Below are 115,343 nucleotides of genomic sequence, written 5' to 3' on the forward strand. Positions count from 1 at the left end.
GATAGACAGCACTAGTGTAGGCGACAGCAAGCAACAGAATCAGCCTTTAATAGTAACGGTCATAAAAGGCTATGGCGGCCATCAAGCTATCGATGCAAAACTGTCTGCATTACGACAAGCTCTACCAGAAGCATTAATCATATCTTTAGGACCTATTAGTGATGAGGTGCGTCAATACGTAGATATTGCTACTGAGGTCGACGATGTCACGCCTTTTATTGCTCACAGTGATTGGCTGTTGATGGCGTGTGGACTGAATGCTATTGCTCAAGTCTATCGCTATGATACCCCGTTAGTAGTCCTACCAGACCCTAGGCCGCATCGGGAGCAAGAAGTGATGGCAGAGGCATTAATAGCAGCAGGACGGGCGCTAAGTTGGCAGCAATTTATAACGCCGCTAGTAGCAGGGCGAGTTCGAAGTACCGCTTCATTGCAGGCGCCGTTAACAGTAGAGGTACCGTTAAACAAGCACTCTATATCTAAGGTAGTTGATAATCAGACAACTGCCCAAGCCTTTATGGACAGCTTAGTGGCTTATAGTGGTAATAAACAGTGGTTTCAACAATGGCTACTGCCGCAGCTGCAACTGATACCTGTTACCTGATACCTGATACCTGATAAGCATCAGTTACTATAGCAATAAGCACGGCAGCCCCCTAAATCTATAGCTGTACCTATAAGCGAGCTTACTATGACTAGCATTCACACTACTATTATTCCTATAAGCGTTATTACTACTTGCTATGGTCGTAACGGCCATTTATACAATCTACTTAGTAGTTTATCGCAAGGTAGCGTTAGACCTAGTGAAGTGATTATCGTCAATGATGATGCAGACCCCGAACGGCTTGCCCAATATCCTCTAAATATTGTGCAAATAGCTACTAATGATTGGGATGCTTTAGCCCAAAATCCTGAGTCATCAACCATAAATAAAACCTCTGATACTGGTTTTGATATTGGTCGTAATCGTAATTTAGGCGCTGCTAGAGCCAGTCATGATGGGTTGATATTCTTGGATGTGGATTGTATCGTAGCGTCTACTTTTATAGAGCAGTTACATAATAAGCTGCGAATTTATCCTAACGCACTACTAATGGGGCAGCCAAGATATTTGACTCGTCCGTTAACGAATGATGAGAGCTTACAACTACAACGAGGTCAATTACTTAGCACTAGCTTAGATAAGCTCTCAGTTTATAATCCTTATCGCTATAACTTTGCTGCGCCTGAGCTTGATAGCGACGCCACAGCAATTGAGCAAACCCAAGATTATGGTGCCTTTTGGAGTTTATGCTTCGCTATTAGCTATAAGCAGTTTGAGGCTATCGGTGGTTTTGATACTGATTATTTGGGCTACGGCGCTGAAGATACCGATTTTTCTTTTAGCGCACGCGCCTTAGATGTTGATTTTTATTTGACCAATGATGTGATTTATCATCAGCAGCACAGTGTTTATCGACCACCGTTAAATCATTTATCCAGTATTGTTATCAATGCCAATATTTTTTATGACAAATGGCAACAGTGGCCAATGGGGGGCTGGTTAGCGGCATTTGCTGAGATGGATTTAATCAATTGGCACACTGAGCAGCAAACCGCTATTAGTGTGAGCCGTAAGCCTAGCAAATCGGAAATAAATACAGCACATTATCCTGATGCGCCGTATGTATAGTCGATTTACTATTTTTACTTGGCTAGTGCTGATATAAATAACATTGGCTCTAATACTGACGACTAAGCTGCACCTCTGCCGGAGCATTAGCCATCTCTTGACGTTCGAACGCCCAATTATGTCCTGACCAAAAATATCCGGTCTTATCTTCATCATTGAAGCCAAGCATCATAATCTGTAAGGGTGCTACTGAGGTTTGCAGCTGCTGGACATGCTGGCGGGCAGCCAACAACAGCCGATACAATAAGAACCCTGACGAAGGTGCAGAAGAGTGGATAGCGGTAAAGTTCGGATAGTCAGCGACTACTGGATGCCATTCTGATAATACGCGGCAATGTTTTGAGCTATGCAGCAACTGGGTCAATGACGGAGGAATAATCAAAGTTCGACTTGCGGTTATAGGATCGTCAGCAGGCTTGGGGTCGTCGCTCGGCGTTGGAAATTGATAGCACTGATTACTAAACAATAGACCTAACGGTGCGAGTTTGGCCATTTCATCGATAGCAAGCACATTATTACTTCTAGGTGGCAGACCAAAGTGCAGAAGGCTATCGCCGTTTTGACGAAAGAATAGTAATTTTGGCAGCTGGCGAGCTAACGGATTAGTAATAAGATAATCAGCATGAATGAAGTCATTAAACAGCACTAGGATGTCAGTTGTTTGCAGCAATTTATCAAGGCTATCGCTAGTGATAGATGGGTTATTAGCCATACATACTATACGTTTTTGATAAAATAGCGCTTGTTGTATCACTGACGGTAAGCTGTCAAAAGCGGTTTTTGCTAGGCTTATAGAGTCAAGGTTAGCCGTGTTAGGTTTGTCAACACTACAAGCGTCTGGCGAATACTCTAATGAGTCATTCGCTGAACTAGGTAAAGAATTATTGAGCATAAATACAGTAGCAACCTAATAAGAGTTGATAGAAAAGTAGGAAAAAACTAGCAGGCAATCCTAGGATATGAGATTTGCGCTATGAGCTTTGCATTATGAACTTAAATAATAACGATGATATTGTAACGCTTATGGAGTGAAGTTGTGGTTTTATAGCTAGCCCAAATGGTCATATAAGCCTCGATTAACAATGCCAGTACATTACGCTACTGTTTTGCTTATTAAGAGATATTACATAAGTTTATTATGATAAATAAATAGACCAAGCGTTGTACCACTACTAACTAAGTTAAGGAGATTATTGATGATAAGCACACGCAAAAACCTTAAGGCCACTGCATTAGCCACGGGCTTAATATTGGCACTAACTGCTGGTGCCTTGAGCACTGCGGCTAATGCTAGCAGTCTATCGAGTGAAGTAAGCGCTGCCCAAGCAACTAAAATAAGCTTAAAACAAGCCATCACTATAGCCAGCGCCCAAGCCGCAGGTACTCTAGTTAGTGCAGAGTTCGATGATGATGACGATGATGCGCAAGCAGGGGTGTACGAGATAGAGTTCAAGAGCGATAGTACTAAGTACGAGATCAAGGTCGATGCTACCACTAGCAAGATTATTAAAACAGAAACTGAAAGTTCAGATAGTGGTGATATTGAAGACTACCAGACTCAGCGCAAAGCAAAAGTTCATATTATAGATGCTATGAATATTGCAGAGAAAAACACCAGAGGTCGAGTCATGGAAATCGAGTTTAAGAAGGATAGTGATTATAAAGATCATACCTCTTATTACGAAGTTGAAATCCTTAAAGGCAATCAAATCATTGAGCTAAACGTAGATGCTAATACAGGTTCGGTATTCGCTAAGAAAACTAAAAAATAAGTATTAATAACCGTTAGTGGTAACCAACACTAAGTTGCAAAGACAGTTAACAGCACTAAGCTCAACAGTTGGTTATCAGCTATGAAAGCACTTATTAATTCAGTTAATAAGTGCTTTTTTATTGCTTATATTTACCAGTCACAGCTAATTATAGCTATAAGCGCAAAGACTAATAAATCATCCACGTTCACTGTTTTTGTACGTTATTGTCGCGTTAATCACGTTACTATGAGGACAGTTATTAGCAATAAAATTGAATATATTTGCCGCTGATATTGAAAAATACTTTTTAGACCCTCAAATCGGGCAACCGAATGCCTCAATAATGATAAAAGGACATCCTATGAAACGTCGTGCCCTATTAACCCTGGCGGTCAGTACACTATTATTAAGCGCTTGTGGTCAGTCTACTACTAATGAAGCTAGCACTGATGCTGCTAACAATGGTGAATCCGAGCTGCTACAACGCATCAATAGCGGTGGTACGATTAACATTGGTACGGAAGGCACTTATCCGCCGTTCAGTTATCATGATGTCAGTGGCAAGCTTACCGGTTATGATGTTGAAGTATCGCGAGCAGTTGCTGATAAGCTAGGAGTTAGCGTTGAGTTTAAAGAAACTCAGTGGGATGCGATGCTGGCAGGACTAGATTCCAAGCGGTTCGATATGGTGGCCAACCAAGTCAGTCTAACCACTCCTGAGCGTAAAGCTAAGTATGATAAAGCAATGGCTTATAGCTGGTCAGGTGCCGTAGTACTAGCACCTACTGATGATAATCGCTATAGCTCTTGGGAGAGTTTAAAAGGTCTGCGCACGGCGCAATCGCTATCTAGTAACTATGGTGAGCTGGCAGAACGTTATCAGGCTGAGATTGTGCCTGTTGATGGTATGGCACAAGCCGTGCAGTTGGTCAAACAAGACCGCGCTGACTTTACTATGAACGATAATCTAGCAGTACTCGACTATCTTAAAAACTTTCCAGACAGTGGTCTTGAGATTAAATTGACGGCACCTGCCAGTGAGTTACGTGGCTCAGGCCTAATCTTGCGTAAGGGTGATGACGCAGTAGTGGCAAAAATCGATGAATCAATGAGTGCCTTACAAAAGGATGGTACTTTGACCAAGTTAAGCCAGCAATTCTTTGGTGCTGATATAAGTAAGCAGGACTAATGATAGCGTCTATCCTTTCAGTATTGGCTGATTTACTGGCATTGCTGCCATTTATGACTCCCGATCGGGCACAAATTGTCATCACGTCGTTTTGGCCAATGCTTAAGGGCGGTATCTATTATTCGATACCGCTGGCGTTGATATCTTTTGCAATAGGTATGGCTATTGCACTCAGTGTGGCGCTGATTCGTATCGTACCGCGCACTAGCTGGATGCACCGCATTGCTTATCGCATAGCACGTATTTATGTCTCTGCTATTCGTGGCACGCCGATGCTAGTGCAGCTATTTATTATCTTTTATGGGCTACCGAGCGTAGGGGTCAAACTCGATCCTTTCCCTTCTGCTATTATCGCCTTTTCACTCAATATTGGCGCTTATGCCTCAGAGACGGTGCGGGCATCGATCTTATCCATCCCCAAAGGTCAATGGGAAGCGGGTTCGACAGTGGGTCTGACTTATTTACAGACTTTTCGTTACGTTATTTTACCGCAAGCATTACGAGTATCAGTACCACCATTATCTAATACTTTTATTAGTTTAGTAAAAGATACTTCTTTGGCCTCATTAGTATTAGTCACTGAGCTGTTTAAACAAGCACAAATAATTACTGCCCGTAATTATGAGTTTATGTTGGTTTATACTGAAGCGGCAGTCATTTATTGGGGTATTTGTCTGATACTGACCTTTATTCAAGGTAAGCTTGAGACTCGTCTTGATCGCTATGTTGCTAAATAACTGCAATTTTGCAAGTCACTATTACCACCTTTAGAATTAAGCACTATTGATTTTAAATAATGAGCCAATGTTTTTAGATCTGCTAAGCTGACAGGAACCCTTATGATTCAAATCACCAATATTCACAAAGCCTTTGGCAGCAATCAAGTGCTCAAAGGCATTGATTTGACTATTCATAAAGGTAAAGTAGTAGTGATATTAGGACCATCAGGTTCTGGTAAAACTACTTTTTTACGTTGTATCAATGCGCTAGAGACTCCTGATCAAGGAATAATAGCTTTTGATGATGGCAGTCTAATAGTAGATTTTGGCGCTAAGCCTAGTAAGAAGTCCTTGCTAGCGCTGCAACGTAAGTCTGGTATGGTATTTCAGTCTTATAACTTATTCCCACATAAGACGGCAATCCAAAATCTAACTTTAGGACCGACAGTAGTACAAGGGACGAGTAAAGCACAAGCTCATACGCAAGCATTAGCGCTACTAGAAAAAGTGGGACTATCGGACAAAGCTGATCTCTATCCGTTTCAGCTATCAGGGGGACAACAGCAGCGTATTGGTATTGCACGGGCACTCGCTATTGAGCCTTCGCTATTATTATTTGATGAGCCAACCTCGGCTCTAGATCCAGAGCTAGTGCAAGATGTGCTAGAGACTATGAAGCAATTAGCATCAGAGGGGTGGACGATGGTTGTGGTCACTCATGAGATTAAATTTGCTCGCGATGTTGCTGATCATGTGGTATTGATTGAAGATGGCTATGTGGTAGAAGAGGGCAGCGCTGAGCAAATGTTCGAGCTATCGAAGCACCCACGAACTCAAGCGTTTTTGCAGCGTATTGAGCAGTAATAGTACTAAAGTATTTAACGGGTTCAGTCATAAAAAGTCATTAGTGAATCAGCTGATGATTTTTTTTGGCTCATTTCTCATTTTTATCAGCCTAAGACTTCTTATATAAGTCTTCATCGTTTGAGTTGGATATGAGTCTATGTTCAATACGCCCTAGTATCTGTTAAACATATTTGTCTCAAGGTATCGCTATTTTAGCGCAACTGATACAGTGGCTTTTTTGTTTTAAAATATCTTACTATAACGCCTGTTGTGGCAATAAGCATGGTTCCCTAGTGAGGACTTAAACGCTAAGCTGTAGGCTACTGGTATTGAGGTTTTGAATTATTGTGATAATCACAGTGTACTTGATGGTGTACTTAACATACATATTCTATCTGTGATCGGTGCGCTATACAGGCATCGAACGTATTACAATAAAGAATGTTGTGGTAGATAGACCCTACAATTCTAACTTAGATGATAATCTCAATAAATAAAACCTCCTGAGTGAATATATCAAATGACCTTATTTAAAATCTCATTATCTATAATCATTACCTTCTTATCTATATCATTGATGAGTTGTCAAAGGGATTCACATGTTGATGAACAAAGTGTCTATCAAGCCCAATTAATGGCTGAAGAGGAAAGCCATGACGCTGAAGACTTACAAGAACTAGCTGAAATAGGTAATGCTTTAGCACAGCACAATCTTGGTGTTATGTACGAACAAGGTAAGGGAGTCGAGCAAGATTATACTAAAGCGGTAGAGTGGTTTACAAAGGCTGCTGAGCAAGGTTTCATGGAATCTCAACATAACTTAGGAAACATGTACAGCAAAGGTAAAGGTGTGCAGCAAAATTATAATGAGTCAGCGAATTGGCGTCTAAAAGCGGCTGAACAAGGTTTTGCATTATCTCAATATGATCTGGCGCTTATGTACAATGAGGGTAAGGGAGTCGAGCAAGATTACACCAAAGCGATAGAGTGGTTCGCAAAAGCTGCTGAACAGGATTATGGACCAGCACAACTTAATCTTGGCTATCATTATGTAGAGGGAATTGGTGTACCGCAAAATCCTAATATGGCAATGAAATGGTATATAAAAGCTGCCGAGCAAAATAATGCAGATGCACAATATAGCATTGGTCTTATATACTACTTAGGCGAGGGATTAGAAAAAAATTATGTTAAGGCAGTAGATTGGTTTACAAAGGCTGCTGAGCAAAATAATGCAAATGCACAATATAATCTTGGTCTTATGTATCTTAAAGGGGAAGGTGTAAAGAGTAACAGTATCAACGCAAAAGAATGGTTTAAAAAAAGTTGTGACAATGGAAAGCAGATAGGATGTGATAATTATTATAGTTTGAGTGAATTATAGATAATGACTGAACTTAATACCTTCGCTTTTAAGCTAGTACCTTCAATGCGAAGTTACGGTATACCTCAATGGAACTACCTAATCAGACTCATTAACCAGTTAAAAGACTACTTAAAATAGACTGTCTTTGCGGAACTACTGATAATAGACCGTTAGTTTTAATATTCTAAATAATCCCTAATTGGACGCTTATTGAATTGAGAAGGGTTCGACTGTCATCCGTCCAATTACTATGTATAGTGATTTCGTGGCTTGTTGGATTTATAAAGCCATTAATATCTTCACCATCAAAGCTATAACCTTGAAAGCTACAAGGCGTCACACTATCTTTGCAGGTGCTATACATGGTTTTGGCGTGATAAAGCTTTATGTTATAAAGCACTCTATTAAGCCCTTCTTCTGCTGGTGCCGCAAAAGTCATACGTGCCAAATCTGGTGCAACCAATAGCATACTATCACAACTGACATAACCTTCTAGGCAGCCATCATAAAGGTTTAAGCGTTGACCTTGTATATCCAACCCCATAACAGAATTACTTTCTAAAGGCGCAACTGCGGTACTCAATGAAGACAGTACTAGCAAGGACAATGCCATACTCAAACGTTTGGCTTGTATAGAGATTTGATTTTTAATGAGCATCGCTGTTGTTCTATATTTATTAGCATTATGAGGCAACTAAACGCAAAAAAGCCAGCTAATTGCAATTAGCTGGCCTTATTATTAAAGGTTTTGGTTGTACTTTAAAAAGTAATCAATGACCTATTCGAATGAACGATTATGCCTTTATCTTGCTTATTTTACTGGACGAATAAACGGCATATGTCTATTGACGTCTTTATATAGCAAGTATCTGAATGGACCAGGTCCACCAGCGTAACAAGATTGTGGACAGAATGCGCGTAGCCACATAAAGTCGCCCGCTTCAACTTCAACCCATTCACCGTTTAAGTGATATACCGCTTTACCTTCTAGTACATACAAACCATGTTCCATAACATGAGTTTCATCAAATGGAATCACGCCACCTGGCTGGAAAGTCACAATGTTTACATGCATATCGTGACGCATGTCCGATTGCTCAGTAAATCTAGTAGTGGTCCATACGCCATCAGTACCTGGCATTTCAATAGCTTCAACATCATGATCGCTAGTAACAAAAGCTTCAGGAACGTCAATACCTTCACAATGTTGATAAGCTTTGCGGATCCAATGAAACTTAACATGCTTGTCGCTATTGTTTTTTAGCGTCCATTTGCAGCCAGGTGGTAAAAATGCATAACCACCAGACTCAAGATGATGCGCTTCACCTTCTATAGTGATATCCATTTCGCCTTCAACGATGAATACTACACCTTCAGCATTGGCATCTAGCTCTGGCTTTTCTGAGCCGCCATTTGGTGCTACTTCGACGATATACTGTGAAAAGGTTTCAGAGAAACCTGAAAGTGGACGTGCAAGCACCCACATGCGCATACCTGTCCAAAAAGGTAAATAGCTAATGACGATGTCAGTTAGTACACGTTTTGGAATGATCGCATAGCTTTCAGTGAAGATAGCACGGTCAGATAGTAACTGTGTTTGAGGAGGCAAGCCGCCTGTAGGGGCGTAATAAGTACTTTTAGTTGACATGATTGAATTTCCTTGTTGTGTTCGTTAAAACAGAGTGTTGTTTCTCTAAAAATCTTAATGATTATTCTAGAGAATTTTATTTAATATTTTTTTATATCGATTGTTGCTATGTCTGCTACTAGTGAGCTTTTTAGAGCACAGTAAAATTAGAGCACAGTCAAATTAAAGCACAATCAAAATACTATTTATATAACTTCTAAACAGCATTAGCCTTTGCTCTATTTGACTTAGCTTCCTCAGTAGAGACATCAACGCAAACTTCCCAATCGTCAATCTCAAATTCATGACAATTATTACCATCGCCATTGATACGATCGACTACTAAGAAATCACAATCCGCTTTTAGCGCCAGTAGCGGATGATGCCAAACATTGGCATCATACTGTACACCTTGATATGAACGGGCATAAAATACTTCTAAATCATCCGCTGATTTAGGCGCATCGCCAGCTTTGGCTACCACAACTAGATAGTCTGTGCCATTCATAGAAAAGAAGGCTTGCGTACCAAACGGATGGTATTCCATCACTGATAAGGTAATAGGGCAGTCACGTTTTTTGGTACGGAAAATACTAAAACCAACTTCGCCACCGTCATGACCAACTTTTGAGATGGCGTTATGACGACAAGCGTAGCCGCGATTGATATCCCAACTGTTTTCAGGGCATTTTTCTTGGTCATCGTAAGGTTCAATAACTGAACCATAAGGTGCAAATGCCGCTTTGGTTAGAGGTTTAGCAATTATCGTTGTTTTCATAACGTAGCCTTTTCTAATGATATGGTTTATTAGGTTATAGACCGTCAGTGGTCAATAACGATATTATTTTTTTATTTGTAAGCTTTTTGCAGTATTGAACGATCGCTAAGTTAGGCAGTTTATCCGCAGTTTGCTGATCATTTTATTAAACCATCAGGCAGAGTGTTAACAATATTTGCTTACTCATGCTAAGCAAATATTGGACACAAGATAGAGTATTTAAGCAGTTGAATCAGTGAGGTATAAACCACCTTGAGCATATCAGCACTGGGCTTACGTGATAGCTACTACGTAGGTGCTTATTACTGCGATGATACGCTTCAGAGCTTACATCCAGTTAGCGGTGTTATCAGCAGTTGCAGGATGATTTTCATACCAATGCTTAGCGATTTCGTCGCGGCGGCATACCCAAACGTCAGGCTTGCTAGTGATATACTTCAAAAATTGTTTGAGCGCAGTGATACGACCAGCACGACCAATAATACGGCAATGTAGACCGATCGTCAGCATTTTAGGCTTAGTAGCGCCTTCTTCATATAGGGTATCAAAGCTATCTTTTAGGTACTGATAGAAAGGTTCAGCGTTAGTGAATCCTGGACTTGAAGCAAAACGCATATCGTTGGTTTCAAGGGTGTAAGGGATAACTAGATGCGGCTTGCGAATTAGGCTCGTGCCGTCTTGTACTTTGACATTCAGCCAGTAAGGGAGCTCATCAGCGTAAGAGTCAGAATCATAGATATAACCGCCATGTTCAGCGACTAGCTCACGCGTGTTAGGGCTATCACGACCAGTGTACCAGCCTAATGGCTGTCCGCCAAGCATCCGGTCAAATATTTTAGTGGCAGCGCGTACATGTTCACGCTCAGTTTCACGATACATATATTGATAAGTAATCCAGCGCAAACCATGACTAGCTACTTCATGTCCGTCTTCTAGAACACGCTCGATGATATGTGGAGTCTTTTCAGCTGCAGCGGCACAAGTAAAGGTAGTAATAGGCAAGCCAAACTCTTTAAACACATCTAGCACACGCCAAACGCCAACCCGACTTCCATATTCAAATGCTGACTCAATAGACTGATGGCGATTGCTAAATTCTGGGGTACCTAGTACATCAGATAAAAAGCGCTCTGATTGACCATCACCATGAAGTACACTGTTTTCAGCGCCTTCTTCGATATTTAGTACAAACTGCACGGCTATTTTTGCCCCACCCGGCCAATTAGCATTTGGTGGATTATCACCATAGCCTTTTAGGTCACGAGGATAAGCAGCTTGATCAAAGTCGCTGGTGATTTTCTGAGTCATTATCAATATTCCTTTATAAAAACAGAGTAGTTATTAAATCAATTTAATGCGTAGGGTTATTTATCATAATGAGTCGACAACACTGGAGTGCGTAGAACCCTGCTTATGAAGATTTAACCTACTAGGGTAAAGCTTACTATACTTAAGATATCAGCATGCTGATTGTAGGTATTGGTATTTCTAGGTGCGCGATTTAATTGACGAGTTGGCACTTAATATTCAAGGTTATGACTTGAAAAATGTTTACTCAATAATAAAAGCGTAGGTATAACTGAATAAGTTTTAGATGTCGTTCGGTTAGGCTGTAGATAGTATCTGACAGATCTAGAGTCAGCTTCGAGAGCTGCGGTAAAACTGAGTTTTTCAGATAGTAACGAGGTGAGTCGTTATAACAGGATCAAACTGGACGCATTATTTATTTGCTAGAAATAAGTAGTGGCTTGCAACAATAGGTAGCCTAAAATAATAGCATTTTAAATACCAATAGGTATGGTTTATTTGCTTTTAAAGGCTAACCTTAACCAGTCATATTTATTTTGACAGAGGTTATATAACAACATTGCTTTACTGTATGTCTATCTGATCATTTGGTCAAGATAATTATCCATTAATATCGATAATATTTAGTAAAAAGCAGTTATCAGTACCTTTATACGGTAGTTTGTAGGTATTTATCAGTTTAAATTCCAAGCACTGCTACATTGGTACTGAGTTAGGAGTAACGGCCTATTGACGCATTACTAGCCAATAAATAATAACTTCTAGAGCTGCTCCTAGCAAGAAACTATACCTTTAAAGTTTGCAAAGTTTGCTCAGCATTGGCATTAAGACAGTGGTAATAGACAGAATAGTACTAATAGACAAGATAGTACTAATAGTCTTGATAAAAATGATAATCGCAAGCTTACTGATGAACGACAGCCACGAGGCGCGAACAAAAAAAGCGCTAACCGCTGTAATCAAGCCACTCATATCAGGACAAAATAATAGCCAGTCATGGACTGGCTATTATTTTAGATAGAATGGTCATCAAGCTTTACAATTTAAAATTAAAGTCCTGAAGTATAAGCTACGATTTGTGCACGCTCTTCATCAGTTAACTTAGTGATATTACCTAATGGCATATAACCAGTTTGCACTGCAGTGACAATCTTAGCTTGATAAGTCTTCATATCAGCAGGAGTCTGAATGATAATACCTGCTGGTGGGGCATTGAACCCGGCTTGCGTTGGTTGTGCCATATGGCAAACGCTACATTTTGCTTGCACAATCCCAATGACGGCATCATCAGCCGAAGCAGCAACTGGTACCGCTGCAGCATCAGGAGCAACTGCAGTACCAGCAGCAGGAGCTGCGTCAGCTACTGGCTGCGCTGCCGCTACTGGTGGAACTGGTAAAGGCTCAATAGGTGCTGGGCGCATCCAGAAAATCAAGGCTAACGTAGCTATTGCAGGAATAACTAAGTATTTTGGCTCACTATGACCCAAATGCTTTTGGTTAAAGTAATGACGAGCAGTTGCCGTGATAACACCAACGAATACTAGAACCAACCACCCTTTGCCATCTCCAAATGAATACATCATTGGATAGTGATTACTAATCATGGTGAAGATTAGGGGTAAGGTAAAATAGTTGTTCATCAATGAGCGGTTTCTAGCCATTAATGCTAAATCTTGTACTTCTGGACCTGGTTTTACGCCACGACGTACACAATCTACTAGTGCGCGCTGAGCCGGCATAATACCAAAAAATACGTTACCCGCCATGATAGTACCTAAAATGGCACCAACGTGGATGAACGAGGCACGATCACTGAACAGCTGGTAAGAACCCCAAGTTGCAATAATCATTAAGATAAAGATGGTGATACTAAAAGTCATCTTATTTTTGCCGATACGACTACGTACAATCACTTCATAAATAGCGTAGGTACCGATTAAGAATAAAATGCTAGTAGCAATAGCACCAATATTACTGCCGTAATCGACTTTACTTGGATCGACTAAGTAGGCTGTTGCGTTGGCATAATAAACGATAGACAACATCGCCGCACCGGTCAACCAAGTGGTGTAGGCTTCCCATTTAAACCAATGTAGAGTCTTTGGCATCTCTTCAGGGTCAAGCTTGTACTTAGCGATTTCGTAGAAACCACCGCCATGTACTGCCCATAAATCACCTGAAATACCTTTTTTGGCTTTCCATTCTGGTGGCTTTTGCAAACTCATATCTAGCCATACGAAGTAAAATGACGCACCAATCCATGCCACACCAGCGATGACGTGAAACCAGCGGAAGAATAAAGCTAACCAATCGAGAAGATATGCGCCCATGAGGCAAGTGTCCTTTTGTATTGCTAGGTCTTGGCAACTTATAATGACTTTTCTCACTTGAATAAAATTACAAGCGTTTCCATGCCATTTTAGATATCTACTAATCTATGTCTATTGATGCATAAATGTCATAAGATAAATAATTTTTTATTATTACTCTTTGCTATTTATAACAAAGAGTAATAATAAAAGTCACCCGTATTAGCTGTCTATAATGATATTATTTGATGGCTAAAACCGTGTCTGAGTGCTATAACACGATTAGTTTTTAAATTAAATTTCTAAATTACGAACCGCGATAAGTACCATAACCATGGGCACTAAGTAATAGTGGGACATGATAATGGCTAGCATCACTGACTACAAAATCAATAATAACTTGGGGATAAAAAGCGGTTAGTTTTTGCGCATCGAAATAAGACTGAGTATCAAAAGTCAAAGTATAGCGACCATTACTCAAGTTTTGCTCAGCGCTTTCTACTGCACTATCAAACTGCCAGCTGTCTGGAGTAACACGACCATCATTGTTAGTAGTGCCATTAGCTAGTAATGTTGCTTTGCCGCCATCTTGAATGCGATGTAGAGTTACTGCGATATCAGCAGCAGGCTTACCGAGGTGAGTATCTAGAATATGTGATGATAAAGTTGCAGACATAATGTTTCCTTTGCTTTAAGTTGATTGGTATAAACGTTGTCACCACTCAGGTATTGTGCAAGTAGCGACTGCCGTTATGATATCTATTATCTAATGAGTTAAGCGATGCCAAATAGTTTTTGGATGCGCAGACGAGTAATTTTATTTTGTTCAGCAGCGGCATTAGCTAATTCAGCATCGCGATCATTAGGCAGACGAGCTAACAATAGATCTAGCATTTGCTGAGCGCTTTTGCCGGTAGCGAAGACGATGAAAATAAAGCCAAACTTATCAAGGTAGTCTTGATTGCCTTGAGCTAAGTCTTCTAGGACTTGGTCTTCAGCATCTGTTGCACCTGATTGTTCGTGAGCAGCACTGTCTTGAGTATTGCGATATTTTTCTTTTAGTGAGTTGACGTTACCGATTTGTGGATGCCCATCAAAAGCTTCTATAAGATTGGCTTCGCTAGCTTGCGCTTCATTCCAAGCAGCATCGTTGGCCTCAAGCATAGCGTCGATGTCTGCAAAGGGACGCGCAGCAGCTAAGCGTTGTGCCCAAGCGCTACTAGTACAGCAAGTTAGAAGGGTTGCCGTGGCGTCTGCATTTGGCAGTTCATTGAATTGGGCTAGAGTTAAGCTCATAGTGACTTCCTTTTCTTGTAATTTATTTGGGGCGATATAAAAGCTCATTCATAGTATCGAGCAAGGGAGATCTAAACAAACAAATCAGCTATTAAAGTTATATTAATTAATTGGTATTTGGTTTAACATTATCTATTGTGCTAAAACCTGACCATTTGGTCAACTATTTTATACAAAAAATTTCTATTTGTCGCCTTATCTGCCATAAAAACTTGTATTTTTTGCATTTTCTTATATAAATACAGCTTAGAGACGGAAGATAATGTATTTTCTATCCAATTTGTTCAAATAAATTAAGTTATGACTGTTATGACTCAAACTAATCAAAGCAAAAATATAGTCGCAGCGGAAGCAACTGCTCATCGCAGCCAACACGATATTCGTGCGCATAATCAAGCCATTATATTAAGCGCTGCTGAAGAAGAGTTCGTCTTGCAAAGCTACCGTGGTGCTACTATGCAAGGTATCGCTGATCGCGCTGGGCTACCCAAAGCCAATATTCACTATTACTTCAAAAATAAAAGAAATCTATATAAAGTAGTACTGCGCTCCATCATTGAAGAATGGAACACGGGCTTAGTGACTATGACTGTAGATAGTGACCCTAAAACAGTAATAGAAAAGTTTGTACGTACTAAATTGCATCAAGCCTTTGCTCATCCTAATCGTCATAAACTGTTCGCAGTCGAAGTAATCGGTGGTGCACCGCACTTACATGACTTTATGTCAACGACGATGAAAGAGTGGGCGCTTGATAAAGCTCAAGTTATGACCATTTGGCATGAACAAGGCAAAATTGGTATTGCTGACCCCTTACAACTGCTGATACTTATTTGGGCCACTACACAACGTTATGCCGAATTTGAAACAGAAATCATTGGTCTACTGCAAAAAGATGCCTATGATAAAGAAGATGAAGCGCGTGCTGCCGACTTCTTAGTGCCGTTTATTTTGCGCGGTTGTGGCATCGAATAAAGTTAGATGAATAGAATATAATAAGGTAGTGACTAGCTTAGCTAAGTGGCTGTCAGTGGCTGTCAGCAGCTATTACTGATCATCTCCTTAACGGTTTTAAATACTACTGGACATTTTTGGTTATTTTTATTTTATAACAGTTCCAACTAGGGTATCTGTCTATATACTGACCTATAAAATTAATTCATCCTAATTAGCTTTGGTATAACTATCAATTGGCAAGCTTGTACTGATGCTAGCTGTTAAGTTAAGGGTAAGGGCCTTACTAACAGGATAATTAATCAGCCTAATCAACAGGGGCTGCAACTTGCCTAGAGCGCAGTTGGCTTAAATGAGAACTAAGGCGCAGCAAAGTTACTTTACTACGCCTTGTATTGATTAACTAATATACTGTAATGAAGTAGCTTAAGAGACATTCTTTCTAAGAGGCTCTATATCATCTTGTAATCTCTGCTCTTTATCATCATATTCCACACCGAAGTTCTTCGGTAAAATCGTATCGAGCACAATAGCTATTACCCCTGACATAGTAACTGCTGAGCCAAAGATATTGCGGAACATTTGTGGCATTTGGGCAAATACATCAGGTACAAAAGCAACTCCTAAGCCAAGACCTAGTGAGGTGGCGATAATCAAGATATTGCGATGAGTAAAGTTTACTGTTGATAAAATACGAATACCAGCAGTCGCTACAGTTGCAAACATCAATAGGGTTACACCGCCTACAACAGGTTTTGGCAACTGAGTAAAGATAGCGCCTAGAATAGGGAATAGACCCATAAAGAATAGAATACCGGCAACATAGAAGCCAACATAGCGGCTGGCAATACCCGTCATTTGGATTACGCCGTTGTTCTGACTAAAAGTAGTTACTGGGAAACTATTAAAGATGCCAGCAATGGCAGAGTTGACACCATCACCTAATACCCCACCTTTAATGCGTTTTTCGTAGAGAGGACCTTTGATAGGTTCTCCTGAGATCATCGACGTTGCAGTCAAGTCACCTGAAGTCTCAATACTAGTAATGATATACATAAAGGCAATAGGAATAAAGGCTTGCCAATCAAAACTAAAACCAAATTTGAATGGGATTGGTACAGTCAATAGCGGTGCTTGTGAGACTAAGGAAAAGTCAATACGACCCATAAATGCCGCTACTACTAAGCCTAACATCAGACCAATAAAGATAGCGCTTGAGCGAATCACTTTGTTATTAACAATACTGATCAGTACTACGCTGACCAATACGCCGCCGCCTAACATTAGGTTCGCGATGCTACCAAAATCTTCAGCACCAACACCGCCTGCGAGATCGGTTAGTCCTACTTTGGTCAATGACAGACCAATAGTAACGATGACGCAACCCGTGACGATAGGGCTCATCAAAGATCTAAGCTTAGTGATGAACTGACTTAAAAATATCTCGACAAAGGCACCTAAGAAGGTAACCCCAAAGATTACGGATAGAATCTCCTCAGGACTACCACCGCGATTTTTTACCACAAAACCCGCCGCAAGTACTGCCGCTAAGAAGCCAAAGCTAGTACCTTGTAACGCCATTAATCCTGACCCAACAGGACCAATTCTACGAGTTTGGATAAAGGTTGCAACCCCAGATACCATTAGGGCCATACTAATAAGATAGGGGATATGCTCACCCAGTCCTAGAGCGCCACCAATGATTAGGGAGGGCGTAATAACACCTACAAATGCGGCTAATACGTGCTGCACAGCGCCTAAAAATGCTTTTAATGGTGCAGGACGGTCGTGCAGTCCATACAGTAGATCGGGATTTCCTTGAACATCACTCATAGTAGTTTCCTTTTAAAGTAAGTTCGCAGTCCTATCTTCACTAAAGTTCTGAATAAACAAACAATGGGTATTACTAAATATTGAGTTCTATTTGAATATCTAATCTGTCATATACAATTTTTGACCTTATGACAGCAGCAAAGAGTCGCACTCGTCCTTGTGCTAGTTAATAAATTAGTCGACAATTGATTATTAATATTGCTAATGAGTTATTAATAAACCTGACTATTTAGTCAGTCCTCTCTAGGATATAGGGAAAAGGTAAGCCTTTGCAATGATTTTTTTTATTAAATATAAAGTATTTTTTGAAAGTAAAGCTAAAAATCGTTGTTTATAGTAATAATAAAATTACTAAATAATTAGATAGAATATTTTTATGCTTTAAAAACAATAACTAACGATATATGCGCCAAGGTCATTGTTGCTGAGCGATTGACAATATAGTTTATGAATACCCTTAACTTATTGACAAACAATAATTGGTAAATATGATTCTAAGCCTACAAGCAGCTCTAAAAAACTTTTTATCTGTATATTGCTTAATGGTTAATCATTGGTTATTATACTGCGCATTATGTAAATGTTAATAATTATCATTAAGTTTATTTTTAACCTTATCATCTGCTTAAAGACATTTTAGAGCTTGAAGTAAGTGTCATCAAAAACACTTATTCGTACTCGAATGCCCTTATTTTTACTCGAAGACTAAAGTCGCTATCAAAAATAGCGCCCATTTTATTAATAATTATATTGAGTGAGTCAACTATGAGTGCCGTATTATTTTCCAGTCGTTTAAGCGTATTATCTATAGGTATAGCCGCAGTATTAGGGTCACAAATGGCCAATGCAGAAGTAGAGCCCAGCACTTCTTTACAGACAATTACTGTGACTGCAAACAGTTCAGTACGAGGAAAGGTACAAGAAGATTCTGTCTATACCGAGGACTATACGCCAGCACAGCAAGCCGATCACTTAAGTGACTTTTTGAATGTCATCCCAGGGGTTACTGTGGGCGGCACCTCAACGGTCAATCAGCGTATCCGTGTGCGCGGGCTTGACGATACCAATTTGAAAGTAACGATTGATGGCGCTCGACAAGAAGGTACTTTGTTTTATCATATGGGCGATGTGACCATCGACCCTGATTTATTAAAGCAGTCTGAAGTGGCGGTGGGTAATAATTCAGTGACGCTTGGTAACGATGCATTAGGTGGTGCTGTTGCTTTTAAGACTGTTGATGCGGTAGATCTGCTAAAACCGGGTCAAAAAATTGGTGCCAAATTGCACGCTGGATATGCCAGTAATAATGATGAGTTATTAACGTCAGCGACCGTCTATGGCGCACCAACCGATAATATTGATTTACTCGCTTATTATGGTAAGCGTGATGCCAATTCAGGTGAGGATGGTAACGGTCGTGAGCTGTTTGAAGATAGCAAGGGTGAAAACATTTTATTAAAAGCAGGGGTTTCGATCGCAGAGGATCATCGCTTAGGCGCAAGCTTTAGCAGTACTGAAAAGAAAGGGACTTTCCCATTCCGCCCAGATTTTCCTAGTCGCAATGACGCTCCAATACCGCAAAATGTCAAACGTGATACCTATGGGCTAGATTATACTTATAATCCAGCAAGCCAGTTAGTTGATGTTGATGCTAACGTTTATCAAACCAAAACTCGTATTTTACGTGATTCTGACTATATTACCAATCCAGGATTTGAGTTTGATGCGCAGGTTAAAACTATTGGTGGGAAAGTTCAAAACACTAGTATTATCGACACTAATATCGGCACGCACAAGCTGATTGCGGGGGTTGAGCACTATAAAAAAGAATCAGAGATGTCGCGGGACTTTATTAAAAGTGGCAGTGATTCGGCAAAAAATACCTCTGTATATTTAGAGGACCAATGGCAAAACGGCAAACTAACCTTAACGCCTGGGGTCCGTTATGACCGCTATGAATCTCCTGAGTTTGTATCTGCCGGCAAAACCTATAACAATGTCGTCGGTGCATTAGCTGCCAGCTATGAAATTGCGCCAATGACCCAAGTATTTGCCAGCTACACGCAGTTATTTAATGGTCCTGATTTGAGCCAAGCCATTTTTAATTCGGACGGTGGCAATACTTATGTCAATAATAACTTAAAGGCAGAAGAAGGCTCTAATGCTGAGATTGGTATCGCCAAAACGTTGCGCGACCTAAGCGTAGCGGGCGATGCGCTGCAACTTAGTGGTAAGTACTTTGAAACCAATATTGAAAACTTTATTGAGTTTGTACGTTCGGGCGGTACTCGTGTTGGCTTAAACTGTGCAACTGGACAATCTGGTGGTGCTTGTCAAGGTGCAGTAAATAAAGATGAAGACTTTAAAATTAAAGGGGTCGAGCTTGCTGCTGATTACAAAATGAATAACTTTAGTATGGGTCTGGGCTATACCCGTGCGCGTAGTAAAGGTGACAAAACAGGCGATAGTATTCCATCCGTAACGGGCAGTAATTCTAACTCGGGCGATCGTTTCATGGTGAACTTGAACTATGAACCAAATGATGTGGTTGGTTTAGGCTGGCGCAGTACTTATGTTGCATCAATCACAGACAATAAGCAAAATACTAAGCCGAATTATGATGTTCACGATGTATATATGAATTATACACCACGTCAACTTGAGAATGTAAAAGCAACGGTTGGGGTATATAACCTCTTTGATGAAGCTTACGCTAGCCACTCATCGCGCTTAAATACCGCTGATGATACTGTTACTGACTTTGAACAAGGTCGTAACATTAAAGCCTCTTTAAGCTATCAGTTCTAAATCACTACTGACGGATAAATAACGGCTTGTAGAACAACGAGTTGATAAATAAAAAGGCCAGCTACTTATAAATGAGAGCTGGCTTTTTTTATATCGCGATATGCTTTTTGATCTGTTCTAGGCCTCGTCTTTACTTCTAAAACCAATAAAGAATAATAACCAATGATTTCATTTAACACCCGCCAAACTTGTCTATGGATTCACCGTTATACCGGACTTGCTATAGCAGGTTTTTTAATTATTGCCGCTATTACAGGCTCGCTACTAGCATTTCACCATGAATTAGATGATATCTTTAATCAGCGTTTGGCGCATGTTGACAAAACTCAGACACCGCCATTTTCTATTGCTAGCCTTCATGACAAGGTGATTACTCGCTATCCAGAATATAGCTTTTCAACTATGCCTATAGCTGTTGAGCCTAACCGAGCCGTGGTCTTCGAGGTTGATAGAGATAAGGGGGATATAAAGGGAGTACCTAAACCCTTGTTCCAAGAAGTCTATATCAATCCTTACACTGCAGATATCATTGGGGCACGTGATAAAGACCAATGGGCATGGCACAATACTATGTGGAAAGTGTTTTGGTTGCACCGTGAGTTATTGCTTGGTGATATTGGCAAGCTGATATTAGGTATTGTGTCATTAGTTTGGACGATTAATTGCTTTATTGGCTTTTATTTAACCTTTCCACGCGCCATTAAAAAAAATCATCTATCACCTCAAGGATCTGCTAAAAAACGTGCTCCTGCATTAAAGCGCTGGCTACCGGCATGGAAAATCCGTACCAAAACCAATACCTTTAAGCTGAACTATGATGTGCATCATGCGTTTGGCTTGTGGTTGTGGCTGATGTTGTTTGTGATTGCCTGGTCAAGTGTGGGTTTTAATTTAAAGCAGATTTATAAGCCTGTAATGCAAGTCGTGGTAGGACTTGAAGGCAAAGAATCTAAAGGCGCAGAAGGTAAGGATAATAAACCCAATCGAGCTGGTAAATTAGACAAACAAGCTTTGACAGGGCTTCAGCTATCAGCTAATGACAGGGGTGCTGAGGTGGTTAATAAAGCCAACAGCATTGATTATTTAAGTCAGCAAGCGAATATCGCCGCACAAAAAAATGGTCTAAAGGTCACACAATTACTCGGTATTCGTTGGGTAGAAGAAGACAATCAATGGCAACTGCGCTTTAAAACTGATAAAGATATCGGTAAAAAAAGTGGCGCGTCCTCAATTACCGTCAATGCAATAGATGGCAGTATCGAGCGCGTTAACTTTGCTTATCAGAATGCCTCATTTGGTAATAAGGCTGACCAATGGTTATCTACCTTACATATGGGACATATTAGTCACGGTATAGGTCATTTGCTTTATCAAATATTCTTAGCATTGATTGGTTTGGCGGTAGCAGTACTGTCTGGTACTGGCGTGTATTTATGGTGGAAAGGGCGGCAACAACGCTTAAAATCTTTGGCAAAGCTGAGATAATTTAAATATGGAACTATCAAAATTAAACCGTATCGATGATTACAGGACGCCCTTGATGACTGAGTACCGTAACATCGACATTATATAGCTGTTTCATCGTTGCTTGAGTAATGACGTCTATAGGACTACCCACCGCCATTACTTGCCCCTCTTTCATTGTCACTACAGTGTCAGCGAACTGGGCGGCTTGATTGATATCATGCAGGACGATAACTACAGTTTTTTGCTGACTATGACTCAACTCACGTAGCTCGCGCATTAGACGTCCAGCATGGTACATATCCAGATTATTAAGCGGCTCATCGAGCAGTAGATAAGGGGTATCTTGACAGACAATCATCGCAATCAGTACTCGTTGTCGTTGACCCCCTGATAGAGTGGACAAAAACCTACTAGCTAACGGCTCAAGCTCGAAGCGCTCAATAATCTCATCGACTTTTTGTTGATCATGCGCTGTTGGTCGGCCTTGATGATAAGGATAGCGCCCGAACATCAATAATTCATGCACCCGCAACCGTCCTTGAACTTGATTGTCTTGACCTAGCATCGCTACCGTAGTGGCTAATTTACGGGCATCACAACTGACGATATCACGTACTTCGTCAGCCAGCGCAAAGCTCACTCGTCCAGACTGCAAAGGTTGTAAGCGTGCCATCACCGAAAATAGCGTTGATTTACCCGCGCCATTAGGACCAATCAAAGCAATAACCTGCGAGGGTGGCAGTGCTAAGCTTATATCGTGTAGGATTTGCTGCTTACCAATGTGATGCGATACGCCGGTGATATTAATCATAATAGCTCTTGCTCAAAGATAAATTTTAGAGGTCTTAAATAGTGTTAATAACACTGTCAACGATGCTGACAACCACAAGAATAGTAGCTTAGTGTTAACACGACGCTAATTAGCGACGATGGTTGATAAATATCAATAATAAAAACACTACGCCACCAGCCAACTCAATCACTACCGATAGTACCCCAGCCATACCGAGCAGTTGCTCAAAGATAGTTTGACCAAGCACTAAGCAGATCATAGCCACTAAACTAACCAATATCAGGCGCTGACTATGAGACATATTGCTGGCGATTCTATTGGTCAAAGCGCAAACTAACAATCCAAAAAAGGTCACCGGACCGACTAATGCGGTAGCAGTTGCTACTAGTATCGAGATGACAGTCAATAGCCTAAAGGCTAAGCGCTGATAATTGATACCTAAGTTGATAGCTTGCGGCTTACCTAACATCAGCACATCACACTGATACCGCCAGCGCCAAATCGCTATTCCAGTAAGCACACAGAGCAGAATGCTAATAGTTAATAATTGCGGGTTGACGGTATTGAACTGTGCATAGCTGGCTGATTGCACCACCACAAAATCGTCGGGATTAATCAATCGCGCTATCAATGAGGACAAGCTGCGAAATAATACCCCAAAAATAACCCCTACTAAGATTAAGCGGGTTAAATCCTGATTAGTGTTAGAGAATAGCAAGCGGAATAATAATAACGAAGCACCAAACATCAAGCCAATCTCAAGGCCGAACTTCGCTACTGGATTAAGACTAGTAAAGCTGATCGCTCCTAAGAAAAACACTAGTAAGCTCTGTAGCAATACGTATAGCGAGTCAAAACCTAATAATGACGGTGTCAAAATAGGGTTATGAGTCAAGGTCTGAAAAAGTAAAGTAGAAACGCCAATAGCGTAACCGACGACCATCAACGCTAGTAGTTTTTTGCTACGTAGAGGTAAGGCAAAGTCCCAATGGCCATGCACATTAACGGTTAAGAATAATAGTGCTGAAATTACTAATACTACAGTTGCGAGCAAACAAGGATGCGCCCTTAGCCTCTGCCATAAAAGGGAGAGCTGGCGAGAAAAACCAGTATTGATATTAGCATCGGTAGTAGCATTAACAACATAAGCAGCAGCGGCATCACTGTCGGCATCTATATCGCTAGCATTAGAAGGAGAAGGCATACGCTAATCTTATAAATGGGGATGGTAAATATAGTCAGTATAGTTGGCCCAAATCTCGACGCCTTTATACTGACCGTTGATACAACAAGCTAAAACAGACCCTAGTTATAAAAAATAATAAATATAAGGGTTTTCTTTAGCATTAGTAGTCTGAGTTTTTAGTTGTCTATAGGCAAGCTACGATTCGCTAGGGGCACGTAACAGTAACCATAAAAACACTAAGGTACCTACTACTCCAAACACAGTCGCCACTGGTACTTCAAATGGATAGCGGATAGATCGGCCGATGATATCGCAGAGCAATACTGCTGATGCTCCAAGCAAAGCTACGGCTGGCAAGCTGCGACGTAATTTATCACCCATGATGCGGCTGACGATATTAGGCACCACTAGACCAATAAATGGAATTACCCCAACGGTGACTACTACTACAGCGCTCATCATCGCTACCATAGCCACACCGATCCAAGTCACTTGGCGCTTACTGATCCCCAAGTTCAAGGCGATATTATCACCTAGGCCTACGATAGTGAGCTTATCGGCAATGATATAAGCAATGACACATAGACCACCCGTTAGCCATAACAGCTCGTAACGACCAGCTAGCACACTAGAAAAATCACCAAATTGCCAAACGCTGAGCATCTGCAAAGTCTCAGTCTGATAAGCAATAAAAGTGGTGGCTGCATCGATGATACCGCCAAATACAATACCAATAAGGGGAATCATCAAAAAGTCAGTAGGGGGAATGCGTTGAATCAGCAGCATAAATATCATCATGCCAATGACCGCAGCGATGGTCGCTACACTCATTTTGACAATAAGAGCGCTGGCGGGAAACAGTAAACTGACTATTAATAGTCCGAGGGCAGCGCTTTGAGTGGCGCCAACCATAGAAGGCTCGACAAAACGGTTTTTTAGTACCACTTGAATAATCATACCAGCCACGGCCATTGCTATACCAGTTAGAATAATAGCGATAGTACGTGGCAGACGGCTAACGAGCATCAGGGAGCTGTCGGCATTAGCATTATGATTGATTAGGCTTTTTAGTATGCCTGACCACGAAAAGTCTGCGACACCGATAGACAGACTCAGTAATATCAATAAGGTCATTATCAAAAAACTAGCGCTATTTATTGCCCAAGGTGGCAAGGCCGCTTTACGTTTTTGACCGTTACTATTATCGTAACCCGAACGCCACGAGGAGGTGGCACTCAAGCCAGTAGTATTGTTAAGCTTACTATTATGACGAGTAGAGAATAATGACATAGCTATTTATGGCCCACAGCATGGATTTGGATGGCTATTAATTTACGTTGGAAAAGACATTTTTTCGCGCAACTCACCACTACTTAGTATTAGTAAAAGCCGTTTTAATAGCTGTCAAATCTTGCATCCATTGGTTATAACCACCGAATGCTAAGTAAGAATCTGGGCTTAAATAGACCACTTGATGCTTGCTCCATGCTTTTGTTTGAGCGACTAAAGGATTATCTAGTACGGCTTTGGCACCGACGCTATCCTCGCCAATAGCAGCGCTACGATCTATTACGAATAACCAGTCAGGATTCACTTTTTGTAAATATTCAAAAGATACGGGCTGGCCATGACGGGCATCAGCTATTTGATTGTCAGCCATAGGCACGCCAAGGACACTATGAATAAAGCCAAAACGCGACTTATCGCCATAAACGGATAGTTTATTACCGTTGACCATGACTACTAAGCCAGTACCTTTATCTTTACTTAAGGTTTGGGTTTGCTTGATAAGGCCATCGATATTTTGCTGTAGTTTTAGGGCTTGATCGCTTTTACCAAATAGAGCACCCAAATCATGTAAGCGTTGTTTGCTTGATTGATAGATGTTGGCAGTATCAATACTCATATCTAAGGTTGGCGCAATACTCGATAGCTCATTATATTTTTCCGCCATACGCGAGCCAATTAAGATAGCTTGCGGCTGCATGGCATTCAACGCTTCTAAATCAGGCTCAAAGACCGTACCCATCTCTTTGGGGTCTGGCTGAACTTTTGATTGTAGATTATCCAAGTGTAGACCACTCGGCTTACCATCGATTGCTACTTCTAGCGCGGCCAAATCTTGCATCAAGGTCATGTCGTAAACCACGATAGGCGAAGGATTAATTGGCAGGCTTACTTTGCCTTTAACGGTATCAACATCGATAGTAGTCACGGCAACCGCATCATTAGTAGTACTGTTCGAGGTCGCATCAGCACTATTATTTTCTTTTTTAGTGTCGTCCTGAGTCGTATCCGCTGATGAGCATCCCGCTAAACTGATACTAAGCATCAGTGCCGTGGTCATAGCGGCTAATAGAGGGCGTTTAGATAGAGGTTTTTTGGTGGTAGTATTGGGATTGTAGGCAGTAATAACAGACATAAGGAACTCGGTATATCGTGGTTTATGATCAGCATCTAACAAGCTACTGGTCAGAGTAAAAAGAAAAAAGAGCCTGCTTAGCGCTATAGAGAAGGGCGCTAAAACAATGCTCGATGATACTAAAGTTAATAGTACTAAGTTTAATAGGACTAAGGTTAATAATGCTAAAGTTAATAATGCTAAAGTTAATAGCACTAAAATTAATAGCGTTAAAGTTCATTATAGAGGCGGTTTATTTACTATAAAACCTTAGCTAGATAATCACTTATTAAGGGGTAATGATAAAGCAAATAAGAATATTTATCAACAAAAACGATAATGGTTATTATTAACAGACTAGCTATAGATCGCTATAGCCTCTTAAAACAGTAGGAGAGTAGTAGTAAATAGCAGCTAACAGCAGCAGTCAATAAAATTATTATATTTATTGATAATGGTTATCGTTTGTATTACTATGCTATTTTTAATTCACTGTAATTTAGTTAATGGTTAAGGTGTTATGGCCTCAACAAATCCCAATACATCATCGCTCAAGCTGATAGTGGCTGCTATCGGCATAGTAGTAATACTACACCTGTTAACCGCTATGGCATTGGTGATGGTAAATCCACCTAAGCCTATTACTGCGCCACCCAAAGCTTTGCCTCCTATCGAAATACAGCTACTACCGCCACCTGTCGAAATTGAACCACTAAAGATTGACAGCATAGAAATAGCGCAACCAGAGCCCGTATTACAGGTTAAAGCTCAGCCTAAAGTCAAACCTGTCGCTGCTGCTAAGCCACAAGTAGTTAAAAAAGCTATCGAGAAAATCAAACCTGCTAGCAAAAAAGTAATAATAGCACCGGTAACCCAAGAAAAGACTGAACCCAATGAGCCTAAGCTGCCTATAGCTAAGACGGCAAAACAAGCGCCTGCTGCTGCAAAGCCAGTCAATGAACAACCGTTAGATATCGTTACTAAGAGTAGGATATCTACAGCAAGCGCTGATGCTAAACGAGCACAAGATATAGCAGATGCTAAGGCAGTTGCTGATAGTAAACGAGCACAAGATATGGCTGATGCCAAGGCGGTTGCTGATAGTAAACGAGCACAAGATATAGCAGATGCTAAGGCAGTTGCTGATGCTAAACGAGCACAAGATATAGCAGATGCTAAGGCAGCTGCTGATAGCAAACGAGCAAAAGATATAGCTGATGCTAAGGCAGCTGCAAAAGCTCAGGCTAAAATTGAGGCCGCTAACAACGAGCCTATGAGCTTTACTGCTGGTAACGCCGATTGGGCAGGATCGCCGCCTAACTTTAGTTTTCCTTCTCGTGCTGAAAGAGGCGCTAGATCAGGGGATAGCTTTACCGTAGGACTATTATTCCGTGTCAACAAACAAGGTGACATCGAAAGCGTAAAAGTGGCGAGTTCCTCGGGCAATGCTTTGTTAGACAAAACCGCAGTACAACAAGCAGGCAAAGGGAAATTTAAACCTTTTACTAAAGATGGTATGCCAAGAGTTGGTAACGTGACTTTATCAGTTACTTATAAAATGCCTTAATAATCAATAACGTCTATAAAACACAACTAAGGGGTCTGAAATGGACTTTGCAAACTACTGGCAATACAGTGATATAGTTACTAAGAGTCTATTTTTCTTATTACTAGCTTTATCTGTCATCTCTTGGGTAACAGGTATCGTGCGAGTGATTCAAAGCCGTAAGATGTCGATAAGCGTTGCTGGTGATTTGACTCAAAAGATCCAAGCAAAATATCCTGAATTAGCCGGGGCTGATGCTGCAACACGTCGATTGGTGATTGAGCAAGCACTGCTAAAATATATCGGTCGTTATCGTTATAATAGTGAGCGCGGCTTGCCTATCTTAGGTACTACTGCGGCGATTGCCCCATTCATCGGTCTGTTCGGTACAGTATGGGGTATCTTCCATGCGCTGCACAATATCGGTGCGACGGGTCAAGCAGGATTGGGACAAGTAGCAGGGCCGATTGGCGAAGCACTCATTATGACAGGTTTAGGTATTGCCGTGGCTATCCCAGCAGTAGTGTTTTATAACCTTGCAGTACGTGTCAATCGCCGCATTATGTATCATGCTAATGATAGAGCTCATGATTTGCTTTCTGAGTCAGTTGCTGGAGTCACTATACCTTCTACGCCTCATTCTATACGTACTGAAACAGCAGTAAAGTCAGCTCCTGCGCAAACAGTAGAAACCAATAGTCAGTATCGTAATGCTTCTAGCTCATAGCAGCAGAAGTAATAACTGAAAATTAATTGAGATTACATTAAGAATATATCGAGAAAATTATGGCCTTTCAACTAGGTAATGATGACGTACAGAGTATGAATGAGATGAACCTCATTCCGCTGATTGACGTTATGCTAGTGTTGATGATTATCTTCTTATTGACTGCCACCGTACTGAATCCAACAGTACCTTTAGACTTACCTAAGACTAATGCGGCATTGAATGAGCAACCAGCAGAAGCTATTCAAATTAGCATAGACAAAGATGCGGGTATATTTTGGGACAGTGATCCGATTAGTATGGCAGAGTTAGAGGTTCGGCTACAGCAAGAGGCGAATACCGGTAAAGACCCTTCGCTGCAACTGCGCGCTGACAAGCAAAGTAAGTACGATAGCGTCGCGCAAGTATTGGCCGCCGCTAGTCAGGCGGGTCTGACTAAGATAGCTTTTGTGAATGAATAGTAGATGATGGCGGTTGGTTTTTAATTATTAGGTTTGAAACCTACTGAGTCAACATTGGTATTGAAAGCCAGTAACTAACTTTTAGAGCAGTGAGATCCTAAGTCAAACTAAGCTTGTCTTATATTAATTGCACTAAGCTTACTGTGCTTACTACATCATGCTCACTAAAGCATACTCAATACAGCAAGCTGAATGAGCAGTTAGCAGCAGTCAGAAAAACAGCCCAGTGATATATATTAGTAGCGCAATTAGTAAAAATATAGCTAGGATAATAAGAAAAATAAATAAAATAATAGCAATCTTCTCCAACCTCGCTGGGTTCACCTTGCGAGGCTTTCTTTATCTTATTTACCGATATTTGTATAAAGTCTTACCAGCCATAACCAAATGGCGCATACCCATAGCGACTATAACCTAGACGATTACCGTAACCGAAAGGGTAAGGTGAACGCAAATAATCTAGGTCACGTTGACGAATGTAATAGTAGCGTCCTTGCGCATAAGCCTCTTCTAGCTTATCGATGCCCTCGAGTGGACAAACAGGTTGCCAGCTATAGCCTTCACGGCCTATCTTATAGGCATTCAGCTCAGTACAGTATTGCTTTAACCCTCGCTGACGACCTTGTTCCCATAAGATGCGATCAGGAGTGGCGCCGGCCACATTAGCGCAGCTATTAGTATAGTGACCGAAGTAAGCCCCCGAGCGACCGTTGACCCCATCGGCATAGCCTACTTGCTGCCAATTGCTGGCCTGACATTGCTGTGGAGTTAAGCTTTGGGTAGTGGCGCAGCCTGACAAAGACAACAGGCCAGCACTCGCTATTACTAAGGCCACATTTGATTTGGTGATAGTAGAGGCTGCATATTGAGTCAATAGGGGCTTTAGGGTAGCTACTATAGTAAGAAAATAAGACATAATAAACCTCCGCAGCTTTGAAATTATCGTTTATCATAGCATTTTTTTATCAAAGCAACTTTTTGTATATTGTTATTATAGTAGCTATTAGCCTGGATAGTTGTGTTGTTAAGCTATTGATATAGTAGTCAAAAAAATAGCTTAATTATTTTAAAGATCAGTACTATGGCGCTTCTAGTGGCTGAGTGAACTTTAAGTAGAGCTTGATTTCTATTAGTTCGTACTCATTATGGGTAGCTATAGATAAGGGTTTTTTATATAACTAGTGAGGTTGGTGGCGGTATTAATAGCCAAATCAGTGCTTATATTAATAGCTCCCTCAGTATTTGTAATAGACTAAGTTTCTGTAGCTATAGCGAGTATTAATAGTTATCACGAGTACTAATAGCTATAGTGCTATTAGAAAATAGCTAAATAAATAAGTTTCTATAACCGTCGCTAGTATCGATATGTTGTTGTTTTAGTTCACCCTAATCCGTCAAAAGGCTAAGTTATCATGGGAATGTGGATTGCCATTGCTATTGTACTCTTCGTATTAGGGAGTATGATGGCGCTCAAACCCAGCGCTATTGATCAGCGTTTGGATAAGCTGCGTATGACTGCGAGACGTTTGCAGCTCAACCCTAAGTTAGTTGCTTGTCCGGATTGGGTCAGGGGCAAAGACAATGAGTATGGCCGAGGTATGTTAGGGCAGTATGGTGTGGTGCTAGATAACTTACAGCTGCCGCTAACACGCTATCAAGCTATCGATGGTCAGTGGCGTCCAGATACTAGTACTGATGCGCTGAGTAATCAACCCGCTAGTGAGCTGAATACGGATACGATTTTTCAACCGTCCAACAGGTCAAAAAAGCCGAAGCCAGCAGCGAATTTTAACTTAGATAAGACGGCGCTGGCGTTACCAGATACCATTGAGCCGTTTGTTAAAGCATTGCTGATTAAAGCTAATAGCGTCGTTATTTATTGGGAAGATATCGCCTATGTGCGCCCTAGGACTAACCCGAGCTATAAAGCAGCTGCTATTGAGCCTGACTTGTTAGCGCTAAAAGCTCAGCTTGAAAAGTGGGCGTTGCAGATGCAAATTCTGTCAAGCAGTGCTACAAATAACCCAGCTATAAATAATGATGACGCAGTAACTAACTTGACTAGTTTATAAACAAAAGCTCTTAGCTATCAGTAGTTTCTAGTTTTGAAAGTTGAACAGGCTCTAACCATAGATCAGATTATTTATTGACTCAGATTTTATTCAGATAGAGTATGCTCAGCTAAGTGTTTTTAGCTAAAGTTGTATTATTTACAGTTGACAGCTTGACGTATAGAAGTGTAACGTCTTGCTAAGTTTATTGCTGTTTGGTAATTATATCGTAGCTATTGGTTCATTATTTAGCAATGATTACTGGACTGCTCTATGGTTTATTACCTTTTTGTGAGTAGCTGTAGTGCTTGCCTGATCAAATATTTAACGGTACAAACGTTTAGTTGATACCAAGTGCAGTCAAAAATGCTTAATTAAAAATGCTTAATTAAAAATGCTTAGCTACTAACTTATACCTCCTTTTATTCCCTATATTATGGTGTAGTCAAATATGGCCAAAACCGCAACCAAAAAAAGCGCTACCTCATCTACTGCTACCAAAGCGGCTGCTAAAACTGTGACTAAAACTAGCAAAACTCCCAATAAAAGTAAGTCTTTGGTCATTGTCGAATCACCAGCTAAGGCAAAAACGATTAATAAGTATTTGGGCGATGACTTTATTGTCCGCTCAAGTATTGGCCACATCCGTGACTTACCAGTAGGGGCTAGTAAAGGCGCAAAAAAAGCTGCTACTAATAAAGATGAAACCTTATCAAAAGAAGAAAAGACCCAGCAAGCACTAGTGCGACGGATGGGCGTTGATCCTGAACATGATTGGGCGGCAGTCTATGAAGTATTGCCGAATAAAACCAAGGTTATCAAAGAGCTAAAAGCCTTAGCCAAAGACGCTGACAAGATCTATCTAGCAACGGATATGGATAGGGAAGGAGAGGCTATCGCTTGGCATCTCAAAGAAGTCATCGGCGGCGCTGATAGTAAGTATGAGCGTGTAGTATTCAACGAAATTACCAAAAATGCTATTCAAAATGCTTTTAAGCAACCCTCAAAACTCGATATCGATCGCGTCAATGCGCAACAAGCACGACGTTTTCTAGATCGGGTAGTGGGCTTTATGGTCTCGCCTATTCTTTGGCAAAAGGTTGCTCGTGGTCTATCAGCAGGGCGAGTACAGTCAGTAGCTATGCGTCTAGTGGTTGAGCGTGAGCACGAGATTCGCGCTTTTATTCCTGAGGAATATTGGCAGATTCACGCTGACACTCATATAGCCGATGCTAAGAAAAACGCTGAGCAAGTAGCTATACGTTTAGAAGCTACTAAGCAAGCCGGTAAGACGCTAAAGCTGGTGAATAAAGAACAGACCGATAAAGTATTGGCCGTGCTAAATACGGCCGATTACATAGTCAAAGAGCGCGAAGAGAAACCAACTCAGTCACGACCAAGTGCCCCATTTATCACTTCAACTTTGCAGCAAGCCGCTAGTACTCGCTTAGGATTCTCCGTCAAAAAGACTATGATTTTGGCACAGCGTCTCTATGAAGCAGGTCATATCACTTATATGCGTACTGACTCAACCTTCTTATCGGGTGATGCGTTAGCTGCAGCACGTAGCTATATCGAAGACAGCTATGGCGCTAAATATGTGCCTGAAAAGCCTAACTTTTATGGCAATAAGCAAAACGCCCAAGAAGCGCATGAGGCGATTCGTCCTTCTAACGTCAATATGAAATCCACTCAGCTCAAAGGCGTGGAGCGCGATGCTATTCGACTCTATGAGCTAATTTGGCGACAGTTTGTGGCTTGTCAGATGACAGCAGCTAAGTATCTATCTGTCAACTTGTTCGTGGCAGCAGCAGATGTTGAGCTAAAAGCTCGTGGTCGTACTATGGTTTTCGATGGCTATACGCGAGTGTTATCACCAGCCAAAGCGGATGATACATTACTACCTGATGTCAAAACAGGCGATATATTAATCTTAGACCAGCTTGATCCAAGCCAACACTTCACTAAGCCGGCACCTCGTTTTACGGAAGCGAGTCTGGTTAAAGAGCTGGAGAAAAAAGGCATCGGTCGACCTTCTACTTACGCCTCTATCATCTCCACTATTCAAGATCGAGGCTATGTCAAACTTGAGAATAAGCGTCTATTCGCTGAAAAAATGGGCGATATTGTCACTGATAGACTGATAGCCAGTTTTCCAGACTTGATGGATTATACTTTTACCGCAGCGCTCGAAGATAAGCTTGATCATGTGGCAGATGGAGAGCGTGATTGGAAAGATGTACTTGATAACTTCTATGGCGACTTTAAAAAGAAAGTCGAACATGCCAAAGATGCTGATGGTATGCGTCCCAATGACCCCACTGATGTACCCGATGTCCATTGCGATTTATGTGATCGTCCGATGCAACTACGCACTGGCTCCACGGGCGTATTTTTAGGCTGTACTGGCTATAACTTACCGCCTAAAGAGCGTTGTAAAGGCACCAAAAACTTGATGCCAGTTGAAGCTTTTGCCAATTTGGATGATCCAGAAGGCAACGATGAAGCGGCTGAAGTCAGAGATTTAATGGAGAAAAAACGTTGCCCGAAATGTGCCACGGCTATGAACGGCTATATCGTTGATGGTGGCCTAAAGCTTCATGTTTGTGGTAATAATCCCGATTGTGACGGCTATGTACTAGAAGAAGGTAAGTTTGAAGTTCCAGGCTCAGACTCGCCAACGATTGATTGTAATAAGTGCGATGGCCAAATGGAACTTAAAACTGGCCGCTTTGGACCTTACTTTGCATGTCAAAATTGTGATAATACGCGTAAGGTGCTTAAGACCGGTGAGCCGGCACCGCCACGTATGGATCCTATCGACATGCCAGAGCTCAAGTCGATTAAGCATGAGGATCACTTTATCTTGCGTGAAGGAGCAGCAGGCATGTTCCTAGCGGCTTCTAAGTTCCCTAAAGTACGCGAAACCCGACCACCAAAATTGGCGGAACTGCGTGAGATTAAAGATAAGATGGAAGATAAGTTCCAATATCTGTTCGAAGGGCCGGACGAAGATCCTGAGGGTAACCCAACTATTCTGCGCTGGTCACGCAAGAAAAAAGAGCAATATATTGGCTCAGAAAAAAATGGCAAAGCCTCACGTTGGGGATTATTCTGGCGTAAGGGTGAGTGGGTAGAGGAGTAGAGCCCTCATTTACTTAATAAGCTATCAATAAAAAAACCTCTTAGATAATCTAAGAGGTTTTTTTATGATTAAGTATATTTAGTCTTGTCGATTAGTTAGCCACAATAATACCACAGCCAATACGGTCACCTGAGGCGCCTGCAGGCTGGCTAGTATAGTCATCAGCACCGCTATGAATGATAAAGGCTAGACGATTAACACTATATTTACCTGCTTGGGCTGCAGAGATTTTCTTATTGACATAGTTAATAGGTGCAACGCCTTTCTCATCAGCGGTCACATTCGGTAAATCGCCTGCATGACCTGCTACATCGTCCGGGTTTGAGTGCGGGAATTTGTCAGGATTAAAGTGACCGCCTGCATCTTTACCCATAGTGCTACAGCTACCGGTCTCATGAATATGCAGAGCAACTGTTGCGCCTGGCTGCAGACCCATCAATTTACCATAGACTTGCACACCGCCCTCAACAGGACGTAAGAAGACTTGCCCAATCTCTTTGTTACTGCCATCAGTAGTCATAATGGCTGATTTAAGTACTGGTTGGCTAAGAGGATTACCGGTTTTTAATTGATCTTTTACCGTTTGGCAGCCCGTCATTGCTAATACTGAACCACATAGTAAAGCGCTTGTCATCATTAACTTATTCATCGTTAGCTCCAATAATAGAATAGAAAATAGAAATTATTTTATAAGGTTTTTACTTATAACTGAGTGAACATTAAATTAGAAATATATTATAAATCATTCAATATTTCGCACTCTCATCCTAAGGAGTATAACCAAGCTATAGGATTAGATATTTATCAAAAGCGCAACAAAGCGTTAATATATGTAAAGTGCCATAACGGTTTAGATGCAATAGCTTACTAAATGCTTAACATAAGGTGACGAAATAAAATGGTTAATGGGTAATCAGTGCGGCAAAATAGCTAGTCAGATTTAGATGTTGTTACTCTAAAAAATAATTATGACAGCGATAATTAGCATTAGTAATGGCTAATAGATATTAATAAATAGAAGGAAGTAATATGCGTACTCTAATTAGTTTGGCCGGTTCAGCAGCATTAGCTTTAGGCATTATAAGCACGGGAATAACGGCTGCTTCAGCTGCAGTGCAAAGCGGTGATTTACACTATACTGCAGATTGTGGGGTAAAAGAATTACGTATAGCCAAAGGCAGTTATGATGTTAGCCGAGCAGGGGTAGTGAAAGGGGATCAATACTGCGAGTACCAGTTCTATGCCAAAAAAGGCCAAAGCGTGAGTGCGACTATAGTGGGTAGCAGCGACTTATATCCTGTGCTGTACGGCACTGACTCTCCAGATTTGAGCCTAGACCCAGTAAAGCTTGATAAAACAGGCGAACATACTATTCGAGTGCTACAGCCACGTAATCAAGCACGTGAAAGTAATACGCCGAAGCCTTATTATATTACGGTAACTATTAAATAACGCATTGCACTTAGAATTGCGCTTAATCAAAGGGTTATGTTTATTTTAAAACCGCTATGTTTGCTTTAAAATTGCTATGTTTGCTTTAAAACTGACTTTAAAATATCAGCACCCATAAAAAAGCCGCCCACTATGATAGTGAGCGGCTTTTTAGCTTATGATTTTTTAAAGCTAATCAAAGCTACTGCTATTAGCTATGTAGTGCTTTACTGGTAGCTTTATCTACCGTCACTTTAGCTGGCTTAAGCGGTTTTGGCATGCTAACTAATGCCGCTTTTAATACTTCATCAATCGTTGCTACAGGCTGAATGGTCAGGCCTGCTTTGACGTTATCAGGAATATCTTCCAAGTCGCGCTCGTTAGTTGCTGGAATCAACACGTGCTTGATACCACCACGATGCGCAGCTAATAGCTTCTCTTTAAGACCACCGATACGTAAGATCTTACCACGCAAAGTAATCTCACCTGTCATAGCAATATGAGGACGGATAGGGATGCCTGTAATAGCCGATACTAGCGCTGTAGTAAGCGCCCCACCAGCAGATGGACCATCTTTTGGCGTCGCACCTTCTGGCATATGAACGTGGATATCAGTGGTTTTAAAGGTCTCATAATCGATACCTAAGCTATCACCGCGAGCACGAACCACACTCATAGCAGCACGGATGGATTCTTTCATCACATCCCCTAAAGAGCCGGTAAATATAAGCTCGCCTTTACCTTTCATCGCAGCGGCTTCAATGGTCAGCAACTCACCACCGACACTCGTCCAAGCCAGTCCAGTAACACGGCCAACTTCAGGCTCTTCCTCAGCAAGACCAAAGTCATACTGATGCACACCAAGGTAATCATCAATGTTGTTATCATCAACGACGATCAGCTTACGCTCATCTTTTTTCGGCGCACGGGCGCCATGACTCTCAACCGAGCTACGCACTACTTTACGACAGATTTTATTAACTTCACGCTCAAGGTTACGTACGCCGGCTTCACGTGTATAGCGCTGAACGATGCTATGCAATGCTGCTTCTACAATCTCAATTTCGCCTTCTTTGAGACCGTTTTGCTTAATAGCTTTAGGCACTAGATACTTTTGAGCGATATTGACTTTTTCTTCTTCGGTATAACCTGGCAGACGGATGACTTCCATACGGTCAAGAAGTGCTGCTGGGATATCCATACTGTTGGCCGTACAAATAAACATCACTTGTGATAAGTCTAAATCCATATCTAAATAATGGTCATTAAACTTGTCGTTCTGTGAAGGATCTAGTACTTCTAGCAATGCTGATGCTGGATCACCACGGAAGTCTTGTGCCATCTTATCGACTTCATCTAATAAGAATAGCGGGTTTTTGACTTCTACCTTAGCTAGCGATTGCACGATTTTACCCGGCATAGCACCGATATAAGTACGACGATGACCACGGATTTCAGCTTCATCACGCACGCCGCCCAAAGCCATACGCACAAACTTGCGACCAGTAGCACGAGCGATTGACTCGCCTAATGAAGTTTTACCAACCCCTGGAGGGCCGACAAGACAAAGAATCGGACCACGGAGCTTTTTCACTCGTGACTGTACGGCTAAATACTCTAAGATACGATCTTTGACATCTTTTAGACCATAATGATCTTCATCTAGCACCGTTTTAGCTTTTTCTAAATTGATAGAGACTTTACTAGTGGCATTCCACGGCGTGTCTAAAATCCATTCGATATAGTTACGTACTACTGAGGATTCACTCGATGCTGGCGGCATCATCTTCAGCTTTTTCAGCTCTTGATCGGCTTTTTTGCGTACATCTTCTGGTAAGTCCGCATCTTCTAAACGTTTTTCTAGATCACTAACGTCATCTTCGCTATCAAACGCTCCGTCATTCATATCTGAAAGCTCATTTTTAATAGCTTTCATTTTCTCATTCAAAAAGTACTCGCGCTGATTGTCTTCCATTTGCTGACGTACAGCATCTTGGATATCTTGTTCGATATTTTGTTCAGCGCTTTGTTTGACTAAGTACTCAGTTAAAGTATTGATATGAGTCTTGATATCGTTGTTCTCTAAGAACGACTGTTTGACGTCTAAGTCCATCGATACGCGGGTAGAGATGAAATACACTAGCTCAAGCAAGTCATCGATACGCTTAGCCACGCGAGTGAGCTCGCGAGCATTACGCAAACGCGCATCCGCATAACTCTCAAACAGGCTAGTCAAAGCTTTGATGGTGTTTTTCTGTTGGCTGTCATCCATTTCTATATCGACATCAGCCTGCTCAAAAGTAGCCATCAAAATATTATCGTGCTCTTCTATACTATCGACGCGCGCACGATACTGACCTTCGATCAATACCTTAATGCAGTCTTCATCGCTGTCATGTGGCATAGTGCTGACGATGCGGCAAACCGTACCATATTGATAGAGATTATCTTGATCAATATCTTCAGTAAGCGAATCTTTTTGGGCGACTACTAATACTTTATTACCATATTCTGCTTGTGCTAACTCAACCGCTTTGACCGATGGTGCGCGACCAACGAACAGCGCAATCTGCATATGTGGATAAACCACTACATCACGCAGGGCCAGCAAAGGCAAATAATTTTCTACTGGCGCCGTTGTAGGATCATCTAGCTGGTCTTCTTGCACAGCCTCTTGCTTATCATCTTCTACAGTAGTCGACACATCGATATCAATGTTGTCTTTATCAATAGTATAGTCAGTCATTTGTTTTATTTCCTTGTTAACCAGACTTGTTCAGTCAAGTTGGGTTCATGTTTAGATAAATGGTGTCCCCATAAAAAATTGCAAGGCTTGTTAAACTACTAACCTCAAAATAGTGCAGGTCATTACTGTGTGCTGCCTAGCTGGTTCTATAAATGGGCTTTGAGAGAAAAATAAGGTAAAATAACGCCCGTCATAAATCAGTGACTAAACAAAAAAGTAGATAATCCAATAAGCTATAGTCTATTGAAAACAAAAAAGTGTCATTCACAACTATGACCATGAATTGTTCTAGCGACTGTGGTTGTATTACAGCCACGGCGCTGGCCTCAAAGAGCTTGAAAAATCATCTTCACAGGACAATTTCACTATTTTTTTTCGATTGAATCGATTATAGCCGTCAAAAGGCAAGGGGCAAGAACATGACCATCAATGCGGTACTACTAGCAGTCGTTATTATGCTAGGGCTATCATTAGCGCGAGTACACGTGGTATTGAGTTTGATCATCGGCGCGATGGCTGGCGGCTTGATAGCAGGTCTTGGGGTGACTGATACCCTAAATGCCTTTCAAGAAGGTATCCGTAATGGAGCGCAAATTGCGTTATCTTATGCGCTACTGGGGGCCTTTGCGGTAGCGATTGCTCATTCAGGGCTGCCACAGTCGCTGGCAGGCTCAGTTATCAAGCGTATTGATGCTGGCGGTACTAGTGGCATAATTAAGTATATGCTATTCGCCGGTCTGGTGATGATGAGCTGCTTTAGCCAAAACTTAATCCCTATTCATATTGCCTTTATCCCCTTATTAGTGCCACCGCTATTACTAGCTTTTAACCGCATGCATATTGATAGACGACTGATTGCTTGTCTAATCACCTTTGGCTTAGTCACTACTTATATGTTTATCCCTTATGGGTTCGGCGATATCTATCTTAACCAGATTATGCTCAAAAACGTTGGTGAAGCGGGCATTGATATTAGTGATATCTCAGTGGTCAAAGCGATGGCCATTCCAGCGCTAGGTATGTTTACTGGTCTGCTGGTTGCCGTATTTATAAGCTACCGTAAACCCCGCGAGTATCAGCAGCTAGCAGTCGATAAACAAGCTCATGATGCGATAAACAACGCAGTAGTAGAGGGCGATGCCCTAAGTACAACAGCCGCTGCGGCACAAGCACAAAGCAAGTTAAAAACGTTAGTAGCGCTAGCAGCGATTGTCACAGCCTTTGTGGTGCAGCTGTATACTGATTCGTTGCTACTCGGTTCGATGTTTGGCTTCGGGGTATTCATGGCCACTGGGGTGGTTAAGTGGCGTGATGCGGATACGGTATTTAACGATGGTATCAAGCTGATGGCGATGATTGGCTTTATTATGATCACCGCGCAAGGCTTCGCTGAAGTCATGAAAGCTACTGAGCAGATTCAGCCGTTAGTCGATGGTGCTACTTCATTATTTGCTGGTAACAAAGCGGTAGCCGCTTTTGTTATGCTAGCGCTTGGTCTTATTGTGACTATGGGTATTGGCTCCTCGTTCTCGACTATTCCTATATTAGCCGCTATTTATGTGCCGCTATGTATCTCGCTGGGCTTTTCACCGCTAGCTACGGTGGCCATCGTTGGTACCGCAGGAGCATTGGGTGATGCCGGTTCGCCAGCGTCAGACTCAACTCTTGGACCGACCTCTGGTCTTAACGTCGATGGTCAGCATGACCATATTAGAGACAGCGTAGTGCCAACCTTCCTACATTATAATATTCCATTATTAGCGTTTGGTTGGATCGCAGCGATGGTGTTGTAGGTGTTATAAGTTTTGCGGTGCAAGGTTCAGTACTGTTTTGCGTAGGCTGGGTTTTAACCCAGCACATCATTATGCAAAATCGTTATTTGAAATGTTGATAAGTAGACTACAAAATAGGTTGAAGCCGTTGCATAGGGTGGGCGGTATGAAGCAAAAATAGAGTTACGATTAACTATCGGTGCATGGAACGCACCCTACAAAGTGTTCAATTTGTTAATGGTTATCCTTGTCAGAGTCCTGATCAAAATCCTCAATCTCAACAGTTAAGCTATGCAAAAAATCATCACTCTGCGCCAGTAACTTAGCCAAGCGCTGCTCATTAATAACGCCCGCTAACTCAGCAGAACTAAATGACTGTTCTTGACTGTAGTACAACTGCTCACGAGCACTATCATGGCCTTGTAGTGCTTGCAAATACTGGGTCACGTTATCAGCGCTAGAGCTTAAATTAACATCCTTCTTATCATCACTTTTTGAGTCATTTGTCATCGAAACCACCTTATACCACTTGGCGTTATTAGGCCATCTAACGGCACGTCCCAAGATTGCCTGACTAGCTGCTCGACTACTTGAAAGTCATAGCACCAGCCTATTTTTAATGGTTTCTTATAACCGGACTGATAGCTTTTGCTCAGCGTCGTATCATAAAAGCCACCGCCCATCCCCATTCGATTACCTTGAGTATCGACCGCAGTCAATGGACAGACTATCAAGTCCAGTTCACTGGCCCATAGCAGACGACGATGATGGTTTTGTTTCATACCTAAACTATGGATACGAGTTGGGACGTTTATTAACTTGTTATGATAAATCGGTACAAAACGCAGTCGCTTATCATCGTGACCAAGCGAGCCAACCACAGGTAAGTAAGGCTGATAATTTAGACGCAAACACCAATCCAATAGCGGCTGAGTTGGCAGCTCACCAAAGCCGTCATAATAAAGACCGATTCGCGCATTGGCAGGCAAGCGCTGCTGTAGCTTGACTAAATGCAGGCTGGCATCACGCGCGAAATGCTGTCGTTGATTAGTGGTTAATAGCCGACGCTGGCGAGTGAAATGTCTTCGAGGTGGGTGGGTTAAGGTATTTACGTAATCATTCTGCTGGACGCTATTGATAGAGCCACTATCATTATCAGTGATAGCGGTTATCATATTTTCAGTCACATTTGAATTAAGGTCAAGTCTAGGGCTTGCTGGGTTATCAGCTACCCCTTTAATTTCAGTGCTTTGGCTGGACTTTCTGGTTATCGATATTTGCGTATTAGACATCCAAGCCCCTTATACTCATTAACTAGTGGTCTTGAGGAAATTTATGATAAGTCATGCTATCATAATGACGCTTTACATCCTATTTTCCTTTTTGTGCAGCGGGTGTTGCACTTTATACCGTCAAACCATCCACTAACGAATTATCGAAGAGGGCAGTTATGTCGACACAGAATCAGGCAACGCGTACTGAAAAAGATACTATGGGCAACGTAGAAGTGCCCGTTGATGCCTATTGGGGCGCGCAAACCCAACGTAGCCGTGAGAACTTTAAAATCGGTGGCGAGACTTTGCCACGTGCGATGATAGAAGCGATGGCGCTAGTTAAGAAAGCTGCGGCGATCACTAATGCTAGCCTTGAGCGTATTGATACTGATAAGCGTGATTTGATTATCCAAGCTGCTGACGAAGTCATTAACGGTGGCCTGCAAGATCAGTTCCCGTTAGTTGTTTGGCAGACCGGCTCTGGTACGCAGTCAAACATGAACATGAACGAAGTATTGGCTAACCGTGCTAACGAAATCGCTGGTTCTGAGCGTGGTAGCTATCAGCCTATCCACCCTAACGATCACGTCAACCATGCACAATCAACCAATGACAGTTTCCCAACGGCTATTCGTGTCGCTGCAGCTCGTCAAATCAATAGCTTATTGATTCCAGCTATTAAGTCATTACGCGATACTTTAGATCATAAAGCCAAAGAATTCGATAGCATTGTGAAGATTGGTCGTACCCATTTACAAGATGCTACGCCTTTAACTTTAGGCCAAGAGTTTAGCGGCTATGTCAGCCAACTTGACCACTCATTAGTGCGTATTGATAATGCTTTACAAGGCTTATATGAGCTACCATTAGGCGGTACAGCGGTCGGTACTGGTCTTAACGCGCATCCTGACTATGCGGTAAAAGCCGCTGAGCAATTAGCCACATTGACTAACTTGCCTTTTGTTACCTCACCCAATAAGTTTGAAGCTTTAGCTGCTCGTGATGCAGAAGTATTCGCTTCTGGTGCGCTGAAGACTTTAGCCGCTAGTCTCAATAAAATTGCTAATGATGTACGTTGGTTAGCCTCTGGTCCTCGTTGTGGTCTTGGCGAGTTAACTATCCCTGAAAACGAGCCAGGCTCTTCTATCATGCCAGGCAAAGTCAACCCAACTCAGTCAGAAGCTATGACTATGGTGGTGGCGCAAGTGATGGGTAATGATACCGTTATCAATATGGCCGGCGCATCGGGCAACTTTGAGTTGAACGTTTTTAAACCAGTAATCGCTTATAACTTATTGCAATCTATCCAGCTATTAGGCGATGCTTGCAACAGCTTTAACGATAATTGCGCAGTTGGTATTGAGCCAGTAAAAGACAAAATCGATGATTTCTTGCATAACTCATTGATGCTAGTTACGGCGCTTAACCGTCATGTCGGCTATGAAAACGCTGCTAAAATCGCTAAGACAGCTTATAAAGAAAACAAAACTCTTAAGCAAGTAGCCGTTGAGCTAGAGCTGCTAACTGAAGCTCAGTTCGATGAGTGGGTGACGCCTGCGGATATGGTGCATCCTTCTTAATGTAGCCTTTGTTTCTGGCTTAATAAAGAGACCTTGTCGCCCTTTATATTAGGATGTGGCAAGGTCTTTTTTTGGTTGATATTTTTATATATTATATAGTGGATATAAGCTCAAAGATTGCTTATGGATTACTATAGCTATTATTATACACATGCAGAATTTTGGAAAAAAAGACAATAACCTAAATCGGAGTAAATAATGATTACCCATGTACCTAATATGACCTTCAAAACTCGTGTTCGTGATGACTCTATTGGAGGAGATAACCCATTCACTTGGTACGATCTAACCACAGACGAGTTATTTGCCAATAAAAAAGTGGTTGTATTCTCACTACCAGGGGCCTTTACGCCAACGTGTTCAACCAGCCATCTCCCTCGTTATGAAGAACTTTATAATGAGTTTAAGGCGTTAGGCATAGATGAAATAGTTTGTATTTCTGTCAATGATGCCTTTGTCATGTACCAATGGGGCCTCAAGCAAAACCGTGAAAACGTTTTCCTGCTGCCTGATGGCAATGGTGAGTTCACTCGTAAAATGGGTATGCTGGTTGATAAGAGTAATCTTGGCTTTGGTATGCGCTCATGGCGCTATTCGATGCTTGTCGACAATAAAGCCATTAAAAAAGTGTTTAAGGAAGATGATTTTGGCGACAACTGCCCAATAGACCCGTTTGAAGTATCAGATGCAGACACTATGTTAGCGTATTTGAAAAGTAATGCTTAGATGCTATTGAGTTTGTAGCGTGGGTGGTAACCCACGAATTTATAAACCTACTTAATAAAAAGACCTTGTCATGTTATATGGCAAGGTCTTTTTTTAGATGCAATCGGGGCTAAACCATACTCTAAACTATTCATAAATCGTAACTTAGACATTGCTTATAACTGCTAACATGACAAAGTAAGCGTAGGGTGCTTTCCAAAAGTCATCTGCACAGATCGTTTTTATCGATGCATAAAGCGCATTCTACGAGCAAACCCTATATTATAAAGTGATTGAAATATTGAGAGTGAAATTATGTATTCAAAACCAAACCATATAAATAGAGCGGTTCACTTAGGGTTATGGCTAGCTTTAGCAGTTGGATTCGGTCTATCGGCATCAGCAAGTGATAAAGTGATAACTGAACAGTTTAAGGTACAACAGGAGCGCAACTCACAAAATAGTCTTGCTGAGAATAATGAGTTAGAGAATGAAGTTGCAGAGGACTACAGCCAAACTATGAGTGAGCTTTTAGAAGCTGCCAATGAAGGAGATGTAGACGCTCAATATGTTATTGGAGCGATGTACTTTGAAGGCTTAGATGTAGACAAAAACTATGTTGAAGCTAGAAGGTGGTTTTTAAAAGCAGCCGAACAAGGGGAAGCAAACGCTCAATATGCTTTGGGGGCAATATATGGCTCAGGATTAGGGATAGCCTCTGATTATATAGCTGCGGCAAAGTGGTTTGAGAAATCTGCTAATCAGGGTAACGTCAATGCTCAATTCTTTATGGGTTTGCTTTATTTTGAAGGCAAGGGAGTAGAGCAAGATTATTTAAAAGCTAGAGAATGGTTCGATATCGCTGCCCGTCAAGGAGATCCAAAATCACAAGTAAACTTAGGGTGGATGTATTTATATGGTTTAGGGGTTAATCCTGATCATGTAAAATCTTTGATTTGGTATAAAAAAGCTAAAGAACAAGGAGATAATTCCTCTTTCCATCCCCTTGGCATTAGAAAACAGCAATAGATATAAAGTAACTAAAATGATAGTGCATCAGTAGGTTGGGCGGAGCTTGCGACCCCTCAACAGCTCATTATGCAATAACCATAATTTGTCATAAAATATAGGTTTCAACAGTTTTTGTAGGCTGTGGCTTTAGCCCAGCAACAGCTAGGCAAAAATACCTTTGTTAAATAAAAAAAAGCAGCTTAGCTAACGAGCTATAAGTTATGCCCTGTCAAATTGTATAATCAAAAGCGCTGGGCTAAAAGCGCCAGCATACGGTGATCTTTCTATTTTAAATAATGGTTTGTAGATTTTTGGCTGTGGTAGGGTGCCGTTCTACGCACTCTAAGCTTAACTCACCCTACAAGTCATACTTTTAACAGCTAGGCAAAAATACCTTTGTTAAATAAAAAAAGCAGCTTAGCTAACGAGCTATAAGTTATGCCCTGTTAAATTGTATAATCAAAAGCGCTGGGCTAAAAGCGCCAGCCTACGGTGATCTTTCTATTTTAAATAATGGTTTGTAGATTTTTGGCTGTGGTAGGGTGCCGTTCTACGCACTCTAAGCTTAACTCACCCTACAAGCCATACTTTCAACAGCTAGGCAAAAATACCTTTGTTAAATAAAAGAAGCAGCTTAGCTATCAAGCTATCAAGCTATCAAGCTATGCCCTGTTCAATTGTATAATCAAAAGCGCTGGGCTAAAAGCACCAGCCTACGATAATTTTTCTATTTTAAATAATGGTTTGTAGATTTCTAGCTGTGGTAGGGGATATACACACAAATCCATTAATTTTGCCCAAAAAAAAGCTGGGCTAAAAGCCCAGCCTACGCCAAATACTAAAATTTAGCTTTTAAGCTGATATTGCTAAAACTTATATAGCAAACCAAGGGTAGAAGTTGCGTCTACACGCGAGTCAACCATCGGGCTGTCGTATTGCTCATTGGCTAAGTAGCTTACGCTTTGATTAGCAAATCCTGCCCATTTATCACTAAAGTCGTAGTTAGCGCTGACGTTGATATAAGGGTTTAAACTACTATTAGACTCGTAAGCATCAACGCCTGTACGTGCTGACTCTTCGTTACTAACCCCGTAGTAATAATTATTATAATCCGCATCATGGTATTCAAAACCAAAGCTTGGATAGACAGTTAGCTTGTTCTTGCTAACTTTACCAATGTAAGATAAACGACCAGTATTGCCACCACTACGATCTAAGATATCAGCAGCATATTGGGCACGGAAGCCACCAACAGGAGTAAGACGCTGATAGCTTAAGCCGGCCGCTGCTGATAATTTACGCTCATCAAGACCCGATAGCGCCCCGCTAGCATCATCAGGATCGAATGAATTACCATCGAGTTGTGCATAAGCTGATAGCTGATTGGTACCATCATTGATTAAGTACGCACCAGCTTGAGCACCGCGCGCATAAAATCTATTATTATCATAAAAAACCCCCGGCAATACTCGTACTTGATTCTTATCAGTATCATAAGCACTGTTGGTATATAAAACATTTATGCCAACGCTTAACTCAGCGTCTGGATCAGTAGGTATGTTTTTAAACAAGGCAGCATTTGCCATACCGGCTGTAGCTAGCAAAGTAACGGCGGCGGTTGATGCCAATACAGTGCGGGTATTAATAATAGATAGTTTAGACATAGTCGGATCTCATAAGCGATGAAGAATAAGGTGAAGCTGAGCACTACTTTATTGAGCAGCTAATACTTTTAATATTTGATTATGAATATCTAGCCACCACCAGCTAAAGCCTATAGCTATAATTATCATAATAATCCAAGGCAGTAGTTGCCAAAGCATAGCGGGTTTTGCTGCTAGCACTGCAGCATAGCTATTCGTGATCTGAGGGTCATCACTGGCATCAGAATGAACATCAGCACCAATATTGCTATTCAAATCAGCTGGGTCAAAGGCTTGGTTTATATTAGTATTATCAGCTAAGTTTACAGGGTTATTGACATTATTATTGGTATAAATGCGCCGGTCAACTGTATAACTTTGATTGGTATTATCGAGGTGTGCTGAGTCTTTATTGAAATGACTGCTATCAGTACTGTTAACAGCTGGCTCAGTAGAGTACATAGTGGAAGGCGGCTCAGTGCGATAGACCGCTACTGGTATAGCTGCTAGCTGAGCTTTGAGACGCTGACGATAAGCGATACCGAAGCCTAAAGCCATAATGGCACCAGTGATAGCGCCACCAATATGACCTGCATTATCGATACCAGGTACTGCAAAGCCGTAGACTAGGTTGATACCCATGACCATCACTAAGCTTTTTAAGTTGAGCACCATGTTATTGACTGAGATCTTAAACAAGGCTGCCACTAGCAGCGCTGCACCAATACCCATAATGCCACCAGAAGCGCCAGCAGATAATCCGGGCTGCCCTGTACCGTCCAAAATGCTCAACCAAGTCATCTGATTGTTGAGCAAGTTACCCCCTATCACTGCCAATAAAAACAGCGCTAGAAACTTGCTTGAACCAAACATCGGCTCCGCAACCTGTCCGAAGAAGTACATGGCAAAACCATTGAAGAGTAGATGCATCAAGCCAATGTGTAAAAATCCACTACTCACTAAGCGCCAAGGCTGATCGCCCATGCTAAAAGGCAACGCATTGGCGCCCCAGTATAATAAAGCTTCAGTCGTTGGACTATTGGCATCGACACCAGTTAACACTTGTAGGATATACAGACAGATAAAGCTGATTAGCAATAGAGTCGTTAACGGTGCCGTTTTAAATAATTGCTTGATAGTCATAGTGCTAAATATCAGTTAAAAGTTATAGGTAGAGTATAAAAGATATCTGCATTATAAACAAAATTACTGCTGTTATCGATGCTACCAGCGCATAGGGGCGACATAAGGTAGCGATGTTTTGAGCTGCTCAAACGAGCCTCTGACTAAGATGTCGTCGGTGACCTGATTGATATCAGTATGACCACAAAAAGCCATCGTAGTATCACACTCCTTATAAATCAGCTCAAGTGCTCGGCGTACCCCATCTTCACCATAAGCGCCGAGGCCATATAAGAACGCTCGCCCAATCATAGTACCGTTAGCGCCTAAGGCCATAGCCTTGAGCACATCTTGCCCAGAGCGAATACCGCTATCGAGCCAAATCTCAATCTGACTACTCTCCGCACGTACCGCTTGCACAATATCACTAAGCGCAGCGATAGAGGAGGGAGCCCCATCTAATTGACGACCACCATGATTAGAAACTACTAGCGCATCGGCACCACTGCGAGCGGCTAATACGGCATCTTCAGGCTCCATAATACCTTTGATAATCAGCTTGCCACCCCACATATCTTTGATACGCGCCACATCGTCCCAGCTCAGTGCTGGATCAAATTGCTCCGCTGTCCATGCCGACAACGATGAAATATCCTCGACGTTTTTTGCATGACCAACGATATTACCAAAAGTGCGTCTTTTGGTGCCCAGCATATTTAGACACCATTCAGGCTTAGTCATTAGATTTAAGATGTTAGCAAGGGTTGGCTTTGGTGGCGCAGACAGACCGTTTTTGATGTCTTTGTGGCGTTGACCAAGCACTTGTAAGTCAGCAGTGAGGATCAGGGCAGAGCAGTTGGCAGCTTTAGCCCGTCGAATCAGGTTAGCGATAAAATCCTGATCACGCATCATATAGAGCTGAAACCAAAACGGCGCACTAGTGTTTTCTGCTACATCTTCAATAGAGCAAATACTCATGGTCGATAGTGAAAATGGCACACCAAACTTTTCGGCAGCACGCGCTGCATGAATCTCACCATCCGCCCACATCATCCCGGTAAAACCAGTCGGTGCTATGGCTACTGGCATACTAACTGGCGTACCTAGCATTTCAGTGGCCAGCGAACGTCCTTCCATATTAACTAATACCCGCTGGCGCAGCTTGATACGATCAAAGTCGGTTTCGTTATTGCGATAAGTAGTTTCGGTCCATGAGCCTGAATCGACATAATCATAAAACATCCGAGGAATCTTGCGCTCTGCTACGCGGCGTAAGTCTTCAATCTCAGTAATTTTGCTTAAGTTTTTCATGGGTTTTTCCTTATTTACCAAACAAACAGCTTAATGAGTGCCTAGTGCTAATAGCTGTTTAACTATAAAGCTGACGCTACCACAACTATCATGGTAGCGTCAGCTCGAATACTTCTAAGGGTCTACTAACTATTTATGATCTGGCAGTTATTAATAATCAATAATTAATAATTAACTAATAACTGACCAATAGGTAGGTGATATAGGTTAACTATCTACTGTGGACTGCACCTTTTTTTTACCAGTCATGGCCATTAGTCCAAAGAATACTATTGGCCAAATCACTGCTAAGATCCACCATATTATATTACCAAAGATAATACCCATGCCAATTAATCCTGCTTGAATGACGTAATAGGTCATCGCCAGCAAGGTTTTGCGAATAACGTAGCCTTCTTTATCCATGAGTCCCACTACTGCGCAAGCGGCGACCACGTTATGCACGGCAATCATATTACCAGCTGCTCCGCCTACGGCTTGTAGAGCGACCACTTGGGCGGCAAGATTAGTATCGAAGCCAATTTGGCTGGCAGTAGACCATTGAAAGTAAGAGAACATCATATTACTAACCGTATTCGAGCCTGCAATAAAGGCACCCATTGCCCCAATCCACGGCGCTACTAATGGCCATGCATTTTGGAAAGCACCAGCGGCACTTTCAGCCAATAGTATCGGCATAGCTGGTAGGGCATTAACCACATCAGCGGCGGAACCAGAGTTAATAAATACTTGTACCATAGGCACAGAAAGCAGTAGGGCTGGTGCAGCGTCAACCATAGTTCTGGCTGAATTGCTCCAACTACGTTTTACTGCTTGCGCATTCATCTTGAATAATAAAATACATAGTAATGAGCTGATAATTAAAATAGTACCCGGAGAGTAGGCCAGCTGTATTTTACTAGATATGGTGGTACCAAATAGATTGCTAAATTCGATGGTAGTCATATCACCAGTTAAGAACGCTTTGAGCGGCGCTACTACTCTCGTTATAATCAATAAACCGATAACCACCAGATAAGGAGAAAACGCTCTGACCAAAGAAAACTTCGGGGCAATAGTGTCATCGTACTTTTCTTCAGGCAACGAGCCTAACCAGTCTTTGTCCCATTTAGCTCTTGGCGCAAAATGAAAAATCTCTTTAGGCATCAAAAATCCACGTTTTGCGGCAGGCAATACGATCATTAAGCCGATAAAACCACCAACGAGTGACGGAAACTCTGGGCCTAGATATTTGGCTACTAAGAAGTAAGGAATAGTAAAGCTAAGGCCGGCAAAAATAGCAAAAGGCCAGACCTTTAATCCTTCAACAAAAGAGCGTTTCTCACCAAAGAATCGGGTCAAGAAAGCCACTAGGATTAGCGGAATTAAAAAGCCTACTACCGCATGAATAAGACCGATATTAGCGGTGATTTGTAATAGATAGTTTTCTGGAGATAGCGGAGCAATAGCTTGAGTGATATCTTCTTTATCATTGATTCCTGTCCATACCCCAAGTAATACGGGAGTACCTACCGCGCCAAATGATACTGGCGTCGATTGAATAATAAGCACAGCCATAACGCAGGCCATCGCCGGAAACCCTAAGGCGAGCAGTAGCGGTGCCCCAATAGCAGAGGGAGTACCGAATCCCGATGAGCCTTCGACCATTGAACAAAATAGCCAAGCGACAATGATGGCTTGAATACGTCTATCGGGTGAGATATCCATAAACCCTTTACGAATGGCGATGATAGCACCGCCTTCTTTTAGGGTATTCAATAATAAAATGGCAGCAAAGACAATAAACAATAAGGTGAGGGCAACGATGACACCGTTTGCTGTAGCGGCAGCTACTTGCGCACCACTAGCTTGCCAGACGAATAAAGCTAACAGTGCAGTCACTAAATAGGCAACGCCCATCGATATTTTGGCGGGTAGCCGCATAACTACTAACAGCACGAGAACTACTAAAATGGGCGCTAAGGCCAAAAATGTATACATTTGAACAATCCTTGTTTCAATGTGTACTAGTCCATTATTTCACTAAGCTTGCCTCAATGAAGCTAAAGTCATATCAAATATTTTTGCATATTGCTTGGTTTATTAGTGTTTGACTCTATCTGGCTTTTGTTTTTTATAAGGGACTGAACATAGAATGAAATTGATACAGTTAATAGGTAGAAATTTGCCTAGCCAACGTCAGGAGTTGACTCATTAAACAACATAGCAAAAGTCAAAAAATTTTACTAGTAAATAATCTCTAATTACAGAAATCAGTACGGCTATCTAGTAGATAGCAGGATAAAGCTTGGCGGTTACGGTGCAACACGCCAAACAGTATACAGCTAACCCCTACTTTTACCCGAATATTTGAATTTATGTAGATTATTTTAATAGGGATGAAGCGCTTAGCAGTAGGCGGTTAGCGACAAAGTGCCTGTTATCGGGTAGGAGTAGTGCGGCTATTGTTATATTTATATTCGAGCGCGTGCTATCTCATTGCTTAAAAGCTAACTATGGCTAACATAATAGCAAGATAAGTGAGGTAAATTAACGGTTAATAATCAGACAATAGCTGCTGCAAATCTAGTACTGAGAAGGGCCAATCTAAACGCTTATTTACAGTTAGTAATACTGGAATGCTAGTGGCAAAGCTCAGCATCAAAGTTTCATCAAAGTCAGCGATATCGACATTTTGGTAGTTAAGCGGCTGTACCGCTTGTAAACGCATGAGTATATTTTCGGCCTCATCGCATAAATGACAGCCTGAGGTACCTAGTAGCCACCATTGCTGCTGATGTTCAGCTTTACTGAGCTTAGGTGTTGCCTTAATAATAGCCGCTCGTAGTGCTAGCATAGGATCAGAATAGTTCATACAGTTACTCATATAAAAAACTTATAGCCAAGCGCTCGAGAGTAAAATAGCTACTTAGAGTGCTGGCTAACGCAGTGGTTTGTTGGAAATATTGTGGCTAGTTATAAGGGTGAGAAGTGTCAGGTATGATAAAGAAATCAGCCTAATAATAACAGCAGCAGTGACACAGATAGTGAGATTGGGTAAGATAGCCTACTAATCAGCTTCGATCTTGGTCACTTATTATTCTTTTAATCAATTGGACACTTAGCGCATGACAAGTTTTGGCGGATTTATCAAACGGCTATTACTGGCAGTAGTACTGTTAATGATAGCTTTTCATGTGTTGGTAGCAGGACTGTTGTTATTGTGGAAGACCCAGCCTATTAATAACAGTATGTTTATGCTTACGCATCGACTCACTGGTGGCAGCGTTACTCAGACTTGGGTAGATTATGATCAGATTGCTAAGTCCGCCAAACAAGCAGCTATAGTCAGCGAAGACTCAACCTTTAGTCAACACAATGGCTTTGACTTTAAAGGCATTGAATTAGCTATGAAGAAGAACGAAGCGACTGGCAAATCCTCTGCTGGCGGTTCTACTATCACTCAGCAGTTAGCCAAAAACTTATTCTTGACCTCACATCGCTCTTACATTCGTAAAGGCGAAGAAGCAGTGGTTACGGTAATGATCGAAGCCTTTTGGGACAAGCCACGTATTCTAAGTGCTTATCTTAACGTCGCAGAATTTGGCGATGGTATTTATGGTATTGAGGCCGCTGCACAACACTATTTCGATAAATCAGCTGCCGATCTAAACCGTGATCAGTCAGCACTGCTCATTGCCACTTTGACCAACCCTAAATATTATGAAAATAATCGCAACGATAGACGTTTACGTAATAAGCAGCGTATTATAAAAAAACGCTTAAACAACGCCGCTTTACCGCAAGAGGCTTAACTATAAAAATAAAAGCAGTCATTAATTTGCAGTACTAATATTTTATGATGTTAAGCTTTTATTCTAATACGCCTTTACAACATCAAGTCTAATAAATCTAATAACTAAAATTTGTATCATCAAAATAGCCTAAGTAATACTAGTAGTAGAAAAGTAACAGTGACATTATTATCCTCTATAGTAGCTACAGCACTGAAGAATTATAGTAGCAATCAGCGTAGATAATAGTGCCTAATGACAACCTGGAGTAGGAGCATGGCAATAGTGAAAAGTAACAATAATAACGGTAATGATAATATTAATAATGATAGCAACACCGTTAGTAGTGAGAGCAGCGCTCTGCTTAAGCATCCTCCTCTTAGCCAAATTGATTGGCAGCGTTTTGAGGATGGTAGTTATTCTTCGAACAGCTATATCAACCGTGACTTATCTTTATTGCAGTTTCATCTACGAGTACTAGCACAAGCGGCAAGTCCCCTGCATCCTTTGCTTGAGCGCTTATTCTTCTTAATTATCTTTTCATCGAATATAGATGAGTTCTTTGAGATTCGAGTAGCTGGTCTTATGCAAAAGCTCAGTGTCGGTGATGCGGCGCATAGCCCTCATGGTATGCGCCCAAGCGAAACTTTGAGCGAGATATCAGCGATTACTCATAAAGCTATCGAAGAGCAGTATCGTATTTTGAATGAGGATATTTTGCCAGCGCTAGCGGAGCAAGATATTCGTTATCTAAAGCGTGATGAGCTTAATAGCGAGCAGTCGGCTTGGATGAAGCGTTACTTTATTGAGCAAGTATCACCAGTATTGACACCGATCAGTATTGATCCGGCCCATCCTTTCCCCCGTTTAGTTAATAAAAGCTTGAACTTTATTGCCAGTTTAGAAGGTAAGGACGCTTTTGGTCGCGATATTAATTTAGCCATAGTACCAGCACCCCGTAGTCTGCCACGAGTCATTCGCCTACCTGATGAGTTAACGGGTGGTAAAGAGCACCATGTAATGCTCTCGGCAGTGATTCATGAGCATATCGGTGACTTATTTCCAGGAATGAATGTCACCGGTTGCCATCAGTTTAGACTGACTCGTAATGCGGATTTGGACTTGGCTGATGATGTCGATGACATTGCCAAAGCCTTAGAAGGTGAGCTTGAGAATCGTCGCTTCGGTGATAAAGTGCGGCTTGAGGTGACTACTGACTGTCCAACGCCTATTAGTAACTATCTGCTTAACCAGTTTGAGTTAAATGAAAAGCAGCTGTACCGAGTTAATGGTCCAGTGAACCTAACTCGTTTATTATTTGATTTTAATATCCCTAATCTACGCTATCAGCCTTTTACTCATGTCCTACCCAAAGCATTTCGCCGCGAATTTGATAAGCTCGATCGCAGCACTAGTATGTTTGGTGCGATGCGTAAAGGGGACGTATTAGTACATCATCCTTTTCATTCTTTCTCACCCGTTATCAACTTGTTATGGCAAGCCGCTAACGATCCTAAAGTATTAGCGATTAAACAAACTTTATATCGCTCCGGTACTAACTCTGAGATCGTCCAAGCACTGGCTGCTGCTGCGCGCAATGGTATAGAAGTTACCGCTGTTATCGAATTACGCGCTCGTTTTGATGAAGCATCCAACATCGCCGTTGCTAATTATTTGCAAGAGGCAGGCGCAGTAGTGGTCTACGGTATAGTAGGTTATAAAACTCATGCCAAGCTAATGCTGATCGTGCGCCGTGAAGATGACAAAATCATTCGCTACGTGCATTTGGGAACCGGCAACTATCATGCGGCCAACGCCAAAGTTTATACTGATTATGGCTTGTTTACCGCTGACCCTGATATCTCAGAAGATGTACATAAAATCTTCCAAGAGCTTACAGGTATGGGCAAGCCTGCTAATCTAAAAAAACTACTTCATGCGCCTTTTACTTTGCATGAGCAGCTTATGCGCTTTATTGATGACGAGATTGCTCATGCCAAAGCTGGCAAGCCCGCTCGTATTATCATCAAGACTAATGCTTTAACTGAGCGTCGTCTGATCGATAAGCTTTATGATGCCTCACAAGCAGGGGTTAAAATTGAGCTTATTTTGCGCTCGATGTGTTGCCTGCGTCCACAAGTACAAGGCTTGTCTGAGAATATCACTGTACGCTCGATCATTGGCCGCTTTTTAGAGCATACTCGGGTTTATTATTTCCATAATAATGGCGATGAGCGCTTGTACTGTGCCAGTGCCGATTGGATGGATCGCAATCTATTCCATCGAGTAGAAGTCGCCTTTCCGATTCAAGATAAAAAGATGTTTAAACAGATCTACCAAGATGGTCTGCTCAATTATCTACAAGATAATGTGCAAGCATGGAGTTTGGAGGGCACAGGAAAGTGGCAACAGCTACAGCCAAGTGCTACCGAGACCGCTCACATTGCACAAGATTATCTACTAAAGACTATTAGTGGTGTTGGTGACGCCTAGATGCTTAGCAGTCCAAGCTTTGCTAATAGCATTGGCGGGGTATCACTAAGTAATGCTGATAAGAGTAACAGATAGCTAGCGGTAGTTAATAACTCCTGAGTCTGACAGTAATAATATCTATCAAAAACCAAATACGGCTACTAAGCTATATTTGGTTTTTTTTGCAAAACAGAGTGAGTTACAAACCGTGTTTTAACCTCACATATATTCACATATTGATACCGCAGTACACTAGAGTGGGAATCAGATAATTACTTATACTTAAGTGGTTTATAGTATTCAATATTACTGCTGGCAAACTACTACTTGCCCATTACTGACTTGCTATTAAGCGCTAAAGTTATTGAGCTCAGATTTTAGATAAAAGGCTTATACGGGGTTAAACCTAACTTTTAGAGCACATGTTTTGAAGGTACACAGTTTTTAGAGTAATTTTAGAGTACATAGTTTTTAGAGTACATAGTTTTTAGAGTACATAGTTTTTAGAGTACATAGTTTTTAGAGACAGTAGCCATTGTGAATATTGCACCTTAATCGCTGATAGGAGAGGTTATGAATAGCTTAGATGATGATTTAGAACCAAAGTCCGCAGTAACCGCAGCCGTAGAAAAATCTGATGCCGAGCAGATCGACAGTAATTTGAACCAGCCTGGACAGAATGATAAACCGCAGAAGTTGACGGCAGAAGAATCTACCCCTTTTATTGATGAAACATCTCGTACTGATAAGTAAGCTTACTACTAATAATAATCATGACACTTATGCCAAGGATACGCTATGAAACCTGCTATAAATAATACTAAAACTACTTTAGATAATAACATTACTCCTGATGAGCAGCTGATCATTGATAATGAACAGCCCAATAATGAAGAGAAGGTCATTGTAGAGGATCCTGCTGCTGTGGCGCCAGATAATCCAAAAGGCAGCTATGAAGGACGTAAGTATGATGCAGAAATAGATGGTCCTCAGCAAAAATCTCAAGAAACAGATGAAATATATTCTGATCCTCGTAAAGAGGAAAACTTACCAGATGGCGGCAAAAATGTTGGTGATCTAAATGCCTATGATTTAAGTCAAGATGGTAATAAGATTTAATTATTTAAGTTAGTTGATAAGTTCTAAGCTACGATTGTTACCTAAGTGATTGACTTAGCTATTAAGTAAACGGCTATTGAATTAACAGTTACTAAATAAGCAGCTATCAGATAAACAGCTATTAACTAGTCTAAGGATAATAAAATGGAAACCAAAGATCCGGCATTAACTAAAACTCCAATTAGCAGTCATGAAACTTTAAATGAAATGGTCACTGAGCATACGGCTAATACTCCTATGCATAATCAGGCTAGTATTGCTGATCATGATGAAATTAAAGGCACCCGAACTCTGCAAGAAACGGTAATAGGAGCAGGGCTCATTGAGGATATAGAGAGCTTGGATAATGATGCTATAGACTCACGTGTAGCTAATAGCCACACTAGTGAGCGTGTAGCAAATGCAAGAGTGAATCATCCAGACGCTTTGGCTACTACCGGAGCTAATGATGAGTGGGTAGAAGGGGATATTATCACTCAAGATGATATCGCAAATCATGATGAGCTAGAAGCTAATACGTCTGTTACTAATGGCACTGATACTTTTGATAAAAATATAGTCGATAATGTACATGTTAACGAGGGTGATAATGCTGCTCGTCAGCCTGATCGTCGAGATCAACAAGAGGGCAGTGCTTTTGATGAAGGAATTAATGAATATACTGTGGGTAGCGAAGCTCCTAAGAGCGAAGGCATTACTGAGATGAATCGTTATGCTAATGTTGATAATGCGCAAAGCCGCATTTTAACCCCTGATCAAAAAGACTAATAGTAACCAATCATTTATTGCATACAAGTCACTGTTTTTTTAATCAGCTATTAAAGTAAGGGCAAGTTATGACTACACCAGTTAATCGTGATGATGATCGAAAAACTTCTGATGAAGATTATAAGTTGAGGGATGCTGCTGATAATCAAGGCATAGTTCCTGATGATGCGCTACAAAAAGTTAATCCCGCTGCCGCTGAGCGTATTACTGAAGACCATGATCCGCATAACGTGGCAAAAGCCAATAAACAATATGATACTAGTGTCACAAAGCGCTAGTCGCTAAAGTTACCGATCAGATTTATAACAATAGTAAAGCGGTTTTATAAAAAGCCCTTGTTGCTAATCAATAATATTGACTAGTAGCAAGGGCTTTTTTTGCGCGATTTTTTTGCTTACTGTACTAGTATCTCTTTACACATTTATCTAAGTGTTTGTTAAAAAACAAGCAAATAGCGAGACTAATATTAAACAGGTACGCCACTATGGAAACGCAACTCAGTATCTGGACTCGATATCAGCTCAGATTCTACCGCTTTAAAAAGGGCGACTCGATCATCGATATTGTCTTCAGATAGTGATTGCGCCAAAGCTAAGTAATCCTCGAAGTGCCGACTTTCAGACTTGAGTAAGTAGCGATAGTACTTCGCTAAACGGGCGTCTTCTATCACCTCAGCCAGCGCTGCAAAACGCTCACAGGAGCGTGCTTCAATAAAAGCGCCAATAATCAATATATCTACCATTGCTGCAGGCTCAAAAGTACGCTTATGTTTGAGCATACCTTTAGCATAGCGTCCAGCACTCAGATACTGCCAATCCTGCCCACGCTCATGCATGATACCGAGCACTTGCTCATAATGCAGCATCTCCTCGCGTATTAGCTGCGCAAGCTTACGCTGCAAATCATAGGCAAACTCATAGCGAAAGATAAGATTCATCGCTGTACCTGCTGCCTTCTTTTCACAGTTGGCATGATCTTGTATGAGTAAAGGTAAGTGGTTAAGGGCATGGTCTACCCATGTTGAGTCTGTCCGGCTACCTAAAAAGTCATAGATAGGCGTCAGGTCAACTTTGATAGGCGTGCGTAGTCGTGCCACATCGACACTATCTTCACTACTGTCATCTCTATCTTCATTACTGTTAACAGCGCTAATAGCACTGTCTTTGGGAGCTGGCTCAATGGCTAGTTTTGCATCTAGCACATGGTTTTTATTAGCAGTCATAGAATATTCAAGCTTTATTGGCAAGTTAGTATTTATTAAGCAGGTTTTATCAGCGCTATTATAGCAGTCATCCTCTTTATTTGATTGAATCTCAGCGCTAGTAAGGAGCGCTGAAGATCATTGGTAATGATTACTTACAGTTTATGTAGACGCTCAAGTCATGTTTTTAACTAAGTTGTACTACCTCGCTAAAGGTATACACAGCCTAAGGTATCATTAATATAAAACTTCGCTATTTATCTTATGAATGGCTAATTATTGTTTATTTCTTAATTTGATAGTAGGATGCATTTTGCTTTCTATGTAATTTGTCTTACTATTAGTTACTAGTGTTTATTACTGGATAATCAGCATTTATTATTAGTTTGCGCTAGTAGGCATATCAAGCCGCTATAGAATGGTTTTACCGTACTATTTTAGTGGTTGCAATCTGCACTTACAATGATCTTGGTTGGCATTAAGTTTGCTGCTCATAAAGTATGATTAAAAGCCGTCAAAATTTAGTTAGCGGCTTTTTATTTGAGAGAAAATCAAGGTTTAAGTTATTGAAGTTTAGTTAACTACTACTACTTTTTATAACAGATATCTGAATCTAAAATGAGTTTAGTTTGGACAAAATATAGCACGCTAAACCCTGATTAGTTTGCGCAATCAATAGCACAACTCAACATTAACACCTTTAACGTATAGATAAGGACACTACTATGAGCCAGGCTTCTCACGCTAATCGTATCCAAAAAGGCACTCTTGCCATCGAACAGCAAATGTATGACTTTATCGAAAATGAAGTGCTACCTAGCGTCGGTGTCGATTCGGATAATTTTTGGGCAGGTTTTGAGAAGGTTGTCAAAGAGTTCACGCCACGTAATAAAGCCTTGCTGGCTACCCGAGCCAAACTACAAGACCAAATTGACCAATGGCATCTAGACCATCCTGCTAAAGAGGGGGTCATTGATTATCCTCTTTATAAGCAATTTCTGACCGACATCGGTTATCTGCTGCCTGAAGGTGGTGATTTCCAAGTTAGCACTGAGAATGTCGATAAAGAGATTACCGATATAGCTGGGCCACAGCTGGTAGTGCCGGTCAAAAATGCTCGTTATGCACTGAATGCTACTAACGCTCGTTGGGGCAGTTTATATGATGCGTTATATGGTACTGATGTTATTAGTTCAGAGAATGGTCAAGAGCCGGTAGGCAGCTACAACCCTAAACGTGGTGCAGCAGTGGTAGCTTACGCTAAGAAATTTCTAGACGATAATATTGCCTTAGCTTCTGGCTCTTATAATGATGTTACTGGTTTTAGAGTAGTTGATGGCAAGCTTGAGATTGCCCAAGGTGATAAGCGTATCGAGCTTGCTGATCCAACTAAGTTCGTCGGCTATGTTGGCGCTGCGGATAAGCCCACGGCTATCTTGCTGAAGAACCATAACCTACACGTCGAGATTCAGATCGATGCTAATAACTCTATTGGTAAAGAGGATCCAGCCGGTATTAAAGATGTGCTACTTGAGTCAGCTATTAGTGTTATTCAAGATTGCGAAGATTCTGTTGCTGCCGTCGATGCAGAAGGAAAAGTAGCTGTCTATCGCAATTGGCTTGGCTTGATGAATGGTAATCTAGAAGAGAGCTTTGAAAAAGGGGGTAAGTTACGTACTCGCAAGCAAAACCCTGATCGCGAATATACTATCCCAGATGGCGGCAAGCTAGTACTACCTGGTCGTGCTCTACTGCTTATCCGTAACGTCGGTCATTTGATGCAGAACCCTTCTGTATTAGTAGATTTAGGTGACGGACCTGAGGAAGTTTTTGAGGGCATTATGGATTCATTATTGACTCCGCTTATGTCTTTAAACGATCTAAAAGGCAAGTCTAAGCACTTGAACTCGCGCACAGGTTCTATGTATATTGTTAAGCCAAAAATGCACAGTCCCGATGAAGTGAAGTTCGCTAATGAGTTATTTGCGGCGTCTGAAGATGTATTAGGTCTACCACGTTATACCATCAAAATGGGTATTATGGATGAAGAGCGCCGGATGACGGTGAATCTTAAAGAAGCTATTCGTCAAGCTAAAGAGCGGGTTATCTTCATTAATACGGGATTCTTAGATCGTACTGGTGATGAGATGCATACTAGTATGAATGCTGGACCTTTTGTGCGTAAAATCAAGATGAAAGCACAAGCATGGCAGCCAGCTTATGAGCAATGGAACGTCGATATTGGCCTTGAAACGGGTTTACAAGGTCATGCTCAGATCGGTAAAGGCATGTGGGCGCGTCCTGATGACATGAAGGAGATGATGGCTACTAAGATTACTCATCCGCAGCAAGGGGCTAATACGGCTTGGGTACCGTCACCGACTGGCGCCACTTTACACAGTATGCATTACCACATGGTAGATGTGGCTGAAGTGCAAAGCCGTCTAAAATCACGTAAGCGTGCCAATATAGATGATATCTTGAGTATTCCACTGGCTAAAGATACTGATTGGACGGCTGAGGAAGCACAGACAGAACTGGAGAATAATGCCCAAGGTATCTTAGGTTATGTAGTGCGCTGGGTAAACCAAGGCGTTGGCTGCTCAAAAGTACCGGATGTTAATAACGTCGGTCTGATGGAAGATCGAGCCACGTTGCGTATCTCGAGTCAGCATATCGCTAACTGGCTACACCATAATATTGTCAGCACTGAACAAGTTATGGAAGTGATGAAGCGTATGGCAACAGTGGTCGATAATCAAAACGCTAATGATCCTAGCTATCAGCCTATGGGCCCTGACTTTGATAGCTCTATAGCCTTCAAGGCGGCTTGTGACTTAGTATTCAAAGGTCGAGAGCAACCAAGTGGTTATACTGAGCCTTTATTACATCGTGCCCGTCGTGAGCTAAAGGGCAGTCTGTAGACAGCCTAATCGATTAGGTGCCGTAATAGAGCTCGCTTAGGCTTTAGGCCGCTATACTGTAGATCAGTAGCTGTATAACTGGTCTAAGCTATGGGACGCCTATCTAAGCTGGTTGTTTTTATGGATATATAGAACCGCACTGCTATCTTTGTGAAAAAGTAGCAGTGCTTTTTATTGCAATTTTTTTGCTACTGATGCTAATGTTGCTAAAGCCTCACAGAGAATAACTACAAAAAACCATGATGAAGATTAAAAAAATATGTTGCAAATTATGTCAAAGTTGTTATGCTTATATCCGAAGTATGAGTTTGGTAACGGATGTTACGCACTAGAAAGTTAACCACCGAACATTACATTATAGTTACATTAATCTCAGGTTAATGGTGTGACTTATGTAAGTGCTGGTTTTTTCATCTTGTGGTAATAAAACTATGTCAAACTTGTTTCTGACTAATCTAGGTAGCCAGTTACACATTATATCTTTGTGGATTTGTGACGATACCATTATGAGCACCAGCTAATAATAGCTAGCTTATTACTAAAATTGTGAAGTGGAGATATCCCCATGAAAAAGTTACTTCTAGCTACAGCTATTGCAGCCCTATCCGTATCTGCAGCCAATGCAGCACCAACTATTTATGGTAAAGCTTTTTTAGCTGCTGATTATGTTAATGCTGAATTTGATGGCCCTAACGGCAGTATGTATGATGAAGACACCATAGAGATTAACTCTCATGCTTCACGTATTGGTCTTAAGGGTTCTGAAGCTATGACAGCTAACACTGATGTCATTTATCAGTTAGAGTATGGCACAAGTATTGATGGCGATAGTAATGGCTTCAAAAACCGTGATACTTTCCTTGGTGTTAAAAATAAGCAATTCGGTGAGTTCCGTGTTGGTAAAAACCAATCAAGCCTAGCTCGTATTGACAACGTTGTTGTGAACCAAGGCTACTGGGATAACCTAGGTCAGACTCAAAACGAAAAAGAAGTTGTTTCAGCATTAAACATGGCGGATAGTAACCGTATCCCAAGTTCAATCATTTGGACGGCGCCTAAATATAACAACTTACCATTAGAAATCTCTGCAATGTACAGCTCTGATGATGCTAATGGTAACGATAACACAGGTTTTGGTGTTGCAGCGCTATTTGACCAAGGTACTGGCTTCACCGCTGGCCTAGCTTATGACAAAGACCAGAATATTAGAGGTGATATCATCCGTGGTACGGCTACGGTTGATCTAGGTAAATATATCGCAGCTCCGGTAAGATTAGGCGCGTTATATCAAGTAGCTGATTATGATGGCGGCGAGTCAAAAGAAAAAGGCTTTGTTATCAGTGGTGAAATGCCTTTAGCTAACTTTGCTCGTCCAGCGTCTGTTTATGCACAGTATAACAACACCTCAAACCTAAATGGTGTTGACGATTCTGATTCAAATCAGATCGTTGTTGGTGGTAAGTACTTCTACAAAGACAACATCATTGCTCATGCCTATGCTGGTATGAACAAGGCTGACAATGTAGGATATAATCCAACCGAACTTGAAGTTTCGCCAAGAGGCGATGCTGAAGTATTAGTAATTGGTACTGGTCTAGAATACAAATTCTAATCTAACTATTAGAATAGTATTATAAAAACTCATCCTTCGGGGTGAGTTTTTTTATGTCTTTAATAACTAGCTATATGTTTATCACTACTAGATAAACAACAACTAAACTTACAGAGTGGTGCTTACTATTAAAAAAGTCCGCCACTACCTTAGCGATAAATGTTGCAAATAATGTCAAAGTTGCTATCCTTGCAAGCCAAGTATTACACCAGCAACAAATGTTGCTCAGCCCCCTATTTAAAGCCAGTTATAGCAAGCTCCTTATTTCTAAGCTTATGCTTGGTTGTAGGTCTGCGTTCTACTACTGTGCAAAATGATCTAAATATCACCGTAAAATCGAGTTTCGTTATGAAAAAAATACTTTTAGCTTCAGCATTATCGGCTGTTGCATTCTCTACTGCGCATGCCGCTCCCAAGGTTTACGGCAAAGTTTTTGTGACTACTGACTATATTAATTTTGAGTCTGATGTTATGACTCGTCTTGGTCCTAATGAAACCACAGATGCCCCGACAGACTATGATAAAAATGCACTAGAAATAAACTCCCATAGCTCGCGTCTTGGTATAAAAGGCTCTGAGTCGATATCTGATGAGACTGAAGTGGTGTATCAGCTAGAGTATGGCTTTAGCATTGATGGGGATAAAGATGGTTTTAAAAATCGTGATACTTATCTGGGTCTAGCCAATAAACGCTTCGGCGAACTGCGCTTAGGTCGCAACTCCTCAGTATTAGGGAAAGTGAATAACGTCACCCTTACCGAAGGTTACTGGGACAATCTAGGCGATAGTAAGCTCAATAAAGAAAACGAGCTAAGAGCATTAAATATGCTTGATGACTCTCGTCAGAATAATTCAATCGTCTGGTTTGCCCCTCAATATAAAGAGCTGCCAGTAGCTTTAGCTCTCCAGTATGCCGCTGATGAAAGCTTAGATAATAGCAAAAACGGTTACGGTGCCTCATTGATGTTTGATAAAGGTACTGGTTTTACCGCAGGTATTGCCTATAGTAAAGACATGGATATGGACGATGATATCAATCTGTTAGACCCAACGGATACTAAAGAGAAGCATAAAGTCGATTATGGGGGAGAGGTTATACGTGCTACTGCCACTGCCGATTTGACTCATTATATTAATCATCCAGTAACCCTAGGGGTTATGTATCAGCAAGCTGATTATGACTTTGCTGGCTCCGACAAAGAAAAAGGCTTAGTAGTCAGCGCTAAGATGGGCTTAAACAGCTTGGCAAAACCTACCACCGTTTATGTGCAATATAATAAAACTGATAATCTAAATGGTTTTAGTAACTCAAATTCAGACCAAGTTGTGCTAGGCGGTACTTATCAGTTTAAAAAGGATATCACCGGACATGCTTATATTGGTCAAAACTCAGCAGATTACGTTGCTGTAGGTAAAGTAAATAAAGTTAATAAAAATGGTAAAGAAAAATTTGATCGCTATGATGTCATTGAGTCTGATATCAATGTATTTGCCTTTGGTGCAGGTTTAGAATATAAGTTCTAAAGCTAGGCTTGCTGTAGAAATGATCTTTATCAAACTTAATCAAACTGGTTTTAGATTTAAAAACTCATCCTTCGGGGTGAGTTTTTTTTGGTCCTATGAGTTTTTTACAGACAATTTAGCGGGTTAAAGTGTCAACATAGGTATTAGTAGGGCTTAAAAGCTAACTATTTAACAGAGTTTTGGTTTTGCCCTATATTTCATGGCGTATTTTTAGTAAAATCCTCTTTTACCAATTACTGATAGAGTGCTATGACCAAGTTTATATTTGTGACCGGTGGGGTAGTGTCCTCGCTAGGAAAGGGTATCACCGCAGCGTCTCTTGCCGCGATATTAGAGGCACGTGGTGTCAATGTCACTATGACCAAGATGGATCCGTATATCAACGTTGATCCGGGTACTATGAGTCCTTTTCAACATGGCGAAGTTTTCGTCACTGCTGATGGGGCAGAGACCGATTTGGACTTGGGTTATTATGAGCGTTTTTTACGCCATTCAAAAATGAGTAAGAGTAATAACTTCACCAGCGGCCGTATCTATCAAAACGTTCTAAACAAAGAGCGTCGCGGCGAGTACTTAGGCGGTACTGTACAAGTTATTCCGCATATCACTGATGAGATTAAGAGTAAGATTTTAGCTAGTGGTGAAGGCTACGATGTGGCTATTATTGAGATTGGTGGTACTGTTGGTGATATCGAATCATTACCATTTATGGAAGCAGTGCGTCAAATGCAAGTTGAGCTTGGTCGTAATAAAGCCATGCTAATGCATTTAACCTTAGTGCCTTACATTGCTAGCGCTGGAGAGACTAAGACTAAGCCGACGCAGCATTCAGTAAAAGAGCTGCGCTCCATTGGCTTGCAGCCTGATATCTTAATCTGTCGCTCTGAGCACAAGATTTCTCTTGATAATCGTCGTAAGATTTCGCTATTTACTAACGTTGAAGAGCGTGCGGTCATCATGTGCGAAGATGCTAAGAGTATTTATCAAATTCCACGCACCCTCCATGAACAGGATCTAGATGATCTAATTTGTGAGCGTTTTGGTCTTGATTTGCCAGAAGCAGACTTGAGCGATTGGGACAAAGTAGTTGAGGCGCAGCTCAATCCTGAGACTACGGTAACCGTAGCTATGGTAGGTAAATACGTTGAATTACCTGATGCTTATAAGTCAATAAATGAAGCCTTATTGCATGCTGGCATCACCCATAAAGCAGCAGTAAATATCGATTATATCGATGCTGAGCATTTAGAGACTGACGATAGCTTGCTTGAGCGCTTGAAACAAGCTGATGCCATCTTAGTGCCTGGAGGCTTCGGTGAGCGCGGTACGCTAGGTAAAATAAAAGCTATTACTTATGCTCGCGAGAACAAAGTACCTTATTTAGGTATCTGCTTGGGTATGCAATTGGCAGTAATTGAGTACGCTCGTAATGTGCTCAATATCAATGCCAACTCTTCTGAATTTGATCGTAAGACTGCCGAGCCGATTATTGGTCTGATTACTGAGTGGTTAGATGAGCGCGGCGAATTGCAAATACGCAGTGATGATTCTGATCTTGGTGGTACTATGCGCCTTGGAGCTCAACAAGCGGAGCTAGTCGCTGGTAGTAAGCTTAGCCAAATATACGGCTCTAATATAATCACAGAGCGTCATCGCCATCGCTATGAGATGAACAACCGTTATATTGAACCACTAGAGCAAGCTGGCATGACTATATCGGGCTACTCAACTAAGCAGCATTTAGTTGAATCAGTAGAGATTGCTGAGCATCCATGGTTTATCGGGGTGCAGTTCCATCCTGAATTCACTAGCTCGCCACGTGGTGGCCATCCGTTGTTTAATAGCTTTGTAAAAGCGGCTAAAAACTATAACGACATTAAATAGTCTTTTGAGTTTAAACGCGTTTTAGTTGCAATAGTTATCATTGCAAACGCGGTTAAGCTTGAATAGCTGTAGTTTTAATGGTTTGAAATATAAAAAAGACTACTCTACGGAGTGGTCTTTTTTTGCTAATTATCTTATGTAAGTGAATGGTTTTGTTTTTATATCGTTTGTGGCTAATGCAACTTAGCGGCTTTTTTTTATAGGACTATCAGTTACAATAGCTATTGAGTACCAGATAATAATAATCAACAGCGCTAATCAGTAATAATAACTAGGACAGCTATTTTATGGACACTTTACTAACTGCGCAGTCGCATATCCAGCTTACGACGCCCAAACAAACAGACACCAACACCAACAGTCAGCAAATTATCACTATCGGTAATGATCAGCCGTTTGTGTTATTTGGTGGTATGAATATTTTAGAGTCCAAAGAGTTGGCTTTTGAAATCGCTGAACAGTACATTGATATCTGTGAGCGCTTAGGTATTGGCTATGTGTTTAAAGCCAGCTTTGATAAAGCCAACCGCTCAAGCTTGCATTCGTTTCGCGGACCTGGGCTTGAGAAGGGTATTGATTGGCTAGGCCAAATCAAAGAGCGCTATCAAGTGCCGATCATTACTGATGTTCACGAACCACACCAAGCGCAGCCCGTAGCTGAAGTTGCTGACGTTATTCAGCTGCCAGCCTTCTTGTCTAGGCAAACTGACTTAGTAGAGTCGATGGCTAAGACTGGGGCTATTATTAATATCAAAAAAGCACAATTCTTAGCGCCGCATGAGATGCGTCACATTATTGATAAATGTCTTGAGGCTGGTAATGACAAGCTTATCTTGTGCGAGCGTGGCAGTGCTTTTGGTTATAATAATTTAGTGGTTGATATGCTGGGCTTTGACACCATGAAACAGATGGATGTGCCGGTATTCTTCGATGTGACCCACAGTCTGCAGCAGCCAGGCGGGCGTAGTGATAGCGCTGGTGGTCGCCGTGAGCAGATTACTACTCTAGCACGTGCAGGGATGGCGACAGGCTTGGCAGGGCTGTTTTTAGAAGCACATCCTAGTCCTGAAACCGCTAAGTGCGATGGTCCTTGTGCCCTACGCATGAGCCAGCTTGAACCATTTCTACAGCAATTAAAGCAGCTTGACGACTTAGTAAAAGGCTTTGAGGTTTTAGATACTCAATAAACACTATCTTCTAAAATGAGAGGGCAAGCTTATGGCTATGCAAACAGCGAGAGTAAGTATCGATAACATCAGCGATGCTGAGGGCCTTGACAGTCTTATGATAGCGCTAAAGAACATTACTGGCGTAACCGCCATTGAGCTTGATACAGCCAGCAATAGCGCTATAGTCAGTTACGAGGATACGGATACCAGTATTCACGCACTGACCGCCGCTATCAGCATGGTCGACTATGTTACCCAACCGTTCCCAATTGACTCTCCACAGAATCCGCATTATCACGAGAAGTGAATACTGAACTGAACGGCAATTAAGCAGGTAATGAATCAGCTACTAAACGCCCTTGATAATCAGTTAGCATTGCTCTAACGTAGTGGCTAATAGTCAGAGGATAATAGTGAGTAGCTAATTATTCTAATAGATAACAATAAGGAGCCTAACATGGCAGAGCAAACGCGTACTATTAATATTGATGGCATGACTTGTGGTGGGTGTGTGGCTAGTGTGCATACTGCTACTGCTGACATCGATGGGTTAAATACTATCTCAATTGAGCTTGCTGATAATTTAGCAACAGTCAGCTTTGATGATACTAAAACTAGCGCTGAGAAGATTGCCGCTGCAATTGATGATGCTGGATTTGATGCCACTGTTGCTAATTCGTAAGAGGTTTATATCTTTATCATAAAACCAGCTGCTAAGGCTGGTTTTTTTTGCTACAAATCTAGGACTTAGCTTGTTGGTTTACAGTTAGCTAACTTGCCGATTAGACTTGAAAAGCCAGTATTTTGCCTAAGGTTAATAGCGACTGTTACTATTTCTAATATTTATTATGTTTTTGCTGCCTGAGATAATGAAGATAACGCTGCTGATGGATGTTATGCATTGATTTATTGCTCTAATTACCCTATCTTGTGCAGCATCCATCCACCCACTGACCTACTGTTATACGTTAATAGCGCTTATGGCGGTTATATCTCTGTACTCAGTATGACGAGCTTTTATTTATGAATGATTCCACCCGCACATCCTCTGATGAAAGCTATGCAGTAGAGACTGATATTCAGAAAAATACTCAGTTGCAACCGCAGCGCGCACATTTGCAGCTAGCGATTGAGGGCATGTCATGTCAGGCTTGTGCGTCGCGAATCGAAAAAGTACTGACTAAAAAACCTTCTATCTATGAGATTAGTGTCAACTTCGCTGGCGAGACGGCGAACGTAGATTATAATCCAATAGAGACGACACCCGAGCAGATTACCGAATGGGTCAATAAAACTGGCTTTGTAGCTAACCTACAAGCAGGCGAGGACTTATTTGCCAAACCTAATAAAGACCCTGAAACGCGTCTACCGTGGCGCTTAATTGGACTGTGGCTGTGTTTAATACCATTCTTAGTCGGTATGACAGGCATGCTAGTAGGTCAAGGCATGGCGTGGATGCCAGCGACTTGGATGCAGTTTGTATTGGCAACCATCGTCCAGTTTGGATTTGCGCTGCCTTTTTATAGTAGTGCTTGGGCATCAATAAAAGGTGGGCTGGCCAATATGGATGTGCTGGTGGTGATCGGCACTGTAACCATTTGGGCGTATTCCACTTATACTTGGTTAACTCACGGCGATAGCACCATGCTGCATGGCGCTATGAACCATGGCCCTGAGGTATATTTTGAAGCAGGGGTGATGGTCATCGTCTTTGTGCGTACTGGTAAGTATTTAGAAGAGCGTACCAAAAAACACAGCCTAAATAGCATTGATTTATTATTGACACTAACCCCTGATGAAGTTGAACAGCAGCAGCCTAACGGTGATTTTTATAATGTGGCTTTGCAACAAGTGCAAATCGATGACATCTTACGTGCCAAGCAAGGCAGTCGTGTGGCTACTGATGGAGTCGTTGTCGATGGTGAAGGCTGGTGTGTAGAGAGTCATTTAACTGGCGAATCTGTACCGCTGAAAAAACAAATCGGCGATGGACTGCTGGCCGGGGCGTTAGTCGAAAACGGTAGCTTGTTATATCGGGTCGCTGCTAAAGGTAGCGATACTAAGCTTGGTGATATGGTGCAAGCGCTCAGCGATGCGCAGGGATCTAAGGCCAAGCTGGCGCGCTTAGCAGATAAAGTCACTGCTATCTTTGTGCCAGTAGTAGTAGCCATCGCCTCAGTGACTTTCGGGCTAACTTGGTGGCTGACGGGGATGTTAGATACCGCCCTGATGCATGCAGTATCTGTATTAGTCATTGCTTGTCCTTGCGCCTTAGGTTTAGCTACTCCAGCGGCGATTATGGCTGGTATGGGCGTTGCTGCTCGGCATGGCGTTTGGTTCAAAGACGCACAGAGTTTAGAGGCGGCAGGGGATATTGATACTGTAGTCCTAGATAAAACAGGTACTCTGACTATTGGTAAACCGGCTATCGTTGATCAAGTAATGGTGGATAAGTCTTTAGCGGTTAATGAGGTGCTGCAACTTGCTGCTAGTGTCGAAGTGCATGCCAGCCATCCGCTAGCAACCGCCTTAATCAATGCGGCAGCTGAGCGCCAATTATCCTTACTACCAGTGACCAATATTAGCGTTATCAAAGGCGCTGGTATTCAAGCCAATATCGAAGGTCTTGGCACCGTTAAAGTCGGCACTGCTGATTTTGCAAATTTGCTATTGCCTAAGCTGATGCCCAAAGTATGGAAAATAGCTAGTACTGTGGCGGTGAGCATTAATGATGAGCCTTTAGGGGCGTTCGCATTAGCGGACAATCTAAAGTCTGATACTCCACAGGCGATTAGTGCACTACAAGCTGCTGGTATTAAGGTCATCTTAATGAGTGGCGATAAGCAGTCAGTCGTCGACCACGTAGCCGGGCAGCTAGGTATTGATGCCGCTTATGGCCAAATGAGTCCACGTGATAAAGCTAGCCAAATCGCTAAGTTACAAACGGCTGGACATAAAGTGGCGATGGCAGGAGATGGGGTCAATGATGCACCAGCGATGGCCACTGCTGATGCTAGCTTTGCAATGGTAGATGGTACTGATGTAGCACAGCATAGCGCTTCTGCGCGCTTGATGGGTGAGTCACTGATGCACATTGATGCAGCACAAAAAATAGCTCAAGCGACAGTACGCAATATTAAACAAAATTTATTCTTTGCTTTTATTTATAATTGTCTAGGGATTCCATTAGCCGCCTTTGGTTTCTTAAACCCGATGATAGCTGCCGCCGCTATGGCCCTTAGCTCAATCTCAGTACTGATGAATGCCCTACGCTTAACCCGTTTTAAAACGGCTGTAGAATCAACTAATACCGTATCTGCGCCTAATGTTGCAAACAAGGTCTAGTCGCTGACACTTAGGTAGCAGCTGATTTTTATTAGGGTCCGGTTTTGCAGACAGGTTTTAATAGATAAGGCTTGATGGCCAACGTCGAATAGCTGAGCTTTAAGGCTTAGCGCACTCCATAAAGGTTAGCGCTAACAGTGGTAATATTTCATTGAATTTATGCTATGATGCCAAGCACCATAGCCGTGTTTTTATAGTCATAAACATAAGACTTGCTTATGGTTAATATAAGCATAATTGACCGTATTTACGGTGTTAGTTACAGACTCATTTATCCCAGTTATATTTGTTCGTCTCTCTAGGACGTGTTGAATACTCATAAGTAAGCACGCCCAATATTTTATTATCCCTTTTTTATCCCACAAACTTGGCATGACCAAAGGAATTTAAGACATTATGTACGCTGAAGAAACCACCAAAGTGACCGCAATTAAAGACATTCGTGCTCGTGAAATACTAGATTCACGTGGTAACCCAACGATTGAAGCTGATGTTATTTTAGCTGATGGTACAGTAGGCCGTGCAGCAGTGCCAAGCGGGGCATCTACTGGCTCACGTGAAGCAATAGAGTTACGTGACGGCGATAAAAGCCGTTACATGGGCAAAGGGGTCAAAAAAGCCGTAGCCAATGTCAATAGTCAAATCCGCAGCGCTTTGATGGACAAAGATGTCACTGAGCAGCAGCAGATTGATGATGCGATGATTAAGCTTGATGGCACTGAAAATAAAGGCAGTTTAGGGGCTAACGCTATACTAGCTGTATCATTAGCTACCGCTAAAGCTGCTGCTAAATCACAGCATCTACCGCTACATCAGTACATCGCTAATTTGCGTAATCAGACTTCACTGACTATGCCTGTACCGATGATGAATATCTTAAACGGTGGTGAGCATGCAGATAACACTGTCGATATCCAAGAGTTCATGATTGAGCCTGTCGGCTTTACCAGCTTTTCAGAAGCGCTACAAGCTGGTACAGAGATTTTTCATAGCCTAAAGTCAGTACTAAAATCGCAAGGTTTGAGTGTTTCTGTTGGTGATGAAGGTGGTTTTGCCCCTAACTTACGTAGTAATGAAGAGGCCATCACGGTCATCATGCAGGCAATCGAGCAAGTCGGTTACAAGGCTGGTGAAGATATCCACTTAGCGCTTGATTGTGCGGCTAGTGAGTTCTATAAAGACGGTAAATATATTCTGGCCGGTGAGGGCAATAAAAGCTTTGATAGCCAAGGTTTTTCTGACTACTTAGTAGGGCTGGCGCGTCAATATCCGATTATCTCTATCGAAGATGGCCTTGATGAGTCAGATTGGGATGGTTGGAAGTATTTAACTGAGCAAATCGGTGACAAAGTACAGTTAGTCGGTGACGACTTATTCGTAACCAACCCCGCAATCTTGCAAGAAGGTATTGATAAGCATATCGCTAATGCTATTTTGATTAAGTTTAACCAAATCGGTACTTTGTCAGAGACTCTAGATGCTATTTATCTAGCTAAGAAAAACGGCTATGCGACTATTATCTCTCATCGCTCGGGCGAAACTGAAGATAGCACTATTGCTGATCTAGCAGTAGGTACAGCGGCCGGTCAAATCAAAACTGGCTCATTATGCCGCTCAGACCGCGTAGCAAAATACAATCAACTGTTACGCATAGAGCAGCAAGTACGCGCAAGTTATCGTGGCCGTGAAGAGTTTATCGGCTTACGCGGCTAAAGCTTAGTCAGTTAAATATTTGCTCATTATAGAATAGCGAATTTGGAACTAAGGTTTTGAATTCGCTAACAAAGTTTGGCTTAGTAGCTTGTATTTATTTTAATGATGATGCTAAGCTATTAAGATCTATTAACGATATAAATATAGTGATTTTCACTTTTGTATATATTCTTTTATTCTCTGGTTTGATGTTGTGAGCATATGAAATACTTTAGCCAATTTATGTTACTTGCTTTGGCCGTTGCGGTGCTGCTAGGGCTGCAGTATCAATACTGGTTCGGCGGTAATGGACATGTCGAACGCAATGAATTATTGAGTCAAATCGAAGAGCAACAGCGCTTTAATGATAATCAGGTAGCAGCAAATAACTTGCTACGTACTGATGTTTATGACTTAAAAAATGGCCTCGAAGCTGTAGAGGAGCATGCACGCTTAGATCTAGGGCTGATTAAGCACAATGAGACCTTTGTGCAGATATCTACTTCGCCCACTACTCGTAGTAGCCAATGATGGTTAGTAGCTTAATAAAAACTATAACAATCACTACCAAGCTGGCACACTATCCCTATGAGCATCCTCAACAATAAGCTGAATAACAAGCTTAATCCTAAATTTACTAGTAAGTTGAATACTCAATGCCATACTGAATTTAGTGCTAAGGCTGATAAGCAGCAGCTCAAAAGTCAGTCTCCGCTTAACACCCCCCCTAAAGTACACGCTATGATAGTCGCTGCTGGACGCGGCAGTCGTTTCGGTGCTGCTGTAGCTAAACAGTATTTACTCATCAATGAGCAGACCTTGCTGCAGCTTAGCGTCGCTAGGTTAGCTAGTAGTGCTTATATTAATCACTGTTTGCTAGTTATTGCCGCAGATGATACAACGGCGCAGACTCTAAACTTCGCCTTACCAGTATCTTATGCGCAGGGTGGTGCTGAACGTTGGCAGTCGGTAAGCTTAGGCATGCAAGCTATTACTCACAGTGGTGCGGCAGATGATGATTTAGTAGTGATTCATGATGCGGCGAGACCCGCAGTTACTACTGCTGATATCGAGCGTGTGATTAGCGCTGCTATGACTGAGCCTCATGGGGCTATCCTTGCTACTCCAGTTGCTGATACTCTAAAACAAGCACAACAGCAACCTTCTAATCATAATCTGCTACCGATGCAGAAGCCTGCCCTTGATGCAGAAGCTATGAGTAATAATCAGCGTTACTATTCTCAGTGCACTATAGATCGTGCCACTATTTGGCAAGCACAAACCCCACAAGTTTTCCGCTTGGGCAAGCTGCGTCAAGTATTGTCTTATGTTGCGGATCAACAACTACAAATCACTGATGAAGCTAGCGCTTTTGAGCAACTAAACTTGCCTATTAGGTTAGTAGCGGGCAGTCGTCAGAATATTAAACTGACTTATCCAGATGATGCGCTACTACTGAGTGCTTTACTAAGCGCACAAGGCCAAGCCTGCAACTAATAAGGTTGATGATAGCAGCATCCTAGCAAAAAGCCTTTTACAATAATCTGATCTCTTAATAGACCGGTTTATAACCTAAAAACAGTATTGAACCTTGCTTTTCTTACAAAACCCTCCTTTTCTTGTAAAGCACTCTTTTTGTTATAAAACCCTCATTTGCTTATAAAACCTTGCTAATAATAGGGTTATTTCAAATATTATTTTCCTAACGGTTACTTTGATATATGTCAAGTATTAGCATTCGCTAAAAAGTAAATTAAAAATTAGCAATGTAGAGCCAGTGCTTATTCCCTTAAGACCAATGCTATAAAGGCTGACAGATTATTAACAAGTTACAATGTAGCCGATTATTTATAACTTATTATTTGCTTTACTGACCAAACTGCACTACTATGTAACTAAATTAATACAATTATATATAAAAAATACGTATATATAATATAAAAATTTATTACAGGTTCATATTCTCTTACTTGTATATTATTCCTTAGGCCATGTAGTCTAGATTATGTATTATAATTATGAGGAGAGGCACAATGCTATCATCAACTAGTCCCACTCTTTCAAATACAGCAGATCTCTATCAGTTAGTATATGTCAGTCGTATTACTTCGACAGGTCTATCTGGTGCCAGTACCCTCAATGATATCGCTGAGATTTCTATAAAAAATAATAAAGCTGATAATGTGACAGGAATTGTTTGTTACGGTAATGGCTACTTTTTTCAGTATGTGGAAGGCTCAGAGCAAGCGTTGACTGACCTCAAAAATCGTATTTTGATGGATGATCGGCATAAAGATATGCATATCTTAGAATTCTCTGCCATTGCTAAGCGTCGCTTTACTGGTTGGTCGCTGCGCTCTATAACTCTTGAGCGTTGGATGCTTAGTGACTCTAGAGTTAAAGCGTTGATGCCGTTTAAGCCTTACAACTGGGACGCTAATGAGTGGCGACCATTCGTAGACACTTTACAAGGCTATTATGAAGAGCAGAAAAACACTGGTGATATTGATACGCAACCTATAAAGTATAATGTATTGGGCTTGACTTTAAGTAAAGTAGTAGGGGAGCACCAAGCGTTCTTTTTGATTCAAACTATATTAGGATTACTTATTATTTTGACCCTATTGTGGTTTATGCTATCAGATAAATTTTAGATCATTACCTAAAAGATTGAGCACTAGATCTTATTTTAAACCCCAGCGAACGGCTGGGATTTTTTATGCCTATAATATTTTCTTAATAGTTATGATTTTCATGATATTAAGGGTATCAAGGACATTAACAATTATGGATAAACGATTTAATTATACTGATAGTCACTATACTGTAAGCCGCCAATCTACCTTCTACGATAACTAATCATTAGCCCATAAAAAAACCTTCCAAAACCTATAAAGTTTTGGAAGGTTCTAAAGCATTACTACCGGAGTAGATACCACTTTTATATGTGGCGTCCCCAGGGGGATTCGAACCCCCGTTACCGCCGTGAAAGGGCGGTGTCCTAGGCCTCTAGACGATGGGGACTAGGTACTGCGCTTCAACTGCTTTCACCATTTATGCTGAAGTGGTGCACATTCTAATAGCGTCTGTGTCTACTGTCAAGCCTTTTTCTACGTTTTTTTAATAGTAAGTATCTTTTTTTCAATGCGCGACGTGGATGTAGGTTATTATTCTTTAAATGGTGGCGTATCCATAGAGAAGTGCAGGTGCTAATAGTTAAAGCTAATAACATATAACCAATAATAGTTCCCCATAACATGTGCTGCGGTTCTAGTTCCATTAGGGTAGCTCTCCTGTTGAGCCTATCACAGCCTGTTGCAGGCCATAAAGGCATCGTAAGCAGCTTAAATCATCTACAGGATATATCGATTAGTACTGAATCATAACAATGACCATCAAGCTAACTGCCGCTTCTGCAAACAGCAAATAACTTAAGCGACAGTCAAAATAGTTTCACTGTATCAATCATATCCTTATCAACTAAAAACTAAGATGATCAAGTCGGATTAATAATACAACAGCGTTATTATTCATTGCAGTAAAACTATGCTCATAGGCTAGCTATTATCGCCAGTTAACCAATAGCAATTAGTGAGTGTTCCATTACTATTGGTTCATTATAGATAAAATTTGGCTAATTGCTGTTTGTTAGTTGTTGCTATCTGTCAAAGTCTCGTTAGGTTCTTGGACACGCAGGGCATTAGGAAGCATTGGGTAGTGGTTAAGGATATGACAGAACAGCTCAGCAGTCTTTTGGGTATCGTATAACGCTGAGTGTGCATCATTACCATCGAAATCCAGCCCTGCTGCTTTGCAAGCACGAGCCAGTACTGTCTGACCGAAGGCTAAGGCGGCTAAAGTCACCGTATCAAATACTGAAAACTGATGAAATGGGTTGTGGCTTTTGCTATTAGTACGTAGAACTGCCGCATTCAAAAAGCTTAAGTCAAAATGAGCATTATGGCCAATAAGGACACATTGGCGACATTCTTCAGCTTTTCGCACTTCTTTTAGGCCTTTAAAAATGCGTCTTAGCGCCACTTTTTCATCTTCTGCAATAGCTTTTCGCATCGGGTTATTGGGATCAATGCCGGTGAACGCTAGGGCGCTTGGCTCTAAGTTAGCCCCTTCAAAAGGTTCGATATGGGCATTTAGCGCCTCGCCTGGATAAAAAACCCCTTGCTCATTGAGCAGAATAGGGATACAAGCAATCTCTAAGAGGGCGTCGGTTTGCGAGTTAAAACCAGCAGTCTCCACATCAACTACTACCGGTAAAAATTTACGAAAACGCTCTTTTAGAGTCATTGGCGTCTGAGTTTCTGTAGTCTCAGAGGGTGCTGATGCTTTAATAGAGCTCGCTTCATTAGTGCTAATACGCTCAGCAGGGCCACTCAAGACCTCATCGGATACAGGAGTGTTATTTTGGGTGGTCATAGACAGTCAAATCACTTTTATCGGTAGTCATAATAAGTTGAAATTATACGAGTAGCTGATGATATGAATGCTACTAGCTTGGCGGTCATATCATCAGACTTAGGCAGAATGTAGTTTAGGCCTTGATAGACCAAGGTAGCGTTTCACCAGCCATCAGTGGGGTCAGCGTTGAGCCGTGAAAGTAAGGATAAGCACTAGGGACTTGCATTGGCTTTTTGATTAAAGTGACCGTGTTGGTGCTGATTGGCAAGCCATAGAACTGAGCACCAAAACGACTAGCAAAGCCCTCAAGGCTGTTAATTTTGCCAACACTATCAAATGCAGTAGCATAGAGCGGAAGAGCTGTCGCTGAGCTATAACAGCCCGCACAGCCGCAAGCGGCTTCTTTTTTATCGGTTGAGTGCGGCGCTGAGTCAGTACCCAAAAAGAATTTTGGACTGCCACTAGTCGCCACATCTAATAATACTTTTTGATGCGAGGCCCGCTTGAGAATAGGTAAGCAATATAGATGTGGCTTGATACCGCCTAACAATAGATGGTTACGATTGAACATTAAGTGCTGCGGGGTAATAGTAGCGGCAACATGGTTACCTTGCGCTAACACAAAGTCAGCAGCATCGCTAGTAGTGATGTGCTCAACTACAATTTTTAATGCTGGGAATTTGGCGATAATTTGCGTTAATACTTCATCCAAAAAGCGCTTTTCACGGTCAAAAATATCGACATGATCATGAGTCACTTCACCATGTAATAGCAAAGGTAACTGATATTTCTGCATAGCTTCAAACACATCTGCTAGGGCATTAATGTTAGTGACGCCATCGGCAGAGTTAGTCGTAGCACCAGCAGGGTAAAGCTTAACGGCTTGTACTATGCCAGATTTGACCGCCATTTCTATATCTTGCACGCTAGTCTGATCAGTCATGTATAAAGTCATGCGTGGATCAAAAGTGACTTTGCGATCAGCACTAATGTCACTTGCCTGCAAATACTGCATTATGCGCTCACGATAAGCTTGGGCATCAGCTGCGTTTTTGACTGGTGGTACCAGATTGGGCATACAGATAATACGATTAAAGCTAGTCGCTGCATGGGCAACAGTAGTCGCCAGTGCTTGACCGTCTCGTAAATGGATATGCCAGTCGTCTGGCTGAATAATAGTTAGCTCTGCAATAGAATCAGTCATAAGGATTATAACGCTCTGTAGGATGAAATTAAGATGAAAAATAGGAACTAAGAGATAGTTGAGGCTGATAAGTTAATACATTTGTCAATAAACGACAGCTGATAAATTATTTTATTAGTCGGATTATATGGATAGTTTTACCCGTTATTTACTGGCTAGTTTTTATTAGGGAATTTTACCAGTGCCCATAATAACAGATTTGACTCTCTGACTAAATATGCCGCTAAAGATAAGCGGTTCATTATCAAATATTGCCTTGGATAATAGTCAGCTGATTATTACTAACAAACAGGGCGTAGACTAAATATGATATAAGGTCAATATAAGGTACACTAAGCAGGAAAAGTCAGTTCTGAGCGCTTTTTATGCTTGTTTTGCATAGTTTGTAAAGCGTCTCTAAACAACTGCTAAATATTCTCTGCATTTTTTACTTTATATTGTAGCCAACTAGCACTATGATATTTTAACCTTCCCGCCACTTACTAGGAGTCATTCATGGCAAAACTAGATAAAAAAAATATTAATAAAATTGTTCTGGCCTATTCTGGAGGTCTTGATACTTCAATCATCGCCAAATGGCTACAAGAGACTTATGATGCAGAAGTTATCACTTTCACCGCTGACATCGGTCAAGGTGAAGAAGTAGAGCCAGCACGTCTTAAAGCTGAAGCGATGGGTATCAAAAACATTCACATTGAAGATCTACGTGAAGAGTTTGCTCGTGATTATGTGTTCCCTATGTTCCGTGCCAATGCTATCTATGAAGGCGAGTACTTACTCGGTACTTCTATTGCCCGTCCACTAATCGCCAAGCGCTTAGTTGAGATTGCCGCTGAGCATGGTGCTGACGCTATTAGTCATGGTGCTACTGGTAAAGGTAATGACCAAGTGCGTTTTGAGCTTGGTGCTGTCGCTTTGTCTCCTGATGTGGTTACTATCGCCCCTTGGCGTGAGTGGGGTTTATCTAGTCGTGAAAGCTTGATGGACTATGCCAAAGAGCATAATATTGCCATCGATTATGCAGGCACTAAAACTAAATCTCCTTATTCGATGGATGCCAATCTACTGCATATCTCTTATGAAGGCGGTATCTTAGAAGATCCTTATGCTGAAGCTGAAGATGATATGTGGCGCTGGTCAGTAAGCCCAGAGCAAGCACCAGATCAAGCGCAGTATATGGAACTTGAGTATAAAAAAGGTGATATCGTCGCTATTGATGGTGAGCCGCTTAAGCCCTATGAAATTATGATCAAGCTCAATGAGATTGGTGGTAAGCATGGTATTGGCCGCCTAGATATCGTAGAAAACCGTTACGTAGGTATGAAGTCACGCGGCTGTTATGAGACCCCAGCAGGGACTATTATGCTTAAAGCCCATCGTGGTATTGAGTCTTTGACCCTTGATCGTGAAGCGGCGCACCTAAAAGACGAGTTGATGCCACGCTACGCTAAAATTATCTATAATGGCTACTGGTTCAGTCCTGAGCGTCTAATGCTGCAAGAGTTAATCGATAAGTCACAAGAATATGTCAACGGTACTGTACGTGTGAAGCTGTATAAAGGTAGCGTCAGCGTAGTTGGTCGTAAATCAGCTGATTCATTGTTCGATGAGAAGATTGCAACTTTTGAAGATGATGCTGGTGCGTATGATCAAAAAGATGCAGAAGGCTTCATCCGTTTAAATGGTCTGCGTCTGGCTATCGAAGCTAGCCGTGGTCGTGACTTGTCTAAGTAGTCAAGTCCAGTCAATGAATCTAATTAATAACAAACAGAGACCTTGAGTCTCTGTTTTTTTATGCGTCATAAGTTGCTGGCATTAGCCGATATCTAGTATTGTTTGTTAGACGGTAATGATCTTCATACTAATATCAATACCAATGCTAGCCGTTGCTACTGTTCTATTTTGCCGATAGCATCTTGCTGTTGACGCTCTTCAGCACGGTCATGCTTATATACTGCGGCGGCAGCTGGCAAGATACCGTTAGATTTTTGCTGCTGATATTTCAAAGCAGCCAAAGCACTAAGGCTACCGATGACTAAGATAATAATAAGAATGACTGGATTTTTCCATAGTGGTACAGAGGTATCGTAGTCGATAGGTACCTCGCTAGTAGTAACAGGGCTAGGGTCTTTATTGGCCTCGAGTAGTCCTAAACTGACTAAAGGCGCAACAGGTGCAGTAGTTGGTTCAGAAGTAATGCGCAATCGATCACGACTCAGATAGATATCAGCAATTTTGGCCAACTGCAGCAACCAGCGTTGATGTGGTAGCTCGATCAAAGGCATCGGAGCAAACACCAACAGATCATTATGACGTCCTTGCTGAACGTTCTCAGGCGCACGACCAATAACTTTTAAGTAGTTAGGAGTTGCCTGCTGCATATCTTGACTGGCGCTGGCTTGTAATGGCTGAAATCCAGTCAGCTCATACCAGTATTTATCGATAGCTGCTGCCTGCAAAAACTGCGGCTGTAAATCAAACCAATGACCCAGCTCTTCATGATCAAGTTGGCTATAGTCTGCTAAGATAGCCAACTCACGCAGTACAATAAGGCATAATGAAGTTAGTAGTGTTTTTACTTGTGCAGTACTAGCGTCAATTTGCGCCGCTATATGAGCACTAGCTTTCATCACAGTTGCCACATCACCAAATACTGCATCAGCGACATCGTTGCGATGATACAGACTGGCATTGATGGTTGCAAAGTTCATGGCATTGTACTGACGCAGCTCTTTGACCGCGCTACGAGTAAATAGTTTTTTATGCACCGCTGAGGCGTGATATTGCTGTTCATAAGCGAGTAGAGCCGTTACGATAGCTTGTAGACTAGCAGCTAGTCCTAATCGTGTTTGTGGTAACGATAGGTTAGCAGCATCAGCCAACAACGAAACTATAGGCTGCATATCTTGAAATAGAAAATCATACATCGACACTCGTGTCGGTGAAATATTGGTCATAATTTGCTAGCTTTAAAAGGTTTAAGTATATAGTACGGTGCCTACGAGTTTGATACAATCTTTTAACATTAAAAATAGGTGTTAGTTTATTCAAATGGCTACAAATTATTTATAACTTAGGTCTCAAGAAATCAATAGATGCTTACTAATAGACTGCTAGTGGATTATTACTTATGACACAACTTATGACACCACCGGTTATCCCGCAAAATAATAACTATGCTACTTATATCATTATTAATATTGTTGAGCAAAAACTGAGCTTATATCGACAAGATACCTTAGTCTGCCAGTATAGTATCTCGACTGCTAAAAATGGTATAGGCAGTCAACAAGACAGCGGCTGTACGCCACTGGGTAAGCATATTATCGCCGAAAAAATAGGCGGTACTGAGCCTATGAATGCCGTGTTTATTGGCCGAGTGCCTACTGGTGAGGTTTATAGTGCCAGCTTAGGGCAGGAGCAGCCGAGCCGCGATTGGATATTGAGTCGAATATTATGGCTCGAAGGTATAGAGCCAGGCTTTAATAAAGGTAGCAACGCTCAAGGGGGCTGCGATACCTATCAGCGTTATATTTATATTCATGGCACGCCCGATACGGAGCCGATGGGTGTACCCCTTTCTCATGGCTGTATCCGCATGCGTAATCAGCACATTTTTGAGTTGTATGAACAAGTAGAAGAAGGTACTCCAGTTATCATTATCGCCAGCTAATGGCATTACATAGTCAAAGCATGATCAAATTGCAAGAAAAATTACAAGGTTATTGATAAAAAAAACTTAAGCCAAACGATTCACTGTTAAGCTCACTGCTATAATATTGAGCCTTTCTGTTGTCAATATTGGGTTAGTACGGCGCCAAGACTAATTCATTAATAGTTGGCTAATGGCTATGTTTATTGCTATTGCTAGCTGGTTACTTGTCTCTGATCTTTAATATTAATTGCAATTATAAGGATAATTATAATGTCTAAAGCTACTTTGGAAACTCTGCAACAAACCTTTAATGAACGTCGCTCTATTTATGCTTTAGGTAATGAGTTAGCCGTCGCTCCACAAGCTATAGTCAATATGGCTGAACGTATCTTACTGCATACCCCTTCGGCTTTTAACTCGCAATCTTCACGCTTAGTGGTTTTATTTGACGAGCAGCATCAGCAGTTGTGGGATATTACCGAACTTAAGCTGCGCGAAGAAGTGGCTGATGGTGATTTTTCTAGTAGTAAGCAAAAGATGGATAGCTTCCGTGCTGCTGCTGGTACTGTGCTGTTCTATGAAGATACCGATGTGGTAAATTCGATGCAAGAACAATTTCAGTTGTATGCCGATAGGTTCCCTGTTTGGGCGCAACAGACTTCAGCGATGCATCAGTATGCGCTATGGACAGAGCTGAGTACATTAGAGGTTGGCGCTAGTTTGCAGCATTATAATCCGCTAATTGACGAAGATATTGCGGCAGCGTTCGCTATCCCTGATAACTGGGAATTAGTGGCACAAATGCCGTTTGGTAATATATTGCAAGCTGCGGGCGACAAAAGCTATCAGCCACTCAATCAGCGTATGAAAGTGCTAGGGTTAGAGCAGTAAGGATTCAAAACCCTATTAGTCAAAAACTGCTTTGACAGCTATTTAATAAATAACAGCTAGCTAAGCTTAGTTACTATGGTTAATCGTTAATCCTAATTAACAAGAGTACCGCCATTATGGTGTGCTGATGGTATAAATTTTCCTTGGGTGCTGTGTTCCCAGAGACTGCACAAAATTCATCCTAGTAGCACTTTATTTGTTAAGCCAGTCCCTTATAGTTGATCGATTATACTAAGTAGTAGCCATAAAAAAAGACAGTCTCTATTAGTGAGGCTGTCTTTTTTTATTGCTACTATTTAAAAGTGCTTTAACAGTGTTTTACTATTACTTTTTTTACTATCAGTATTTGGCTACTGCTTTCTATAAAACCTTATTAATTACCAGAAGGTAGCCGTACGGCGAACTTTAGCCAAGCGTTTTTGGCAGCGCTGCCAATCGCTGAGGGTTAAAGCGGCAAACCAACCAGCACCATAGAGTGCATTAATGTCAGTGGTAGATTTTTGCTGATAATAACGTTGGTATTGCTGATGATCTTGATGCTGACTTAAGGCTTGCTGAGCTTTAGTTAACTGCTTTAGGAAGCGTTTGGTTTTTTTACTAGCATATAGCGGGGCGGCAAATTCAGTAATATAACGTAAGTCGCTTAATTGACGCTGTACTTCATGTTGTGCAGCTTGCTGCTTTTCAACGCCAGTCATATGGCTAGCTACTACTGCCTCACTATCTACCTCAGTATCCTGTAAAGCAGGTTCTGATGGCTTTTCACTTAAATCATCAGTTAAGCCATCGCTTAAGTCAACGAGTTGATGATCAGCTTTTAGTAGTTTTAGCTGCTTTTTAGCTAGTATTTTTGCTAGCTTAGCGACAGCTAAGGGAGCTGCTGAGTCTTCATCACTATCAGCACTCATGGCGAACTCAATCAGCTCCAGTAAGGTAATCTGGAAGTCATTAGCAGCAATAGCATTAATAGGAGTAATTTTTAGTTTAGCAATATCTGCTGTCCATTGTACGTTAGGGGCACCTTGCTGCACTAACTGGGGCTCAACATGAGCGGCTATATAAGCAAGCCCACGGTAGTGAGAGAGTAAGTGCTCTGTTTGCCTAAGAATTAGCGACCATTCAGGATTAATATGCTCTGAGAACTTTTTAAAAGCTTTTAAGGCCACGCGCAGACGTCGGATACCCAGACGCAGTTGTAATAGATGACTGTCATCCTCACTACCTGCTACGATAGCACTACTATTGGGTAGTATTTGTAGCAGACAGTTATGTACTACTGCCCGAATAAATTGTGGCAGACTACTGTGCTCATCAACTTTTAATTGGCTAAGATCAGCACTGATCGCTGGACTATGATCCTCGCCTTTGATCAGCAAGCCGCCACGCTCAGCTTTAGTCACAGTAGATAAGCATAATTTATAACGCTTACACCAAATTTTGGCAGTAGCAAATAAAAATTCAAGCTCGCCGCTTACTAACTCAAATTCTATCTCTTGAATAGGTTGGCATGAGCTAGCATCATTACCGTGAATAATTTGCCCATAATCATAGGCCATTTCTACACGGTTAGGCAGTGCATTGCTATCATTGCCACGACTCTTATCACTATCCTTATTGCTAGTATCGTTTAACAAGCGGGTAGTACGCTGCACATCAGTAACGTATTGCCGTGTTAGATTTTTTGTCAGCTTTTTTAATTTAAATTCAGCCAACGCTGGGGCAATAGGAGTGTCTTGATAAAGGCTTAAATCAGGCAGTAAATTATTATCATCAAGCATAGCTTGCACTTGGTTAGCATCCAACAAGGTATTGTGCTCTAAACGCGCCGCTAGGCCATCACCACCGGCTTTAATAGTCTGTACCCAGTTACTACCTTCCTTACGGATACGCAGGCCAATACCAGCGTTTGCCAGTGTATAATCGGCGGTATCATAATAGTGAGCAGCCAGTTGACTGGTCTCAGATGATTTGACTTTTGCTTGGCGCATTAAGCCTTTTAGGCGTGCTGCTGGCACCAAAAATTTTAACTCTATCTCTTGCATGCGAACCTTCTACTTGTAGAGTGATAATGTCACTATCCTATGAGAGGCCGCTACTAATAACAAGCTAAATTTGATGCGTTAAATACCAAGGTTAGTTATCAGAGATATAGTTTTTATTAATAATCAGGATCAGGCTATATTTTGCAGGCTATAAAAAAGCCGCCCTACATAAAGTAGGGCGGCTTTTTGGTTTAAACATTTACTAGTTAGTGCATGTTTATAGGAGGATAAGGCCTATTTGAACTGATCCATAGTGTTTTTGCCACCACCAGCTTTAAGAGCGTTTTCACCTGAGAAGATCTCTTTATGATCATCACCGATGTCAGAACCAGCCATTGCTTGGTGCTTAACTGCTTCAACACCTGCACGGATCTCTTTACGCTGTACGCCAGCAACATAAGCAAGCATACCATCTTCACCGAAGTAGCCTTTAGACAATTCGTTCATCTCTAGAGCTGCAGTATGGTAAGTAGGTAGAGTGATTAGATGATGGAATACACCAGCTTCACGTGCTGCGTCTCTTTGGAAGCTCTTCGCAAGCTCATCAGCAGCAACGTTCAATTCTGTATCGTCGTAATCGCCGCTCATTAAGTTATCTTTGTTATAAGCAGAGATATCTTTACCTTCTTTTTCCCATGCAGCGATAACTTGCTTACGGAAGTTAAGAGTCCAGTTAAACGATGGGCTATTGTTATAGACCAATTTCGCTTGTGGCTGTTGCTCTTTAATACGATCAACCATCATTTTGATGTGTTCAACGTTTGGTGTAGGAGTTTCGATCCATAGTAGATCAGCACCGTTTTCAAGAGCAGTTACACAGTCAAGAACAACGCGGTCAATATTAGTTTCTTCACGGAAGCTATATAGGCCATTAGCTAAACGCTTAGGACGTACTAGTTTACCGTTATGCTTAAGTAAGCTGTCGTTTTCGTTAGCAGTTTCAAGCGTTACTTCTTCCATTTCGATGAAATCGATATATTTAGAAGCTAAATCACCAGGCTCATTCGATACTGGGATTTTTTGCGTTAGTGATGCGCCTTCAGAGTCAGTACGGGCAACGATAACGCCGTCTTCAACACCAAGCTCTAAGAATGCATAACGGATAGCGTTAAGCTTTGAGATATAGTCTTCATGCGGTACAGTAACTTTACCCGCTTGGTGACCACATTGCTTAGCATCAGATACTTGGTTTTCGATTTGTAGGGCACAAGCACCCGCTTCGATAAGCTTTTTAGCAAACAAGTAAGTCGCTTCTTCGTTACCAAAACCGGCATCGATATCAGCAATAATTGGCACAACATGTGACTCGAATTTTTCGATTTTCTCTTCGATAGCTTTAGTGTCTTGACCAGCTTCTTCAGCAGCGTTTAGCTCACGGAAGTAATCGTTCAATACTTTAGCATCAGCTTGACGTAAGAAAGTGTAGATCTCTTCGATAAGATCAGATACAGCTGTTTTTTCGTGCATAGATTGGTCAGGTAATGGACCAAACTCTGAACGTAGTGCAGCTACCATCCAACCTGATAGATAGATGTATTTTTTTGAAGTAGTACCGAAATGTTTTTTGTTAGCATACATAGTTTGTTGAGCGATAAAACCATGCCATGCACCTAAAGACTGAGTGTATTTAGAAGTATCTTGATCGTACTCTGCCATGTCTTGGCGCATGATTTTTGCAGTATATTTTGCAATGTCTAAACCAGTTTTAAAGCGGTTTTGAACCATCATACGTGCAGCATCATTCTCGCTGATATGGTCCCAATTGCCGTATTTTTGTTTCAGTTCACGTACACGTTCAATTGCAGATGTATAATTTGACATCTAGACTTCTCCTTGGTGGGTGTTAAAAGACTAACGAACAAAGTTTAATTTTAAATAAGCTTGGTTATAAAAATGATTTTAGCGATACTCACACTATTATCCATATAGCTGAGCTGCTATCGAACGTAGCAATAATTGCACTGAGTTGTAGCCAACACGATGGTAATAATAATATCGAAACTTAGGACTGATTATGACCCTAAGGGTGTTGCAGTTTGAGGTAACTATGAATAATTATTTATTCAGCATAAATCTTTGGCCTATTACCCTAAACAAACTTGATGAAGAATACAAGGGCTATAACCAGACAAATTAATAAAAAATAGTTGGCAGTACATTACCATTTAGTAGATGATCTAATAGCTGGCAGCCCTAGTGTAGGCATAGCAGTTAGTGAATACTGATTAAACTATGGGCACAATAAATCCAGTAAAGGCACAAACTGTTGTTAGTTATCCTAGTCTATAATGAGCTAAGTTGCCGTAAGCCAATCAATATAACTGCCGTTATTCAGCACAATGTATAATGTATTTGCGGTAACGCTTTTAGAGTAGTAGTGCTGAGGTATATTTTAACGTATTTTAGCAGTTAGCAGTCGCTGATATCGCTAACTACTAATAAGAGGTGCTACAATGATCTATAGTATATTAGCAAATGGGTCATTAACATCAATCCGTGTTGTTTACGTTTTGACCTAACTATATTACTCACTATAACTACCTTAGTAAGATTTATCTAATTTATGATTGTTATCTCTAGTATTTACTTTATGTATAATACAGTAAAAACAATAGCTTGCAGCAATATATGTTAGATATTGATCGGTAGTATAGAACGAATTACAGGTTGAAATCTAGGATGATGTATTGATTTGATGGCTTATTAGACCATAATGCAGTAGAAAATTGCCAATATATTCAGTTTATAAAAAGCATTTATTTTTGAGCTAAGAGAAATACGTATGAATTTGCAGCGGGTCGATTTGAATTTATTGGTACATTTGGATGTATTGCTCCGAGAAAAAAACGTAACGCGAGCAGCTGAGCAGTTGGGTATTACTCAGCCGGCTATGAGTAATATTTTGCGTCGCTTGCGTAAGCTATTTAATGACCCTTTACTGGTGCGTTCATCAGAAGGCATGACTCCTACGGAGCGTGCGCTTGAATTACAACCACGTATCCGCGAAATATTGGCCGATCTGACACAAGTATTAGAGCCACGCACTGAGTTCCGCCCTTATAGCACCTCACGTGTTTTTCGTATTATGACTTCAGACTATGCTGAAGCCACTTTGGTGCCCAAATTAGTTAAAGCACTACGCTCAGAAGCCCCCAACGTTATTTTAGATTTTTTGACACCTTCAGATGTCTCTTATCGTGACATGGAACAAGGGCGAGTTGATCTAGCGATTAATCGGTTTAATGAGATACCACAAAGCTTTCATCAAGTACTGGTTTGGCGTGATACCTTTAGTTGCTTACTATCTGCCGATAGCCCTTATGCTAGTCGTTTTAACCTAAAAAACTATTTAAAAAGTCAGCATGTCTGGGTGTCAAAAACTGGAATGGGTGTTGGCTTTGGGGTCAATCCTGAAAAGTCAGGTGGGCTAGGCTCTATTGATCAAGCTCTGCAACGCTTAGGTCAGAAACGTCATATCAGTGTTTTTACCCGTCATTATCAAATGCCAGCGATGCTAGCGGCTAATAAAGATTTGATTGCCACTTTGCCTACTCGAGTGGCCCGTATGCAAGCGACGAATGATAGTATTGTCATGAGAGAGCCGCCGTTTTTTATACCAGAGTTTGAGCTGACCATGGCATGGTCGCCGTTACTCCAGCATCATCCAGCCCACCGCTGGTTGCGACAGCTGATCATGCATGTGGCTCGTCAAGTAGTGGCTGATGAAGAAGAAAAAGAGCACGATATCCCATTGATTAACCAGCTTTTTGGACCGCAATAACCGTTAACTATTGCCAATAATTAGCACAGATTACAGTGCTGGTTGTGGTATAAAACAGTCTATCAACATTGACGCTACTCGTAAGCTTGACGCCTATAAATAGAGCTTTGATTAACTGATATGGATTTTTAATTAATTAGAATAGAGCTTTGATTAACTAATAATAATCGATAAAAAAGCCCAGCATCTCTTTTACTAGAAATACTGGGCTTTTTATTGGGCATAAAAACTTAAATAGAGGTAACACGCTGTCAGTAATACTCTACCGTTATAACAGTAGTTTTAAAGGTAAGGTAGGTAAGTAGGACTCAGTATCTTGCGAATATCGTTCATTGATAGTGAGTACCCCTTTAGCCAGTAATAGCAGCGTCCATGGCAGTAGCTTATGCTCAATTTTTTGCACGCGAGCTTGTAGGCTGATAGCAGTATCTTTGGCACCAACACTTAGCACGCCTTGGGTCAGTACTTGCCCAGCATCCAGCTCAGCGGTCACAACATGCACGCTACAGCCATGATGACTATCGCCCGCTTGTATAACACGCTGATGAGTGTCTAACCCTTTATAAGCGGGAAGCAAGGCGGGGTGTAGATTGACCATAGGAGCAATGCGCTTATCAATAAACTCAGCACTAACTACTCGCATAAATCCGGCCAATACTATTAAGTCGGGCTGCCACTGTTGTAATTGTTCGCTGGCATGACGCTCAAAGGTCTTGATAGCCATGCGTTTGCCACTAGCAGTATGCGACAGTACCGCTACTGGGATGTCAGCTTGTTGGGCACGAGTGATAGCATAAGCATCTTCACGATTGCTGATGATGCCCACGATATCGATTGGTAAAGCGCCCGACTGCATAGCGTCTATCAGCACTTGTAAGTTACTACCGCTACCAGATACTAAAACGGCTACACGCATAGGACTAGGCGCTTGCCTTAGAGGAGCTACCGACATTAACGGTACACCACTGCATCAGCTTCACGCTTGATCATTTCGCCAATTTGCCAAGCTTTTTCGCCTGCATCGGTCAAGGTTTTAAGAGCAGCAGCAGCTTTATCTTGTGGCACTACAATCACAAAGCCCACCCCACAGTTAAAGGTGCGGTACATCTCGCTCTGTGCTATATTACCTTGGGTTTGTAGCCAAGTGAATAGCTCAGAGAACTGCCAGCTATTAGTATCAATACTAGCCGCTAAATGATCTGGTAATACCCGTGGTAAGTTGTCGGTAAGACCACCACCAGTGATATGTGACATCGCATGTAGCGCTGCATTCCCAACCGTATCTTGTAAGGCTTTAATAGCTTTGACATAGATACGAGTAGGGGCCATTAGGGCGTCTTGAATAGATTGACCGTCTAATTGTTCAGTACTAGTAGTCACATCTATACCGCTAACTTCTATCACTTTGCGTACTAGTGAATAGCCGTTTGAATGTGCGCCACTTGATCCTAACGCTATCAGTACATCACCTTCAGCTACGTTTTCGCCAGTAATCACTTCAGCTTCTTCGACTACCCCAACACAAAATCCGGCTAAGTCATAATCGTCTTCTTGATACATGCCTGGCATTTCGGCAGTCTCACCACCGATGAGCGCACAGTTAGCAAGCTTACAGCCCTCGCCAATACCAGTAACTACAGTAGCAGCAGTATCTATATCTAGCTTGCCAGTAGCATAATAATCCAAGAAGAATAATGGCTCTGCACCACAAACTAGTAGGTCATTAACACACATAGCGACCAGATCAATGCCGATAGTGTCGTGACGGTTTAGTTGTAGAGCTAGTCTGAGCTTAGTGCCTACACCATCTGTACCAGAGACCAAAAGTGGAGAGGTATAGCCGGTTGGAATACGGCATAAAGCACCGAAGCCACCAAGACCACCTACTACTTCAGGTCTAGTAGTGGCTTTGGCCACTGACTTGATACGCTGAACCAGCGCGTCGCCTGCGTCAATATCGACGCCTGCGTCTTTGTAGCTTAAAGAAGGCTTGTCACTCATGGTCATCTCACAGTTAGAATAATGAATTGGGTTGGGCGGAGTAAATCAATAATGGTTGGCGCATTATACCCAAAAATAGCAGCTACTCGCAAAGCAACTTAGCAATAATCCGCTAACATTGCTAATAACAGCAAAATAAACCTATAAAACACAAAAAATCACTGCTTTTTTTAGCTACTCTGCGATAATAAGGCATTTAAATTTTGCCAAACTTATTTGTTTTGTGCACAGTTTCTGCTACCTATTATATAGATATAAGCTTAAATTTAGGATTACCACTAATGATAAATCAGACTATAGACCCTTTTTTCAGGCGTTTATTTATCGTCGTTGCTATTGTCATAGCCTTTGTGCTTTTGTATCTTATGGCGCCGGTCATCATACCGTTTGTATTTGCTTTTGTATTGGCCTATCTTTTTAACCCCTTAGTAAGAAAACTATCAAAGTATGTGCAACGTTGGATCGCCATTCTCTTGGTCTATGCGACTATTACTTTGAGTATGGTTTTACTGTTATGGTGGCTGATACCTACCTTATGGTATCAACTGCAAGCCGCTTGGGATTATTTACCCAAAGTATTGAACTGGTATAACGAGGTGGCCCGCCAGTGGTTCGTTGATAATACTCGTATCCGTATGCCGGTATTAGAGAGCAAAGGCTTTTCGGAGACTTTAGTGGGTTACATGCAAAGCCATTACGAGTTTTCTGATGCCGGAACTTGGGTTAGCCAGCTGTTAGCTTCGAGTATGAACTTCATTAATAGTGCTGGCCTGATTGTACTAGTACCTATTTTGACCTTTTATTTCTTATTTAATTGGGATAAACGTCTACACAATTGGAAAATGGCTATACCCGCTGCTTACAGCAAAAAAGTGATTACTGTGGCACGCGAATGTGATCGGGCATTGATGGAGTTTGTCAAAGGGCAGTTACTGGTTATGGTATTGCTAGGAGTTATTTATGCCGTTCAGCTTCAGCTCATCGGCTTAGAGCTGGGACTTATTATTGGCATGGGAGCAGGTATTGCCAGCTTCGTACCTTATTTAGGGTTTGGTCTAGGGTTTATAGCTTCAATTATCGCCGGTTTGTTCCAGTTCGGCTTAGACTGGTTCCATTTGTCGTTAATTGCTGGGGCTTTTTTAGTTGGACAAGCCGCTGAAGGGTATGTTTTACAGCCGCTATTGCTAGGGGACAAAATTGGCCTATCGCCATTATGGGTTATCTTTGCCGTATTGGCAGGGGCTAGTCTGTTAGGCTTCGTGGGTATGCTAATTGCCTTACCAGTGTCGGCCGTGCTCAATGTATTGTTCCGTCACCTATACGCCTATTACCGTTCCACTGATTTTTATAAAGGTCGTAAGCAGTTAGAGCTTTTTGAAAGAAAATAGCTTAGCTAATTCCATATAGAGTACTGGCAGTTGCTATTCGTAGTGCTAAGTTTATAGTGTTAAGGTCATAGTGCTGAGCTCGTAGTGCTGAGCTCGTAGTGCTGAGCTCGTAGTGCTGAGCTTATAGCGCTGAGGATCGAATACTAAACCTGCTTTAGGTAAGTTGTGCGCTAAAAGACTTGTCAGTCATTTTGTAATTATGGTATATATAGGGGCATTGTCTACTATCTTGCATACTCTACATGTTAAGTTGTCTTATTTTTATAATTGGGCAGTTATGCAGGGTAGTAGGCATAACTAGCAGTTGTCTGTAGTAATAGTATCCCTGCTAGTATTTTTAAGTAATATGATGTCATATTTGGCATTCTGTTTATTTTTAGTCTATCGTCCTACGCAAACTAAGTTGATGATTCATGGCAAAAGCACAGCTAAGTCTCAATCTGGACATTAAACACGATGCGAGCCTCAGTGACTTTTCTGGTCCCGGCTGGCTGTCTATCATTGATGCTATAAGGCAGTTACATGTCGGTTTAATCGGTCAGCTGTATCTGTTTGGTAGTCCTGCTACTGGTAAATCACATCTGCTATCGGCTATTTGTGAATCTTTTATTGAAATGGATAGGTCGGCTATTTGCTTATCATTGAATGAGCTAATACATACTGATGTTAACGTATTGTCCTCGTTGGAGAATTTTGACGTCATTGCTATAGATGACCTAGAGGTCCTTGAGCATAGTAGCGAGTGGCAAGAGGCCCTGTTTCATTTAATAAACCGCAGCCGTGAAGGTCAACGTCAAATACTGTTTGCCGCCAATAAGCCGGCCAGCGAGCTACCCTTTAAGCTAACCGATCTATTGAGCCGTCTTGCCCAAGCGCCTACTTTTAAGGTCCCTAATGGCCATGATTTGGCCGATCGCCAAGCCTTAATGCAGTCTATTTTGCGCCGCCGTGGCTGGCAGTTCGATGAGCGCATTCTCAATCATTTACTGACTGAAGGCCCACATCGTATTGGGGCTATGATGGAGGTATTAAATTACATTCAGCCTATGTTCTCAAACTTGGGCCGAAGTAATATCTCTAAAGCGGTTATTAGCGATGCACTGCGCACTATTGATGAGCAGACCCTTGCCGCTGAACTGGCTGATATTAGCCAAGAGACCCAAGTAGATCATGACGCTGCTACTCTAGATCAACATACGATGCCGCTAGACTTTTAATAACTCGAATACTTAGCTACTCAATCCGATAGCTTTTTATAGCTGTTTTTATCGCTAAAAAAACTTAGCCTGTTTATCAAAAACTTACTATTGATAGGATACCTTATGACCGTCTTCACTTCTCAGTTAAGAAAACTTACCCTTGGTGCTGTATTGATAAGTGCAGGGTCAGTATCTATGCTTACGCATGCAGCAGTAACTCTAATGGTTGATGATAATATCAAGGTTACAGCTATCAACGGTCAAGAACTCAAACAAGGCATTCTTGAGCCCTTGACCAAACAGCTGAGTCTACAGCCCGGACAACACGTCATTACTGCTAAGTATGATCGCTTTTATCAACTCCCACGCGATGAACATGACTATCTACGCTCAGGGAATATCAGTGTTGCAGCAAATCTATTAGATAATCAAACCTATCGTTTGACTATGCCTAATCAGCCAGAAGAGTATCGTGCAGCCAAACAGTATGCTCAACAGCCAACCTTAGCCATACAGCAGAATAATACCATTATAGCCAGTCAAAAAAGCATAGTGGGTAATGATGGCGGTATATTCTCAGGACTAGGTAAAGCTTTAGGTGGAGTATTCGGTGGCGGTAGTAATGCTGAGATGCAAAACCAGCAAGCTATCGCTGCTTTGAGCCAGCCAGGAGTAAACGCACAAAATAATACTAATACAACCGCGATAATATCTTCTGGTACTTATGCAGCGATTCCTAGTGCACCAGCCGCTAATAGCGCTCAAACCAGCAGCACTCTGGATAATTTTATGCAGTTATGGCTAAATGCTACGCCGGCTGAACGTGAAAAGATGAGCCAATGGATCAAGCAGTAAGCAGGCCCTAAACAGTAGCTGGGTTATCTATAACCTTTATAGCTGAGCACAAAAAAGCACCCAGTAGGGTGCTTTTTTATTGGAAGTAAATTGGCTAACTGATAGTTTTATAGATTAGACGATTCTAGCCTAAAAAAGCGTTGTACATCCAAACGAGTTTTTCTTGTTCTTGCACATAGGCATCTACTAGATCCGCTGAACCTTGATCGTCTGCTTCTGCCGCTGCTGCTGACACTTGACGCTGCTCTTCTATCAAAGCTTGTAGGCCAGTAACTACCCCTTTAACACAAGTATTACCATCTTTAACGTTTTTATCTTCTTGAATACTAGCATGCTGGGTAAAATCGCTGTAGGCATGATAAGGAGTGCCACCTAAAGTCAAAATACGCTCAGCGATCTCATCGATTTGTATCTGCAGGGCAGTATACAGCTCTTCAAACTGAGGATGTAAGGTAAAGAAATGCTCGCCTTTTACGTTCCAATGATAGCCTCTAACATTGATATAGAACATATGATAGCTAGACAATAAGCCATTAAGTTTAGCAATGATGGCGCTCATATCTGCTTTTTCTAAACCGATTTGATTAGTACTCATAATATTATCCTTTTAGTGTTATTTTAGAATTAGAATGCTGCTTTTATTTTAGAAGTACAGTAGTCACTAACTACCAGCTGATCGGCGACTGGTTTTGACGATTAGTAACTAATCTGTTTATGGTCACTATCATAACAACTGCAGCTCTATAAGTTAAATTAATTAAACCAAAAGACGAGTTATGTTTTGTAAAATCAATAGGGACCTTACCATCAAATAACCAATAAATTATATCTTGTCAGCAGGCGGCTGTAAATTCTCAGTGTTCAAACCACGAGTAGGAATCACTTCTTGTAGATGTTGACGTACTGTATCGATAGGGAACTTTTGCGCTTGCAAACGCTTAGGTACGATTTGACTGCCTTGCTGGCCTTTAACCTCAAACATCATAAAGATATAATCATCAGTCTCATCCCAGCTTTTAACAGCGCTCCATGGGATTACCGCTTGCTGAGTGCTCGCTGCACGCATTTGCATACCACGCATTTGATTGTTCACCGCACCAGGCTGATTGACTGGCATCGCCATAACCAAACCATGTTTTTGTACCCCAAGTTTCATTTGACGCATTTCATCAGGCATCTCTTGCTCAGAAACTTGCTTTTCAAATTGCTTTTTGACATACCACTTAAAGCCAAGCGTACGCACTAGCAGATAAATTACTACTGCAACTAGCATCACCCAAAAGATAATCGTCGAATAGCCAGATACAAAGACCAGTCCTGCGATCGCTAATATGACTACTACCGCCATGATAATCCATTCTTTAGTCTTAATACTAGATAGACCAAACGAGGGGCTAGCATTAGCAAACAGTTCATATTGTGCTTGCTGAAATTCAGCTTCAGTTAAGTTCAAAGCGACAGGTTGTAGGGTATAAGGATACAGGGCCATAAAGGGTTCTCAAATACTTTGATTAAATGCGATGGCGACAGCGAAATAGCATGCTGCCCATAAGTGATAATAGATGTGTGCTTATCTTACCGAAAAGCGCCTGTAAAAGAAACATATATGCATCTTAGCATAGCAATAGACAGCTTTTAGTAGCTTATAGATAGTCGCTATAATGCGATAAAACCTAGGCTAAAGCTACGCTAAACATAGTCAAAGCTATCTGGTCTTGGTATCATAGCAGCTGCTTTCAATAGCTCTGTCTTAGTTTGACCCTTAACTTCTAGCGCTACAGGCCATTATTATGATCGATCCAAAACTCTTACGCGGTGATTTACTTGATTTACAGCAGCAACTGGCCACTCGTGGCTATACCCTAGATATGGCATTCTGGCAAGCTGTAGAGAGCGAGCGCAAGTCTCTACAAGTGCAAACCGAAGAGCTGCAATCACGTCGTAATGCTGGCGCTAAACAAGTCGGCATGCTAAAAAAGACCGGTGAAGATGCCAGCGAACTGCTAGCTGAGATGCAAAGTGTCAGTGGCGAGATTAAAAACGCAGAAGACACTCTACGTAGCTTACAAGAGCGTATTACCCAAGCGGCGTTGCAAATACCGAATCTACCAGCAGCAGATGTACCCGTTGGCACTTCAGAAGATGACAATGTAGAAGTGCGTAGATGGGGTACTCCCCGCAAATTTGATTTTGACATTCAAGACCATAGCTATCTTGGTGAGTCGCTAGGCATGCTAGACTTTGAAGCTGCTGCGAAGCTAACAGGTAGCCGTTTTAATGTGCTAAAAGGTCAGTTGGCACAGATGCACCGTGCCCTTATTCAGTTCATGCTCAACACTCATACTATGAAGTATGGCTATACTGAAACTTATGTCCCTTACATCGTCAATTCAGAGAGCCTAAAAGGCACAGGCCAACTGCCAAAATTCGAAGATGATCTGTTTAAATTGACTAACCATACTAACAATGAAGGCACAGACTTCTATCTAATTCCAACTGCTGAAGTACCGATGACCAATTTAGTCCGTGGCGAGCGTTTAGATATCAAAGAGCTACCATTGAAGTTCACCGCTCATACCCCCTGCTTTCGTAGTGAGGCGGGCTCGCATGGCCGTGATACTCGTGGCCTGATTCGTCAGCATCAATTCGAAAAGGTCGAAATGGTCAATATCGCCACTGCTGAACAGTCTGATGCGTTGCTAGAGGCGATGACGGGACAAGCTGAATTTATCTTACAGCAGCTTAACCTACCTTATCGTACCGTGCAATTATGCACAGGTGATATGGGCTTTGCCGCGCAAAGAACTTATGACATCGAAGTATGGTTACCGAGCCAAGAGACTTATCGTGAAATCTCTAGCTGCTCAAATTGTGGCGACTTTCAAGCACGACGTATGGGTACGCGAGTTAAAGATGGCAAGCAAACTAGCTTAGCGCACACTTTAAATGGCTCAGGTCTAGCGGTCGGTCGTACTCTACTGGCAGTTATGGAAAACCATCAAAATGCTGATGGTAGTATTACTATCCCTGAAGTGTTACGTGCATTTATGGGTAATGCTGAGACTATTTCGGCTTGATACCAGTTTCTACAGTAGATAAATTAAATTACTCTCAGTATTTAATTTATGGTCAGAGTGATGGCAATAATCTGCTTGGTTTTGAGATTGATGTAGAAGCTTATGTTTGTGATGAGTTAAAATGTTTTTCTCTAGTACAAGAACGCAATGATAATGCTAATTGCATGTTAGTTTTGCACTGTAAATTCGCTGATAATTTCTCTACGCAACAAATAGCCGACTATATAGAAGAAAAGTGGCTCAAATACATATGCTATCGAGATTTTGAAAAGCACTATATTGAAGTCATTGATAACCAGTTAATTTTTTACTACGTTACTCGTTCTGATGTAGGTTTAGGAGTGACAGGAAAAATCGTTGCAACATAATTTATAACGAACACCATATTTAGATAGATAAAAATTTCATCAAATGAATTTTAACCCAATATTAGGACACTCTATGCCAGCTCCAATTAGCGAACGTAAATTAGCCAATGCCATCCGTGTACTGTCGTTCGATGCGGTTCAAAAAGCCAACTCAGGCCATCCGGGCGCACCGATGGGTATGGCCGATATTGCTGAAGTATTGTGGCGCAAGTTTTTACAGCATAATCCAGCAGACCCTAGCTGGCATAACCGTGACCGCTTTGTATTGTCGAATGGTCATGGCTCAATGCTCATCTACTCATTGCTGCATTTATCAGGCTATGATGTCAGTGTCGAAGATCTAAAAGGTTTCCGTCAGCTGCATTCAAAGACTCCTGGCCATCCTGAACTTGGCTACACTCCAGGTATCGAAACCACTACTGGTCCATTAGGCCAAGGTATCGCTAATGCGGTTGGTTTTGCTATCGCAGAAAAAACCTTAGCGGCGCAGTTCAACCGTGATGGTCATAATATCGTTGATCATCGCACTTATGCGTTCTTAGGCGACGGCTGCTTGATGGAAGGCATTAGCCATGAAGTCTGTTCATTGGCTGGCACTTTAGAGCTAGGTAAATTAGTATTCTTCTATGATGACAATGGCATCTCTATCGATGGCGAAGTCGATGGCTGGTTCACTGATGACACCCAAGCACGTTTTGAAGCTTATGGCTGGCAAGTTATCAAGGTCGATGGTCATGATACTGATGCTATTACCCAAGCTACAGAAGCGGCAATCAAAGAGACTGTTAAGCCTAGTCTGATCATCTGTAAAACCACTATTGGCGCTGGTAGCCCGAATAAACAAGGCTCAGCTTCTAGCCATGGTGCACCACTAGGTGATGATGAAATCGCTTTAACTCGTGATGCTTTGTCATGGAAACATGCGCCGTTTGAGTTAGATGATGAGATCTATCAAGCGTGGGATGCCAAACCAAAAGGTGATGTGCTACAAAAGAACTGGGAAGCGGACTTCCTAAATTACACCAAAGCTTATCCTGAATTGGCCAGCGAGCTATTACGTCGCTTGAATGGCGATCTGCCTGCTGACTTTGAAGCCCAAGCGCAAGATTATATTCAGCAAACCCAACAGCAAGGCGGTGATGTCGCCAGTCGTAAAGCCAGTCAAAATGCGATCAATATTTTGCAGCCCTTATTACCAGAGTTGATGGGCGGTTCAGCAGATCTTGCTGGCTCGAACTTAACTTTGTTCAAAGGCGCTAAAGGCATTCAAGACGATGCTGCTGGTAACTATATCTATTATGGTGTACGTGAGTTCGGTATGACCGCTATCGCTAACGGTATCGCCTTGCATGGTGGCTTTATCCCTTACGTGGCAACCTTCCTCATGTTCATGGAATATGCGCGTAACGCGGTGCGTATGGGCGCTTTGATGAAACAGCGTATCATCCACGTCTATACTCATGATTCGATCGGTCTTGGTGAAGATGGCCCGACCCATCAGCCAGTAGAGCAATTGACTAGCTTACGCACTACGCCGAACCTACGTACATGGCGTCCTTGTGATGCAACTGAATCAGCTAGTGCTTGGGTAGAAGCGATCAAGTCTGTACATAATCCATCAGCGCTTATCTTCAGCCGTCAAAGCTTGCCGCATCAAGCACGTGATGAGAGCCAAGTCGCTAACATCACCAAAGGTGGCTATGTCCTCGCAAAAGAGAAAGGCGAGCTGCAAGCAATCATTATCGCTACTGGTTCAGAAGTTGGTCTTGCGATGCAAGCATATGAGACTTTAAGTGCTGATGGTGTTGGTGTGCGGGTAGTTTCTATGCCTTGTGCTGAGATCTTCGTAGAGCAAGACGGCGATTACCGCGAGTCGGTATTACCTGCTAATATCCGTGCCCGTGTCGCTGTAGAAGCCGCGCATGTGGACTATTGGTATAAGTTCGTCGGCTTAGATGGCAAAGTCATCGGCATGACCACGTACGGCGAGTCAGCACCAGCTGAGCAACTTTATCAAGAGTTTGGTATTACGGCTGAAGCTGTCACTGATGCGGTTAAGAGCTTGATTAAGTAATAGTCGTAGGCTATAGCACAGCGATGAGTCATATTGTGATGAGCATTTGAGTTAATCGTAATGCACAAAAAAAGAGCTACTAGAGAAATCTGGTGGCTCTTTTTTTGATTTTATTTTTCATGACTGTGTATATGGAGCTTATCCTGCCAACCGCTTGTATCTACTAGTCTGGACGAGGCGGTGGCACGAGTTGAAGCATTGCTGTTGCCTCGACACTACCTCAAGCTCTAGCCACCGCAAGGCGACTATTTTATGCAAATAAAAGAGGTAAGGTAGTTATAGATATTGCTTTCGAAAGGTGCAAGGTTAATACAACGTACCTTCAGCTCGTTGTTATAATATGTTTTATGATTTATTTTCGACAATAAATTTTGCCCTGTCATATAGTTCATCATAAGTAATTATTTCTACATTTCGAGAGTCTCTACGAAATAGCTCAAATGTTTTGGCCTTAATCTTTTTTTCTTGGTCATTGCAACTGTTTTCTTCTGAGTTTAAAGAGCCGATTATTAGGAATGTTTTGGAATCGTAAGCATTTTGTTTAATTTCTACACCATTCTCATCAAATAGCTCACAGCGTTCTATTTTTATTTCACCACATGCTTTCTGTTCAAGAATTTGTGAATAAGCTTCGAGCAACTCATGAGACAACTTCCAACAACCTGAACGGTTCTTTATGCTGCCAAATAATGGAGTATTAGGCAGTTTAATTTCTACAAAAGATGTAAATATCTTATTTCCAAGCAAAAAGTCTGATATTACTCCGTCTTTTCCTGCAGCATTAGTATCCGAAGCATGAAATTCTTTTTGCAGGATACCTTGGAATTGATAGTCTAATCCATAGCCAAATATCCATTGATTTAATGTAAAAAACTCTTGCCAAGCCGTTTCATCTTTTGTATTAGGTTTATTTATAATATCTTTCTTATAATCATTAATATAGTCTTCTTCTAAAAGCTTCTTAAAAATATTGAGTTGAGATTTTCTGTATCCAGTGCTAACAATATCATGAGTAGTTATATTATCCGTAGCTAATATTTGTTTTAAGATTTCCTCACCGTCACCATTTTTTATGACTCTCATAAAATCTTCGAATATTTCTGAATTATTATTGTTTGAAGATAGTACTGTTTGTTTCTGATGAAAGTTACCAATATCAATATCGATTAGGAAAGCCAAAAAAGTTTTAAGTTGAGAAGTACATATATTGCTGAGCCGGACACTCTCTTTTTCTTGTCCTCTAACAAATTTCACTATTTCAAATGTACGAGCTTCATTACTACCGTTGCTAAATATGATTTTTATCTGAGTTCTGGAAGCAATTTTAATTAAGTAAATTTGTTTATCTTGCAATATTTCCTCAGAAATTATTGAAAAACATTTCCCTCCTTCAAATTGATGTTGATAAATGGTGTCTAGTTTCGAATTGAAAATAATTTCTTCATCTGAGGGTTTTGTTATATCAAACATTATGTATCTACTATTAATTTAAAACAATTGTTCATATTGGTTTGTATTGTAAATATAGTCAATCATTAGTTTGATATAATTTTTAAGTACTTTTAAAGAGGGACATAGATATCAACAAGTTTGCATAGATTTATCAAGATTAAGGTATCGATACAAATTCCGTGGGTTAGCACACGCTACCTCTAGAGTTACCATTTCTTCATAATAAAAGCCACCTCAAAGTCATGCTTAGGTACAAAATTCGTTTCTTTAATCTCAAATGTCATAGCATTTACCTTCTTAACTTTACCCTTACCTTTCCAGCAAAACGATACCAACTCATTAGGATCGCGCTCTACGGTGAGTTTAAAGTTGGCTATTGGCTTTGCCCAGTTAGCGCCTGTAGTCAAGATATAGCTTAAGGCATGATAAGGGCGAGCGCCGGTCTTACTCAATGCTTGCTCCGTAGCTCCGTCCAAGCAAAAAGTGGCAAATTCCTCCTCGCCTAAATGCACGGAGCCACCTACTAAAGGCTGGTAAGAATGATTGATTTTAGTAGTGGCATTAGCTTTAAAGGTTTGTTGCCAGCTATAAACAATTTGTGATTGCCAGTAGAGATAGCTGTCTTCTTCATTAGTATTAATAAATTTATTCAGTCTTTTGTCAGTACAGTTTTGTAGCTTTTGATCCACACTGGCAGTATTGCCTTGATTGGTCCATGGAATCATCATTTCACTGTCTTTAACCCCACAGGCTTTGAATATTTCAGTAGTATCAATAGTAATAGAATTGTCAGCGTAGGTTCTCTGACCAGCTTCAATGACAAGAGGGTGCATAAAGGTACGCACATTAGTTTTTGCAGTAATAGGCTTGCCATTGCTCACAATCTTAAAGCTATCAACCAGCTTAGTAGTATCTGCAAAGTCACTCTCTAATCGTGAGGGCGCAGCAGGCATAGGGAACAATACCGTCTCGGTGATATCTTTATTGCTTAAGTTTTTAAACTCATAATTGACCCGAATATTATTTTTAGAAATGTATAAGTCTTCGCTGTGCATACTAATATTTTTGTTTTTAAGGTAAGCAACGCCGCCTGTGCCTACATAACCTGTAGAGTCGTTGGCTTGGGCTGTCGTTATAGCTAGTACAGCTGTGCAGGCGAGCTTAAGGCTGGCGCTAAGGCATGACTTAATCAACTTATTATTATTTAGCATAGTAGGCATCCTTGCTATTTTTAGGTATAAGACTAAATAGTTTATACCCAATACTGTGCGCTGTACGGTTTAATAGTGGCTAATTTAAGACAAAAAAAGAGCGACTAGAACATAATCCTAGCCACTCCTTTTTTTTGCCGTTTTAAAACTAATTAGCAGCGATAAGATTGCCTGATATCTCAAGCGGAATCATATTACCGATGATTTTTGGAAAAGCCGTGACCCCGTAAGTATATCGATTGATTAATCCTGTCGCTTTGAATTTCAAGATAGGTTTTTTAGTCGTAGGATCATTTACCACATCTGTTAGAGTAACTTTTACGGTTAGAGGTTTAGTCTGACCCAATACCGTAAAATCACCAGTGACATTAGCTTCTTTAGCATTAATCATGCTGACCTTTTTTGAGACAAAAGTCATGGTAGGATATTGTGCCGTGTTAAGCAGCTCTTTGCGACGCAAAAAAGCATTGCGCATATTGCCACCAGCATCGATACTGTTAGTATTTACGGTGAAATTAATGGTGGTGTTAGTAGGATTTTTTACATCATAATTGATAGCACCATCCATCTTATGAAACTGACCTTCAACAGAACCTTTGCCCAAATAAGCCACCTGAAAATCTACGTTAGTTTTCGGGACATCTAGCTTCCACTTTTGTGGCGTTGCCGCTAACCCCATCATTGGTAATGAGAGTAATAAACTGGCAGTTAACGTGGTCTTGAGCAAAGAGGTAGTAAGGGTATTCATACGAATGTTCCAAGAAGCGATATTGAAGTTAGCAGGTAGGCCTAGATGAAGTAATCTCTACAAGGCTATAAATACTTAATAGTATTTTTAAGGCCAATAATAAGGCGCTAGGGTACTACACCTATTTGGTTACCCTGTATTATTATAGTTATATCTTATGACAACTGTGCAGTAGTAGCAAACCGCTAATGGGCTATAGCTATGACTGACTGGTGCTTAACCTTTGGAGGCTAAGGTGTAAGGCTTAAATGACTCACTAAATACAGCAGATAGCACAGAGCTAAGATCTTGCTTGCTAAGCGTTTTTGATATTATAAAACTTATGCTGATAAAACCAACTTTCATAAGAGTTAGTTTTAGAGGTGTCTTGGGCGAGGCTCTCATAAAGGCAACCATTCGACTAACGTTAGATAATGCTATTTGACATTGGCTAAATAATATCAGACTGCCATTAAACAATAAGGGTTCGCCGTGTTATGACCAACCCTTATACTTTTTATACCTTGAAGCGTCTAACGAAACTAGGCTGGGAGTGACTGTTCTATAGATTCGATAGCAGCTACAAACTCAGCCTTGATACTATCCGCTAACTTCTCAGCGATCATGATAGTCGGCGCATTAGTATTAGCACTGATGAGCGTGGGCATGATGGACGCATCAATGACTCGTAATCCGCTTACCCCTCTGACTTTTAACTCTAGATCGACTACTGACTGCTCGTCTGCACCCATACGGCAAGTACCGACAGGATGATAAATAGTATCTGATCTATTGCGAATGAAACCAAGCATACCGTCTTTCTCTAAATAAGGAGCAGGGTAATCTTCGGTAATATACTTAGCCATAGGCGCCTCCGCCATAATAGCGCGAGTACGCTCAGCGCCTGCGATCATATATTCCACATCTTTGGGATGTGACAGATAGTTTGGATCAATGAGCGGTGCAGCAGCGGGGTCATTGGAGGCGAGCTTGACCGTGCCGCGACTCTCTGGACGTAAGTAACAAGCGTGACAAGAGACGGCATAGCCACGTTTGAGATCACGGCCATGATTCATCACTCGAGCTATGGCGAAATGCAGCTGAGTATTCGGCCACTCTTGCGGTGCATCACCGACACTAAAGAACGCACCCCCTTCAGCGTAGTTCGTTGATAGCAGACCAGTGCCATCTTTACGCCATTGCCGCATGGCCTTAAAGAAGTTCATCCCAGCGATAGTGCCAACGCCGAATACGTCAGTGGTATTGACTTCATAATCAAATACTACATCCAAATGGTCTTGTAGATTTTCACCTACTTCAGGGGCATCTACGACTACTTTTATATCTAAAGCTTCAAGCTGAGCTTTTGGCCCGATACCAGATAGCATCAACACTTTAGGCGAGCCAAAGCTACCGCCAGACAGGATGACTTCGTGGCGGGCATTGACCATTTGCTCAGCACCGTGTTTTTCGTAGATAACGCCAGTGGCTTTATGATCCTCGATGATTACTCGATTGACTTGCGCATGAATGACAACGGTCAAGTTCGGGCGCTCTTGTACTGGGTGTAGGTAAGCTGCTGCTGCTGAACAGCGTTGGCCTTGTTTTTCTCCATGAAAGTGGGTCACTTGATATAGACCTACGCCTTCTTGTTTAGGGCCATTGAAGTCTTGGTTGTGCTCGAGTCCGTTAGCGATGCCAGCCTGCACAAAAGCTTTAGAGATATCGCGAGGGCTCAACAGATCACTGACATTTAATGGCCCACTATCACCATGCAAGTCATCGCCACCACGCACATTGTTTTCAGCTTTTATAAAATAGGGTAGTAAGTCGTCGAACCCCCATCCTACGCAGCCTTGTTCGACCCAACGCTCGTAATCTAGCGGACTACCACGAGTATAAACCATCGCATTAATAGCCGATGAGCCTCCTAAACACTGACCACGAGGTTGAAAGCCACGCCGATCGTTTAGATGAGTTTGTGGGGTAGTATGGAAGCACCAGTTGTTCAATTTTAGCGGCTTGCCAGGTACTAACAGGATGAGACCAGCAGGCACCCGCACTGCTAAATCTTTGCCATCGCCACCATACTCTAGTAGACAGACACTGATATCTGGGTTTTCTGTAAGACGGCTGGCGAGTACACAACCTGCTGAACCGCCCCCTACAATGACATAATCAAAATCCATTTTTTATTCCTCGTAGCGTCCCTGCTAATTAAGCTGGTCGTATACTGTATTTATTGCATTGAAATACTTATTTGCGCACCAAACCTCATAGTGCACAGACCTCTGAGCGTACTATAAAGCGTTTGCCCTCTGGTATTTCTAACGAAAAGCTTGCTCCACGGCCATTGACTACATCGATGGTTAAATCAGTATGCTGCCAGAGTTTATATTGTGCTTTACCCATATAAAAAGGGCAGCCAGCCAGCTCCCCGAGTAGGACGTCTTGAGCGCCTACTTTGAACTCGCCTAGTGGATAACACATAGGAGAGCTGCCATCACAGCAGCCGCCTGATTGATGAAACATCAGCTCGCCATGCTTAGATTTTAGTAGCTCAATCAGTGCTTCGCAAGATTGGGTAGCGGTGAGTTTCATAACAGTTTCCTTGTCATTAAAAGTGCTTATTAATTATTAATATGAAGAGCTAATAAAAAAAGTCGCATCAAATCCAGTTACACCATTAATAGCATGTCACTGGAAATAATACGACTCATTATTTATGACGCAATGTATCTATACAGATACCAACGGTTTAAATACTTACATAGTGTAGTCGATAACAATCCGACCTTCGATTTTTCCCTGGCGCATACGTTCAAAAATATCATTGATATTCTCTAACGGTTCAGCGGTTACAGTAGCTTTTACTTTGCCTGCTGCCGCCATGTTTAACGATTCTTGTAAGTCCAGACGTGTACCAACAGCTACAGCAGCGACGTTTAAGCCCATAGCAATAGCATACTGCACCGCCATGTGACCCAGTCCGTCAATACCTGAAATCACTACCCATTCATAATTCCATGACTGGCTAAATAATACAGTCTAAGCAAACGGCTTAGAAAAATCCCATCGCTTTAGGACTATAAGAGACCAGCATGTTTTTGGTTTGTTGATAATGATCGAGCATCATTAGATGGTTTTCGCGGCCAATACCTGACTGCTTGTAACCACCAAAGGCAGAGTGAGCAGGGTAGATATGATAACAGTTGGTCCATACGCGGCCGGCTTGTATACCACGGCCAAAGCGATAGGCCTTATGTACGCTACGAGTCCAAACCCCAGCGCCTAGACCGTACAAGGTGTCATTGGCAATGCTCATAGCTTCTTCGTCATCTTTAAAGGTAGTAACCGCCAGCACTGGACCAAAGATCTCTTCTTGGAACACTCGCATGTCGTTGGTGCCCTCAAAGATCGTTGGCTGTACATAATAGCCCTCTGAGTTCTCGCCTTCATGCTTTGCTTGTTCACCGCCAACTAGAATTTTTGCGCCTTCTTTTTTGCCGATATCGAGGTAAGATAATATCTTCTCTAATTGATCAGAGCTAGCTTGAGCGCCAATCATGGTTTCGGTGTCTAGTGGGTTACCCATTTTGATAGCTTTAACACGAGCGATACAACGCTTGATAAACTCATCGTAGATGCTTTCGTGTACTAAAGCGCGTGAAGGACAAGTACAGACTTCCCCTTGGTTAAGTGCGAACATGACTAAGCCTTCAACCGCTTTGTCTAAGAAGTCATCATCTTCATCCATAATATCGGCGAAGAAGATGTTCGGGCTCTTACCTCCAAGCTCTAAAGTTACAGGGATAATGTTTTCACTGGCGTACTGCATAATCAGGCGACCAGTAGTGGTCTCACCAGTAAAGGCAACTTTATTGATACGTGGGTTAGAGGCTAGCGGCTTACCGGCTTCAACCCCGAAGCCATTGACCACGTTGAGAACGCCTTTAGGTAAGATATCTGCCACACCTATGATATCGAGCATATAAAGAATAGAGGCCGGTGTTTGTTCAGCAGGTTTTAATACCACACAGTTCCCAGCAGCAAGCGCAGGAGCTAGTTTCCATACTGCCATTAAGATAGGGAAGTTCCACGGAATAATTTGACCGACGACCCCTAGGGGTTCGTGGAAATGATAGGCAACTGTGTCTTCATCTATTTGACTAATGCCCCCTTCTTGAGCACGAATGGCACTGGCAAAATAGCGGAAATGGTCGATGGCTAAGGGAATGTCGGCAATAAGGGTTTCGCGAACAGGCTTGCCATTCTCATAGCACTCGGCAATAGCGATAGACTCTAAATTAGCCTCCATACTATCAGCGATTTTTAGCAGCAGATTGGCACGTTCAGCAACGCTGGTTTTTCCCCAAGCCTCTTTTGCGGCATGAGCGGCATCTAGGGCTTTTTCAATATCAGCGGCTTTGGAGCGGGCTACCTGACAGATAGTCTTGCCATTAATGGGACTAGGATTATCGAAATACTCACCATCGATAGGAGCGACCCATTCGCCATTAATAAAGTTATCGTATTTTTCACGAAAATGGACGGTACTGTCTGCGGTATTAGGATAAGGGTATAACATTAACTTCTCCTTGTTGCGTTATATAAGGCAAAACAAGAGCATGAGTAGTTATTAAGAGGCTATTTAAAACCTTATAAAAATAAATACTTATGCACTAATTACTAGATCTTCCTGATCAAGCAATAGCTCTATCGTACTCAGCTTTGATATAGAGCGATAGTTACTTTTAATAATATTTGGTCTAGTGATACATAAATTTAAGTTATGTATGGCTATCCGCTTAAAGTGGTTTGCAAAGGTCAGGTAGCTGTTATAATTGTTAGCAAATATTTTAGGCTATTACAGTTATTGATTTGCTGATAGCCGCTTTCTTCCCATCAGCTTATTAATTGGTTTAGATATATGCGTCAATCATCCGCTCTTGATATTTTACAAACAGGTCAAAATGTTTTTTTGACAGGCTCAGCAGGTTCCGGTAAGACTTATACCCTCAACCAATATATTAATTATTTGCGTGCGCGGCGTGTGCCTGTAGCGGTTACCGCCAGCACTGGTATTGCCGCCACTCACATGAGTGGTACTACTATTCATAGCTGGTCGGGCATAGGGATCAAAGATGAGCTATCAGAGCGGGATTTAACCACTCTAGCTCGTAAGCAGTTCTTGGCAGACAGACTTAAAGAGACCGCTGTGCTAATCATTGATGAGATATCGATGTTGCATGCCAAGCAGCTTAATCTAGTCAATCAAGTACTCAAGCATGTGCGCAAAAGCGATCAGCCCTTTGGTGGTATACAAGTAGTAGTCGCCGGAGACTTTTTTCAGTTGCCGCCTATCGGTAGTAGGGGGGAGAGTAACCGTGAGAAGTTTGCCTTTATGTCAGAGGCTTGGCTCGATGCGCAGTTTCATATCTGCTATTTGAGCGAGCAGCATCGACAAGTCAGTGAAGCGGCCAATGGTGGTCTTGACTTGGATGACATCCTAAACCAAATCCGTCGTCAAGAAGTGAGCTTTGAGGCTATTGCGGCCCTAGAAGCTACTTATGATCAAGATGTCGATATCAAACGCACTCGGCTATATACCCATAACCTCAACGTCAATAAAATAAACGATAAAGAGCTAGCTGAACTCTCTGGTGAGATGAAGCGTTACGAGGCTATTTCTATCGGTGAAGACAAGCTAGTCGATACTTTGAAAAAAACTGTGCGCACCCAAGATGAGTTAGTACTCAAAGTGGGCGCAAAAGTTATGTTCATCAAAAACAACACCGAGCTCAACGTTTCAAACGGCACTATGGGCGAGCTGATTGGCTATGCCACTGTAAAAGTTGATGACAGTCAGGCTAAAGCAAAAGCTGAAAAAGATGCTAGAAGCCATGCGTTAGAGAGTAAAGAAACGCTCATAGCTAGTGATGATGATCCGGACGATAGTATCGTTGAGCCGCCAGCAAAAAAAGCAGAAAAAGCCCTCAGCAAACAGCCGACCAGCCAAAAAATGCCAGTAGTAAGGTTGAACTCAGGGCGTGAAGTGATAGCTGAACCTGAAGAGTGGATTATTGAAGATGAAACTGGCGAGGTGCTGGCAAGCTATCAGCAAGTGCCACTATGTCTAGCTTGGGCGATTACTATCCATAAGTCGCAAGGTATGACATTGGATGCCGCTGAGATCGATCTATCACGTACCTTTGAGCTGGGACAAGGTTATGTCGCATTATCACGCCTTAAGTCACTAGCAGGCTTACAGTTACTAGGTATGAATAGTATGAGCTTGCAGCTAGATCCATTGGCACGTGGGGCTGATAAACGCTTCTTGGCGCTCTCAGCGGAAGCGGATGCTAACTATGCTATGCTCGATGAAAAAAGCATGCAGCAAAACCATGAAAAATTTATCATAAAATCAGGTGGCACTACCAATCAAACTATCATTGATGCTTATGCTACTTTGCAAAAGAAACGCCGTGAGCAGCAGCAACAACTGCAAGATAAAAAGCAAAAGCAGGGCAATCAAGTCGCTGATAAATCCGACACTACCTTGCTAGTGACACGGCAATTATTAGAAGAGAGCCTAACTATTGCGGAGATTGCAGAGTCGAGAGAGCTTGCACAATCGACTATTATGCGCCATATTAGTGAGCTGAAACACCAAGACCCTAGCCTTGCCTGTGATCATCTACGGCCTAGTGATGAGATAATGACTGCTGTTGGCAATGCTTATGTGGCCATCAAAGTTGCTAATAATCCTAATGATTTCAATGATGATGGTACTGCCAAGCTGCGACCTATTTATGATTACCTTAAACAGAACGTCGATTACAACACCATTCGTTTAGCACTGATTTTTATCACTCCTTAAGGCTTTTATATTTAGATACTGTTATTGCTAGGCGCTTGTCTATCAGTATCTTGATAGATAGCTATTTTATATTTTTCTGCCTGTATACGAGCTTGTACGCTGCCAACCAAGCGGTTGCTCAGCCTCAAGCTCTATTCTTCGACAATCTCGGTTCTTTCGCCCTTTCTCTATAGTGATACTTTGTTATGTCTGATTTTGCCAACGCCACCTATCGTCGTGTCAATAGCGACTCCGATAACTCATCTCTGCGTGCCACAGGTGGAAATAGTAAGCCTCTACGTATCGCTATTAACGGCTTTGGACGTATAGGCCGCAATGTATTACGTGCACTACTTGAGCGCTTTGAAGTGCTAGGTCGATCGATTCATGTAGTGGCAATTAACGATTTGGCACCTGCTGAAACCTTACTGCATTTATTGAAATTCGACAGTACTCATGGGCGTTTGAGTCGATTGGGTATTGATGCCAAAATTGTCCAAAATGGCATTACTGATAAGCAGCAAAAACTATCTCCTAGCGCAAAGAATGAAATTGAGCTGTGTTTAAGCAAAAATGATTTAACTTATTGTATTCGCCTGCTATCGAGAAGTGATCCAAAGATGCTACCTTGGGATGATCTCGATATCGATGTAGTACTGGAGTGTACTGGGAATTTTCGCTCTTACGAACAAGCGAGTTTGCATATCGCATCAGGCGCAAAACAAGTCATCATAGGGGCTGCGCCCTTCGATGATGTCGATGCTTGTATTATTATGGGTGTTAACAGCGATGAGCTGACTTTGGATCTGCCGATTATCTCTAGTGTCTCTTGTACGACCCAAGCTCTAGTGCCGCTGATTGACACTCTAGATAAAGCCTTTGGGGTAGAGTCAGCGATGATGACCGAGATTCATGCAGTTACTGCTGATCAGACGGTACTGGATCAAGCTCATCGTGATTTAAGACGCGCACGGGCTTCAGGCTATAATATTATCCCGACTACTTCTAGTAGCATTGCAGCGACTGAGCGAGTACTACCAGCGATGATAGGCAAAATAAATGGTCATTCCATTCGAGTACCAACCATTGATGTGGCGGCTATCGACGTGACGTTTGTATTTGGCAAAGCAGAGGTGACTGTAGAAGATATGCGTGAAGTCCTTAAATCAGCTAGCCAAGCTCATTTAATCAATATTATGGCTTATACCGATGAGCCTTTAGTATCCAGTGATTTTATCCATCAAACCGAATCGCTGATTATCGATGGTCAGCAGCTGATGCAAGTTGGTTCTCAGTATAAAGTATTTGCTTGGTATGATAATGAATGGGGCTATGCCAATCGTCTACTCGATATGTGCTTGCATCTTTCCTGCAGCAAACAAGCCAATACTAAATAGAAGAGGGTTACGCAAGTATTCGGCCCCTAAACCTTTAGTAGACAGGCCTAAAGTCGGCAATAAGCCAATAAATAATGCCTATTTGCAAAATAATTTCACTTTTTTAATTTAACCTCTTGCATTATCATTTCAGATCGCTATAATGATGCACAAATGGAGACGTGGCAGAGCGGTTGAATGCACCGGTCTTGAAAACCGACAAGGGTTAATAGCCCTTCGAGAGTTCGAATCTCTCCGTCTCCGCCAAATTTAAGCAGTACTTAGTATAATAAAAAAGCCCCAATCAAATAATGATTGGGGCTTTTTTTATTTGTCCTTCTACTGGCTAATAAATGTATTTAATAAGATTTTTAGCGTTAAGGTATCAGTTTTTCAGCGAACTCTATCTTTTGGCCATCAGTCAAAGTTAGCGTGCCTTCAGTTATTTCAATGGTTACGTCTTGAGCGTTTTTAATAGCACGCATCACATTGATATCTTCGATACTGCTTTCAATAATGATCTTACCCGACTGCTCAGGGGTAATAGGAGTTGCAAACTGCGTAAGGGGAATATTAAAGCGTTTGCCCTTAGTAAGCTTAGCGTCTTTCATTAATAGCTTACCTTTAAAACTCTTGATAGGCACAGTGCCATGATTAGATAGCATAAACTGTAGCTTGACCTGAGTTAGGCTATCGTTATCACTGGTTTTAACCGGCAGTAGGGCGATAGGATAAATCTGATTATCAACTTTAGCTACTGTCTGGCTAGCGCCTACAGGACTCTTTTTACCAGTTGGATTGTCAGGGTGCAGGCGCTCATACTCGCGCTGCTGCACTAAGGCCTGCTTTATCGTCGTACTTGGCATGGCTCCTGACTCGTAAGCATCACTTAGCTTCATACGTATCATATAGCGGCTAAGCAGACCTCTATCGGCCTCAGAGAGCTTCTCAAAAGTATCGCCGAGCTTTTTTTGCCACTGATTAGAGTCAGTAGGGATAGTTTGTTTGCTGGGATCGGATTCTGACGTCGAGCAGCCACTGATGGCTGGTATTAATGCTATAGCGCAAGCGAGTACTAATGCCGTAGCCAAACCTTGTTTTAGGACCGTCATTATTACTCTCCTTGTAAATTATTATTAGCTTTTGCCAATGCTTTATTGGTTAGGGTTATTAAGCGGTTCAAGATGATGCTTAGCCAATTCAATATTCAGTTGACTCAATTACTTGTGGAAATAAGTAATTATAAATAGCCCCTAGATATTTTGTTGCTGCTATTCAATATACCGTGTTTTTAGTATTTAGCTGTAACTATATATTTTGTTAGACTTTATAGGCAGATGCCTTAGTCTGTTACTAGCTTTCAATGGCTAAAGTTGCCAAAAGACAGACAAACAAAAGGCTAAGCGCTATTAAGCAAACTTAGCCTTACTGTTTATCTTTTTGAGGCACTGATGGTAACTGTATTTATGCCTACGCCTATACTTAAACTCAATAGCAATAGATAACAGTCAGCTACTACTATTTTTCTGAATCTTGTAGCTTAGATAGCGGGTGAGTAATATTGTTATTGTGGGTTACGACGATAGCTTCATCGATGATGCGTTGGCTAACTCCGCGCTTACGTAGAGTCTCAATAAACACCTCATCATGCGCTAAGGTATAGTCCTGATGGTCACGATCGAGACCTTGACGAATATACAAGCGAATCAAACCTTGGATACGTTTAAAGCCAAGCTCCGATGAAGTAGCAGTCAATAGCTCAATCATCTCCTCGGAGAGACGAATACTAATAGGACGCATGACTTTTTGCGGATGATCAGAGAACTTATTTTTTATACGTACAGGTATCATAATAAACCATTACTATTGATGAGTAGGAATAAATATCTTCAGCGAAAATGGTGGCTAGCTAACATTATAATTTCGGCAGCTATTAGACTAGTAGTCCCAAATATATCGAGACTGCGCCATGCAATTTACAGTATGAATAAAGGCGCTAATCAACAGCTCTTAGTTACCATACAACAAAATCAGGCAAAAAAAAACCACAGTCGCTAAAATAGCAGACATAAAAAAACCTTCATCATAGTTTGATGAAGGCTTCTTATAATATGGCTCCTCAACCTGGGCTCGAACCAGGGACACACGGATTAACAGTCCGACGCTCTACCAACTGAGCTATTGAGGAATAACTGGTCATAACTAAGAATTTAATAGATGCAAAAATATGATCTAGTCCTCGTTACGTGACGCACATTTTAGCCAAGTAGGCACAGACTGTCAACCTTATTAATGCATTAATTATAAAAAACTAGCCTTAGCGAATAATAAGTCACTTTTATAAGGTGAAAATCTTAAATAACGAGGTAGCAGTAGAGTAGTTAAAGCTAATGGATAGCCCAGATAGGTAGCGTGAGGCCTAATAAAAGGTAACTATATACAACATGCATAAGCAACACTGCAAAAAACAGCCATAAAAAAACCCCCATCAAAGTGATGAGGGTCTTGGCATATGCCATAATCGAATCAAATATGATTCAATGCAGCTATAAATAACTGCTAAAATTTGGCTCCTCAACCTGGGCTCGAACCAGGGACACACGGATTAACAGTCCGACGCTCTACCAACTGAGCTATTGAGGAATAAAAGGTTATTACCTTAAGCTTAGTAACTACTGTTATGAGTTGTTGCTAAGTGGGGCGTATTCTAGCAAAGATAAAAAATAGGTCAAGCCTTTTTTTTAAATTTTAAATATTTTCAAGCGTTATTAAGCACGATAGCCAGTTAATCCATTGATTTTAATAAATAAATATTCATTAAAAAAAGACGCCCTGTTTAGGACGTCCTGATGCAATTATTATAGTAACCGCTAATAAACCCTACTATTAGTTATTCAGCAACTTTAAAGCTAGGAACATCTAGATCGGCAACTGCTTTTTCTATACGAGCTAATGCGTCTTTTAAAGTTGCCTCATCAGTAGCATAAGAGATACGCATAAAGCCACCTAGACCAAAAGCATCGCCAGGAACTACCGCAACGCCTACTTTTTCTAGTAACCATTCTGAGAATTCAGTACAAGAAGATAGGCCAGCAGCTTTAATTAACGGCTTGATGTTAGGATAAACATAAAAAGCACCGTCTGGACGTAAGCAAGTGATGCCTTTGATAGCATTTAAGCCATTCACTACTAAGTCACAGCGTTTTTCAAAAGCTTCGATCATAGGCTGTAATACGCTTTGATCGCCATTAATAGCGGCTTCTGCTGCCACTTGGCTGATTGAAGTTGGGCATGAAGTAGACTGTGATTGTACTTTTTTCATAGCACCAATCAATTTAGCAGGGCCACCGGCGTAGCCGATACGCCAACCAGTCATTGCATAAGCTTTAGAGACACCATTTAAGATAATAGCGCGCTCTTTAAGCTCAGGTGCTGCGTTTAGGATGTTATAGAACTTGTCCTTAGTCCAGCGGATATGCTCGTACATATCATCAGACACTACATAGACATGCGGATACTTTTTAAGGACTTCAGCAAGCGCTTTTAGCTCTTCTAAACTGTAAATCATACCTGTTGGGTTAGAAGGACTGTTAAGCACTAACATTTTAGTTTTGTCAGTGATAGCTTCTTCTAACTGCTCAGGAGTGATTTTGAAATCTTGCGCCTCGTCACATTTAACGATGACTGGCACGCCTTCAGCGATGATAACCATATCCGGATAGCTGACCCAATAAGGTGCTGGAATAATAACTTCGTCGCCAGCATTAATAAAGGCTTGGGCTAAGTTAAAAAACGACTGTTTTCCGCCTACGGATACTAAGATTTCATTGGGCTCATATCTGATATCGTTATCGCGTTTGAACTTCTCGATGATCGCTTTTTTAAGCCCTGGGGTACCATCAACTGCCGTATATTTAGTAAAACCGCTATTAATGGCTTCAATCGCTGCTTGTTTAACGTGTTCTGGCGTATCAAAATCAGGCTCGCCGGCCCCTAGACCGATGATATCTTTGCCAGCTGCTTTGAGCTCTGAGGCTTTATTGGTAATGGCAAGAGTAGGGGATGGTTTGATACTGTTAACACGGTCAGACAGTTGCAATTCGCTCATGAGAAATCCTTGTAAAAATCAGTAAAGTGGATGGATTTGGATGCTGTAGATACGGCTTATATGGACTTAGCTATTGGCAGAAGGCAATAAAAGCGCTGCAGACTTAGCAAACTATAATAGGAGTCTTATAACCAAGGCGAAACCCTTGTAAAGAGCTCTTTAGTTTTTAGGTCGCCGTATTGTAGCATGTAGATATTACCCTGTCTTAAGTTGCTACTGACAGAAAACAATGTAGTTAATTTGGGCAATATATCAGCAAACGCTCATAGCTTTATAGGCAATATAAAGTTGAGAGTCATAGTATAAATCCCAACTATAAGTGAAATAACTGGCCGCTTATCA

93 protein-coding genes and 4 tRNA genes (1 of these 97 only partly in view) are annotated in these 115,343 nt (G+C 41.6%); 51 read left to right on the top strand and 46 right to left on the bottom strand.

Annotated elements, in window-relative coordinates:
* A protein-coding gene (locus tag KZA12_RS00240) for a hypothetical protein (protein WP_218688822.1) crosses the window boundary here: on the top strand, positions 1-604 show its 3' end. Its footprint begins 635 nt before the window's first position; 604 of the gene's 1,239 nt are visible here — the last part of the coding sequence; the start codon falls outside the window, past its left edge; its stop codon occupies positions 602-604.
* A gap of 87 nt (positions 605-691) precedes the next feature.
* Complete coding sequence (locus KZA12_RS00245) at positions 692-1,675, top strand: glycosyltransferase family 2 protein (RefSeq protein ID WP_218688823.1); 984 nt, start codon at positions 692-694, stop codon at positions 1,673-1,675.
* Between the two features lie 49 nt (positions 1,676-1,724).
* Here KZA12_RS00245 and KZA12_RS00250 read toward each other — a convergent pair whose 3' ends face one another.
* Positions 1,725-2,567, bottom strand: a complete 843-nt coding sequence (locus KZA12_RS00250) for a hypothetical protein (RefSeq protein WP_218688824.1) — start codon at positions 2,565-2,567, stop codon at positions 1,725-1,727.
* 304 nt (positions 2,568-2,871) lie between these two features.
* On the opposite strand from KZA12_RS00250, the gene KZA12_RS00255 reads away from it, so the two are divergent.
* The 5 genes from KZA12_RS00255 to KZA12_RS00275 all read left to right on the top strand — a co-directional run bounded on the left by KZA12_RS00255 (position 2,872) and on the right by KZA12_RS00275 (position 7,567).
* On the top strand, positions 2,872-3,447 hold the full coding sequence (locus KZA12_RS00255; RefSeq protein WP_218688825.1) for a PepSY domain-containing protein: 576 nt from the start codon (positions 2,872-2,874) through the stop codon (positions 3,445-3,447).
* A gap of 343 nt (positions 3,448-3,790) precedes the next feature.
* The gene (locus tag KZA12_RS00260; RefSeq protein ID WP_218688826.1) at positions 3,791-4,618 is read left to right on the top strand and encodes an amino acid ABC transporter substrate-binding protein; all 828 of its coding nucleotides are present in this window, start codon (positions 3,791-3,793) and stop codon (positions 4,616-4,618) included.
* Positions 4,618-5,355 carry an amino acid ABC transporter permease gene (locus KZA12_RS00265; protein ID WP_306301019.1) on the top strand — a complete coding sequence of 246 codons (738 nt, stop codon included), beginning with the start codon at positions 4,618-4,620 and terminating at the stop codon, positions 5,353-5,355. Before KZA12_RS00260 ends, KZA12_RS00265 begins: the two co-directional genes overlap by 1 nt.
* Before the next feature lie 102 nt (positions 5,356-5,457).
* Entirely contained in the window at positions 5,458-6,201 is a 744-nt protein-coding gene (locus KZA12_RS00270) for an amino acid ABC transporter ATP-binding protein (RefSeq protein WP_218688827.1), read from the top strand.
* A 502-nt stretch (positions 6,202-6,703) separates the two neighbouring features.
* Entirely contained in the window at positions 6,704-7,567 is an 864-nt protein-coding gene (locus KZA12_RS00275; protein ID WP_218688828.1) for a tetratricopeptide repeat protein, read from the top strand.
* Between the two features lie 166 nt (positions 7,568-7,733).
* Here KZA12_RS00275 and KZA12_RS00280 read toward each other — a convergent pair whose 3' ends face one another.
* The 7 genes from KZA12_RS00280 to uraD all read right to left on the bottom strand — a co-directional run bounded on the left by KZA12_RS00280 (position 7,734) and on the right by uraD (position 14,867).
* Entirely contained in the window at positions 7,734-8,207 is a 474-nt protein-coding gene (locus tag KZA12_RS00280) for a hypothetical protein (protein WP_218688829.1), read from the bottom strand.
* Between the two features lie 153 nt (positions 8,208-8,360).
* Positions 8,361-9,197: a bifunctional allantoicase/(S)-ureidoglycine aminohydrolase gene (locus KZA12_RS00285; RefSeq protein ID WP_201623134.1), complete on the bottom strand. Its 837-nt coding sequence runs from the start codon at positions 9,195-9,197 to the stop codon at positions 8,361-8,363.
* A gap of 196 nt (positions 9,198-9,393) precedes the next feature.
* Positions 9,394-9,954 (bottom strand): ureidoglycolate lyase, encoded by a 561-nt coding sequence (locus KZA12_RS00290; protein WP_201623135.1) that lies wholly within the window; start codon positions 9,952-9,954, stop codon positions 9,394-9,396.
* Positions 9,955-10,281: 327 nt separating this feature from the next.
* A complete protein-coding gene (gene puuE / locus KZA12_RS00295) occupies positions 10,282-11,262 on the bottom strand; it encodes an allantoinase PuuE (RefSeq protein WP_201623136.1) in 981 nt (326 codons plus the stop codon).
* A 1,049-nt stretch (positions 11,263-12,311) separates the two neighbouring features.
* On the bottom strand, positions 12,312-13,592 hold the full coding sequence (locus KZA12_RS00300) for a urate hydroxylase PuuD (protein ID WP_218688830.1): 1,281 nt from the start codon (positions 13,590-13,592) through the stop codon (positions 12,312-12,314).
* 286 nt (positions 13,593-13,878) lie between these two features.
* Entirely contained in the window at positions 13,879-14,247 is a 369-nt protein-coding gene (gene uraH, locus KZA12_RS00305) for a hydroxyisourate hydrolase (protein ID WP_218688831.1), read from the bottom strand.
* Positions 14,248-14,345: 98 nt separating this feature from the next.
* Positions 14,346-14,867, bottom strand: coding sequence for a 2-oxo-4-hydroxy-4-carboxy-5-ureidoimidazoline decarboxylase (uraD, locus tag KZA12_RS00310; protein WP_218688832.1), 522 nt, complete (start codon positions 14,865-14,867; stop codon positions 14,346-14,348).
* Between the two features lie 309 nt (positions 14,868-15,176).
* Here uraD and KZA12_RS00315 point away from each other — a divergent pair, with 309 nt between their 5' ends.
* Positions 15,177-15,842, top strand: a complete 666-nt coding sequence (locus tag KZA12_RS00315; RefSeq protein ID WP_218688833.1) for a TetR/AcrR family transcriptional regulator — start codon at positions 15,177-15,179, stop codon at positions 15,840-15,842.
* A gap of 405 nt (positions 15,843-16,247) precedes the next feature.
* Here KZA12_RS00315 and KZA12_RS00320 read toward each other — a convergent pair whose 3' ends face one another.
* A complete protein-coding gene (locus KZA12_RS00320; RefSeq protein WP_201623141.1) occupies positions 16,248-17,654 on the bottom strand; it encodes a uracil-xanthine permease family protein in 1,407 nt (468 codons plus the stop codon).
* Positions 17,655-18,419: 765 nt separating this feature from the next.
* On the opposite strand from KZA12_RS00320, the gene KZA12_RS00325 reads away from it, so the two are divergent.
* A complete protein-coding gene (locus KZA12_RS00325; RefSeq protein WP_218688834.1) occupies positions 18,420-20,462 on the top strand; it encodes a TonB-dependent receptor domain-containing protein in 2,043 nt (680 codons plus the stop codon).
* 162 nt (positions 20,463-20,624) lie between these two features.
* The gene (locus tag KZA12_RS00330) at positions 20,625-21,947 is read left to right on the top strand and encodes a PepSY domain-containing protein (RefSeq protein ID WP_218688835.1); all 1,323 of its coding nucleotides are present in this window, start codon (positions 20,625-20,627) and stop codon (positions 21,945-21,947) included.
* Between the two features lie 22 nt (positions 21,948-21,969).
* Here KZA12_RS00330 and KZA12_RS00335 read toward each other — a convergent pair whose 3' ends face one another.
* From KZA12_RS00335 to KZA12_RS00350, 4 genes are all read right to left on the bottom strand, one after another.
* Complete coding sequence (locus tag KZA12_RS00335) at positions 21,970-22,740, bottom strand: ABC transporter ATP-binding protein (RefSeq protein WP_201623144.1); 771 nt, start codon at positions 22,738-22,740, stop codon at positions 21,970-21,972.
* A 109-nt stretch (positions 22,741-22,849) separates the two neighbouring features.
* Positions 22,850-23,926 carry an iron chelate uptake ABC transporter family permease subunit gene (locus tag KZA12_RS00340; protein WP_218688836.1) on the bottom strand — a complete coding sequence of 359 codons (1,077 nt, stop codon included), beginning with the start codon at positions 23,924-23,926 and terminating at the stop codon, positions 22,850-22,852.
* A gap of 177 nt (positions 23,927-24,103) precedes the next feature.
* Positions 24,104-25,198 (bottom strand): ABC transporter permease, encoded by a 1,095-nt coding sequence (locus KZA12_RS00345; protein ID WP_201623146.1) that lies wholly within the window; start codon positions 25,196-25,198, stop codon positions 24,104-24,106.
* 79 nt (positions 25,199-25,277) lie between these two features.
* Positions 25,278-26,330 carry a siderophore ABC transporter substrate-binding protein gene (locus KZA12_RS00350; RefSeq protein ID WP_218688837.1) on the bottom strand — a complete coding sequence of 351 codons (1,053 nt, stop codon included), beginning with the start codon at positions 26,328-26,330 and terminating at the stop codon, positions 25,278-25,280.
* Between the two features lie 499 nt (positions 26,331-26,829).
* Here KZA12_RS00350 and KZA12_RS00355 point away from each other — a divergent pair, with 499 nt between their 5' ends.
* Genes KZA12_RS00355 through KZA12_RS00365 form a run of 3 tightly spaced genes read left to right on the top strand, consistent with a single transcriptional unit; the run spans position 26,830 to position 29,043 of the window.
* The gene (locus KZA12_RS00355) at positions 26,830-27,876 is read left to right on the top strand and encodes an energy transducer TonB (protein WP_218688838.1); all 1,047 of its coding nucleotides are present in this window, start codon (positions 26,830-26,832) and stop codon (positions 27,874-27,876) included.
* A gap of 40 nt (positions 27,877-27,916) precedes the next feature.
* Positions 27,917-28,582, top strand: a complete 666-nt coding sequence (locus KZA12_RS00360; RefSeq protein WP_218688839.1) for a MotA/TolQ/ExbB proton channel family protein — start codon at positions 27,917-27,919, stop codon at positions 28,580-28,582.
* A 59-nt stretch (positions 28,583-28,641) separates the two neighbouring features.
* Positions 28,642-29,043: a biopolymer transporter ExbD gene (locus KZA12_RS00365; RefSeq protein WP_218688840.1), complete on the top strand. Its 402-nt coding sequence runs from the start codon at positions 28,642-28,644 to the stop codon at positions 29,041-29,043.
* A gap of 370 nt (positions 29,044-29,413) precedes the next feature.
* Here the strand turns inward: KZA12_RS00365 and KZA12_RS00370 are convergent, their stop codons facing one another.
* Positions 29,414-29,959 carry a DUF2799 domain-containing protein gene (locus KZA12_RS00370; protein ID WP_201623151.1) on the bottom strand — a complete coding sequence of 182 codons (546 nt, stop codon included), beginning with the start codon at positions 29,957-29,959 and terminating at the stop codon, positions 29,414-29,416.
* A gap of 496 nt (positions 29,960-30,455) precedes the next feature.
* Here KZA12_RS00370 and KZA12_RS00375 point away from each other — a divergent pair, with 496 nt between their 5' ends.
* Both KZA12_RS00375 and topA read left to right on the top strand, forming a co-directional pair.
* Entirely contained in the window at positions 30,456-31,115 is a 660-nt protein-coding gene (locus tag KZA12_RS00375; RefSeq protein WP_218688841.1) for a hypothetical protein, read from the top strand.
* A gap of 430 nt (positions 31,116-31,545) precedes the next feature.
* Positions 31,546-34,239 carry a type I DNA topoisomerase gene (topA, locus tag KZA12_RS00380; protein ID WP_218688842.1) on the top strand — a complete coding sequence of 898 codons (2,694 nt, stop codon included), beginning with the start codon at positions 31,546-31,548 and terminating at the stop codon, positions 34,237-34,239.
* A gap of 91 nt (positions 34,240-34,330) precedes the next feature.
* Here the strand turns inward: topA and KZA12_RS00385 are convergent, their stop codons facing one another.
* On the bottom strand, positions 34,331-34,888 hold the full coding sequence (locus tag KZA12_RS00385; RefSeq protein WP_218688843.1) for a superoxide dismutase family protein: 558 nt from the start codon (positions 34,886-34,888) through the stop codon (positions 34,331-34,333).
* A gap of 380 nt (positions 34,889-35,268) precedes the next feature.
* Between KZA12_RS00385 and KZA12_RS00390 the strand changes: the two genes are divergently transcribed.
* A complete protein-coding gene (locus KZA12_RS00390) occupies positions 35,269-35,691 on the top strand; it encodes a hypothetical protein (protein ID WP_218688844.1) in 423 nt (140 codons plus the stop codon).
* A gap of 190 nt (positions 35,692-35,881) precedes the next feature.
* Here KZA12_RS00390 and lon read toward each other — a convergent pair whose 3' ends face one another.
* On the bottom strand, positions 35,882-38,416 hold the full coding sequence (gene lon / locus KZA12_RS00395) for an endopeptidase La (RefSeq protein WP_256932757.1): 2,535 nt from the start codon (positions 38,414-38,416) through the stop codon (positions 35,882-35,884).
* 419 nt (positions 38,417-38,835) lie between these two features.
* Between lon and KZA12_RS00400 the strand changes: the two genes are divergently transcribed.
* A complete protein-coding gene (locus tag KZA12_RS00400; protein WP_218688845.1) occupies positions 38,836-40,209 on the top strand; it encodes a Na+/H+ antiporter family protein in 1,374 nt (457 codons plus the stop codon).
* A gap of 213 nt (positions 40,210-40,422) precedes the next feature.
* Here KZA12_RS00400 and KZA12_RS00405 read toward each other — a convergent pair whose 3' ends face one another.
* Complete coding sequence (locus KZA12_RS00405; RefSeq protein WP_201623157.1) at positions 40,423-40,698, bottom strand: hypothetical protein; 276 nt, start codon at positions 40,696-40,698, stop codon at positions 40,423-40,425.
* A complete protein-coding gene (locus tag KZA12_RS00410) occupies positions 40,695-41,480 on the bottom strand; it encodes a 5-formyltetrahydrofolate cyclo-ligase (RefSeq protein ID WP_256932758.1) in 786 nt (261 codons plus the stop codon). Before KZA12_RS00410 ends, KZA12_RS00405 begins: the two co-directional genes overlap by 4 nt.
* A 158-nt stretch (positions 41,481-41,638) precedes the next feature.
* On the opposite strand from KZA12_RS00410, the gene fumC reads away from it, so the two are divergent.
* The 3 genes from fumC (at position 41,639) to KZA12_RS00425 (ending at position 44,776) form a co-directional block, all read left to right on the top strand.
* Entirely contained in the window at positions 41,639-43,042 is a 1,404-nt protein-coding gene (gene fumC / locus KZA12_RS00415; RefSeq protein WP_218688846.1) for a class II fumarate hydratase, read from the top strand.
* 198 nt (positions 43,043-43,240) lie between these two features.
* Positions 43,241-43,768, top strand: coding sequence for a peroxiredoxin (locus KZA12_RS00420; protein WP_201623159.1), 528 nt, complete (start codon positions 43,241-43,243; stop codon positions 43,766-43,768).
* 294 nt (positions 43,769-44,062) lie between these two features.
* Positions 44,063-44,776 carry a tetratricopeptide repeat protein gene (locus KZA12_RS00425; RefSeq protein WP_218688847.1) on the top strand — a complete coding sequence of 238 codons (714 nt, stop codon included), beginning with the start codon at positions 44,063-44,065 and terminating at the stop codon, positions 44,774-44,776.
* Positions 44,777-45,624: 848 nt separating this feature from the next.
* Here KZA12_RS00425 and KZA12_RS00430 read toward each other — a convergent pair.
* The 5 genes from KZA12_RS00430 to KZA12_RS00450 all read right to left on the bottom strand — a co-directional run bounded on the left by KZA12_RS00430 (position 45,625) and on the right by KZA12_RS00450 (position 51,688).
* Entirely contained in the window at positions 45,625-46,422 is a 798-nt protein-coding gene (locus KZA12_RS00430; RefSeq protein WP_201623164.1) for a MipA/OmpV family protein, read from the bottom strand.
* A gap of 48 nt (positions 46,423-46,470) precedes the next feature.
* Positions 46,471-47,544, bottom strand: coding sequence for a rhomboid family intramembrane serine protease (locus KZA12_RS00435; protein ID WP_218688848.1), 1,074 nt, complete (start codon positions 47,542-47,544; stop codon positions 46,471-46,473).
* A gap of 81 nt (positions 47,545-47,625) precedes the next feature.
* The gene (locus KZA12_RS00440; RefSeq protein WP_201623166.1) at positions 47,626-48,834 is read right to left on the bottom strand and encodes an alpha-hydroxy acid oxidase; all 1,209 of its coding nucleotides are present in this window, start codon (positions 48,832-48,834) and stop codon (positions 47,626-47,628) included.
* 207 nt (positions 48,835-49,041) lie between these two features.
* The gene (locus tag KZA12_RS00445) at positions 49,042-50,814 is read right to left on the bottom strand and encodes an L-lactate permease (RefSeq protein WP_218688849.1); all 1,773 of its coding nucleotides are present in this window, start codon (positions 50,812-50,814) and stop codon (positions 49,042-49,044) included.
* Between the two features lie 556 nt (positions 50,815-51,370).
* A complete protein-coding gene (locus KZA12_RS00450; RefSeq protein ID WP_201622388.1) occupies positions 51,371-51,688 on the bottom strand; it encodes a glutaredoxin family protein in 318 nt (105 codons plus the stop codon).
* A gap of 253 nt (positions 51,689-51,941) precedes the next feature.
* Here KZA12_RS00450 and mtgA point away from each other — a divergent pair, with 253 nt between their 5' ends.
* The 6 genes from mtgA (at position 51,942) to KZA12_RS00480 (ending at position 57,244) form a co-directional block, all read left to right on the top strand.
* A complete protein-coding gene (gene mtgA / locus KZA12_RS00455; RefSeq protein WP_201622389.1) occupies positions 51,942-52,628 on the top strand; it encodes a monofunctional biosynthetic peptidoglycan transglycosylase in 687 nt (228 codons plus the stop codon).
* A 255-nt stretch (positions 52,629-52,883) separates the two neighbouring features.
* Complete coding sequence (gene ppk1, locus KZA12_RS00460) at positions 52,884-55,100, top strand: polyphosphate kinase 1 (protein ID WP_218688850.1); 2,217 nt, start codon at positions 52,884-52,886, stop codon at positions 55,098-55,100.
* A gap of 552 nt (positions 55,101-55,652) precedes the next feature.
* On the top strand, positions 55,653-55,832 hold the full coding sequence (locus KZA12_RS00465) for a hypothetical protein (protein ID WP_218688851.1): 180 nt from the start codon (positions 55,653-55,655) through the stop codon (positions 55,830-55,832).
* A 45-nt stretch (positions 55,833-55,877) separates the two neighbouring features.
* A complete protein-coding gene (locus KZA12_RS00470; protein ID WP_256932759.1) occupies positions 55,878-56,198 on the top strand; it encodes a hypothetical protein in 321 nt (106 codons plus the stop codon).
* A gap of 144 nt (positions 56,199-56,342) precedes the next feature.
* Positions 56,343-56,966, top strand: coding sequence for a hypothetical protein (locus KZA12_RS00475; protein ID WP_218688852.1), 624 nt, complete (start codon positions 56,343-56,345; stop codon positions 56,964-56,966).
* 68 nt (positions 56,967-57,034) lie between these two features.
* On the top strand, positions 57,035-57,244 hold the full coding sequence (locus KZA12_RS00480) for a hypothetical protein (RefSeq protein WP_201622394.1): 210 nt from the start codon (positions 57,035-57,037) through the stop codon (positions 57,242-57,244).
* Positions 57,245-57,432: 188 nt separating this feature from the next.
* Here KZA12_RS00480 and KZA12_RS00485 read toward each other — a convergent pair whose 3' ends face one another.
* Positions 57,433-58,188 (bottom strand): tRNA-(ms[2]io[6]A)-hydroxylase, encoded by a 756-nt coding sequence (locus KZA12_RS00485; protein ID WP_218688853.1) that lies wholly within the window; start codon positions 58,186-58,188, stop codon positions 57,433-57,435.
* Between the two features lie 704 nt (positions 58,189-58,892).
* Here KZA12_RS00485 and KZA12_RS00490 point away from each other — a divergent pair.
* The 12 genes from KZA12_RS00490 to KZA12_RS00545 all read left to right on the top strand — a co-directional run bounded on the left by KZA12_RS00490 (position 58,893) and on the right by KZA12_RS00545 (position 74,971).
* The gene (locus KZA12_RS00490) at positions 58,893-61,091 is read left to right on the top strand and encodes a malate synthase G (RefSeq protein WP_218688854.1); all 2,199 of its coding nucleotides are present in this window, start codon (positions 58,893-58,895) and stop codon (positions 61,089-61,091) included.
* Between the two features lie 565 nt (positions 61,092-61,656).
* Positions 61,657-62,703: a porin gene (locus tag KZA12_RS00495; protein ID WP_218688855.1), complete on the top strand. Its 1,047-nt coding sequence runs from the start codon at positions 61,657-61,659 to the stop codon at positions 62,701-62,703.
* Between the two features lie 348 nt (positions 62,704-63,051).
* Positions 63,052-64,227, top strand: a complete 1,176-nt coding sequence (locus KZA12_RS00500) for a porin (RefSeq protein WP_218688856.1) — start codon at positions 63,052-63,054, stop codon at positions 64,225-64,227.
* Between the two features lie 249 nt (positions 64,228-64,476).
* Positions 64,477-66,111: a CTP synthase gene (locus KZA12_RS00505; protein WP_218688857.1), complete on the top strand. Its 1,635-nt coding sequence runs from the start codon at positions 64,477-64,479 to the stop codon at positions 66,109-66,111.
* A gap of 287 nt (positions 66,112-66,398) precedes the next feature.
* Positions 66,399-67,298 (top strand): 3-deoxy-8-phosphooctulonate synthase, encoded by a 900-nt coding sequence (gene kdsA, locus KZA12_RS00510; protein ID WP_218688858.1) that lies wholly within the window; start codon positions 66,399-66,401, stop codon positions 67,296-67,298.
* A 31-nt stretch (positions 67,299-67,329) separates the two neighbouring features.
* Positions 67,330-67,587, top strand: coding sequence for a heavy-metal-associated domain-containing protein (locus KZA12_RS00515; RefSeq protein ID WP_201622401.1), 258 nt, complete (start codon positions 67,330-67,332; stop codon positions 67,585-67,587).
* Positions 67,588-67,737: 150 nt separating this feature from the next.
* The gene (locus KZA12_RS00520) at positions 67,738-67,962 is read left to right on the top strand and encodes a heavy-metal-associated domain-containing protein (RefSeq protein WP_201622402.1); all 225 of its coding nucleotides are present in this window, start codon (positions 67,738-67,740) and stop codon (positions 67,960-67,962) included.
* Positions 67,963-68,303: 341 nt separating this feature from the next.
* Complete coding sequence (locus KZA12_RS00525) at positions 68,304-70,625, top strand: cation-translocating P-type ATPase (protein WP_218688859.1); 2,322 nt, start codon at positions 68,304-68,306, stop codon at positions 70,623-70,625.
* A gap of 420 nt (positions 70,626-71,045) precedes the next feature.
* Complete coding sequence (gene eno / locus KZA12_RS00530; protein WP_201622513.1) at positions 71,046-72,338, top strand: phosphopyruvate hydratase; 1,293 nt, start codon at positions 71,046-71,048, stop codon at positions 72,336-72,338.
* Positions 72,339-72,539: 201 nt separating this feature from the next.
* Positions 72,540-72,848 (top strand): septum formation initiator family protein, encoded by a 309-nt coding sequence (locus tag KZA12_RS00535; protein ID WP_201622404.1) that lies wholly within the window; start codon positions 72,540-72,542, stop codon positions 72,846-72,848.
* A 210-nt stretch (positions 72,849-73,058) separates the two neighbouring features.
* Complete coding sequence (gene ispD / locus KZA12_RS00540; protein WP_256932789.1) at positions 73,059-73,814, top strand: 2-C-methyl-D-erythritol 4-phosphate cytidylyltransferase; 756 nt, start codon at positions 73,059-73,061, stop codon at positions 73,812-73,814.
* 536 nt (positions 73,815-74,350) lie between these two features.
* The gene (locus KZA12_RS00545) at positions 74,351-74,971 is read left to right on the top strand and encodes a BLUF domain-containing protein (RefSeq protein ID WP_227677164.1); all 621 of its coding nucleotides are present in this window, start codon (positions 74,351-74,353) and stop codon (positions 74,969-74,971) included.
* Positions 74,972-75,265: 294 nt separating this feature from the next.
* On the opposite strand, the gene KZA12_RS00550 is transcribed toward KZA12_RS00545, so the two are convergent.
* From KZA12_RS00550 to pyrC, 3 genes are all read right to left on the bottom strand, one after another.
* Positions 75,266-75,341, bottom strand: a tRNA-Glu gene (locus tag KZA12_RS00550).
* Between the two features lie 624 nt (positions 75,342-75,965).
* Complete coding sequence (rnt, locus tag KZA12_RS00555) at positions 75,966-76,622, bottom strand: ribonuclease T (protein ID WP_201622514.1); 657 nt, start codon at positions 76,620-76,622, stop codon at positions 75,966-75,968.
* A gap of 244 nt (positions 76,623-76,866) precedes the next feature.
* On the bottom strand, positions 76,867-77,937 hold the full coding sequence (gene pyrC / locus KZA12_RS00560) for a dihydroorotase (RefSeq protein ID WP_218688861.1): 1,071 nt from the start codon (positions 77,935-77,937) through the stop codon (positions 76,867-76,869).
* 495 nt (positions 77,938-78,432) lie between these two features.
* On the opposite strand from pyrC, the gene KZA12_RS00565 reads away from it, so the two are divergent.
* Positions 78,433-79,671 carry an argininosuccinate synthase gene (locus tag KZA12_RS00565; protein ID WP_218688862.1) on the top strand — a complete coding sequence of 413 codons (1,239 nt, stop codon included), beginning with the start codon at positions 78,433-78,435 and terminating at the stop codon, positions 79,669-79,671.
* A 155-nt stretch (positions 79,672-79,826) separates the two neighbouring features.
* On the opposite strand, the gene KZA12_RS00570 is transcribed toward KZA12_RS00565, so the two are convergent.
* Positions 79,827-80,894 carry a hypothetical protein gene (locus KZA12_RS00570; RefSeq protein ID WP_218688863.1) on the bottom strand — a complete coding sequence of 356 codons (1,068 nt, stop codon included), beginning with the start codon at positions 80,892-80,894 and terminating at the stop codon, positions 79,827-79,829.
* A gap of 173 nt (positions 80,895-81,067) precedes the next feature.
* Between KZA12_RS00570 and KZA12_RS00575 the strand changes: the two genes are divergently transcribed.
* Both KZA12_RS00575 and KZA12_RS00580 read left to right on the top strand, forming a co-directional pair.
* Positions 81,068-81,610 (top strand): L,D-transpeptidase, encoded by a 543-nt coding sequence (locus tag KZA12_RS00575; RefSeq protein WP_256932761.1) that lies wholly within the window; start codon positions 81,068-81,070, stop codon positions 81,608-81,610.
* 252 nt (positions 81,611-81,862) lie between these two features.
* Positions 81,863-82,483 (top strand): nitroreductase family protein, encoded by a 621-nt coding sequence (locus tag KZA12_RS00580; protein ID WP_218688864.1) that lies wholly within the window; start codon positions 81,863-81,865, stop codon positions 82,481-82,483.
* A 377-nt stretch (positions 82,484-82,860) separates the two neighbouring features.
* Here KZA12_RS00580 and KZA12_RS00585 read toward each other — a convergent pair whose 3' ends face one another.
* Together KZA12_RS00585 and KZA12_RS00590 are read right to left on the bottom strand one after the other, a co-directional pair.
* Entirely contained in the window at positions 82,861-84,525 is a 1,665-nt protein-coding gene (locus tag KZA12_RS00585) for a CYTH and CHAD domain-containing protein (protein WP_218688865.1), read from the bottom strand.
* 234 nt (positions 84,526-84,759) lie between these two features.
* Positions 84,760-86,346, bottom strand: a complete 1,587-nt coding sequence (locus tag KZA12_RS00590; protein WP_218688866.1) for an isocitrate lyase — start codon at positions 86,344-86,346, stop codon at positions 84,760-84,762.
* Positions 86,347-87,307: 961 nt separating this feature from the next.
* On the opposite strand from KZA12_RS00590, the gene KZA12_RS00595 reads away from it, so the two are divergent.
* Positions 87,308-88,306, top strand: coding sequence for a LysR family transcriptional regulator (locus KZA12_RS00595; RefSeq protein WP_201622413.1), 999 nt, complete (start codon positions 87,308-87,310; stop codon positions 88,304-88,306).
* Between the two features lie 268 nt (positions 88,307-88,574).
* Here KZA12_RS00595 and purN read toward each other — a convergent pair whose 3' ends face one another.
* Entirely contained in the window at positions 88,575-89,258 is a 684-nt protein-coding gene (gene purN / locus KZA12_RS00600) for a phosphoribosylglycinamide formyltransferase (protein ID WP_218688867.1), read from the bottom strand.
* The gene (purM, locus tag KZA12_RS00605) at positions 89,258-90,307 is read right to left on the bottom strand and encodes a phosphoribosylformylglycinamidine cyclo-ligase (protein WP_218688868.1); all 1,050 of its coding nucleotides are present in this window, start codon (positions 90,305-90,307) and stop codon (positions 89,258-89,260) included. The genes purN and purM overlap by 1 nt, the downstream gene beginning before the upstream one ends.
* 281 nt (positions 90,308-90,588) lie before the next feature.
* Here purM and KZA12_RS00610 point away from each other — a divergent pair, with 281 nt between their 5' ends.
* From KZA12_RS00610 to KZA12_RS00620, 3 genes are all read left to right on the top strand, one after another.
* Positions 90,589-91,695, top strand: coding sequence for an AI-2E family transporter (locus KZA12_RS00610; protein WP_201622416.1), 1,107 nt, complete (start codon positions 90,589-90,591; stop codon positions 91,693-91,695).
* A 413-nt stretch (positions 91,696-92,108) separates the two neighbouring features.
* Positions 92,109-92,912: a DnaA regulatory inactivator Hda gene (gene hda, locus KZA12_RS00615; protein ID WP_201622417.1), complete on the top strand. Its 804-nt coding sequence runs from the start codon at positions 92,109-92,111 to the stop codon at positions 92,910-92,912.
* A gap of 105 nt (positions 92,913-93,017) precedes the next feature.
* Positions 93,018-93,749, top strand: a complete 732-nt coding sequence (locus tag KZA12_RS00620) for a DUF2057 family protein (RefSeq protein WP_218688869.1) — start codon at positions 93,018-93,020, stop codon at positions 93,747-93,749.
* Between the two features lie 124 nt (positions 93,750-93,873).
* On the opposite strand, the gene KZA12_RS00625 is transcribed toward KZA12_RS00620, so the two are convergent.
* Both KZA12_RS00625 and KZA12_RS00630 read right to left on the bottom strand, forming a co-directional pair.
* Positions 93,874-94,344, bottom strand: coding sequence for a Dps family protein (locus KZA12_RS00625; RefSeq protein ID WP_201622419.1), 471 nt, complete (start codon positions 94,342-94,344; stop codon positions 93,874-93,876).
* 228 nt (positions 94,345-94,572) lie between these two features.
* A complete protein-coding gene (locus KZA12_RS00630) occupies positions 94,573-95,238 on the bottom strand; it encodes a YcxB family protein (protein WP_218688870.1) in 666 nt (221 codons plus the stop codon).
* A 301-nt stretch (positions 95,239-95,539) separates the two neighbouring features.
* Between KZA12_RS00630 and serS the strand changes: the two genes are divergently transcribed.
* From serS to tkt, 3 genes are all read left to right on the top strand, one after another.
* Positions 95,540-96,826, top strand: coding sequence for a serine--tRNA ligase (serS, locus tag KZA12_RS00635; RefSeq protein ID WP_218688871.1), 1,287 nt, complete (start codon positions 95,540-95,542; stop codon positions 96,824-96,826).
* Entirely contained in the window at positions 96,823-97,194 is a 372-nt protein-coding gene (locus KZA12_RS00640) for a hypothetical protein (RefSeq protein WP_218688872.1), read from the top strand. Before serS ends, KZA12_RS00640 begins: the two co-directional genes overlap by 4 nt.
* A 73-nt stretch (positions 97,195-97,267) precedes the next feature.
* Positions 97,268-99,268, top strand: coding sequence for a transketolase (gene tkt, locus KZA12_RS00645; protein WP_218688873.1), 2,001 nt, complete (start codon positions 97,268-97,270; stop codon positions 99,266-99,268).
* A 345-nt stretch (positions 99,269-99,613) separates the two neighbouring features.
* Here the strand turns inward: tkt and KZA12_RS00650 are convergent, their stop codons facing one another.
* The 7 genes from KZA12_RS00650 to KZA12_RS00680 all read right to left on the bottom strand — a co-directional run bounded on the left by KZA12_RS00650 (position 99,614) and on the right by KZA12_RS00680 (position 107,246).
* Entirely contained in the window at positions 99,614-100,738 is a 1,125-nt protein-coding gene (locus KZA12_RS00650) for a Shedu immune nuclease family protein (RefSeq protein WP_218688874.1), read from the bottom strand.
* A 188-nt stretch (positions 100,739-100,926) separates the two neighbouring features.
* A complete protein-coding gene (locus tag KZA12_RS00655) occupies positions 100,927-101,931 on the bottom strand; it encodes a DUF4424 family protein (protein WP_218688875.1) in 1,005 nt (334 codons plus the stop codon).
* Between the two features lie 148 nt (positions 101,932-102,079).
* A complete protein-coding gene (locus KZA12_RS00660; RefSeq protein ID WP_201622425.1) occupies positions 102,080-102,679 on the bottom strand; it encodes a YceI family protein in 600 nt (199 codons plus the stop codon).
* Positions 102,680-103,200: 521 nt separating this feature from the next.
* The gene (locus KZA12_RS00665; protein ID WP_218688876.1) at positions 103,201-104,847 is read right to left on the bottom strand and encodes a GMC family oxidoreductase; all 1,647 of its coding nucleotides are present in this window, start codon (positions 104,845-104,847) and stop codon (positions 103,201-103,203) included.
* Positions 104,848-104,932: 85 nt separating this feature from the next.
* A complete protein-coding gene (locus tag KZA12_RS00670) occupies positions 104,933-105,259 on the bottom strand; it encodes a DUF779 domain-containing protein (protein ID WP_218688877.1) in 327 nt (108 codons plus the stop codon).
* 165 nt (positions 105,260-105,424) lie between these two features.
* The gene (locus KZA12_RS00675; protein ID WP_256932762.1) at positions 105,425-105,667 is read right to left on the bottom strand and encodes a hypothetical protein; all 243 of its coding nucleotides are present in this window, start codon (positions 105,665-105,667) and stop codon (positions 105,425-105,427) included.
* Between the two features lie 52 nt (positions 105,668-105,719).
* Positions 105,720-107,246, bottom strand: a complete 1,527-nt coding sequence (locus tag KZA12_RS00680) for an aldehyde dehydrogenase family protein (RefSeq protein ID WP_218688878.1) — start codon at positions 107,244-107,246, stop codon at positions 105,720-105,722.
* 342 nt (positions 107,247-107,588) lie between these two features.
* Between KZA12_RS00680 and KZA12_RS00685 the strand changes: the two genes are divergently transcribed.
* The 3 genes from KZA12_RS00685 (at position 107,589) to KZA12_RS00695 (ending at position 111,160) form a co-directional block, all read left to right on the top strand.
* Positions 107,589-109,538, top strand: a complete 1,950-nt coding sequence (locus tag KZA12_RS00685) for an AAA family ATPase (RefSeq protein ID WP_201622429.1) — start codon at positions 107,589-107,591, stop codon at positions 109,536-109,538.
* Between the two features lie 185 nt (positions 109,539-109,723).
* Entirely contained in the window at positions 109,724-110,914 is a 1,191-nt protein-coding gene (locus KZA12_RS00690; RefSeq protein ID WP_201622430.1) for a type I glyceraldehyde-3-phosphate dehydrogenase, read from the top strand.
* 155 nt (positions 110,915-111,069) lie between these two features.
* Positions 111,070-111,160, top strand: a tRNA-Ser gene (locus KZA12_RS00695).
* Positions 111,161-111,270: 110 nt separating this feature from the next.
* Here KZA12_RS00695 and KZA12_RS00700 read toward each other — a convergent pair.
* From KZA12_RS00700 to KZA12_RS00720, 5 genes are all read right to left on the bottom strand, one after another.
* Positions 111,271-112,005, bottom strand: coding sequence for a hypothetical protein (locus KZA12_RS00700; RefSeq protein WP_218688879.1), 735 nt, complete (start codon positions 112,003-112,005; stop codon positions 111,271-111,273).
* Positions 112,006-112,411: 406 nt separating this feature from the next.
* Positions 112,412-112,744 (bottom strand): CopG family transcriptional regulator, encoded by a 333-nt coding sequence (locus tag KZA12_RS00705; RefSeq protein WP_201622432.1) that lies wholly within the window; start codon positions 112,742-112,744, stop codon positions 112,412-112,414.
* A 261-nt stretch (positions 112,745-113,005) separates the two neighbouring features.
* Positions 113,006-113,081: transfer RNA gene (locus tag KZA12_RS00710), tRNA-Asn, on the bottom strand.
* A gap of 379 nt (positions 113,082-113,460) precedes the next feature.
* Positions 113,461-113,536: transfer RNA gene (locus KZA12_RS00715), tRNA-Asn, on the bottom strand.
* Positions 113,537-113,783: 247 nt separating this feature from the next.
* Positions 113,784-115,001, bottom strand: coding sequence for a pyridoxal phosphate-dependent aminotransferase (locus KZA12_RS00720; RefSeq protein WP_218688880.1), 1,218 nt, complete (start codon positions 114,999-115,001; stop codon positions 113,784-113,786).
* Positions 115,002-115,343: the final 342 nt, after the last annotated feature.

Source organism: Psychrobacter sp. BF1 (genome assembly GCF_019279065.1).
Taxonomy (GTDB): domain Bacteria; phylum Pseudomonadota; class Gammaproteobacteria; order Pseudomonadales; family Moraxellaceae; genus Psychrobacter; species Psychrobacter urativorans.

Bases quoted from the DNA above. Each gene is read 5' to 3' on its own strand.
- KZA12_RS00580 (WP_218688864.1), top strand. From the start codon at position 81,863: ATGTCTAAAGCTACTTTGGAAACTCTGCAACAAACCTTTAATGAACGT.
- KZA12_RS00390 (WP_218688844.1), top strand. From the start codon at position 35,269: ATGCGTACTCTAATTAGTTTGGCCGGTTCAGCAGCATTAGCTTTAGGC.
- KZA12_RS00250 (WP_218688824.1), bottom strand. From the start codon at position 2,567: ATGCTCAATAATTCTTTACCTAGTTCAGCGAATGACTCATTAGAGTAT.
- KZA12_RS00625 (WP_201622419.1), bottom strand. From the start codon at position 94,344: ATGAGTACTAATCAAATCGGTTTAGAAAAAGCAGATATGAGCGCCATC.
- ppk1 (WP_218688850.1), top strand. From the start codon at position 52,884: ATGGCAATAGTGAAAAGTAACAATAATAACGGTAATGATAATATTAAT.
- KZA12_RS00360 (WP_218688839.1), top strand. From the start codon at position 27,917: ATGGACTTTGCAAACTACTGGCAATACAGTGATATAGTTACTAAGAGT.
- KZA12_RS00585 (WP_218688865.1), bottom strand. From the start codon at position 84,525: ATGCAAGAGATAGAGTTAAAATTTTTGGTGCCAGCAGCACGCCTAAAA.
- KZA12_RS00385 (WP_218688843.1), bottom strand. From the start codon at position 34,888: ATGAATAAGTTAATGATGACAAGCGCTTTACTATGTGGTTCAGTATTA.
- hda (WP_201622417.1), top strand. From the start codon at position 92,109: ATGGCAAAAGCACAGCTAAGTCTCAATCTGGACATTAAACACGATGCG.
- tkt (WP_218688873.1), top strand. From the start codon at position 97,268: ATGCCAGCTCCAATTAGCGAACGTAAATTAGCCAATGCCATCCGTGTA.
- KZA12_RS00255 (WP_218688825.1), top strand. From the start codon at position 2,872: ATGATAAGCACACGCAAAAACCTTAAGGCCACTGCATTAGCCACGGGC.
- fumC (WP_218688846.1), top strand. From the start codon at position 41,639: ATGTCGACACAGAATCAGGCAACGCGTACTGAAAAAGATACTATGGGC.
- KZA12_RS00330 (WP_218688835.1), top strand. From the start codon at position 20,625: ATGATTTCATTTAACACCCGCCAAACTTGTCTATGGATTCACCGTTAT.
- KZA12_RS00670 (WP_218688877.1), bottom strand. From the start codon at position 105,259: ATGAAACTCACCGCTACCCAATCTTGCGAAGCACTGATTGAGCTACTA.
- KZA12_RS00630 (WP_218688870.1), bottom strand. From the start codon at position 95,238: ATGGCCCTGTATCCTTATACCCTACAACCTGTCGCTTTGAACTTAACT.
- KZA12_RS00610 (WP_201622416.1), top strand. From the start codon at position 90,589: ATGATAAATCAGACTATAGACCCTTTTTTCAGGCGTTTATTTATCGTC.
- KZA12_RS00700 (WP_218688879.1), bottom strand. From the start codon at position 112,005: ATGACGGTCCTAAAACAAGGTTTGGCTACGGCATTAGTACTCGCTTGC.
- KZA12_RS00450 (WP_201622388.1), bottom strand. From the start codon at position 51,688: ATGAACTATTCTGATCCTATGCTAGCACTACGAGCGGCTATTATTAAG.
- KZA12_RS00690 (WP_201622430.1), top strand. From the start codon at position 109,724: ATGTCTGATTTTGCCAACGCCACCTATCGTCGTGTCAATAGCGACTCC.
- KZA12_RS00535 (WP_201622404.1), top strand. From the start codon at position 72,540: ATGAAATACTTTAGCCAATTTATGTTACTTGCTTTGGCCGTTGCGGTG.
- KZA12_RS00245 (WP_218688823.1), top strand. From the start codon at position 692: ATGACTAGCATTCACACTACTATTATTCCTATAAGCGTTATTACTACT.
- ispD (WP_256932789.1), top strand. From the start codon at position 73,059: ATGATAGTCGCTGCTGGACGCGGCAGTCGTTTCGGTGCTGCTGTAGCT.
- mtgA (WP_201622389.1), top strand. From the start codon at position 51,942: ATGACAAGTTTTGGCGGATTTATCAAACGGCTATTACTGGCAGTAGTA.
- KZA12_RS00285 (WP_201623134.1), bottom strand. From the start codon at position 9,197: ATGTCAACTAAAAGTACTTATTACGCCCCTACAGGCGGCTTGCCTCCT.
- KZA12_RS00465 (WP_218688851.1), top strand. From the start codon at position 55,653: ATGAATAGCTTAGATGATGATTTAGAACCAAAGTCCGCAGTAACCGCA.
- KZA12_RS00470 (WP_256932759.1), top strand. From the start codon at position 55,878: ATGAAACCTGCTATAAATAATACTAAAACTACTTTAGATAATAACATT.
- KZA12_RS00265 (WP_306301019.1), top strand. From the start codon at position 4,618: ATGATAGCGTCTATCCTTTCAGTATTGGCTGATTTACTGGCATTGCTG.
- KZA12_RS00655 (WP_218688875.1), bottom strand. From the start codon at position 101,931: ATGCTAAATAATAATAAGTTGATTAAGTCATGCCTTAGCGCCAGCCTT.
- KZA12_RS00680 (WP_218688878.1), bottom strand. From the start codon at position 107,246: ATGTTATACCCTTATCCTAATACCGCAGACAGTACCGTCCATTTTCGT.
- kdsA (WP_218688858.1), top strand. From the start codon at position 66,399: ATGGACACTTTACTAACTGCGCAGTCGCATATCCAGCTTACGACGCCC.
- lon (WP_256932757.1), bottom strand. From the start codon at position 38,416: ATGACTGACTATACTATTGATAAAGACAACATTGATATCGATGTGTCG.
- KZA12_RS00595 (WP_201622413.1), top strand. From the start codon at position 87,308: ATGAATTTGCAGCGGGTCGATTTGAATTTATTGGTACATTTGGATGTA.
- KZA12_RS00355 (WP_218688838.1), top strand. From the start codon at position 26,830: ATGGCCTCAACAAATCCCAATACATCATCGCTCAAGCTGATAGTGGCT.
- KZA12_RS00300 (WP_218688830.1), bottom strand. From the start codon at position 13,592: ATGGGCGCATATCTTCTCGATTGGTTAGCTTTATTCTTCCGCTGGTTT.
- KZA12_RS00565 (WP_218688862.1), top strand. From the start codon at position 78,433: ATGGCAAAACTAGATAAAAAAAATATTAATAAAATTGTTCTGGCCTAT.
- KZA12_RS00685 (WP_201622429.1), top strand. From the start codon at position 107,589: ATGCGTCAATCATCCGCTCTTGATATTTTACAAACAGGTCAAAATGTT.
- KZA12_RS00570 (WP_218688863.1), bottom strand. From the start codon at position 80,894: ATGACCAATATTTCACCGACACGAGTGTCGATGTATGATTTTCTATTT.
- KZA12_RS00665 (WP_218688876.1), bottom strand. From the start codon at position 104,847: ATGGATTTTGATTATGTCATTGTAGGGGGCGGTTCAGCAGGTTGTGTA.
- uraH (WP_218688831.1), bottom strand. From the start codon at position 14,247: ATGTCTGCAACTTTATCATCACATATTCTAGATACTCACCTCGGTAAG.
- KZA12_RS00410 (WP_256932758.1), bottom strand. From the start codon at position 41,480: ATGTCTAATACGCAAATATCGATAACCAGAAAGTCCAGCCAAAGCACT.
- KZA12_RS00345 (WP_201623146.1), bottom strand. From the start codon at position 25,198: ATGTCATTATTCTCTACTCGTCATAATAGTAAGCTTAACAATACTACT.
- KZA12_RS00420 (WP_201623159.1), top strand. From the start codon at position 43,241: ATGATTACCCATGTACCTAATATGACCTTCAAAACTCGTGTTCGTGAT.
- KZA12_RS00520 (WP_201622402.1), top strand. From the start codon at position 67,738: ATGGCAGAGCAAACGCGTACTATTAATATTGATGGCATGACTTGTGGT.
- KZA12_RS00660 (WP_201622425.1), bottom strand. From the start codon at position 102,679: ATGAATACCCTTACTACCTCTTTGCTCAAGACCACGTTAACTGCCAGT.
- puuE (WP_201623136.1), bottom strand. From the start codon at position 11,262: ATGACTCAGAAAATCACCAGCGACTTTGATCAAGCTGCTTATCCTCGT.
- pyrC (WP_218688861.1), bottom strand. From the start codon at position 77,937: ATGACTGATTCTATTGCAGAGCTAACTATTATTCAGCCAGACGACTGG.
- serS (WP_218688871.1), top strand. From the start codon at position 95,540: ATGATCGATCCAAAACTCTTACGCGGTGATTTACTTGATTTACAGCAG.
- KZA12_RS00500 (WP_218688856.1), top strand. From the start codon at position 63,052: ATGAAAAAAATACTTTTAGCTTCAGCATTATCGGCTGTTGCATTCTCT.
- KZA12_RS00270 (WP_218688827.1), top strand. From the start codon at position 5,458: ATGATTCAAATCACCAATATTCACAAAGCCTTTGGCAGCAATCAAGTG.
- KZA12_RS00525 (WP_218688859.1), top strand. From the start codon at position 68,304: ATGAATGATTCCACCCGCACATCCTCTGATGAAAGCTATGCAGTAGAG.
- KZA12_RS00490 (WP_218688854.1), top strand. From the start codon at position 58,893: ATGAGCCAGGCTTCTCACGCTAATCGTATCCAAAAAGGCACTCTTGCC.
- KZA12_RS00705 (WP_201622432.1), bottom strand. From the start codon at position 112,744: ATGATACCTGTACGTATAAAAAATAAGTTCTCTGATCATCCGCAAAAA.
- KZA12_RS00475 (WP_218688852.1), top strand. From the start codon at position 56,343: ATGGAAACCAAAGATCCGGCATTAACTAAAACTCCAATTAGCAGTCAT.
- KZA12_RS00325 (WP_218688834.1), top strand. From the start codon at position 18,420: ATGAGTGCCGTATTATTTTCCAGTCGTTTAAGCGTATTATCTATAGGT.
- KZA12_RS00485 (WP_218688853.1), bottom strand. From the start codon at position 58,188: ATGACTGCTAATAAAAACCATGTGCTAGATGCAAAACTAGCCATTGAG.
- KZA12_RS00495 (WP_218688855.1), top strand. From the start codon at position 61,657: ATGAAAAAGTTACTTCTAGCTACAGCTATTGCAGCCCTATCCGTATCT.
- KZA12_RS00505 (WP_218688857.1), top strand. From the start codon at position 64,477: ATGACCAAGTTTATATTTGTGACCGGTGGGGTAGTGTCCTCGCTAGGA.
- KZA12_RS00435 (WP_218688848.1), bottom strand. From the start codon at position 47,544: ATGACTATCAAGCAATTATTTAAAACGGCACCGTTAACGACTCTATTG.
- KZA12_RS00350 (WP_218688837.1), bottom strand. From the start codon at position 26,330: ATGTCTGTTATTACTGCCTACAATCCCAATACTACCACCAAAAAACCT.
- topA (WP_218688842.1), top strand. From the start codon at position 31,546: ATGGCCAAAACCGCAACCAAAAAAAGCGCTACCTCATCTACTGCTACC.
- KZA12_RS00430 (WP_201623164.1), bottom strand. From the start codon at position 46,422: ATGTCTAAACTATCTATTATTAATACCCGCACTGTATTGGCATCAACC.
- uraD (WP_218688832.1), bottom strand. From the start codon at position 14,867: ATGAGCTTAACTCTAGCCCAATTCAATGAACTGCCAAATGCAGACGCC.
- KZA12_RS00480 (WP_201622394.1), top strand. From the start codon at position 57,035: ATGACTACACCAGTTAATCGTGATGATGATCGAAAAACTTCTGATGAA.
- KZA12_RS00375 (WP_218688841.1), top strand. From the start codon at position 30,456: ATGGGAATGTGGATTGCCATTGCTATTGTACTCTTCGTATTAGGGAGT.
- KZA12_RS00590 (WP_218688866.1), bottom strand. From the start codon at position 86,346: ATGTCAAATTATACATCTGCAATTGAACGTGTACGTGAACTGAAACAA.
- KZA12_RS00720 (WP_218688880.1), bottom strand. From the start codon at position 115,001: ATGAGCGAATTGCAACTGTCTGACCGTGTTAACAGTATCAAACCATCC.
- KZA12_RS00275 (WP_218688828.1), top strand. From the start codon at position 6,704: ATGACCTTATTTAAAATCTCATTATCTATAATCATTACCTTCTTATCT.
- KZA12_RS00400 (WP_218688845.1), top strand. From the start codon at position 38,836: ATGACCATCAATGCGGTACTACTAGCAGTCGTTATTATGCTAGGGCTA.
- KZA12_RS00515 (WP_201622401.1), top strand. From the start codon at position 67,330: ATGGCTATGCAAACAGCGAGAGTAAGTATCGATAACATCAGCGATGCT.
- rnt (WP_201622514.1), bottom strand. From the start codon at position 76,622: ATGACTCTAAAAGAGCGTTTTCGTAAATTTTTACCGGTAGTAGTTGAT.
- purM (WP_218688868.1), bottom strand. From the start codon at position 90,307: ATGAGTGACAAGCCTTCTTTAAGCTACAAAGACGCAGGCGTCGATATT.
- KZA12_RS00425 (WP_218688847.1), top strand. From the start codon at position 44,063: ATGTATTCAAAACCAAACCATATAAATAGAGCGGTTCACTTAGGGTTA.
- purN (WP_218688867.1), bottom strand. From the start codon at position 89,258: ATGTCGGTAGCTCCTCTAAGGCAAGCGCCTAGTCCTATGCGTGTAGCC.
- KZA12_RS00365 (WP_218688840.1), top strand. From the start codon at position 28,642: ATGGCCTTTCAACTAGGTAATGATGACGTACAGAGTATGAATGAGATG.
- KZA12_RS00440 (WP_201623166.1), bottom strand. From the start codon at position 48,834: ATGAAAAACTTAAGCAAAATTACTGAGATTGAAGACTTACGCCGCGTA.
- KZA12_RS00340 (WP_218688836.1), bottom strand. From the start codon at position 23,926: ATGCCTTCTCCTTCTAATGCTAGCGATATAGATGCCGACAGTGATGCC.
- KZA12_RS00620 (WP_218688869.1), top strand. From the start codon at position 93,018: ATGACCGTCTTCACTTCTCAGTTAAGAAAACTTACCCTTGGTGCTGTA.
- KZA12_RS00445 (WP_218688849.1), bottom strand. From the start codon at position 50,814: ATGTATACATTTTTGGCCTTAGCGCCCATTTTAGTAGTTCTCGTGCTG.
- KZA12_RS00320 (WP_201623141.1), bottom strand. From the start codon at position 17,654: ATGAGTGATGTTCAAGGAAATCCCGATCTACTGTATGGACTGCACGAC.
- KZA12_RS00315 (WP_218688833.1), top strand. From the start codon at position 15,177: ATGACTCAAACTAATCAAAGCAAAAATATAGTCGCAGCGGAAGCAACT.
- KZA12_RS00650 (WP_218688874.1), bottom strand. From the start codon at position 100,738: ATGTTTGATATAACAAAACCCTCAGATGAAGAAATTATTTTCAATTCG.
- KZA12_RS00405 (WP_201623157.1), bottom strand. From the start codon at position 40,698: ATGACAAATGACTCAAAAAGTGATGATAAGAAGGATGTTAATTTAAGC.
- KZA12_RS00335 (WP_201623144.1), bottom strand. From the start codon at position 22,740: ATGATTAATATCACCGGCGTATCGCATCACATTGGTAAGCAGCAAATC.
- KZA12_RS00280 (WP_218688829.1), bottom strand. From the start codon at position 8,207: ATGCTCATTAAAAATCAAATCTCTATACAAGCCAAACGTTTGAGTATG.
- KZA12_RS00290 (WP_201623135.1), bottom strand. From the start codon at position 9,954: ATGAAAACAACGATAATTGCTAAACCTCTAACCAAAGCGGCATTTGCA.
- KZA12_RS00260 (WP_218688826.1), top strand. From the start codon at position 3,791: ATGAAACGTCGTGCCCTATTAACCCTGGCGGTCAGTACACTATTATTA.
- KZA12_RS00575 (WP_256932761.1), top strand. From the start codon at position 81,068: ATGACACAACTTATGACACCACCGGTTATCCCGCAAAATAATAACTAT.
- KZA12_RS00370 (WP_201623151.1), bottom strand. From the start codon at position 29,959: ATGTCTTATTTTCTTACTATAGTAGCTACCCTAAAGCCCCTATTGACT.
- KZA12_RS00545 (WP_227677164.1), top strand. From the start codon at position 74,351: ATGCTATCATCAACTAGTCCCACTCTTTCAAATACAGCAGATCTCTAT.